Genomic DNA, 99,564 nt, shown 5'->3' with positions numbered 1-99,564 from the left:
GGTGTTTCAACGAACCCGCCGGGTGATGCGTTACTTCACCCGGTAGCCCCGCCCAGCCCACGCCGTACTGATGGACGGTCCACCAGCTGCCCGAATACGTGAGCACAACACTGAGAATAAGTGTGGTTGAGGGCAGGGGGATAAGTTTCAGTGTTCCAATCCCAAAAAATCCCGCGGTTACTGCGAGATCCTGAGAGATATGCATGCTGATTGCTTTCGTGCGTTGATTAGACCTTTGCGCCTTTGCGACCGAAGCCGACGACGCTTTCGGAGATCTTGTCCAGGGGCCAGCGTGGGCGCGGGGCTTCGTTCATGTCGTCGCCTTTACCGTTTTGCTCCAGAATAGATGGGTCTTCGGCAACGAGTTTTCTCAGGCGCTCCGCTCCAGCCCATGCAATCATGGCGGCGTTGTCTGTGCACAGTTTGTGCGGTGGTGCGATTAATTCTGCACTATGTTCCGCGGCAACCTCGTTTAGACGAATCCTAATTGCTTCGTTTGCTGCAACACCGCCCGCAATAACCATTTTGACAGGCGTATCCGGATAGCGATCTTTAAATAATTCGAAGGCTCTTGCACTGCGTTTTCCGAGAACATCCGCGACAGCTTCCTGGAAGGAAGCGCACAGATTGTTGACGGTTTGCTCGCTGACAGGCTCTTCTTTTAAGGCGGCGGTGCGCACTGCTGTCTTCAACCCGGCAAAAGACATGTCGAGGCCGGGGCGGTCCAAAAGTGGGCGTGGCAGTTTGTAGACGGTTGGATCACCAAGTTTTGCAGCTTTTTCTACAGCCGGACCGCCGGGATAAGGCAGGCCGAGCAGTTTGGCTGTTTTGTCAAACGCTTCACCAATCGCATCATCAATGGTTGTGCCCAATCTTTCGTATTCCCCAAGAGCTTTTACGAGGAGATACTGGGTGTGTCCGCCGGAGACGAGGAGCAGCAGGAATGGGAATTCAACCTGATCCGTCATGCGTGCGGTGAGGGCGTGTCCTTCCAAATGATTTACTGCAATCAATGGCTTATCGATTGCCATGGCGATAGATTTTGCTGTCATCAAGCCCACGATGACGCCGCCAATGAGGCCGGGGCCAGCGGTTGCAGCAACTGCGGATAGATTAGAGTACTTCACATTTGCTGTTTTCATCGCCTGATCTACGATACCATCCAGCAACTGAATGTGGGCGCGCGCCGCAATCTCTGGTACAACACCGCCGAACGGTGTGTGCTCGTCGATTTGAGAATGCACCACGTTGGACAAAATTACGCATTTGCCATCTTGATCAATCTCAAGGACAGCAGCGGCAGTTTCGTCACAACTCGTTTCTATGCCGAGGATGGTCAGCACGTTTGGTCTCCTTTGGCCGCTTGGTTTTTGTCGTTCTCTCATGCGCAAAGCATGGTTGATTTCGCGGGCCGATGATTTTAAGTCGCTCATCTAACATGAGCCCCTAGCATTGGGAATGTGATCCTTGCAAACAAAACCTATAAGAATTGGTACACGTGGAAGCGCCCTGGCACTGGCCCAGGCGTATGAAACACGCGCTCGTCTCGCGAAGGCACACGGGTTAACCGATGATGACTTCGAGATTGTTGTTATAAAAACAACGGGAGACCAAATTCAAGATAGGCCTCTTTCCGAAGCAGGCGGCAAGGGCTTGTTCACTAAGGAAATTGAGGAAGCTTTGCTGGATAAGTCCATTGATCTGGCAGTTCATTCTTCCAAGGATATGCCGACAGTGCTGCCGGATGGTCTGGGTATGACCGCTTACCTTCCACGTGAAGATGTGCGCGATGCTTTCATTTCTCCAAAGGTAGAAAAGCTGACAGATCTTCCACAGGGTGCTGTGGTTGGGTCTTCCAGTTTGCGTCGTCAGGCACAGATTAAGCGTCTACGGCCTGATCTTGATGTGGTGATGTATCGCGGTAACCTCCAGACTCGTTTGCGCAAACTTGGTGAAGGTGTGGTTGACGCAACCTTCCTTGCTTACGCTGGTCTGCGTCGTCTGGGACAAGGTGATCTGGTTACGTCTTTGATGGATGTGGAGCACTTCCTTCCTGCTGTCGGGCAGGGCGCGATTGGTATTGAGGCGCGTCTTGGTGATGAAGAGACTGCGCGCATTCTTGCGCCGATCCATCACGCTGAGACTGAAAGCCGCCTTTTGCTGGAGCGTGCTTATCTGGCTGAGATGGATGGTTCTTGCCGTACGCCGATTGCTGGTCTCTCCCATGTGGAAGGGGATCGTATCCGTTTCCGCGGTGAGGTGATCAAACCGGATGGCAGCCAGACGCACACAGTTGAAGGCGAAGGCCCGTTAAGCGATGCTGAAGAGATTGGCCGCGAGCTTGGCAAAGAGCTGAAGGCGAAGTCTGGTCCAAACTTTCTGGAGCTCTAATGAAAATACTCGTGACCCGTCCTCAGCCTCAAGCAGATAAAACTGCACAGAAGCTGATTGCTATGGGACACGAGGTGATTGTTGAGCCGATGCTGAGTTTCCAGCCGCTGACCGTTGACGGTGATGTGGCTGGGGACGCCAAAGCGATTGCTGTGACGAGTGCGAATGCCATTGAAGCCCTTGTCTTCAATGGTCTTGTTTCACAGCTACAGCACCTTCCTCTCTATTCTGTGGGTGAGGCGACAGCCAAAGCTGCAGAGGCTTCCGGTTTCCAAGAGATCATATGTGCGGATGGGGATGTTGATTCCCTTGGCGGACTGATTGCGGATAGCAAACAGGCGGGGCCTGTCTTTTACCCTGCAGCGATTGACCGCAGTGGTGACCTGGTCGGACAACTTGAGCAGCACGGCATTGCCTGCCGTATGGTGGAGGTCTACCAAATGGCTGCTGCGACTGGCTTTTCTGAGAAAACCCGTGAACTGATTGAAGCAGGGATGCTGGATTGTGCGTTGTTTTATTCTCCGCGAACAATTCAAATTTTTCTCAGCCTTTCAAATCTTGAAAAAACCATAGTGTTTCTTAACTCTATGAAAGCATTATGTGTTTCTAGGCGGGTTGCAGAGCAGGCTGGAGCGTTTGGCGAGGTTTTTACTGCGAAAACGCCGCGTGAGGATAGCATGTTTGAACTTCTCAATGGTTCGATAAGTTGAGAGGAAGTGATTTGCACTTCTCTGAGCCCTATGGAGAAGTCGCAGTTTGTTTGGCAAGGTGCTAATTCTCCCTGATAGCAGTTTGCTAAAGGGATGCTTATGTTAAGAAAGAGGCCTCTTAAGAGGCCTTGTCGAGATTGCGTGACTATGAAAATTGGCGCGGCTGGAAACTGCTTGAAACGCGCCATTCTAGGAGGTTTTGATGGCTGCTGATGACAAAAAGGGTGGGGCGTCCACCGGGGCAGGCTCGGGTGGTGGAACATCATCACGGAAATCTCCGCTCTCCAGTGGATCCCGAAAGCCTGTCACGATTGACCTGCCTGCGAAAGACGTTTCCAAGACTGATAAGCCTGCCGCGAGCGCTGGTCCTGCGGCCAAGCCTGCTGCGAGCAAGGCGACTTCTACCAAGGCGGGCTCTGTGCCGCCAACTGGCAAACAACAATCACAATCATCCGCGAAGACTGAAAATACTGAAACGACGAAAGCTGCTGCTGCGAAGCCTGCAGCGGGCGCTAAACCAGCTGCGGGTGCATCTTCTGCCTCAACAACAGCCAAGCCGACTGCTGCTGCAAGCGCAAAGGCCGCTGCTGATGAGAAGAAGGATGCTGCTGCATCCAGCACAGCAAAGCCTTCTGCTACGAAGACGACAGGCACCAGCAAGGCAACGACTGCTAGCAAAACCTCCACCGCTTCTGCTGCGAAAGAGCCTGTGAAGGGCAAAGACGATAAGGCTGGTTCGGGTGGCAAGGATACGCCTCCACCACCGCCTCCTTCTGGCAAAGGACCCGGCGGGCCTGCTGATAAGCCTCCGCATCCGCCTAAGCAAGGTGCTGGATTTGGCGCGATGCTTGCTGCTGGCGTTATTGGTGCGTTGATTGTTGCCGGTGCTGGCGTTGGTCTGCATCAGGTTGGCATGCTCCAGATGATTGGCGCCGGCTCTGGTCAGAATGCGACTGAGGTTCAGGCTCTTCTGGAAAGCTCCAAGAACCGCTATTTGCAGCTGAGTCAGGAAATTACGGCGCTGAAAGATCATGCGGCGGGTAGTTTTGCGGCTAAGGAAACCATTCAGAACCTGACTGATCAGCTGGATGCGATCCAGAAAGAAACCAGCAGTAAATTGAGTGATGCGACTGCAGGTGTGACCGCGAAGGTGCAAGAGCAGGTTTCTACGCTTGGTGCTGAGATTAAAGAGCTGAACGAGCTGATTTCCAACGGTGCTGCCGGTGATGGTGCTGCTGTTGCCAGCATGAAGAAGACACAGGATCAGCTGACTAAGCAGGTTGCTGATCTGACCGCAGCGTCCCGAAAGAATGCTGAGCAGGTTCTGAAAGGCATGCAAGGCAGTCTGACGGATTTGCAGAAACAGTTTCAGGCATTGAAAGAAGCGCCGACACAGCTGAAGGATCTCGGTTCACAGTTGGCTGTGACTGGCTCCAAGGTGGACGAAGCGCTTGCGCAGATTGGCAAGTTGACGGCTGAGCAGAAAGTTCTTGAAGGCAAGATTGAAGCGCTGACGCAGGCGAATGCCGAGACAACACAGCAGATTACTGCACGTGTTGACCGGTTGGAGAAGGCTCTTGGTACTGCAAGTGCGCAGGAGCGTGCGGCGCGTGCAATTGCGATTGCCTCTTTGCGCAATGCTGTGGATTCTGGTGAGACCTATGAGGCGGAACTGGCTGCCGTTGAAGCGGCGCTGCCAGGGGATGCTGCTGAGTTAGCGCCACTGAAGGCAAGTGCTGCGAGTGGTATTCCGTCCTCTGCCGCGTTGATTGCCGGATTTGGTAAGGTCGCGCGTGATATGAGTGCGGTGTCGCTGACGAGTGAGAATGATGATGTGGTTGATCGTCTGTTCTCCAGCGCGAAGTCACTGGTTTCTGTCCGGACGCCGACTGACAGTGATGGCACGAGTTCCGGCGAGTTGCTTGGCACGATGGAATCCCGGGTTTCTACGGGTGACCTTGCCGGAGCGATTAAGACTTACGATGCTTTGCCAGAACCGATGCAACAGGCTGGTGCAGCATGGGCCGAGCAGGTGAAAGCCCGTTTGGCTGCAGATGAATTGGTGAAGAAAATCACCGCTCAAGTTTTGAAGTCGCTTGTTTCTGAAAACAAGTAGTATCGGAAAGGAGCGAAGGACATGGTCCGCGTTCTCATCTTTTTCGCGTTTGTATTTTTACTGGCTCTTGGCGGAGCCTGGATGGCAGACCGTCCGGGCGTCGTTACGCTTGAATGGCAGGGGTATGTTGTTCAGGCAAGCTTGCTGACAGCTGTTGTTGCGTTTGGTGCATCCATCGTGGCGTCGATTGTGGCTTGGGGCTTCTTCCGGTTGATCTGGAAGTCGCCAACTCTGGTTTCCCATTTCATGCAGAGCCGCCGGAAAGACAAAGGCTATGACGCCCTGTCTCAGGGGCTGCTGGCTCTTGGATCTGGCGATACGCTGCATGCGCGCAAGTTTGGTCTGAAGGCGGATAAACTGCTGGATGGCAACGAGCCTGCTGCTCGCCTGCTTCTGGCGCAGGCCTCTCAGCTGGATGGCGATCATGCAGAAAGCCGTCTCCGGTTTGAGGCGATGTTGGAAGATGATCGCTCTATGGCTGTGGGTTTGCACGGCCTTTACATTGAAGCGGAACGGGAAAGTGAACCTGCAGCTGCACGTCATTTTGCTGAGGAAGCCTTTAATCTGGTTCCGGGTTTGCGTTGGGCTGGCAATGCCGTGCTTGGGTATCAGGCCGTTTCTGGTGACTGGGAAGAAGCCATTGCAACGCTTGAGCGCAACTATGCTGCTCGCATGCTGGACAAGAAAACTCTTCGCCGCCAGAAAGCTGTACTGCTAACTGCGCGTGCTCTTGAGCTGGAGAATGAGAATCCGGATCGTGCACGCACGCTTGCTGTTGAAGCGCATGGCCTTGCTCCTTCGCTGGTACCTGCTGCGATTGTTGCAGCCCGTCTGCGGACACGCTCAGGTGAGGTGCGCAAAGCAAGTAAGATCCTTGAAGCGACCTGGAAGTTGAGCCCGCATCCAGACCTTGCTGACGCTTATGCTCATGTTCGTCCGGGGGATTCCGTCACGGATCGTCTGAGCCGCGTCAGAACACTGGCGAGCATGCGTGCTTACTCTTCTGAGGGCGCGATTGCGATTGCTGTTGCTGCGATTGAAGCCAAGAAGTTTGATGAAGCACGTGACCAGCTCAAGCGCGTTCTGCGCTCTGAGCCAACGCAACGTGCGTTCTTGCTGATGGCTGATCTTGAAGAGCGTGAGCATGGTGACCAGGGCCGTATTCGTGAGTGGTTGTCCCGCGCTGTACGTGCGCCAAGCGATAAAGTTTGGACTGCGGATGGCATTGTCTCTGCCAACTGGGCACCTGTTTCTCCAAAGACAGGCCGTGTGGATGCCTATGAATGGGCAGCACCGGAAGGGGCTGTGGATCAGGAGCAGTTGATTGAAGTCATCGATGACAAACTGTTTGAACCACCTGAACTGGCAGCTCCTGTACAGGTTCTGAAAGAACCGGTGGAGGCGGATATCGTTGTGCCGAAACCGCAGGAGGAAAAGAAGCCTGCTGCAGTGAAGGACGAGCCTGCGGAAGCCCCGGCGGCAAAGCCTGACGTTGCAGAGCCTGTTGTTGTGACAGAAACGGCGAAAGAGCCGCCTGCTGAGAAAAAACCGGATGAGCAAGCCAAGGCTGAAGAGCCTCGTGCGACTGTCGTACCTGTGGAATCTTCCAGTTGGGCACCGACCAAAGCCAATGAAAAGGCTACGGACAAGGTAGAGGACCCTTCCAAGACTGAGAAGGAAGCTCCGAGCTCGCCGGATGATAAGCCTGAGAAGAAAGATGAGAAGCTGGTGGAGTTCCCGCTTTCTCAGCTTCCTGATGACCCAGGACCTGAACCAGATGATGAAGATCCGAAAACTCCAAAGGATCAGAGTTTCAGGTTCTTCCGCTAAGGGCGTGTTCCGTTTGATTGGATTCAATCAAACGAGAAGAATTCGCTAGGCCAAAGATGTTAGAGCACGATGCGTGAATGCTAATGAACGCGACGTGCTCTAAGAGACTTGCATAGGCAGGACGCGTGCTCTTTGCTGCGTCTCCTGCCTGTGTAGATTGATGGTGGATGCATTATCTGTCATTGCAAATCATACTTGCATCTTATTGGGAGCTTGGGTATCAAACTTCCACTTTCCGGCACACCCCTTGTGCCAGTTGGAACGCCGCTGTAGCTCAGATGGTAGAGCACGTCATTCGTAATGATGGGGTCGAAGGTTCGAGTCCTTTCAGCGGCACCACTAACTTTCTGATACTTCATAATCCCCCAAAAACTTGCTCATTTGGCTTTGTCTTGTCGCCTACTCGTCGTAGGTTCGGATTTGTGTTTTTTGGTCCTTTAGTCGAACCTTTAAGCGCATTGATTTCATTTGCACATATGGAGGCCATCGGGGTTTCGTGGGAGCGGGCTGATGATGGTGTGGAGTACCGGAAGTGATTGTCGATCACCTGAATAAGTTGCGCGCGTGGTTGTTTGAAGATGCATTGCCGCTTTGGTTGAAAGCTGGCGAGGACGCTGCAAATGGTGGTTTTGCTGAGACCATCACGCTGGATTGTGAAGGCAGTGCGGATAACAGGCGTGGTCGCGTCAACCCTCGTATGGTGTTTGTGTATTGCGAAGCGGGACGTCTGGGCTGGGATGGCCCGTGGATGGACGTTGCGCTGCGCACGCAAGCCTATGTGGAGCGTGTCTACGGCACTGCTGATGGGTATATCGGTGCGCTTGCGACGCCCGATGGTGAGCTGCTCGACACTTCGTTTGACCTTTACAATCAGGCCTTTGCGCTACTGGCTCTTTCCAGCATTGCTGATGTGAACAGTGAACAGCGGGGGGAAGCCTGCGCGAAAGCCGGGGCTTTGCTTGATGTGTTGAAGAGCCGCTTCAAGCATCCTGTTGCGGGCTTTCAGGAAGCTGAGCCTGCGCGTGCGCCACTGGGTGCCAACCCACATATGCATCTGTTTGAAATGTGTCTTGAATGGGAACGCTCTGAGAACCTGAGCTCTGAGCAGAAAGCCGTCTGGTCTGCGTTGGCAGATGAGCTTGGTGAGCTATGCCTGAAGTATTTCATCTGCGAGAAAACAGGTGGTTTGCGCGAGTTCTTTGCGCTGGATTGGTCTCCGATGCCAGGTGATGAGGGCAGGGCGCTTGAGCCGGGACATCATTTTGAATGGGCATGGTTGCTGAGCCGCTGGAACAAGCTGCGTGGTGATGATCGCGCTAGGGCTGCTGCTGTGCGTCTCTTTGAGATTGCGGAGGTTTATGGTGTCGATCGTGAGCGCGGTGTTGCGGTGATGGGCATCAATGATGACTTTTCCATGCGTGACCCACTGGCGCGTCTGTGGTCTCAGGCTGAATGGCTTAAAGGCTCTATTGCCATGCTGGAGTGCACTCCTGAGAGTGAGTGGCCTCGGTATCGCCAATCCATGCAGGATGCGCTGAAGGCGTTGGAACTGTTCTTTGAGGACGTGCCTGCTGGTCTCTGGAAAGACAAGTTTTTGCCGGATGGTAGCTTTGTGGAAGAAGCGGCGCCAGCAAGCTCGCTCTATCACATCATTTCGGCCATTTCTGAACTTGACCGGTTTTCAAAAACTGAGGTCGGGCAGAAAGTGGTTACTTTTGAGAGCGCTAAATAACGGTTCCTGCAGCATAGATTGGGAGAATTACAATGGTTAAATGGGGTGTGCTCTCGACTGCACGGATTGGCCGCGAAAAGGTTATTCCTGCGCTTCAAAAAGCCAAAGGCGTTGAGGTTGTCGCAATTGCTTCTCGTAATGAGGAGAATGCGAAGAAAGCTGCTGCTGAACTGGGTATCGAGAAAGCCTATGGTTCCTATGAGGCGCTGCTGGCTGATCCTGATATTGACGTGATTTACAATCCGCTTCCAAACCACATGCATGTGCCGATGACGATTGAGGCTGTGAAAGCTGGAAAGCATGTGCTCTGTGAAAAGCCGATTGCGCTTGATGCAGATGAAGCGCGTCTTCTGCTGGAAATGCCTGACAATCGCTTTGTTATGGAAGCCTTTATGGTGCGCGCGCATCCGCAGTGGCAGCGAGCGCTTGAGATTGTAGAATCCGGTGAGCTGGGCAAGCTGCAGAGCATTCAGGCATTCTTTGGTTACAGCAATCAGGACCCGCAGAACATTCGCAATAAAGCCGAGCTTGGTGGTGGTGGGCTGATGGATATTGGCTGCTATCCGATTGTGGCTTCGCGTTACTTCTTTGATGCTGAGCCTGAGCGTGTTGTGAGCCTTGTTGATCGTGACAGAAATTTTGGCACGGACCGTCTGACATCTGTGATGATGGACTTCGGAGAAGGACGTCAGGCTCAGTTTACGGTTTCAACCCAGTCTGCTCCGTATCAGCGTATCAATCTGGTGGGGACCGCCAAGCGGTTGGAAATTCTCATCCCGTTCAATGCACCTGCTGGTGAAGAGACTATCTTGCGCCTCGATTCTGGCAGTTTGCCGGGGGATGGTGCGATTGAGGTTGAACGCGTTGCTGCCTGTGATCAGTATACGCTGCAGGGAGAGCTGTTCTCTCGTGTGGTAAAAGGTGAAGAAGAGCTGCCTTACGGTGTTGCTGATGCAATCCAAAATATGGAAATCATCGATGCGATTGTCCGGTCTGAACGCAATGACAGCTGGGAGACCGTTGGGTCTCCCGACTGAGTGTTTTGCTGGTGTTAGAGCATGCTGCGCTCATTTGCATTTACGCCTCATGCCCTAACTTCTTTGTTTTGAGCGAATTCTTGTCGTTTGAGTGAATACAATCAAACGGAATGCGCTCTAAACTTTTTCGCCTCTGATGGAATAGAGGTTGTCGCGATTGAGTGTATTGAGATCGCGACGGCCACACAGTGCCATGGTGGTATCCAGTTCCTTCTGGATGATCTCCAGTGACTGTGTCACGCCTTGCTTACCGCCTGCGCCCAAACCGTACAGGAACGGTCTGCCGATGTAGGTGCCTTTGGCGCCGAGACAGATGGCTTTCAGCACATCCTGACCTGAGCGAATGCCACCATCGATGTGGATCTCCACCTTATCACCGACCTCGTCCACGATTTCCGGCAGGATCTCGATGGAGGATGGTGCACCGTCGAGCTGACGTCCGCCGTGGTTGGAGACGATGATCGCATCACAGCCGGAATCGACTGCGTGGCGTGCGTCTTCCTTATCCAGAATGCCTTTGAGGATCAGCGGGCCGCCCCATTGTTTTTTGATCCACTCAATGTCATCCCAGCTCAGGCGCGGGTCAAACTGCTCTGCTGTCCATGAGGACAGGGAGGAGAGATCGCCAACACCTTTTGCGTGACCTACAATGTTGCCAAAGGTGCGGTTTGGCGTTGTGAGCATTTTCATGCACCACATTGGGCGTGTTGCCATCTGCCAGATGTGTTTTGGCGTAAACTTTGGCGGGGCAGACAAGCCGTTGCGCAAATCTTTGTGGCGTTGGCCCAGGATCTGCAGGTCGAATGTGAGAACCAGTGCAGAGCAGCCTGCGTTCTTTGCGCGATCGATCAGGGCGTTGATGAAGTCCCGATCCTTCATCACGTAAAGCTGGAACCAGAATGGTTTCGTGGTCTTCGCCGCAACAGCTTCAATGGAGCAGATGCTCATGGTTGAAAGCGTGAAAGGTACGCCGAACTCTTCAGCTGCCTGTGCTGCGAGAATTTCACCATTGGCGTGCTGCATTCCGGTCAGGCCGGTTGGTGCCAGCGCGACAGGCATGGAGACATCCTGTCCTACCATCTTGGTAGCAAGCGTGCGATCTGTCATGTCGACCGCGATGCGCTGGCGCAGCTTGATCTTCGCGAAGTCGCTCTCGTTTGCCTGATAGGTGCTCTCAGTCCAGGAACCCGAGTCGGCATAGTCAAAGAACATCTTTGGAACGCGTCTGCGAGCGCGCTCTTTGAGGTCACTGATTTCTAGTATTGGTGCCATGTACGGGCCTCCCCCCGAAACATTAGTTTTTATGTATAGAGGGATTGCACGTATCGGTGATATGTCAACATTACATGTATACGACTTCAGTCTACCAGTATTGAGAAAAGCGTTATTCGCATTCATCTATGAATGCCGTAAGTACTCTGAAATATCTTTGAATTGACGGTACTGACTAAAGCGTAACGGTCAAATAACTATCTGAATTTGCTTGTTTTGTTTGTTTGCCTAAACGTTTAGCGAGTGTCTGGTTGAGACTTCATCTTGCCTGGGTGCTATTTGTGATATGTAACTGAAATATATCTCAAAAAAGCGACATAAGCTTACTTTGCAGATACTCGAAGTTTAAGATTGGTGAGTGAAATTACGTAGCTTGTGAGGGCGTGTTGGTGGGGTCGGGGCCAGAAATTTCATGTAAGAGCGAACGTAGATGAGAGAGGCGATGCTACAAAAGAGGGCGTATACAGTGAGTGCTGGTCTTGCCGTCTCGTTGTGCAATCCGGGCGATGAGCTCTTCTGATTTTGCGCAGCTGGACCGGTGGGAAGCGGAGGTGATGCTTCCCATTGCGAGTATCTGTATGGAAGGATCAGGGAAGCTTCGTGCTCTTATTTCTTCTGTCGGCTGATCCAGGCCATCCAATTGTAAAACCAGTTCCGAAGGTTATCTCCGCACCGTTTAAGCACATTGGATATATAGTTCATGGCTTACCCTCCATGTGCAGTTTTGGCTGCCTCAATGGTGGGCTCAATTAGCTAAATGCAAATGAAAGAACTGCTTCAAGATTTAAGTTTGGATGGCGAGCCGAAGAGAGCTCACCATCCAATTGGCGGTTTACTTATCAGCGATAGCCTTGTCGGCTTCGGCTTTTCTCATTACCAAGTCTTCTGTCTTACTCGTCGTAAGATTTGCGAACTGATCCCAATAAGTGCGGCCTCTCCATCGTATGAATGAGCCAAACTCAAACCAGAAGGCAGCGAGACTGAGAACAACCCCGCCTACGATCCAAAGCCAGAAATTTCCTTGTCCGAGGTTTTGAAGTAGTTCCTGAGCTTGTTTTCCTGCTTCTACCAAATCTAACGTGATGATCTGATAGAGTGAGTAAAGCCCAAACAAGGCTGTGATGATGAGAACTGTCGCTTTAAAGTACTCACGCTTTAATGCTGACTTTAGATCAGGCTTCTGAAGAGAGGCATTATATACATTCAAATTGAGTAGACGCTTTCCTGGGGTCTGACCCATTCTAGCAAGGAACAAGGCAAATACGAATGGGGCGAGCAAATAGAAGAACGGTTCTGATGGGAGGTAAGTTCTTTGATTACCGTATTCATCAGAGTAGTAACTCACTGAAACAGAACGTGTAACATTGCCTTCCTTCCAGATTTTCTGAAGAGCCGTTATGTGGAAGCTACTTGCAAACATGTTTGTTTGCTTGCAGAGAATTTGCTGGCGTTGATGGCCTGGTTCGAGCGGTAAGATCTCATCCATACGATCTTGCGAAATCATGTCAAATTGGGGTGCACAGGCAGTTGTCTTGAGAAGTTCTGGCGCAAGAAATCGTGTAGAAAAAACACTGTTATATGCGACGACAATAGCGGTAATGACAAAGCCGAGGATAAACAGATCTAGTAGATACGCGAATGCTCTTCGCCAGAAGTACTTTGCAGTCATTGGATATGTACCGGCATTTAATGCTAAGTATCTGAGGAACAAGAGTGATCGCAGATACCGCAACAACTGATTAAAATTTTGTTTCTATATACAGTCTTAGGTTCAAGAAAATCAAAGAATTAATCGTATGAGGAAGGGAGAAAGAGGCCTGTTCCCGTAGCAATTATCTTCTCATACCGGGTCATTATAATTTCATATAAATGGTGACCCCGAGTGGATTCGAACCACTGACCTGCCGCTTAGGAGGCGGCCGCTCTATCCAGCTGAGCTACGGGGCCTTTAGGCGTGTCTTGATCCGTGACCGGATCGATCCGCTTAAGATGTTATCATCCGTTGAGGATGCAGCGCGTTTTCAAATATCATGAAATTTGGCTGTAGGCGAGATAGATTGCTTCTCTGTGAACAAGCTAGGTATCAGTTCATGCAAGAGAATTTGCTCAACCGGTGTCTTTCAGGTTTGCTCTCAGAGAGTTCTCGGGGGCGTTCCGACTGCATCGACCTGATATAATTCCTAAATAGGACTTTGTTGGTGGGTTGTTGTGTTCCGGGGATTTGTTGCTTTTTTCTGCTTTTTGCTGAGCTGTATAGGAACCGTGTTGGCGACGCCGTGTGATGAGCGTTCGGTTCTTGATGAGAGCTTGCCGACCATCATGATGGAGGAGGTGCTCGCAAATCCTTTGAGATTTACCGCGAGTGACGGTGAGTTTTATTATCTCGCAGATTTGACAATGGCAGAGCAGGATTTGCTGCTGGCTGATGACTTTTTTGAGGAACGGGAAGTCAGGGTAAAAGCGTTGATTGAGCAAAAGGATCGGTGGGGACGCCGACCTGCGATTCTGGTTGATCCTGAATTGGGTGATTTGTCGGTCAGGCTGGTCAAAGCTGGAATGGCCATTGTTAGGCCACAATTAAGAGCTTTCAATTGCTTGAAATTCCTTATTAATTTGGAGAGTATGGCTCGCGAGAAAAATGTTGGATTATGGGTCATTAAAAATGTAATTAATGATTATAAGTCAATTAGCTACGAGCAAATCGGCCTTTATGGAATTGTGGAAGCCAAGCTGATTTCTGTTGGGCAAACACGATCCAAAACATACTTGAATTTTGGTGAGCGCTGGACAGAGGATTTAACCGGGATTATTCAAAGGGGAACGCTGGCGGATTTTTCGGAGTTCGGGCATGATCTTTCAGTGATGAAAGGTAAGCGAGTTCGCCTCAGGGGCGTTATGCAACTGAACCAAGGACCATTAATAGAGCTAAAGCACCCAGCGCAGTTGGAGCTTCTGGACTAAGGCAAAGAGCCGGAAACGCGAATGACTTTGAGTAGTGCATTGTCTGGACTTCAGACAAGCCTGAGAATGCTAGTGATATCTGCAGTGACCGTAGCTCTTGTTGCGTGTCAGCTGACCGGCTCTGCCAATCAAGGCGCTCAAAAACCAGGTAGCTTGCGAACCGGGCTTGGGAGCGACGTTGGGGCGCGAGAGCATCCGCGTGTCGTCGCGACTTATGGCGGTGTCTATAAGGATGGTAAGGCTGAAGCAGCTATTGCACGTGTTGTTGGTGGTCTTGTTGCTGCTTCGGAAGACCCTGAAGCGCACTACCGCATTACTTTGCTCAACAGCCCTGCAGTCAATGCCTTTGCTCTTCCTGGTGGTTATCTTTATGTGACGCGCGGGTTGCTGGCGCTTGCCAACGACACCTCAGAGCTTGCCGCTGTGCTTGCTCATGAAATGGCACACGTGACAGCGCGCCATGCGATCAAGCGCCAACGTCAGGCTGAAGAGGCTGAGTTCGTCACCAAAGTGATGACCAATATCGGCAAAGATCAGCAGACCATTGATGCAGCAGTCAAAGAAAAGCAGGTACAGTTCGCGCGCTTTTCTCAGGAGCAAGAGCTTGAAGCTGATGATGTGGGTGTGAGAACACTTGCTGGCGCTGGGTATGACCCTTACGCCGCAGCGCGCTTCCTGAACACCATGGGGCAATTTGCACGCTATCAGCAGCTTGGTGGGCAAAGCAGTTCAGCGCCAGACTTTCTTTCTTCTCATCCAAACACGCCTGATCGTATTCAACGCGCTGTGCGTAGTGCACGGCAGATCGGTGCGCCGGGGATTGGTCTGAATGGTCGTGAAGACTATCTGACCAGCTTGGATGGCATGTTGTTTGGTGATGATCCACTGGAAGGGTATGTCCGGGCGCGGCAGTTCCTTCACAAAGGCCTTGGCATCTCCTTTAGTGTGCCAAAAGGGTTTGTGCTTGAGAACTCTGCCGAGGCAGTGTTGGCGAGTAATAACTCCGGCACTGCCATGCGTTTTGATGGTGCTGATCTGACGGGATATGCCAGCTTAACTGATTACATGTTATCTGGCTGGATCAATGGCCTGATTGATAACAGTGTTCGCCCAACCACGATCAATGGTCTGCCAGCCGTTATTGGCTCTGCAATTACAGATGGTTGGTCTTTCCGCATCGGTGTTGTTCGCATTGGCTTAACCGGATATCGGTTTATCTTTGCAAATCGTTCGCCAACCGCTGTTTTTACTCGTGATTTTGAAAAGTCGCTTGGTAGCTTCCGACAGTTAAGCCCCACGGAACAAGCCCGACTTAACCCACTTCGAGTTAAGATTATTCAGGCGAAGGGTGGAGAGACAGCTCGCAAGCTTGCTGTTGGCATGAGCGGCATTGAGCCATCGCGCCGGTTGGAGCTGTTCACGATCCTCAATCAGGTTAAGGCGAACCAACGCTTCAAGCCAGGTGAACTCCTGAAGGTCATTACCGACTAAAGAAGCTCGTTTTTCAGGCAGTGCGCTATAAGCCGCTGGCTTCATAGCCATCCGAATGCGTGAGAGCGTCTTTTAACTTTTGCATTGCTCGCGACTCAATTTGCCGGACACGCTCCTTTGAAACACCCAGTTTCTTGCCAAGGGCTTCCAGTGTAACGCTTTCATCTTTTAGCTTGCGATCTTTAATGACGCGCTGCTCGCGTGGTGGCAGCGTTTTAATCGCATTGAAAAGACGACGTTTTGCGCGTTCCTGATCTAAGTGCACTTCGACGAGTTCGTCTGGCAGAGGTTCTTCAGCCGCGAGAGTGTCCTGAAGCTGCAGGTTTGTTTCGCTGCCTTTCAGGCTCGCATTGAGGGATGTGTCTTTCCGGCCTAATCTGGAAGACATCATTCTTATATCCCTCAGCTTTGCTCCCGTCTTTTCTGAGATTTGCTGATGCAGCTGTTCCTCATTCAAATCAGGATGTTTGTTTGAGAGTTCTGCGCGCAAACGTTTGAAGCCGAAAAACAACATTTTCTGGCGAGAGGAGGTTCCACCGCGAACAATCGACTGGTTGCGGAGCACATAGTCCTGAATGAATGATTTGATCCACCAAGTTGCATAGGTGGCAAAACGGACGTCTTTGGAGAGCTGGAACCTGTTGGCTGCTTCCATAAGGCCGATATGGCCCTCCTGAATTAGATCAGAGAGCGGGACACCATAGGACTTGAACCGAAGTGCTTGAGCGATGACCAAGCGGGAGTGAGACAGAGATAGCTTATCGAGTGATCTGTGATCGCCTCTGACAATCCAGCCTTCCAAGAGCTTGTATTCTTCTTCTTTTGACAGATATGGGGCTTTTCTTGCCAGACGGGCAAGAGGCCCGAGACTTTGGTCTCTTTCATAATGAGCCATTTACGCCTCCCTCGATTAAACTGAGATACGGCGCTGAAGTTCATTTGGATCTTTTGATAAAAAAAGAAAGCCCCGCTTGGAGCAGGGCTTTCTTTTAATCAGTTAGATTAGGAGAGGCTGATTAAGCTGCCTCTTCCTGACCTCCGCCTTCACCATCAGTTGCTGGAGCAACTTTGGCAGCACGACCTGGAGACGTGGAAAGAACGCCTTCGATCTGTCTGATTGCTTCTGTGTCAGTCTGTTTCTGAACAGCTGCGATTTCACGTGCCATACGGTCTAATGCGGCTTCGTAAAGCTGACGTTCGGAGTAAGACTGTTCAGGCTGGGAATCAGAGCGATAAAGGTCACGAACAACTTCAGCGGTAGAAATGAGATCGCCAGAGTTGATCTTTGCTTCGTATTCCTGTGCGCGGCGACTCCACATGGTACGCTTCACGCGAGGTTTACCTGCGATGGTCTCAAGAGATTTCTTAACGGTAGATGCGTCAGACAGCTTACGCATTCCTACAGAAGCAATTTTTGCAACTGGAACACGGAGCGTCATCTTATCCTGTTCGAAGTCAATTACGAGGAGTTCAAGAGAGTATCCAGCTACGGTCTGCTCTTCAATTGCAGTAATCAATCCAACGCCGTGAGATGGATAAATGATGTGCTCACCTGTTTTAAACCCCTGACGCTGCGCGGTCTTTTTTGCGGGTGTGGCCATACGCTATACTTCTCCTGCGCAGTGGTTGTTTGCTGTCTGGGAGACGCAAGCAACCTAGATGCAGCGCGTTCGCCGCATCTTTCTCTTTGGAAAAACGTGAAAAGTCCAATGTATGCGGAAAGCTACTTCTCGCATCAATTGGTTCCGCGTTCAAATGTGATCAGTCGAATTCTATGTTGTGGCTACTTCGGCGAATGCTGGAGTAAATTATTGTGCGCACTTCAATTGAACTGCGACCATAAAAAAACCTCCGAGTGGGGAGGGTGCAACCAGACTGCCAAATGACTGTAAAAAACTGTATAGCACATTATCCACGGATTTCCAACCTCTCTCAAGCAAGAGAGGAATTAAGACATCCGCGGATACTGTCTGGCAAATAATAAATATTTGGTAGCTCTAAGCTTTTGGGACCTTAATCACCAGTGCCCGGCTTATCAGAGAAATACTTTTCGAGTTTTTCTGCAACACCATCAAACTCAGCAGCTTCTGGAAGCTGATCTTTCTTAACAGTCAGATTCGGCCACTTTTCTGCGTACTCAGCATTAAGCTCAACCCACTTTTCCAAGCCAGGCTCAGTATCTGGGAGAATTGCATCTGCTGGACATTCCGGTTCACACACACCGCAATCGATACATTCGTCTGGATGAATGACGAGCATATTCTCGCCTTCGTAAAAGCAATCGACCGGGCAAACTTCAACACAGTCGGTGTATTTGCATTTGATGCAATTGTCTGTGACGACGTATGTCATCGCAATCCTCTTAGTCTCTGGCGCTGCAAATTTGTCTGAAGACAAACGGCACGGGCTCTCGTGGCCCTGACGATTTTCTCGTCCTTTAAACTTGTGCTCTTTGCTACCGGTTTTCAGTGGGTAGTGCAAGCGCTGTCATAGGCGAAGAGATTGCAATATTGGGGCAAAATTTGCGTAAAGTTGCCGCTAAAAAGGATCAATTTCGTTGAAGCCCCGAATCCGGGCGATTTGGCGTCGATCTCGTTTAGTTGGGCGACCTGCACCGGCCTCGCGCTTGGCAACCTGGACCTGTGTTTCCTTGGGTGGTGGAGGGGGAGACATGTCCTCATAAAGCAGCTGTGCTTCAGGGGCCGGACCGCGCCGGGTGCCAAGTTTTAAAACCTTAAGGATCAAAAGGCGTCGCGGCATTGTGATGGTCAGTACATCACCGGGCTTTACAGCTGTTTTGGCGGCCGCAATCTTATCTTTGTTCAATCTAACATGCCCGGACACTGCCAGTTTTTGTGCCAGTGTCCGAGATTTTGTAATGCGGGCATACCAGAGCCATTTGTCGATGCGAAGAGACTCTTGTGCTTCTGGTATTGCCATATTAGTTAGCCCGAAGGGGCGACTATTTGTCGCCCTTTTCCAAGTTCTGTTTCAAGGACATCAGTGCTGCAAACGGAGAATCCGGATCCAACGGCTTGTCTTTACGTGGAGCAGGCTTGCCTTGTTGGCCGCGGTTCTGGTCTTTGCTAAAGCCACGGCCTTTACCGCCAGGCTTACCAGGATTGCGACGCTGCTGAGTATTGTTGCTGCGAGGACCGCCACGACGTTCGTTGCCACTGCGTGTATTGCGTTGACGTTCGTTGTTGTTGCGACGTCCACCGAAACGACCCGGGCGCCAGATTTCAACAGTAACTGTTTCCAACTCTGGCTCGGCAGCTTCTTCTTCAGAAGCTTCAGCAGGTGCTGCTTCTTCTACTGGTTCAGCTGGGGTCTCTTCGGTTGCAGGTTCTTCTGCTACCGGTGCTGCAGTTTCGCCTTCAACCTGTTCCGCTTCCGCACCTTCAGGTGCTTCAACTGGAGCTTCAGGCTTCTTGGCGACAGGGCGCTGTTCTTCGCGTGTTTCCAGACGGTAACCAAGAGACTTCAGGATGTTTGTGAAGTCTTCGCCTGCACAACCGAGCAGGGAGGTCATGGAAACAGTAACGGTGAATGCGCCGCCTTCTGTCAGTGCACCTTCTGGCGGCTCAATGCCTTCTTCCAGAGGTTTCCAGGCTACCAGCGGACGAATGATGTCTGCCAGGCGCTCCAGAATATCGACGCGTACAGCACGTGGACCACAAACGCGGAAGCCTACGACGCGATACAGCGCGCCTTCGATCTCCGGATCTACTGGAACGGACGTACGGCCAGAGGCGGACAGCTGAGGAAGTTCAGTCAGGCCTTTGATCTCGCCTTTGCCTTCTTTCAGCGCCCAGAGCTGCGCGAGCAGCTGGCTTGGTGCTGGTTTCAGAAGAGCAGGGACATAGATGTGATAGGCGCCAAAGCGAACACCGAGCTTGCGGAGTGAACCGCGCATCTGCTGGTCGAGCTGACGGATGTCATCAGAAATTTCCTGACGCTCAAGGATGCCAAGGCTCTCGGTCAGGCGGTATGCCACGCCACGAGCGATGCCTTCGATCTCTTCGCCCTGTTCCAGGTCGAAAAGCGGCTTCAGAAGTGTTTCGATGTGTGTCTTGATCCATAGATCAAGGCGCTCCTGCACCATATCGCGTGCAGGTCCCGTCAACTGCTCATCAGCAAGAATGATCAGGGATGGGCGCAGGGTCTGTTCACCAGCTATCAGGCGGGCGATAGATTCACCCTGCCATCTTAATGTGCCGTCTGCGGAGAGGATGAACTCTTCGTTGGGCGCGCGGGATAACCGTTCTGCACGGTTTTCAATCTCGCTAGCTAGTGCTTTTTGGGCCGCAGCACGGACAGCTTTTTCTTCCTGTCCTTCTGCCGTTGCATCCGGAGCAAAGCGGAAGCCGTGAAGCTGGCCAATGTGCTGTCCTTCTACAAGGACATCTCCGGTTGCGGTGATCTCCGCTTCGAGCATTTTGTTCTCTCTCAGACGTCGCATCAATACGCTGGTTCGCCGATCCACAAACCGCTGTGTAAGCCGTTCGTGAAGGGCATCTGATAATCGATCTTCTATGCCGCGCGTCACTTCCTGCCAATGAGCAGGGTCGTTCAGCCAGTCGGCACGGTTTGCCACAAAGGTCCACGTACGGATATGTGCTATCCGGTTCGCCAGTGTGTCTATATCCCCATCGGTTTTGTCTGCCAGTTTTATCTGACTGTTAAACCAATCATCCGGAATGGCTCCATCCCGGATCAGATGGGAATAAATCCCTGTTACGAGATCTGCATGGTTTGCCGGAGCTATCTTGCGATAGTCTGGAACCTGACAGGTATCCCACAGTAATGAAACTCTTTCTTGCGTCGTCGCGAGGGAAAGAATGTCCCTGTCACGATTAGCAAGTTCGAGAACACCGATATCCTCCGCCGGAGGGGCTTTGGTCAAGCCCTCTTCTCGCGGAGAATGCTCCAAACTGCGCAAAAGTGCGCGAATCGAGGAAAAATCGAGATTTGGGTTGCGCCATTGCAGCACTTTGAGGGGCTCAAACTCGTGAGATTCGAGTTGATAGACAAGTTCGTCGTCAAAACCGGGGACCCGGCCCGTTACACCAAAAGTACCATCTCGCAGGTGTCGACCTGCTCGTCCGGCGATCTGGCCGGTCTCTGACGGGGTCAACTGGCGGTACTGATAGCCATCAAACTTGCGGTGTCCGGCAAACGCGATGTGGTCTACATCCAGGTTCAGACCCATACCTACAGCGTCGGTGGCAATGAGCCAGTCAACGTCGCCGTTCTGGAACAGGTCAACCTGTGCATTGCGCGTTCTTGGAGAAAGGGAGCCGAGGACAACTGCTGCACCGCCGCGCTGACGGCGGATCAGTTCTGCGATGGCGTAGACTTCATCGGAAGAGAAGGCGACAATTGCAGAGCGACGCGGGAGGCGCGTGATCTTTTTAGATCCTGCGTATGTCAGAATGGACATGCGCGGTCGCGTGATCACATTCAGACCCGGCATCAGCTTTTCGAGCAAGGGGCGTATTGTCGAGGAACCAAGCAGCAGAGTTTCCTCTCTGCCACGCAAATGCAGGATGCGGTCTGTAAAGACATGGCCACGTTCCAGATCGCCAGCCAGCTGCACTTCATCAATGGCAACGAAGTCCACGTCGAGATCTTTTGGCATTGCCTCTACAGTAGAGACCCAGAAGCGTGGGTTCTTCGGGATGATCTTTTCTTCGCCTGTAATCAGCGCGACAAGATCCGGTCCCTTCTTCTCAACAAGACGCCCGTAGACTTCTCTGGCCAGCAGACGGAGTGGTAATCCGATAAGGCCAGACGAGTATGCGCTCATCCGCTCGATAGCCAGATGCGTCTTACCAGTGTTCGTTGGCCCCAAAATCGCAGTGACAGACCGTGATCTTGTTGTTCGGTGCAGCGTGTTCTTGTTCATCTAGAAGTGCAATTCCGTAGTCTATGGCCAAACGTATCTCGGTACCCAATTCTTCGGTTGGGATACTGAAAATGCCCGTGCGGTGCCTCACCCAATGAAGTGGCATTTATATGGCAGAGAAAATCGCTGTAAAGCTCTGGAATGAATAAAGACGAAAAATGCTGATGATGAGTGCTGGAATGAAGTTTCAGTTTCATACCGGCATAAAAGGGTTTTTTGCGTATACGTTATTGTCCGCCTGCTGCTTTCGCTGAATAAGATGCATGACTATAACGTGCAGTATATGCCGTTTTGGGTAGGTTACATCGTGTTAAATGGTTACAAGAAGCCTGAAGTTTTGCGGGTTATGTGTAACACATTCGCCGTTGTTACTAGCCGATTTCATTAGTAAATGTCTTGTATTAGCATAAATTTTGCCAATTCTTATTGCCCCCAGACATGCCGCGGATAAGTGTTAGATGAGGCTTGTTGCCACTTCTGTTTTAACCAGTGAGTTTCATCGGGGAGGAGTTATCCCCGCTTTCCCCTCAGCCGTATCGTTAAGTTTTTTGCATCTATGCAGAATGAAAAGAAACACGGAATCTAACTGCGATACCTTGCTAATTGCTGGAATATTTTTCCTATATTACATACGCATCCGTATTGGTGGGTGTGCAATCTAAGGTTAACGTTTTATTAACCTGCTCCTAACAATAGCTTTTTCCAAAGAAATACTAATTCGATCTTTAAGTTTAAAGTTTTTCCTTCTGAGCTTTTCGAAAAAGACATAGTGCAATTTAACAATGTCAATATATATGGACGTAATTCTATTGGTATAGAAGTTAAATTGAATAGATTTCTTTCCCAATATGAAAACAATGAGCCTCGAATAGAAGATGGGTGATAGATACACCTTCTATATTGAGTGGATATTGCGTAGAGTAAGGTTGTTGGAGGCATAATATGTAGGGGTGTATAAAATGAATCCGTTGACTGCTGCACTAGAATTTGTTGAATCTATTAATAATGAAGAAACATCCGAAGGTGTTTCTAAGCGTATTGCTGAACTTGGCCAGTCTTTTGGCTTTACAAGCTTCTGTCTCGCTGCGATCCCCGAAGCTGGCGCATCTTTTGATGGGTCAATTATGTTGAGTGGTTGGCGCCCTGAATGGCAACAACGTTATCTCGACCGTGATTACGTACAAAACGATCCGATTGTTGCGAAGGCGCGCACCGCAAGCCGTCCATTCTTATGGTCAAGCGTTGCTCGTGATCGCAATATTACTGCCGCTGCACAGCAAGTTCTGTCAGAAGCGCGCGATTACGGAATGTACGACGGCGTCTGCGTGCCAGTGCATGGCCTTCAAGGCTATCAAGGCATGTTGATCTTTGGTGGGCCGGAAGTACGTCTGAATGAGCGCGAAATCAGTGTTCTTCATCTCGTTGGCATTTACTCGAGCAATAAGGTGCGCGAATTGATTGGTGCTAATACCAGTCGGCCCCGCCATCGCCTTACCCCTCGTGAACTTGAATGCCTGAAATGGTCTGCTGCAGGGAAGACAAGTTGGGAGATTAGTCAGATCCTGAGTATCTCTCAGCATACAGCAGATTGGTACCTGGCTTCCGCTGCCAGAAAACTGCATGCTGCAAACAGAACGCATGCTGTGGCCGAGGGTTTCCGGCTGGGCTTAATTCGTTAAGCCAAAATGACACCTACCTATGCTCTCGGCAGGGTTCGCATCGCGAATCCTGCTGTTTGCACATGAGCGATCGGATAAAAGTTGCACCTTTAGTCGTAAAAGTAGAAAATTTTTCGTGAGATATATTAGAGAAGTCAAAATTTACGGTGTTTGTGTATATATTTTTACGTGTTTAGTTTTTCTCAATTGTACGATAAATTCCTTAGAATTTCCCCGTTTTCTTAATGTTTTGTGACCCGGTAAATATAGTAATGGCTCATGTGACTATAAATTAATCTTTCCATAGAGGGATTTGCTCGACTATAAAGCCCCAAAATACATAGAGACTGGGGGACCTAACTTTGGCTATTCAACGAATATTGGTTGCTAACCGCTCAGAGATTGCAATTCGAGTTTTTCGAGCTGCAAACGAACTTGGTCTCCAGACAGTTGCTGTCTTTGCTGAAGAAGACAAGCTGGCTTTACACCGTTTTAAGGCTGATGAAGCTTATCAGGTGGGTAAAGGCCTGGGTCCAATTGAGGCCTACTTGTCTATCGACGAGATTATCCGCGTCGCGAAAGAGCAACGCGTTGATGCAATCCATCCGGGTTATGGCTTCCTTTCCGAGAGTCCAGAGTTTGCTGAGGCATGCGCTGAGAACGGCATTATCTTTATCGGCCCATCGCCAGATACAATGCGCCGCCTGGGTAACAAAGTAGCAGCGCGTGAACTGGCGATTAAAGCTGGTGTTCCTGTCATGCCTGCGACGGATCCGCTTCCTGAAGACATGGAAGAAGTGAAGCGTCTTGCTTTGCAGATCGGCTATCCGGTGATGCTGAAAGCATCATGGGGCGGTGGTGGCCGCGGTATGCGTGTGATCCGTGATGAAGAGACGCTTCTTCGCGAAGTTGTTGAAGCGAAACGTGAAGCGAGAGCAGCGTTCGGCAAGGATGAGGTTTACCTCGAGAAGCTTGTTGAGCACGCCCGTCACGTTGAAGTTCAGATCCTTGGTGATCAGCATGGCAATCTTGTACATCTGTTTGAGCGCGATTGTTCTATTCAGCGCCGTCACCAGAAAGTGGTTGAGCGTGCGCCTGCACCATATCTTGATGAAGAAAAACGCCGTGAGCTTTGCGAGTATGGCCTGAAGATTGGCCGCGAAGTGGATTACTGCGGTGCGGGTACTGTTGAGTTCCTGATGGATGCGGATACCGGCAAGGTTTACTTCATTGAAGTGAACCCGCGTATTCAGGTGGAGCATACCGTTACTGAAGAAGTCACCGGCATTGATGTGGTTCGCGCGCAGATCCGCATTGCGGAAGGTGGTCGTATTGGCGATAAAACGGTCACCGGTGTTCCTGAGCAGAACGCGATTGAGTTGAATGGTCATGCGCTTCAGTGCCGTATTACGACTGAAGATCCTGAGCACAACTTCATTCCGGATTATGGCCGCCTGAGCGCTTATCGCGGTGCGACCGGGTTTGGTATCCGTCTTGATGGTGGCACGGCTTATGCCGGCGCGGTGATCACCCGTTTCTACGATCCTCTGCTTGAGAAAGTGACCGCTTGGGCACCAACGCCTGAGGAAGTATGCGCGCGTATGGATCGTGCGCTGCGCGAATTCCGTATTCGCGGCGTTGCGACCAACCTGATTTTCCTTGAGCGGATCATTGGGCATGCGTCCTTCCAGGACAACTCTTATACAACGCGCTTTATTGACGACACGCCTGAGCTGTTTGAGAACATTAAAACAGCTGACCGTGCGACGAAGCTGCTGAACTACATTGCTGATGTGACTGTAAACGGCCACCCTGAAACAAAGGGACGCCCGAAACCACCAGCTGATGCACCGGCACCTGTGGCGCCGAAGTTCAAGCTGCCAGTAATGGACGGGACCCGCCAAAAGCTGGAACAACTTGGTCCAAAAGAATTTGCCAAGTGGGTAAAAGCTCAGCCGCAAGTGCTTGTTACCGACACGACGATGCGTGATGCGCACCAATCTTTGCTTGCGACACGCATGCGCACCTACGATTTGGCGCAGGTTGCCGATAGCTATGCGCAAGGTTTGCCTGAGCTATTCTCCTTGGAATGCTGGGGCGGCGCGACCTTTGATGTGTCCATGCGCTTCCTGACTGAAGATCCTTGGGAGCGTCTGCGTCTCGTACGCGAAAAAGCGCCTAACCTGCTGATGCAGATGTTGCTTCGTGGTTCCAACGGTGTGGGTTACGCGAACTATCCAGATAACGTTGTTCAGCACTTCGTGCGTCAGGCTGCTGAATCTGGTGTTGATGTGTTCCGTGTGTTTGACTGCCTCAACTGGGTTGAGAACATGCGTGTGTCCCTGGATGCTGTTCAGGAGCAAGGCAAGCTGTGTGAAGCAGCGCTTTGCTACACTGGCGACATTTTGAACAGCGCGCGTCCGAAGTATGATCTGAAGTACTACGTCAATCTGGCGAAAGAGCTTGAAACTGCAGGTGCGCATATTCTTGGTATTAAGGATATGGGCGGTGTGTTGAAGCCGCAGGCTGCGAAGGTTCTGATCAAGGCGCTGAAAGATGAGATCGATATTCCGATCCACTTCCACACTCATGACACTTCCGGTATTGCGGCCTCTACTGTTCTGGCAGCCGTTGAGAGCGGTGCTGACATTGTTGATTTGGCGATGGATTCCCTATCAGGTCTGACCTCTCAGCCATGTATGGGTTCCGTTGTTGAAGCTCTGAAAGGAACTTCTCGCGATAGCGGTCTGGACACAGATCGTATCCAGCAGATTTCCTTCTACTGGGAAGCTGTTCGTACACAGTACCGTGCGTTTGAGAGCGATCTGCGCTTTGGGGCTTCTGAGGTTTATCTGCATGAGATGCCTGGTGGCCAGTTCACCAACCTGAAAGAACAGGCGCGTTCGCTTGGTCTTGAGATGCGTTGGCACGAAGTGGCGAAGGCTTATGCGGACGTGAACATGATGTTTGGTGACATCGTGAAGGTGACGCCAAGTTCCAAAGTTGTTGGTGACATGGCGGTGATGATGGTGTCTCAGGGCATTACACCGGAAGATGTTATTGATCCGAACAAGGAAGTCTCCTTCCCGGAATCCGTCGTCAACATGATGCACGGTGACCTTGGTATTCCTCCGGGTGGCTGGCCTGTTGAACTGCAGAAGAAAGTTTTGAAGGGGCAAGAGCCGATTACGGTTCGTCCTGGGTCTTTGCTTGAAGCTGAGGACATGGATGCCAAGCGTAATGAGCTGACAGGTGTTCTGGGTCGTAAAGGTTCTGAGCAAGAACTGTCCTCTATGCTCATGTATCCGAAGGTTTACACTGAGTTTGCCAAGGCTCAGGACAAGTATGGCCCGACCAGCGTTCTTCCAACGCCAACCTACTTCTATGGTTTGAAGGTTGGTGATGAGATTATGGCTGAGCTGGAGCCGGGTAAGACAATGGTTATCTCTTGTCTTGCGATTGGTGAAACTGATGAGCATGGTGAAAAGCGTGTGTTCTTTGAACTGAACGGTCAGCCTCGGAACATCCGTATTATCGACCGCACTCACAGTGCTGCAAACACACCTGCGCGTCGTAAAGTTGATGACGACAATGAGCTTCAGGTTGGTGCGCCAGTACCGGGTGTTATCTCCACACTAGCTGTGAAAGCTGGTCAGGCTGTGAAAGCTGGCGATCTGCTTGTCTCCATTGAGGCAATGAAGATGGAAACATCTGTTCATGCAGAGCGTGATGGTGAGATCAACGAAGTCTGTGTGGCTCCGGGTGATCAGCTTGATGCGAAAGATCTGATTGTTACCTTTAAGGGATAAGTCCTGAAGGTATTTGCTAGTCTGGATTAACCAGCAATGCGTTTGGTGCATGAGCACTATGCATTGCTGGTTTTTTTGTTTTAGTGACGAAAATATATATAGTTATCAGAATGTTATGTGTTTTCGACTGCGATGCATGACGTTAGGTATTGCTACGTTCCGTAGTAGTGCGGTTGTTCCTGTCTGTGTCCTTCTGTACTCAGCGCTCCAACTAATTCAACAATGTGTTTCCCAATTTCTGATCTTTAGGAACTGCCTTCCTACCAGGCCAGAGTTGGGTTTTTTATTGAGGGTGCAACCGTGCAAACTAAAACAGGAAACCCAGCAGTTATCGGCCTTGCTGGATTTGGTATGACGACTTTTGTTCTGCAAATGGTGAACATTGGTCTTTTGGAAAACATGGGCCCAGTGCTCTGGCTTGGCGTTTTTGTTGGTGGTCTTGCGCAGTTGGTCGCTGGTTTCCAGACAGGAAAGACTGGCAATAACTTCGGTTACAGCGCTTTCACCATTTACGGTGCATTCTGGCTGGCGTTTGCAGGCATTCTTGTTGGCAACAAACTGGGCTTTTATACATCTTCCCATTCTGACATCGGCTTCTTCTTGCTGCCATTCACCATCTATACCGGCATTATGTTCTACGGCGCGCTGCACATTCACACTGCAGAAGCTTCCATCTTCGGCAGCCTGCTGCTCGGTTTCATCCTGCTGGTTCTGGGGCACTTCGGTCCAGCGGTCTTTAATGTGATTGCCGGTTACGTGTTGATCCTGTGTTCTTTCTGCGCATGGTATGTGATGGCGCACATCATCTACAAAGATGTTTGTGGTCGTGATGTGCTGCCAGTTGGTTCGCCAATCCTGCAGCCGGGAGAAAAGATGTCTGGCGCAGAGGCTGTTGCAGCTGAATAACTAAAGTGCAAACCTATATGAAAAGGCCCGGCAATGACCGGGCCTTTTTGCTATTTAGCTGAATAAGATGACCAGTGACTGGCGGGTTCGGATGCGTAACCGATCCAGTTGTCCATGAAGTTTTCCAACCAATGTAGAACTGCCGGGTCGTACACAAAGCGCTCGCGGAAGTGCTCACCGCGCTTTTTGGCTCCGGGCAACACCAGTCGGCTTGCAGCGCGAGTGGTCCAGCGGCTCATCATGGCGTATGTGAGTTCCGGGTGAAACTGGATGCCGAATGCATTATCGCCCACGCGGATAGCCTGATTTTTGTAGGTCGGGCTTGAAGCCAGAAGTTCGGCACCTGTGGGAAGAGAGAAACCTTCCCGGTGCCATTGATAGACCTGCTGTGGCCATTCCATGAGGTCTGTACCGGACTGAGTTGATTCCAGCGGATAATAGCCGATCTCAACCAATCCATCATCATGGCCTGTGACTTGGCCACCAAGGTTTTTGGAGAGCATTTGCGCACCAAGACAGATGCCCAGGAAGGGTTTGTTTTCTTTGAGCGGAACACTGATCCAGTCGATCTCTTGCTTCACGAAGTCATCGGTGTCATTGGCGCTCATTGGACCGCCAAAAATGACAGAGCCCGCGTGGTCAGCAAGTGTGTCCGGCAGTTGGTCGCCAAAACGAGGGCGGCGAATATCCAACTCGAACCCACGTTTGACCAATTGCTGCCCGACGCGACCGGGGTTTGATGTTTCCTGATGCAGCACCACCAAAACTTTGGCTGGGTGCTGATTATTCCGCTCTAACATTGTAAATCAAAACCTTCAGGTCGAAGAAGGGCTACTGCCACTTTGTCGCTTGGCCACTTTTTGCTTAAGCTTCATGCGGTCTCTGGAGGACACGCCTAATAGCTCGGCAACGCGCCAAATTGTGTTGTCTTCAAATTCATGGACGGACCCATCTGCGTAGACCATTTCCCAGAGTGCCTCGATGACTGTCAGGCGTTGCTCCGGCTCCAGCTTGCGCTTGAGGACTGATGTGAAGCCATAAAGATCAACTGCATCCTCATCACGTACTTTGGCGAGGTCCATCAGCTCTTTTGTGTCTTCCTCATTCAGCTCATACTGCTGCTGTAAGACGCGTTTTAACTGGTCCAGCTCCTGCTGCTCAATCTCGCCATCTACAGCGATGATATGGAACATGAGCGCTGCGACCGCCAGCCGCTCATCGTCTTCAGAAAAGCGGCCTGCTTCTTCCTGCTCGTTTGACAGGTCTTTGAAGAACTTTTTCAGGGCGTCCAGCATTCATGTGCTCCGTGCAACTATTGGTTTTCTTGCACTTTAAAATAGTGCTTTTCTGTTGTGCTTAAAGATGATTCAGATCCGAATGGAATACTATTGATACGCAAAAACAATTACAAAAACCAAGGAAAAGGACAGAAATACGCCAATTTGAAGCCACGTGATACTGCGACAATTGGGAGCAAATATGATAGAACGCAGTGGTTCAGGATAGGTTGTGCTTTTGTTCTGGGTCTTGAAAGGCTTTAACCAATCATAATTTAGACGTTTTCTACGGGCTTTTTGCCCTGTATTTGTTGAGTACAAGCTGCTTACATGAGAGTCTTTTTTCGGGCCTCACGAAACCGTCCACTAGGATACTAAGACTAAATGAAACGCTCTCTTCTTATTTTTGGAGCTCTTGCCGCTCTTGTGGTTTGTGGTCTGGTGCTTGCGCCACTTCTCGTTCCACAGAAACAGCTGAAAGCCCAAATTGCAGAGTCCTTTGAGACAGCAACCGGATGGAAGCTGCGACTTGACGGGCGCACGAGTGTGGATCTGTTTCCGACACTGGCGATCGAAGTTGATAATGTTGGCGTTGCAGGTGTTGCACGAGCTGACGGGATTGAGTTTGCACGGGTTGAGAAAGCCCGGTTCGAGCTGAACTCTCTGCGTTTGCTGACTGGTGGCAACATCATCCGCAACATTGAGCTTGTCGAGCCAAAGTGGATGCTCGAATTTGATCAGAAAGGCGGGGCGTCCTGGCAGCCGCAGCTTTCTGAGGGTGAAGAAGGGGAAGCCTCTCTGGTTGCTGCAAATATTGCAGGCCGCGTTGCTTCCTTTATGCAGCAGTTGGACTTGGACACAGTCAGCATTCAAAAAGGTGTCGTTTCTTACAGTGAGCCAGAGCAAGAAGCACCAATAGTTCTTTCTGAGATCGATCTCGTGCTTAATTTTGAGCATGACGGTGATGGCCTGACAGCAGAAGGTGCGTTTAATCAGAGTGATGAGCGTTACATTGTTGGTGGACGCGTTGGATCAGTTACCGCGCTGAGCGAGGCTCGCGCGACGTCTGTTGAGGCTCATTTAACTGGACCTGCTCAAGAGAAAGTTCGTTTTAATGGCCAGCTTGCCTTTGGTGCACGGCCTGTTGGCACATTGCAAGTTTCTGTTGAGTTGCCGAGCCTTGCTGCCGTTGCTGAACAACATGATGCGGTCTTACCAGAAGGTGTTGGCAGTGGTGCACTGACAAGTGAGCTGCAGTTCCGCCAACGTGGTGTTCGCACAAAAGACCTTTCCATTACTGCTGGCTCTGTTGGCTTTGGCGGCAACATTGCGATGAACTACCTTGAAGACGGCTATGAGTTAAAGGGGCAGGTCAGCGGGCAGTCCTTGAATTTTGAGCAACTGCTTCGCCTGGTTGGGTTAGACGCCCCTGCATCCGGTTTTGCCAATGTGGATGCATCTTTCTACGGCGTTGGCCAATCCTATGATGAGTTGGTTGCTGCGCTGGAAGTTGATGGTGGTGCGATCCTGCGGAAGGGGCGTGTTGCTGACATTCGCCTGCCAAATATGCTGGCGGTTGAAGGGCGCGACGAAGCTCTTGATGACATGGATCTGACTTTTGTCTTCTCAGGCCTGTCTCAGCCACTACAGCTGCAAGGCACCGCGCGCTGGCATGGTGAGCCGATTGTTTTGCAGGGTGGTCTGCGCTCTGATGCGAATATAGATCTCGCGTTCTCCAGTGAGATGTTTTCCGGGAGTTTGACTGGTCCGTACTCATTGCGCGATGGCTTTGATGGGATCTTTACTTTCCAGACAGATGACTTCAGCAATTTTGCCCGTTGGTATGGTCGACCGCTCCCTCGCTATCTGCGCGGTCAGAAGCTGTTGCTTTCAGGTCAGTTTGAAGCTGATGATAAGGGTGTTGCCTTTGAGAATGCGCGGTTTGTTCTGGATGATACAAGCCTCAAAGGAACTGGCCGTCTGGATACAGGCGAAGTTCCAAAGCTCAGTGGTGAATTGGAAGTTGCGCATGCATCTTTCGATAAGATGTTCTCTCGCAGTGATGAGAAGAATGACAAGGGCGAGGGCGCTTATGACTTCTCCGTCTTGCGCAGTTTTGATCTGGACCTGGCGCTTTCCATTCAGGACCTGAAGCTTGGTGCGCTTCGTGGACGGAATGCAGAGTTGAAAGCAGCGCTGTCTGATGGCCGATTGGCTTTGGATGTTGCCCGTGTTGGCCTTTATCAAGGCGAGGGTGCTGGCAAACTTCTTCTGAACGGCGCAACGGTTAAACCGGGTATCTCTGCTGAGTTCTCGCTAAAAGGTATTGATGCGGCTCCATTCCTTGCATCGCTCAGTGATATGCCGCGTGTTGATGGTAATCTGTATGCTGAAATGGATGTGAACACCTCCGGTAAGACACCGAGTGACCTCTGGGTCAATATGGGTGGAGCGCTCAGCTTCCAGCTTGGCAATGGCATGTTGCATGAGTTGGATGTGGACCGGCTGGTTGCCTCTGTCGGGGGCAAAGGCATTACGGGTTGGCCGTTTACGGACAATGATCAGACTGAATTTTCCAGCTGGGGTGCTGATGTCATTTTTGATCAGGGTACTGCAGAATTTCAGGCACTGACGTTGCAAAGCAAGACTGCGCTGGTTGAAGGACGCGGTGCAATTAGCATCAAAGATGGTGAGGTCCTGTGGTATTTGCAGCCAAGCCTGCTCGATCAGTCTAAGCTGGATGATGAGGGAGCTGCAACGACGCAGACCGCGGATTTGGCGCCGCTGAAGATCCGTGGATCGATCAACCTTCCGAGCTTTGAGCCTGTCGGCATTCAGGAATATGCGAGTGCTTCCTTTGGTGATGTGAAGCAGACACAAAAGCTTTCTGAGAAATTGGCGAAGGACCTTGAAACTGCAAAGACAGTTGAAGAGGCACAGCGTTTGAGAGCTGCTGCTGCAAAAGATGCGTCTGTTGCTTCACCTTCAACTACCGCGAATGCAGCAGCGGAGCCAGCCGTTCTTGCTCAGCCGACTGCGGAAGATAGTGATGTGACTACAGCTTCGGTTGGAGACGGCGATCTGCCTCCTCTTGCTGAAGGTGCTGTAGCGAACACTGATACCTCCAAGATTGTCATGCCTGTGGCTAAGCCGGGTGAAGCGTCGGCGCCTGCGGTTGCGGCTACAACACCGAAGAAGTCACGGGTGATCGCGGCACCCAAGCGTGATCTGAAGCGACGTGATGTGGTGCCGCGTGGGCCGGGGAATGTGAATGTGGAAGCCGTTGCAGATGGAACAGCGGATACGGATGCAACGTTGACCTCTCTGGAGGAGGCATTTGGGATGCCAGCTGGTTTCCTGACTGACTAACCGGCGTACAAGCAAGTTAAAAAGCCCGGAGCGGGGAATGCTCCGGGCTTTTTTGTTTTTAGATGAAGTCTATCTCGTTGCTGAGAGGCATCTGTCTGATGCGCTTGCCCGTTGCTGCGAAGATCGCATTTGCCAATGCTGGCGTTGATGGCGGTGTGCCGGGTTCGCCTGCGCCGCCCATACGTGGAGAATTCTCCAGCAGCTCAATTGTGATCTTGGGGGCTTGATACATGCGCATGGCATCGAAGGTGTCGAAGTTAGCTTGTTCAACCTCACCATCAACCCATGTGATTTCCTGTCCCAATGCCTGACTGAGACCGAAGTTGATGCCGGACATGATCTGATCCTTGAACATACCCGGATCAAGAACGATACCCGGATCGGCTACAGCCCAGACTTCTTCAATGGTGACAGTATTGTCTGTGACGTCTACCTGAACCACTTGTGCGGTCCACGTTCCGAAAGACAGAACGTGGGCGATGCCACGGCCTTTGCCTACGGGTAGCGGTGTACCCCAGCCGGACATTTCTGCGACGCGCTTCAAGGCTTCCCGTGCTGGTCGGAATTCATCGCTGGTTAGATGAGCCAAGCGGAACTCAAGTGGATCTTTGCCAGCTTTGTGTGCGGCCTCATCCATAAAGCTCTCATGGAAGAAACCGTTGACTGAATTGCCGACTGAGCGCCAGAAACCAATAGGCACCTGAAGATCTGCCACGTGAGCCTGACAGCGGATGTTTTCAACATCCAGCGGCTGATTGAAGGCGCCATCGAGTACTGTGTTGTCTGGACCTGCAGGGCTGATACCCGGGAAGATCCGCGGCATTACGCTCTGGATGATGGATGGGGAAGCCACCTGCATATCCATGGTCTTTAACGTGCCATCCGGTGTCACCTGACCTTTGAACTGGCCAATCGCCATTGGACGGTAGGTGTCGTGCTGTGTGTCTTCTTCGCGCGTCCAAGTCACTTTTACTGGATTTGGTGCGGTTGCTTTGGCAACGACTGCAGCATAGAGCGCAAAGTCGACTTCCAGACGACGTCCAAAGCCTCCACCGAGACGGGTAGTGGTAACGTCAATGTCGGCGCTGTCCATGTCGAAATGGCTGGAGACAACAGACTGAATGAGGCCGGGAGCCTGTGTTCCAGTCCAGACACGGATCGTGTTTTCGTCGTGCTGGGCTGTCGCGTTCATTGGCTCCATCGTGGCGTGGGCCAGGAATGGGACACGGTATTGCGCTGATACGGCTTCACTTTCCAGAATTGATGTAAAGACCTCTGCATCAGATCCGGTGCCACCCAACTCGAATGTGGCTTCTTGCGTCAGTGCGTTTTCAAGGGCGGACCACATTTGATCGGAGTTTTGAAGGGAGAGTGGATCGTCCCACTCGATCTCCAAGGCTTCGGCGCCTTTGAACGCCGCCCAGGTGTTGTCAGCAACAACACCCAAACCTTCACCCGTGATTGTTTTGATTTCAACCACGTCTTTCACGCCGGGAATGGCGAGTGTTGCGGTCTTGTCGTAGCTCTTGAGGCTGACACCTTTGCGTGGGGCCATTCTTACGGTGCCGTAAAGCATGTTTGGCAGTTGTACGTCGATGCCGAAAATGCGGCCTCCGGTGACTTTGTCTTTCAGCTCAACACGTTTTTGCGATTTGCCGAGGATCTTCCAGTCACTGGCTTTCTTAAGCTTTATCTCGCTTGGAGGTGAGACCGCAACGGCTTTGCTTGCCAGCTCTCCATAAGTGACAGACTTGCCGGAGGCTGGGTCTGTGATGGTCCCATCTGCAAGTGTGAGATTATCTTCTGAGGTGCCGAAGTGTTCTGCTGCTGCTTTTAGCAGGACGAACTTTGCGGCATATCCGGCTTCGCGCATCTTCACAAAGGCGTCGGTGGTGGAAGAGGAGCCACCGGTCATGTTCAGGCCGAGGAACTTAGCGACGATTTTCATCGAACCGCGAACAAGTTCTGCCAAGACACTTTCATCATAAAACGGGAAGGGGGTAGATTCCTCCAGCATTGCAGCGTTGAAATAAGCCGGGCTGGATGGACCATGTTCCACAACCACCTGCTCAAGCGGAACTTCCAGTTCTTCGGCGACCAGAGCTGCCAGTGTTGTGTGGACGCCCTGACCCATCTCAGCACGTGGAGTGATGATGGTGATGGTGTTGTCTTGATCAATCATCACATAGGGATTGAACGGTGTTTCACCTTCAGCCTTCTTAGCATCCAATGGGTTTGCATAGGGCTTCTGGTAAAAATAGAAGCCCACGGCAAGGCCACCGGCAGCTGCAACGCCAAGGCCGAGAAAGGCCCGGCGGGTGTATTTTCCCAATCGGCTCATCTTCAAGCTCCCAGCGTTTGTGCTGCGTCTTTGATCGCGGCTTTGATTTTTGGGTAGGTGCCACAGCGACACAGGTTTGTCATGGCATCGCTGATGTCTTCATCGGTCGGGTCCGGATTTTCTTCCAGCAGAGCGACTGCAGCCATGATCTGGCCGGACTGGCAGTAACCGCATTGAGGAACGGAGTGTTTCATCCACGCTTGCTGAACGGCATGCAGTTCATCGCCTTGGGAAATACCTTCGATGGTGGTGATCTCACCTTCGACTTCTCCAACCGGCTGAGAGCAGGAACGCACGGCCTCCCCATCAATCAAAACGGTGCATGCGCCGCAGGCTGCAATACCGCATCCGAATTTGGGGCCTTTGATATCCATAATGTCCCGAAGCGCCCACAGAAGTGGCATTTCCGGGTCGGCTTCTATCTCTTGTTTTTGACCATTCACGGTCAGAGGTATTTTCGGGTACATTTGTCTGGCGATCCCGTAAATTTATAGTTAGGAGACTTTTGTTCTCTTAACTTATGGTCTGACGGATGTTTGTCAATGGACCTTGCCAAGTTTAATTGACATGGATTGGAATGAGACCTATCACCAAACTATGACCAACCAGAGTTTTCAGCGCGCCAGATCTGCCGAAGCGAAAGCACAACGCCATAATGATCTTATATGTGCCGCGACCTGCGTGCTTGAGCAGGACGGCGTAGATGGACTGACCTTGCAGGCAATTGCCAGCCGTGCAGGTATCGTGAAATCCAACATTTATCGGTATTTTGAAACGCGGGAAGCCATTCTGGTTGAGTTGCTGCTACGTGATTTTGTGAAGCTGATTGAGGACCTGGAGCAGGAAGTTCCCGGTGAGATGGCTCCTGCTGATATGGCGAAGCTTCTTGCTGAAATGTTCGCGTCGCGTCAGGTGCTATGTGAGCTGATGAGTGAAATTGCTCCAACAATGGAGAAGAATATCTCCATTGATTGTGTGCGTGATTTTAAACGGGCATTGCTGGTGGAGGCTGCCCGAGCAACAAGCGCTTTGCAAAAAGGGTTGCCGTGGCTTGATGCGGAAGAGGCGATGAGTGTCTTCTTCAGCATTCATGTGTTTGTTGCCGGACTGTGGCCTGTGACCAATCCACCACCAGTTCTGGTGACACTCTACGAGGAGCCAGAATTTGCTCCACTCAAGTACGAATTTGCTCCGGCATTGTTTGGCATGATCACTGCGCATCTGCTTGGCCTGGAGGCGATGAAAAAGCTCAGTGCATAAACGTTGCGATTGCTTGTTGCAGCTGCTTGATGCCGACCTGAGGGTCGTTTGTGTTTTGTATCTCCACCAGATGCGGTAGTTGCGGCAGGGACAGGTCTGCGCGCCTTAACCGTTGCTCGATATCCTCAGCAGTTTCGCGACCTCTCATGGAAAGGCGTTGTGCGAGCACGTGGATTGGTGCCGTAATATGTACGACCAGCAGTTTCTCATACTTGCCGACAGCGTCTGCCAAAGCTTTTCGGGAGCCATTTGCGATGGCAATCCCACCCTTAGTGATGTGATGATCCACGCATTCTGGTAGGGCATAGGTCAGCCCATGAGCTGGCCACGACAATGCCACGCGGCCCTGATCGATAAGCTCTGACATTTGCTTGTGGCAGACTGCTTCGTGCGGTTCTGAACCGGCATCTGCCGGACGGGTGATCAGGCGACGGGCAAACATGATGTTCTCGTCGCCTTCGCACAGTTCTTTATAGCCGTAAATCAGCGTGTCTTTGCCTGCGCCGCTTGGCCCTACGACCATGATCAGTGCGCCGGGACCAAGCTTTTTTGCTTGCTCCTGAGCTGTATCCAAAACTGTCACGATAGTTCCCCCTCTCATCCGCCGTGCTAAGCGACGCGATATCCTTCGCGCCAGACACCACGGACGATTGGGACGTCGCCAACCATACGCACCTGTACAAGGTCTGCGCGGCGGCCAACTTCCAGTGCACCACGGTCAGCAAGGCCGACAGCCTCTGCCGGGATCTTTGTTACCTTCTGTACGGCTTCAGGAACGGAGATGCGCTCGATTTGCTGGGCCAGTAAGAAGGCAGCTTGCAGAAGTGAGACCGGGACGTAATCAGAAGACAGAACGTCCAGATAACCTGCTTCTGCTAACTCGCGTGCAGAAATGTTGCCGGAATGAGATTTGCCACGTACTACGTTCGGAGCACCCATCAGCACAGCCATGCCAGCTTCGTGTGAAGCCTTTGCAGCTTCCATGGTGGTTGGGAATTCAGCGACGTTGATACCAAACTTGTTTGCTTCCTCAACGTGGGCGAGGGTCGCGTCGTCATGGCTGGCCAACATCATACCAGCAGCTTTGGCGCGGTCTGCAATGGCAAGACGGTTCTTATCGGAGTTGCGATCTGCACGGGCCTGCATTTGCAACATGAACTCCTGCATCTGTTCGTCAGAAAAACCCTTCTTGGTTTTGTAGTAAAGCTCGAACTGATCCAGAGAGGTGAACTGGCGTTGCCCCGGTGTGTGGTCCATCAAGGATGCAAGACGAACGCGCGGATCGTCATTGAATAGCTCAAAACCTTCAACACAGTTGTCGGCGGAAACCTCACAGCGCAGGTGGATGTAGTGGTCAGCGCGCAGGCGGCCTTCTTGTTGACCGATCTCGATGGCATCGGCCATGGCACGCATGTCTTGGGCCGTCAGGTCAGCATCGTCTTCCATGCCAACGCGCAGGGCATCGAACACGGTAGTGATGCCGGAGCAGGCGATCTGTGCATCGTGGGCCTGAACGGCAGAGACTGCGTTCCATGTGACGCCGGGGCGTGGCTTGTAGTGGTTTTCGAGATGATCGGTATGCAGCTCGACAAGACCGGGGATGAGGTAGTCGCCTTCACAGTCCAGCGCGTTGGATGTGTTGCCGTCGCTTAAGTCGCTGATCATGCCATTTTCGACCGCCAGTGTGCCTTCCAGCGTCTGATCGGGGAGGATCAGTTTTGCGTTGGTGAAGGTCATTGGTGTGTGTGGCTCGACCATTGTTGATGTCTGATGTGGCGCTTCGCCGACTAATACATCGCTCATGCTACTTGTCCTTCCAATGGTCTTATTTCAATGACTTGAAATGGCGCCCCAGCCTCTGGTTCAACGCAGAGGGTGAGGTGCGAAATGGAGATTGGTTGATGAATGACAGGCTTGAAGTGGTTTTCTGCGGCAGCTTTGAGAGCTTTGCGCTCGCTCTCGTCTTCAAGTCGTTTTGACAGGGTCATATGAAAATGGAAATGCTTGAAAATGTAGGGGTAGCCCCATTCCAGCATGTAGGCATCCTGCTGTGGTGTCAGGTTCGCTTTGCGGCGTCGTTCGATGTCTTGTTCGCTCAAAGGTGCGCGAAGATGATCGAACTGTTTGATGCATTGCGCTGCTAGTCCGTTGAGCTGTTCTGACGGCTGCGTCGGTGTCAGGGCGAGAAACTTGCCGAGGAAGTTTGGCGCAAGTCCTTCGATGGTGAAGGCAGATGTTTGCTTGGCGAACGTGCTGAAAGCTGCTTTTGCATCTTCCTGCGATTTACCTTCCGCCAGATGGAATGGTGGTTTCATGGTGGCGTGGAAGCCATAGCGACGTGCGTCTTCGGTGATTGAGTGCAGGTGCCCGGGCTCAAACTCGTTCAGGTGCGGGTGTGCGAGACTGTCATTGGAAAAGGCTGAGCGCCCGAGCCATTGGCTCCCCAACTCAGTGAGTTTGCCTGACTGTGGGTGTGTGAAATAGATTGAGTAACGCATATCCAGAATATCCTTGGGCTTCGAAGTACCGGGCAAACGGTGTCAGTCCTATGACACCTCAGGCTGGTTCGAAGTGTTCCAGAAACCTTTCCACAGTCATCGATTGAAACAGAGGGAGCCGCTCGAATATTTTGTCCTCTGGCCAGTCCCACCATTTGAGTTGGATCAGCCGGTCAGCAGCTTCCTTGGAGAAGCGTCTCTTGATCAGCTTTGCCGGGACGCCGCCTACAATGGTGTAGGGCTCCACGTTTTTTGCCACCACAGCGCCTGCTGCAAGGATTGCACCATCGCCAATCGTTACGCCGGGTAGCACGGTTACGCCGTGTCCGATCCAAACGTCATTGCCGATAATGACACGCGCGGCCCTGCGATCAGCAAAGAACTGGTGATCCCGTTCCTTATCTTCGCGGTAGTATTCGGGGGTGTAGGTAAAGCGATGTTGGGAAACCCGCTCCAGGGGATGATTGGGAGGGCCAAGGCGAACATTGGATGCAATGGCCGTGAACTTGCCGATTGTGGTGTCCGCAACCGTCGAGTTCGGGCCAATGTAGGAGTAGTCGCCGATCTCACAATATTCCAGATAGGTTGGGCCAAGCACTTCGCATTGCTTGCCAACCGCAGCCTCTCGATGGGAGACGGTTGACTCTATGACCGTCTCCGCGATTTTGGGGGGCTTTGTCATGGAGCGTGTTTCCCTTTTCTGCATATCGGTTACGGATATGCTTTAGGCAGTCGATGCGAATGAAGTTACATCGATGATCCGGTCTGCAATGGCATCGCGAACGTCATGATCGTGAAGAATACCGACCATTGCCACACCTTGCGTTTTCTTCTCTTCCACCAGCTCCACAACAACGGCTCGGTTTGTTGCATCGAGTGAGGCTGTTGGTTCGTCGAGAAGAAGGATCGGGTAATGTGCAATGAAGCCTCTTGCGATGTTAACGCGTTGCTGTTCTCCGCCCGAGAAGGTTGCTGGTGGTAGCTGCCAGAGACGCTCTGGCACATTGAGGCGTGAGAGCAGGTTGCCAGCATGCTCAAACGCTTCGTCTTCTGCAATGCCTTGTGCCATGAGAGGTTCGGCGACCAGCGGGAGGGCAGGGACGCGTGGGATGGCGCGCAGGAACTGTGAGACGTAACCGATTGTGGTTTCGCGTAGGCGGATAATGCGGCGGGGTGTTGCATCGGCCACATTGACGATCTCGTCGCCATCCGTGATCAGGATCTGGCCCTTCTGGCAGCGGTAGTTGGCGTAGATCATTTTCAGGATCGAGCTTTTGCCTGATCCCGACGGACCGCCAAGAACTACACATTCTCCTGCTGAAACTGAGAAGTTCACACCGGAGACAACCGGGATTTCCAGTGCATCTCGCAGATGCATCTTGAAGGACTTGGCAAGGTCGGAAACAAGCACCTTGGTTTTCGGAGTGTTTGTCATTGTCTTGTCCTTATGGCTGCAAGATGGAGGAAACAAGGAGCTGGGTGTAACTCTCTTGCGGGTCGTCCAGTACCTGATCTGTCAGTCCGCTTTCGATGACATGACCGTGGCGCATCACCAGAATACGGTGTGAGAGCAGGCGAGCTACTGCCAGATCGTGGGTCACGATGATCACGGAGAGACCGAGATCGGCAACGAGACCGCGCAGGAGGTCCAGCAAGCGTGCTTGAACAGACACATCCAAGCCGCCAGTTGGTTCGTCCATGAAGACCAGTCGTGGGGCTGTGACGAGGTTTCTGGCAATCTGGAGACGCTGGCGCATGCCGCCGGAGAATGCGCGTGGGTCATCGTCAATGCGGTCTTCTGCTATCTCGACGCGGCCTAGCCAATCGGTTGCTGTGTCACGGATGTTGCCGTAATGGCGTGCGCCGACTGCCATAAGGCGTTCACCAACGTTTGCACCTGCAGAAACTGTCATGCGCAGGCCATCTGCCGGGTGCTGGTGGACGAAACCCCAGTCGGTACGCATGAGCATGCGGCGCTCGGCTTCACTCATTTCGTAGAGGTTGCGCATCTGGCCCATGCGGTTGCGGTAGTTGACCGAACCTGAGGTTGGGGTGAGGCGCGTTGCAAGGCTGTTGAGCAGCGTTGTTTTGCCCGAGCCACTCTCGCCCACAATTGCAAGCACCTCACCCGGATAGAGATCGAAGCTGACGTCTTTACAGCCGATGCGGCCGCCATAAAGTTTCGTGGTGTTACTGACCTGAAGCAGCGGAAGGTCTTCAGAGCTTTGAATATCCAGAGACATTAGTCGTTTCCTTCTGCTTCCAGAGGATTGGTTCCAAGGTGCCCGACATGACCTGCATCGCGGCGTTCCTCGCAGAAATCACTGTCCGAGCACACGAACATGCGGTTGCCGTCGTCATCCAGAATGACCTCGTCCAGATAGACCTCTTCTGCACCGCAGATTGCGCAAGGCTGGTCGAACCGGGTCACTTCAAATGGATGGTCTTCAAAATCCAAACTCTCCACTTTGGTATGTGGTGGGATAGCATAGATGCGTTTTTCGCGGCCTGCCCCAAACAGCTGGAGTGCTTCCATCTGGTCCATCTTTGGGTTGTCAAACTTAGGCGTCGGGGATGGGTCCATCACGTAACGATCCTGCACCATGACCGGGTAGGCGTAGGCTGTTGCTATGTGGCCGAACTTGGCGATGTCCTCGTAGAGCTTCACATGCATAAGGCCGTATTCTTCCAGCGCATGCATCTTGCGGGTCTCGGTTTCGCGCGGCTCCAGAAAGCGGAGTGGTTCTGGGATCGGAACCTGATAGACGAGCACCTGATCCTTTGTCAGCGTTTCTTCCGGGATGCGGTGTCGGGTCTGGATGATGCTGGCGTCTTTTGTCTTTGTGGTGGTGTCTACACCTGTGGTTTCGACAAAGAAGTTGCGCAGGGCGACAGCGTTTGTGGTGTCGTCTGACCCCTGATCGATCATCTTCAGGCAATCGTGCTTGCCGATGACTGCAGCTGTTACCTGAACACCACCGGTGCCCCAGCCATATGGCATTGGCATTTCGCGGGCGGCGAAAGGCACCTGATAGCCGGGGACCGCGATGCCTTTGAGGATCGCGCGGCGGATCATGCGTTTGGTTTGCTCATCCAGATAAGCGAAATTGTAGTGTTCGCCGGAGATGCCTTGTGTTTCAACGCGCTCGGTCATTGTGCCGCCTCCGCAACGAGTTCCTGTTCAGCCGCTTCACGTTTCTCTTGCCACTCTTTGCGAACCTTGCGGATCAGCTCCAGTTCTGACTGGAAGTCGACGTAATGTGGCAGTTTGAGGTGTTCTACGAAGCCGGTGGCCTGCACGTTGTCTGAGTGAGACAGGACGAACTCCTGATCTTGCGTCGGGGAGTCGATTTCCTCACCCAGCTCTTCAGCCCGCAAAGAGCGATCCACCAGAGCCATTGCCATGACCTTGCGCTCGCCCTGTCCGGGAACCAAACCGTAGCCGCGAGTGAATTGTGGTGGTGCGGATGCGGAGCCCTGGAACTGGTTGATCATCTGACATTCGGTGACTGTCATGGTGCCAAGGGGAACTTCGAATTCGAGCTCCTCCATGAAGAAGTCAACCTCGACTTCGCCGAGTCTGATTTCGCCTGCAAACGGATGAGTTCTGCCAAAACCGCGCTGGGTGGAGTAACCAAGTGCCAGCAGAAAGCCTTCGTCGCCACGTGCCAGATTCTGCAAGCGCAGATCACGGTCTGCTGGGAAGGTGAGAGGTTCGCGGGTGATGTCACCTACTGGAGCATCCGGTGCGATTGGCTCATCTGGTTCAATCAGGCCTTCATCATTGAGGAGATCTGTCACGCGTGGGACGACCTCTTCCTTCTCGAACTCCTGCACTTCTGGTGCTGGAGCTTCGCCATCTGCCGCCAGTTTGAAATCGAGCAGGCGCTGGGTGTAATCGAAGGTTGGACCGAGTAGCTGTCCGCCTGGAAGATCCTTGTAAGTTGCGGAAATACGTCGACGGATCAGCATCTTAGCGGTGTCGATTGGCTTGGAGTACCCAAAGCGTGGCAGGGTTGTTCTGTAAGCGCGCATCAGGAAGGCAGCTTCTATGAGATCGCCGCGAGATTGCTTGATGCCGAGTGCTGCCAGTTCTGCATCATACAGAGAACCTTCTGCCATCACGCGGGAGACAGAGAGGTAAAGCTGCTCAGAGATTTGCTTGAGGCTCAGGGATGGCACGTTGGTATCGCCGCGGCGATCCCGTGCCATGAGCTTGTGAGCGTTTCGGATGGCTTTCTCGCCACCTTTCACAGCAACATACATGAGTTAAGCCTCCAAACCGGTGATTTTAGTGGAGCGAGGCAGGCCTGCGACCTGATTGGTTCCAGCAAAAATGATGTCGATGCCGAGTGGGTAGAGTGTGCTGTTGTCTTGCATCTGCTGCCAGAACATTGCTGGTGCGGGAGCGAAGCTGAACTGCTTCTCGGTCTTGATGCCTGGACCTTTCAGCGTGATACCGTCGTCTTCGGTGAGCTCATCGACCATCAAAACGAGCGTGGTTGAGCGGTCTGGATATTCCGCATTGCCAGCAGCAAAGCTTGCAATCGCAGGGAGCAGTTTTACATCCGAGACCAGCGCAAAAGCGGCTTCTGCAGGGCTTTCAACGAAGGGTGCTGCCGTGTGGAAGCGGATGTAATTCTTGACGGTTTCATTGGTTGCGAGCGCAGGACCCAGCCAGAGCGGTGTGTCATAATCGCAAAGTGTCAGCACGAGCGCTGTTGCGGCTACAGACAGTGGAGCAGGAGGGCTAAGTGTGAGATTGCCCAGCTGTTGCACAGTGCCCGGTTGTGCCAGTGCGTTCATGGCGGAGCGGAAGACGGACTGGGCGTCGTGGACTGGATCAGCCAGACCCGGAGCAGGCGCTTTGGCGAAGATTGAGGAGGCTGTTTGCGTGCTCATATTATTCTCCCCGGACCATGGTGAAGAAATCAACCTTGGTGGCGGCGACTTCAGCGCGTGTTTCGTTTTCTGCTTGTTCTTGAGCGGCGGCCAATGGCTGAAGAACCTTTGTCTTAACGAGATCCCGGTGTTCTGGTTGTTGCCATAGGGCGTCAATGAGAGCCGCCTGTAAGACTTTTTGTTTTTCGCGGCCAAGGGCTTGACCGAAACCGGTGGTCCCGTCGTCCAAAGCTATGACGCAGCGAGTGACGGTTGCTTCACACATGTTGAAGGGAGCGCCGGTGCCACCAGCGCGGCCACGGACCATCACGAGCCCGATTTCTGCCGGGCGAATAACGGTATAGCTCGGCTCTAAACCGATGTTTTTCCAGGCTTTTGCGAGGTCTTGCGCTGAGGCCTTTGCCAGAATGCCCATAGCATTCTGCCTAGCTGCAATTTCCGGTGATTGCTCTTTGAGCGAACTTGCCGTCATTTCAGCCCCTTTAACTTTCAGGAACACGCTGGTTCTCTGGCATTGTGTGGTGACGCCTTGCGGGTTTGTCGAAAGATTGGGTCCGCGCGTCTGAATTCGGTTGCTAAGCTAGAACTAATGTTGTCTAGTTGTATAGACAAATATTTTGCTCGCCAACTGATTAGTGTTGTTTCATGACGAAGACATGACGAATGCGATGAAATTTGATTTCTCTCCTGTTGAGCGACGTGCGGGCGTTGCCATGTGGAAGCAGATTGCTGAAGTGCTGCGCTCTGAGCTTTCGCGAGCTGAGGTTTCTGAGGGGGAGAAAATCCCGACAGAACAAGAGCTTGCACATAGCTTTGAGGTTAACCGCCATACTGTTCGGCGTTCGATTTCCACTTTGATCGAAGAGGGTTTTTTACGTTCAGATCAGGGGCGGGGGACCTTTGTTGCCAAGGCTCCGCTGGTCTATCCCATCGGTCCGCGCACGCGCTTTTCGGAGAACTTGTCGGGTCAGGCGCAGGAGGTTTATGGGGATATCTTCCGCACGACCGAAGTGATTGCAGATGCTTACACATCCGAACTGTTGGAGATTGAACCAGGCACTGCACTGTTTAAATGTGAGTCTGTGAGTTACGCAGATGGCACACCAATTATCGCAGGAACGCGCTGGTTTGAAGTGTCTCGCTTTCCCAATCTACCTTCAGATTTGAATGAGACCAACTCGATCACCAAGATCATGGAGAAGTATGGTTTCGGCGATTATCGGCGCCAGGAAACCCGGATTACGGCGGCGCTTTGTAGTGCGCATAATGCGGAGTTGCTTAAGATCTCCGAGGGATCGCCTGTGCTGATGATGGAATCTATCAATGTGATCGCGAGTGGAGCACCTATACAAATTGGTCGTGCCTATGTGGCTGCTGACCGGATGCACCTAACCGTCAGAAATGACTAGGCTTTTGTTTAGAGCCAGTACTTGGGTGCTTCTACGGCGGCGTTCCAACGTTCCTGCGCTTCCAGCCATGCATTGTCTGCTCTGGCCTGATGCCAACCGGCGACAAAACCGATGACCGTTGAAACTTCGTTATTTTGTAAGGACTGCGGAAGCTTCATTGCGACCAGACGGTCAGCCATGGCCACATCGTTGAGGTAGCCGAAGGTATTTTGAAGGCGTTTCAGGCACTTAAGGAAGATACGAAGATCTTCTGGTTCATAGAGAGAGCGGAAGAACTCAACCGTATAACGCAGTTTTTTGAGTGATTTGCGGAGGTCATGACGCTGCTCGATGGTGAGGTCCTGCAGGTTCTCGGCCCGTTTTTCGCAGGCCTTCCAACGCTTGGACAATGCGTTTTGGGCGAAGGTTTGAATTGGTAGGTCCAGTTTCCTGAACTCGCTTAGTCCCAGATTCTCTTTCCAAGCTGAGCTGTGTGCCAGTTCTCCCAGTTGGAGTAGGAAGCCGTTGAGCTTTGGATCAATCAGCTCCTGTCTCAGTTCAACCTGAGCTTCCACATGTGCCAGTTGAATGGCTTCAAAGAGCGGTTCGACTGAGTGCGTGTCTGGCAGTAACGGGATAACCGGTGTGATGATATCTTCCACCAGTACATCGATATCTCTTTGATTTCCTGCAGTTGTTGCCAGTTGCTTCGCGGAGATATCCAGCGCTGCGATGGTTTCGTTGCCCGGGAAAGCTGCTTTGTAGATATTGAACGCACTTCTTAATCTACGCAGTCCGACACGTAGTTGGTGCGGGCCTTCAGAGATATTTTGCTGAAGGACGCAAGAACGGTTGGCAACAATCTGGTTGAGGCATTCGCTGAGGATTTTTTGGAAGGCTGAGCCTGCGTTGTCTTCGGGTTCCAACTCTATGTAGTTGGAGTGAAGTGCTTCTGAGGGCAGCTCAGGTGGTTCACCACTTGCCAGTCGATAGCCAATGCCTGCCTTGTTGCTGCTGGAAAACAGAATTGGTCGATCTTTCATGAGTGCGCCTGCCAGTTTGTACAGGCTTTCGACCGGGCCTTCCATCAGCTCCAGCTCTACTTCATGGATCGGATGCTCTTTAGTGTCTGTTTTGGCTATGCCGGAATCCAGAGCCACTTCAATCTTCGCACCAGCTTTATCTGTATAGTAGGTCAAAGTGCGCGTGATGGCGGTCTCGAACAGAATTCTCCACTGCTTGCCCTCAAGCAGAGATAACAGCTTCTGCTTGATTTCATTATCAGAAATCACATGGAAGTCTGGCTCAATTCCGGCTATGGGCAGTTCCAGCTCAATCCGTTTGGAGAGCCCGGACTGCATGCCGCCGCCTTGCTTGATGGTTTGTAGCCAGTTGGTGCCGTTGTGGCGCGTGCGCAGCGAGATACGGGCTTTTTTGAGCGTGTGGTCCGGCGTGTCGTAATACACGGAACGGAGACGTTTCACGGATTGCTCACTGACCGCAAAGCCCTTTGGTGGTTTTGCTTTGGCCAGTTGCTCCAGAGTTGTTTCGTCTACAGAAAGCTTAAGCTCAATCTCGTGCATGATTGCCGGGCCACCCTATGCACAGCGTGCGAAGTGGAAGCTTGTTCCATCCCACTCTTGTTGATTTTACGTAGTAAACATCTCGCGAACACATCCGCCTGTAAAGGGTGCAAAACGTCTATGGGAATTTATCAAAGATATAATCCCCATTTGGCAACGGTACTATGAATTGTGCTCTATTAATGCCCGTTGGCGGGTTATGCGGGCGTTAGTGGATCCTGCTGGAACAGGTATGCATCAAAGGCTGGATCGTCTACGTCTGATAAATCCATCAGGCGTTTCTTGACGTTCTCAAGGTGTTGCCACATCGCCTGTTTTGCTGCTTGCGGGTCTCTTCGCTTCAGGGCGTCGAGGATGTCCTGATGGTCGTTGAGCCACTCTTCGCGGTATGTGTTGTCGAAGATGCGTTCGTGCAGCTTATCCCACATTCTGGAACGGGTGCGTTGCTGCCAGAGGTTTCTGACCATATCGACCAGTACCGAGTTCTGGGTGGCTTCTGCTATGAGCAGGTGGAATTCCTCGTCCGCTTCATATCCACCGGAGCCTTTTGCCAGGTCTTCGCGCTCACGCTCCAAAGCATCGCGCATGCGCAGGATATCGGCTTTGGTGACCATGGAGGCTGCGAAGGCTGCGATGTTGCTTTCCATAAGCTGGCGTGCCTGAAGGAGCTCAAACGGGCCGATGTCTTCCAGATTTGAGGTGGGAGTAACTTGCTCTGCATCCGGCAGGCGTACAACGTAAGTGCCTGATCCTTTGCGCACATCAATCAAGCCTTCGATCTCAAGCATGATCATAGCTTCGCGCAGGAGTGAGCGGCTGACGTTCATTTCTTCAGCAATCTGGCGCTCCGGGCGCAGGCGATCTCCAACCTTGAATGTTCCGTTGCCTAACTCTTTGCGCAAGACTTCAGCTACTTCCTGATAGCGGCGACGCTGACCATCCATTTCGCTCATTCTCCCATGCCTGCGCGGTTTGGCGGATTTTTAGTGATTGCTGCACGCTTAAGATACTAAATAAAGCAGATTTGCAAGCGAGACAAAAGGCCAGAGATTTGCCTTGTTACTCTGGCCTTTCTTATTCCATTAGAAGGCTTATTGGGTCAATGCTTTGATGCGTGTGATCAAGGAGCCAACTCTCTCAGATTTTTCCGCAGCTTCTGCATGCATTGGCAAAACAGCTTCGATGAATGGTGCTTTATCCACCTCAATGAACTTCACATTAAGCTCGGATTTTGCCTGCTCGATGTGCTTCTTTGTCATCTCATTCCACTGGGCACGATGGAAGTGCATGGAGGACTTGGCAGCATCACGAATTGCTGTTTGTTCGTCTGTGTTTAACGAATTCCAGACTGTGGTTGAAATGACTACGATGGACGGGATCATTGTGTGGCCGTCATCGGAATAAACCTTGGAGACTTCGCCATGACGGGCTGTGGTCAGCGCCAGTGGGTTATTCTCTGCGCCGTCAACCACGCCTTGCTGCAGTGCGCTGTACAGTTCGCCCCAGGAGATTGGGGTTGGGCTGCCGCCGAGCAGCTCTACCATGCGGATTGCGGAGGGGGATGGTTGGACGCGGATCTTCATGCCTTTGAGATCAGCTGGAGAGTGAATCTCTTTGTTGGCGTAGAAAGAACGGGCACCTTCCACGTAAAAGGTCAGACCAATAAAGCCTTTGTCTGCTGACGCTGCGAGGATGTCGTCACCGATTGGGCCGCTGAGAACATCGAAATAATGGTTCTCGTCTACGAAGATGTAAGGCAGGTTCAGCGCTGAGTATGACTCTTCAAAGGCTTCCAGCTCGCTGGCGTTGGTTTTGGCCATTGCGAGGGTGCCTTCTTGCACTAACTCCATGGATTCTCTTTGTGTTCCCAATGCGCCATTGCCGTAGATGCGGATTTTGAGAGAGCCGCCGGTGGCTTCTGCAACTTTGTCTGCCATGTGCTGCATGGAGATGTGCAGAGGATGCTCTGGTCCCTGATTGTGGCTGAGTTTCAATGTCTTCGCGTAGCCGAATGAAGTTGTTGCAAGCAGAGCTGCACACAGAACTGTGGCTTTGGCAATCTTTCTCGTAAACATACACTTCCCCCCGAGTGATCGCAGCGAATGTATTCGTGAGATGAAACTATAGAATGCTGAGGCTGCGATATGTAATGGAAAGAATTGGATGGATTTGAGGAGTTGTCAAACCATTTTATATATTGGTTGACCTTATGAAGAGCTAATTCATTTTCCGTCTAACTGAATTATTTATACTGAATCAGCTTGATATCAGAATAGAAGCATTAATCTTCACTTTTGCTATCTTATGATTGGTCGGAGTTCTTCTAAGAAGTAGTTGTATTGGTCAACCATAAGACGAGAGGGTACAAAAAGCCCCTGAACTTGTCATTCAGGGGCCTAATTGATGATATCAGCTCATGTTTTTCGGTTTCCAGCGCCGCAGCAGCATGGCGTTGGTAACCACGGAGACAGAACTCATGGCCATGGCAGCTCCTGCGATGACAGGGGAGAGCAATCCCAGTGCTGCCAGCGGAATGCCGATGATGTTGTAGATGAAGGCCCAGAACAGGTTTTGTCTGATTTTTCTGAGGGTTGCCTTGGAGATGTCCAGCGCCGCCGGGATCATCTTCGGCTCGGAACGCATGAGTGTGACGCCTGCGGTTTCCAATGCAACATCAGCGCCGGAGCCCATTGCGATGCCAAGGTCTGCAGCTGCCAGAGCAGGGGCGTCGTTGATGCCGTCGCCGACCATGGCAACTCTATAGCCTTGTTCTTTCAGGTCATTTACGACTTCGTTCTTACCTTCTGGCTGAACGCGTGCCTGGAATTCGTCAACGCCGACCTGATCTGCGATGTTTTTTGCCGCGAGTTCGGTGTCGCCGGTGATCATCACTGTGCGAATGCCTTGTTTCTTAAGGGATTCTACAGCCTCACGAGCGGTGTCCCGTGCTTGATCAACAAAGGCGAGAACACCGATTGCACGATCACCAAGGGCGACTGTGACTGCGGTTTTACCTGAGGATTCATAAGTCTTTACAAGGCCGTCACCCATCATGGATGGGGCGACATTCAGGTCTTTCATCAGGGCCGCATTACCGATGGAGACCTGCTGGCCAGTAAGCTCCGCAATCAGGCCTTTGCCGGGGATAGCTTTGATGGAGCGTGGGCGGGTGAGCTTAAGGTTGCGCTCTTCCGCAGCGCGGATAAGTGCGCTTGCAAGGGGATGCTCACTGCCCAGCTGGATGCTGGCTGCGATTGTGAGCAGGCGGTCGTCATTGCGGTCAAACGCCTGAGCATCCGTCAGAACTGGCTTGCCGATGGTCAGCGTGCCGGTCTTATCGAAGAGGATGGTATCGACCTTATGAGCGCGTTCCAATGCTTCGATATCGCGGATAAGTATGCCCGCCTTTGCAGCAGCACCGGTGCCCGCGACCAGTGCTGTTGGGGTAGCAAGTCCCAGTGCGCACGGGCAGGCGATGACGAGGACGGCGACCGACGCGCTGACGGCTGTTGTGACATCACCGGAGTAAAGCATCCAGCCAGCGAAGGTTGCGAGGGCGATCAGCACGATAACGGGAACAAAAATAGCTGCGACTTTGTCGACTAATTTTTGTAGCGGTGCCTTGGAGGCCTGTGCGCCTTCAACAAGGCGGATAATCTGGGCTAAGCGTGTTGATTCACCAAGGGCAGTGGTGCGCACAAAAATTGCGCCTGCTCCGTTGATTGTTCCACCGGTTACCTGATCACCCTTGTTTTTGTGTACGGGGAGGTTCTCACCGGTGAGCATAGATTCATCCAGCTCGCTCTCGCCCTCTTCAATCAGGCCATCGGTTGGAACGCACTCGCCGGGTTTGATAACAATGTAATCGCCGAGGCGCAGGTCTGAGATGCTGACGGGGATAATCTTATCGCCAACGATTTTGTTGGCTGTGGTTGGGCGCAGAGCAATCAGAGAACGAACAGCCGCGGAAGTGGAACGTTTCGCCCGTATTTCCAGATACTTACCCATCAAGATGAGGGTGAGGATGACAGCGGATGCTTCAAAATAGAGGTCTGTCGCCTGCGCCTGCGCGGCGAAGAAGACGTTATAAACGCTGTATAGATAAGCGGCAGATGTGCCTAGCGAAACGAGGACATCCATGTTGGCGCCGCCATGGCGCAGGGCTGCAAACGCACCCTTGTAGAATCGTGCTCCGACGAAAAGTTGGATTGGCGTTGCTAATGCAAACTGCAGCACGCCAGAGAGCTCGAATTGCACGCCAAACGCCATCAAAACCATTGGAATGACTAGTGGAATCGCAAGAAGCGTTGATAGCGCGAAAAGTTGAAAGGTTTTGCGTTCTTCTGCGTCGCTGTGTGCTTCGCGCTCTTCAAAAGCCTTCTTTGCTGCTTCTGCCTCGTCCCGGCGCTCCTTTGCCTCAAAACCAGCTGTTGAGACCACATCCACCAGATCATTCGCAGCGACCTGAGGCAGGTGTTCTACCTCTGCCATTTCAAGTGCGAAGTTGACGGTGGCTTTGACCACACCTTCGGTTGCCTGGAGTGTCTTTTCCAAGCGAGATGCGCAACCTGCACATGTCATTCCGGTGATGTCGAGTTTGACGGTTTGGGCTGCAGAGGCTGAGGGTGCGTTCATCAGAGCTATCTTCGGTTGCCGAGTTCAGACCCTCAGGACTTATTACCATTGGTGAGGGCGGGTCAAGAGGTTGTAGAGAGGGTAAATACGCAAGCTCTCCTATGTGATGTAGTCGTGTTGTGATCCTGATCGCAGCCAAGACCTCAGCCTGATCATTTTTGCAGAGAACACATAGGGTTTTGCGCTGTTTGACCTCTCCCCGGTCCTTTGGTGCGGAAAGGCGCTCTGTGGATAGTCACGTAATGGGAACGAGAGGTATCTGATCGAAGGCTATGCCAGCAGGAGTGAGATGATCTGGGTGATCTCTTTTGATGGGGTTGGCAGGCTGGCGCATTCCAGGATGAGGGATTTTCCGGTTGGTTGCCATTGTGTAAAAGGGGCTTGCAGGTCACCTTTCTTGAGAGACGGTTCGACAAGGGCTTTGTGACCCATGAGAATGCCGGCACCGTTTTTCGCTTCTTCCATTGCGATGGCATAGAGGGAATAGTTTGGGCCATTGCTCAAGCCGTCCAGACTTGGTGCGTTTGCGCTGGCCCAGATCTGCCAGTCTTCTGCCCAGATCACATCATGGAGGAAAGTTTTTGTCTCAAGGTCCTGTGGTTCTTTCAAACTCTCTGCTGTTGCAGGTGAGCAGACCGGGGTGATGAGATCTTCTGAGATGATGCGTTCCTGAGATGTGCCTTTGGGCTTGCTGATGAAGATGGAGAGGTCGTAGATCTCGCGGTCCAGATTGGGCGGTGTTTCCAGTGCGATGACGGAGATGTTCGTCTCTGGCAAAGCTTCTCTGATTTTAGGCAGACGCGGGGAAAGCCAGAGTTGGGCGACGCTTGGCAGGGCGGCGATGTGAATGGTTTTGCGGTTGGTTTTGGCACGTAGTTGCCGGACTGCGTTGCCCAGTTCATCGAAGGCTTTAGAGAAATGCGGAGCAACTTCCAATCCCAGTTCTGTCAGGTGGACACCTTGAGAGCGGCGCTCAAACAGGTCTGCGCCAACCCATTCTTCCAGTGCTTTGATATGCTGCGAGACGGCGCCGGGTGTGACGCTCAGTTCTTCTGCTGCATTAGCAAAACCACCGAGGCGGGCGGCTGCTTCGAACGCGCGGAGAGCGTTGAGAGGCGGCCCTTTGGGACGGGAAGGAGAGACTGACATGGCTTAGCCTTAGTTTTTCTAGGCCAATAATTACATATTCTGGTTTGCGCTCTCAAGCGTTCTGTCCGCACACTCCTCTCAGCAATTGGGAGGTTGTGATGGTTTTAGCGAAACGAAATTGGGTTCCGGCTGAATGTGAAGGGCTGGTGCAGGAGGTTGCGCAGCGGACGCAGGCTCAGAGTTCTGCGGTTCTTTTGGGGCGGTTGGATGCGTTGGCATCTCAGAACAGGGAAATTCATGAGGATCAGTGCTTCAACCTAAACCCGGCCACGAATGTGATGAACCCAAGGGCTGAAGCGTTTCTGGCTTCTGGCATCGGTTCTCGCCCGTCTCTTGGCTATCCTGGCGATAAATATGAGATGGGGCTGGAAGCTATTGAAGAGATTGAGGTGATTGCGGCTGAGCTGAGCGCGGAAGTGTTTGATGCGCAGTATGCTGAGATCCGGGTTCCTTCCGGTGCTATCGCCAATCTTTACGGGTTTATGGCGACTTGTCAGCCGGGAGATACGATTATCGCACCTCCGGCCTCTATTGGAGGACATGTGACACACCATATTGCGGGCTGTGCGGGGCTTTATGGACTGCGGACCGTGCCTGCTCCGGTGAATGCGGATGGCTACACCATTGATGTAGAGAGGCTCCGTGAGCTTGCTAAAGCGGAGAAACCAAAGCTGATCACAGTTGGGTCCAGCCTCAACATCTTTGAGCATCCTGTGCGGGCTATTCGTGAGATTGCGGATGAAGTGGGTGCTAAGGTGATGTTTGATGCGGCGCATCAATGTGGGATCATTGCCGGCAAAGCCTGGGCGAACCCGTTGGATGAAGGCGCTCATTTTATGACCATGAGCACCTACAAGAGCCTTGGCGGGCCTGCGGGTGGACTGATTGTCTCCAATGATGCTGCGTTGGTTGAACGTATGGATGCCATCGCGTTTCCGGGGATGACTGCCAACTTTGATGCAGCGAAGTCTGCCGCGCTGGCGGTGACCATGCTGGATTGGCGGGATTACGGGCGAGCGTATGCTGCTGAGATGATTGCTCTTTCAAAAGCTCTGGCACAGGCCCTTGATGCAGAGGGCATTCCCGTGTTTGCCAAAGCGCAGGGCTTTACGCAATCACATCAGTTTGCTGTTGAAGCAGCTTCGTTTGGGGGAGGGCAGGCGGCTTCCAAGAAACTCCGTAAGGCTGGATTCCTTGCCTGTGGCATTGGCTTGCCGATTGCTGAGGTTGAGGGAGACATGAACGGGCTGCGTATCGGGACGCCTGAGCTGGTGCGTTGGGGTATTGGTACCAGCCATGCGAATGAGATGGCACGATTGATTGCAGCTGCTTTGCGCTCTGACCAGCCCGCGCAGTATCTACCTCAGGTTTCTGCATGGCGTCAGCAGTTCAAGAAACTGCATTATGTGATAGCCGAAGAGCCGGTGTCAGCCTAGCAATTGTTTGCTTGAGAGCGTGTCCGCCAGGAGGTCGAAGACCAGGCGGATGCGTTTTGAGGTGTGCAGTTCGCGGTGGGTTGCTAGCCAGAAAGGCACGACGAATGGTTCAAAGCTTGGCAGTACCTGTTCGATTTCCGGGAACATTTCCGCGATCTCCTTGATCATGACGATGATGCCGAAATCGTTTCTGACCAGTTGCCACCCCACCAGCCCACTTGCGGTTGTTAGTTTGAAATTGCTTTCTGTGAGTGGCAGGCCTGACTCGGTGAAGTACTTGAGGAACTTGTCTGGCCTATCGAAGGCAATGAATTCGTGGTTTGCCATGTCATTGGCCGACTGTGGACGGCCCTTGCGGTTCAGATAGGTTTTGCTGGCGTAGAAGTGGGCGGTGGTTTCTCTTACAAGCCTTGCAGTCAGGTCTGGTTGCTCCGGGCGGACATGGCGGATGGCGATGTCTGCTTCGCGTTGCTGTAAATCACTGACGGAGTTGGTGGCGATAATCTCCACGTGAATGCCGGGTGCGATCTCGCGCAATTGCTTTAAGATTGGCGTGAGGAGGAAGGCAGAAGCGGTGTCACTTGCGCTGATGCAGACGGTTCCGTCGATCTCCTGAGATTGGCCGGAAGCTGCCAGTGAGATGCGGTTGGCGGCCTCTCCCATGGATTTCACATGCTCCAGCAGTTCAAAGCCTGCCTGTGTGAGGGTGAGAGAGCGGCCAACACGCTCAAACAGTGTTACGCCGAGGGCTTCTTCCAGTGCGGAGACCTGTCTGCCCAATGTGGGCTGGGTGAGGCCGAGGGCTCTTGCCGCAGCCGAAAGGGAGCCTTCCTCTGCTGTTACGAGGAAAGCGCGGGCCTGATTCCAGTCGAATGAGACGCTCTGCCAATTCATGCATATTTGTATAACTCAACTGCGAATTTTGGCAATTTGTTTTGAGAATATGCATGGATACACTGCAGGAAATGGAGGGTTTCCAATGGCGAATTCCGCAGGATTTTGGGACAAACATGCGCCGGGTTATGTGGCGCGACCAATGAAAGATGTTGCTTCCTATGAGAAGGCAATGGACCGTGTGCGTTCTTATCTCACCCCAGTGCAAGAGGTGTTGGAGCTGGGGTGTGGCAGTGGGGCGACGGCGATGCTTTTGGCCAAGCATGTCAAGCATGTGACCGCTAGCGATATTTCCGGAAAGATGATTGAGTTCGGGCGTGAAAAAGCGTGGGACGACGGCATTGAGAATGTAAGTTTTGCACACTCTTCAGCAGATGGTCCTGCTCTTGATGGCAAGACCTATGATGTGGTGATGGCGTATAATGTGATCCATCTGATCAAAGGTCCGGTGGAGGCAATCAATCAGGTACAGCGACTTGTGAAGCCTGGTGGGCTGCTCATTTCCAAGACGCCGTGTCTGGGTGATTCCGCCTTCTACTGGCGCTGGCTGATCAATGTGATGCGCTTAGTCGGATACGCGCCTTATGTGACCTACTTTAAGCAGGTGGACCTGGGGCGTCAGATTGAGCAGGCGGGTTTCAAGATTGTTGAGACTGGCAACTACCCGGCATCGCCCATGGGACGTTTCATAGTTGCGCGTAAGGTGTAAGGCCGTTTACAGGTCCACGCGGGCAAACAAACCGTGGTGGTCGGAGCCGTAGTAAGGGCGGAGAAAGGTCTTTCCGCCCTTTGGTGCGAGGACGTGGTCAATGCGCATGGCATAGGTGCCTTTGAAGAGGAAGCTTGCTTCAAATGGACCGGCCAATTGAGTGTCCGTGGCGTCGGTATATTCATCCAGATTGTGCGACCACGGGACCATGTTAAAATCGCCAGCAATCATCTTCAGTCCATCCAGCTCTGATAAGATCGAGATGATTTTCCCAGCTTGTGTCTCTTGAGGAAACGGCCATGGCCAGTGCTGATGGATAGACACAACCCAGAGCGGTCCCTCTGAGCTTTGGATGTGCAGTGCTGCTATGCCGAGGCCGATCTCACAGCGATAAGCATCAGAAGCAAGAGGGAGGCGTGAGAGCACAGCGACTGCACCGACGGCTGTGAAGGGGCAGACGATGTGGTAGGGATACTGCTTCTTGAGTGAGTTGATGAGGGGAAGATGCCTTTTGTGCACTTCCTGAAGCGTGATCACCTCTGGCTGTAGCATGAGGATGTCATTGAGGACATCCATGCGATCTCCGGCACGGAAACTCAGGTTCTTTTGATAGACTGCCAGATCGTAATTCTCTGGGACGCGCACTCCCTGATAAGCCCACAATACTGTTGCGCTGCTGATTATTGCGACCAGAAAGCCGATGATCATCAACTTGGGCTGGCGGTAGCTAAAGAGAGTGAGAATAGCGAGTAAGACGGCCAGAGGCAGCCGGAGAACAGACAAGCTGTCGCCGATCGGATGTATAATTCCCAGGAAAGATATGAGGAGTAAACTTGTTACTCCAATTATTGAGTTGCGCAGGAACATGACACTCTTCGTTCACGGAGTTAGAAGGCGCGAACCTGCTATGTATAATCGAAACTATGTTCATTATTTGACAGCGCAATCATTTAGCAGAAAGCCTAGGTTTTTTGCAAAACTCCCTCTGCCAGATCATTAAGTTTCTGAAGGAAGTGACACAGAGTGATTGCGTCAGATATGTTGGAAGGCATGACCCGAATGCAGTTGGTGAGCTGAGGCATTGGTGCGTAGCTGATGCAAGGAATGCCAGCTTCGATTAAATGGGTGGTGAATGCATCTGCTTGTCCTGCCGGTGTTTCGATAAGCAAGAAGTCTGTTTCGCTGGGCAGGCAGGAGAGAGCGGTGTGTTGCTCGACGCTGTTCTTTACATGATCGCGCCATCGGCAGCAGGATTTGACGTGTGCTGCAAGCAGGTCATGGTTTTCAATCAGAGCTTTGCCAGCCGCCACGTTGAGTGGAGAGATGGTCGTGCCACCTTTGAGCTGCCTGAGGCAACTGATGATCTTGGTGTTGCCCATGATATAGCCAAAACCAGTTGCCGCATAACCTGCCTTTGACATGCTGCGCATGAGGACGAAGTTTTCGTGTGTCTCCAGCAAGCGACACAGGGCGTGCGGATCATCTGCAAACAAGTGATAAACTTCATCGATGACAACGAGACCATTTGTATGGGTGGCGAGCGTTTCTATGAACTCCACCGGGGCTGTTCTGGATGTGGGGTTGTTGGGCGTGCTGAGCAGGGTGATTGCCGGGTCGTGTTCTTGCAGCTTTGCTAAAGCGTCGGCAGTGTCCCAGTGTCCACCATTTGTGAGCTTGAACTTGTTGGACTGGATGCTGAGCTTTTCTAGCGTGATGTCAAAGAGGAAGTAATCAAACTCAGGCAGGAGGACGGGTCGACCTTTCGCGAATGCGAGCGAGAGTTCCTCGAGGAAGGTATTGATACCACTGCCGAGCATAGTTGAGCAGCTGTCAGGCAGATTGTTTTTATCCCTGAGTGTTGTCTCCAACTCAGTGATTGCTTTTATGTTGTAGTTGGACAGATTGAGCTTTGAGACATTGCGCTGAATGCACTTGTCGATTTGCAACAGAGCCTTAGGGCGTGTTTCTGGCGCCTCAAGTTGTGGGCTTCGATAATCAATGAATTTTTCCAGATCGAACGAGGTTCTCTGGTGTTGTGCAGCCTGGCAGAAATCAGAGGGAGAGAAGGGCACAGTATGGGTGTCCCGTGTTGAGAACGATTTGAGAAACTGTCGTTCTTATTCGTAGACCGGTGGTGGGATCTGCGGGCGATGGTGAAGGTAATGACCAAATATCGCGTCGCAATCTTCAAAATACTTTTCGGTGAAGAGGATGTGTGTGTGCCAGACAATGTCTACGGCCTTGGAAGGCCATGCTCGGGCGTCCTGCGGATAATCACCTTTGTATTTGACCTCAAGTTCGAGTGAGTCAATCAAGAATTTGCGATAGTCATTGACTGCTGTACGTGTTTCCTTCCTTGGCCACTCGTAACCTCCATCTGCAACGGGAGCCGTGAGCTGGTCAAAGACACATTCCAGATCGAGGGCCTCAATTTTCTTGCGGCCATTTTCATTGAAGATGCGTTCTGAGGAATACCAGTCCATGTTCTAGGCTCCCGATGTTTGCTTGATTAACCAGAGTTTGGGAAACTCTCAGTCTTTGCTTTCTGTGTTTACTTCAGTTTTGTTTTCGATTTTTTCGAAAGGAAAACCGCCAGGGAAAAAACCACATTTTGCTTTTTGTGTTGGTGTGATTGCTTTGTGAGTGAATGGGTTTTGCGCAGCGGCGTGTAGTTTGTTCAGATCAGTCATGGGAGCCTCCTCCTAGGATTTATCTTGAGCGTCATGAATGGTGATGTGACCACGGCAAGTGCCGTCAGAAAACACGCCAACAATCGGGCTTTCTCCGATAAGGCCAGACGCAAACATTGTGACTTCTACTGGAGTTTTGTCCTCGCTCTCCGGAAAGACGACTTCATAGCTGTTGGTCATCGTGTAAATGCCTTCACCAACAGTTCCATCTGACTCCGTGACGAGAATGTCATGGCCCTTATGAGATTCAAGCTGGGTATGGCCTTCGTCAGTTTTGCCTTTGTGAGTGGTCGTGTAACCTTCGGTATAGCGTGTTTTGCAGGTACCATCGTCAGGTTGCCCGCTGACGAGTGACAAGTCGGAGAACTCGACTTTAGAGTTTTCAGCAGTTGTATCGTTATTTTCAGCAAAGACCGGTGAGGTCGCGAGGCCGAGGAGCCCAAGGCCTGCGACGGCGGCAGTTGTCTTTTTCATATTTTTAGCCTGCTCTGATCGAAATGAGTTCGCATTAGTCGCTTTTGTATCCTTGCGGATGAGCAGAGCTTAGGGATGGCTGTCTTAATGAAAATGTTAAGTGGAAGAAGGATGTGCTTGCTAGGGTAATGCAAGCTGAAGTGGTTGCCTGAGAGTTTAAGCGCTATTGAATTAGAGGTTGTGAGAGTGCGTTAACTTATCATATTGCGTGCAGGCAAAAGAAAAGGGGCCGTTTGGGCCCCTTTGTATCTGAATTGCTAGCTTTATTTGGTGTCGGCAACCAGCTCGTGAACGTTCCCGTCGGGGTCTGCAAAGAAGGCGGTGTATTCGCCCCAGGGCTGCTGGGCAGGTGCAGCGATGCTTTTAACGCCGTTGGCTAAGAGGGCATCGTATGCGGTATCAATCTGCGCTGTGGTTTCATATTTGAAGCCGATGCCCAGTCCTGAACCCGTGCGGATTCCATTGAGTGTTTCAGCGTTCAGGAAGGAACTGAGGTATTCATGACTGGCTAGTGACAGCCTGAGGCCGTTGGATTTGAACTCCGCGAACTCTCCATTTTCTGAGATCAGTTTCATCTTCATTTTGTCTTTGAAGAAAGCTTTCATCTCAGGGAAGTTTGCTGTGTGCAGGGTGACCATGTAAATGGCCGGCTGAGTTGGTTCTGCCTGAGCTGCGAACTGCGCGCCAAATAGTGACAGAACGGCGATCATACATTGCTTAATGAACGTCATTTGTTGTTGTTCCTTTCAGAGTCCATAGCCATTGGGATTTTGTTGCGAGAAAATGCTGTTCGAGCTGGTTTAGAGTTTGCTGGGTGTTAGAGGACGGCAGCCCGTATCCTTTGATGAAATTCATGAGGTGAGGTCTGAGAAAGGCGAGGGCGTCTTCCAGATTGTCTGGCTGATCGTGGGGCATGCCATACCAAACCAACGAGATCCCTGAAACGAAGGCCCAGAGACCGGTTGTCAGGTGTTTGGGGTCGGTGGTGGTTCCAGAGATTTCTGAGCAGAGCTCTTCCAGAAAAGAAGAGAGATCTGAGGCTACAATCTGATGATTGTGACGCCTGATATTATGAGTTTCCTGCCAGAAAGAAGGTGAGGCACATTGCATTTCTATTTGGAACACGTCTGGATGGGCGATGTTGAAAAGAAAGTCCAACATGATCACGCCGAGGCATCGCATTTCAGGCTCTTGAAATTGATCGATTACTAATTTTAGTTTTTGATGGCGGATATCAAGGGCTTGGGATGCCAGTGCGGCTATGACGTCCTGTTTGCTTTCGAAGTGGCGGTAGAGAGTGCCGACGGAGACTTGCGATAGCTTGGCAAGTTCTGGCATTTTCAGGGCGCCAATTCCTTCAGAAATAGCGATTTCTCGCGCCTTCTCCAAAATTGCTTCTTCGCGAACTCTGGTTTTTTGCTGCTTGCCAGAAGGTTGCATGAAGTTGGTTCCATCGTTTTTTGATTCTGGAATATAATTCGAATAATATTTCATATTTGATTTTTGGATGGAACTCAAGGTTCGAGCTTGCCTGAGATGTAGGTTGGTGCATCACATTTAAGTGGCTGGATTGTCGGTTCTGCAGGCAAAAGAAAAGGGCCCGCTGGGGGCCCTTTGTGGTTTTCGGAAAGTGAGTGGTGTTAGGCCAGTTCTTCTTCCAGATTTTGGCGGGACAGGCCGTCCATGCTTGGCATCAGGGAGAGGAGCTCCTTGGTGTAAGCGTGTTGAGGTTTGTCGAAGAGGTCTTCGGTATCAGCAACTTCCAGAAGCTGGCCGTGGCGCATAACACCGGTGCGGTTACACATCTGCCGGATGACCGCGAGGTCGTGGCTGATGAACAGCATGGTGAGGCCCAGCTCGTCCTGCAGGTCTTTGAGCAGGTTGAGGATTTGTGCCTGAATGGATACGTCCAGCGCGGAAGTTGGTTCATCACAAACCAAGAAGCGAGGGCGTGTCGCCAGGGCGCGGGCAATGGAGATGCGCTGGCGCTGACCGCCGGAGAACTCGTGCGGGAACTTGGCTGCTGCTGCGATGCCAAGGCCGACGTGCTCCAGAAGGTCATCAACGATCTGGTTCACTTCGCTGTTGGTGCTGGCGAGTTTGTGGAACTTGATTGGCTCAGCCACAATATCACGCACACGCATGCGGGAGTTCAGGGACGAGAAGGGGTCCTGGAAGATCATCTGCATCTGACGACGCATGGACAGAACCTGCTTCTTGTCTTTCAGGCTGGTCAGTTCCTGTCCTGCAAAGTGGGCTGTGCCGCCTGCAGGATGGTAAAGGCCAGTGATGACGCGGGCCATGGTTGATTTACCGGAGCCACTTTCGCCCACGAGGCCGAAGGTTTCACCTGCATGGATGTCAAAGCTGACTTTATCCAGAGCGGTGAAGTACTGCCTGTTGCTGGAAATCCATGCGTCCTTGGTGAGGAACTTCATGGTGATGTCTTTTACATCCAGCAATGGACCATCGACAGACTTGTAGTCACGCGCCTTACCCAGCCAGTGGGTGGAGATGTCGATTTGCTTGAAAGGCTTTGCTGAGCCTTCAATGTAATCGACCTGTGGGAAGCGGTGCACTTTCACGTCCGGGCGTGGAACAGCGGCAATCAAGCTTTGGGTGTATGGGTGCTTTGGAGCGCCCAGTACTTGCTTGGATTCGCCGTATTCAACCAGATCACCACGGTACATCACCGCAACGTGGTCGGTGAGGTCTGCGATCACGCCCATGTCGTGGGTGATGACGACCATCGCCACGTTTTTCTCTTCACACAGACGCTTCATCAGTTTCAGGATCTGAGCCTGAATAGAAACGTCGAGCGCGGTTGTTGGCTCATCTGCGATGACAACTTCCGGGTCTGCGCAAAGAGCGAGAGCGATCACCACACGCTGGCGCATGCCACCGGAGAACTGGTGTGGGTATTGCGCGATGCGTTCTTCCGGATTTGGAATGCCAACCTGATCCAGCAGATCAACCGCATGAGCGCGGGCTTTTGCTTTGGAAAGCGGCAGGTGCAGGCGGATGGTTTCGACCAGCTGGAACTCGATGGTCTGGAGTGGATCCAAAGAGGTTAGCGGATCCTGAAAGATCATGCCAATGCGCTTGCCGCGCAGTTTGCGCATGCTTTCAGCCGCGAGGTTGTCGATACGTTTGCCGTCGAGGTGGATTTCACCTTCGGCAATCCGGCCCGGATTTTCCAGAAGTCCGATGACGGCGTTGCCGACGGTGGACTTGCCTGCGCCACTCTCTCCGACCACGCCGAGGATTTTACCGGCGTCTACAGAGAGATTGACATTACGGGACGCTGTGAAGACGTCTTTGCGGCTCGGAAACTCAACAGTGAGGCCGCGAATATCTAAGATGCTCATGGTCTGGCCTCTCTAGCGCAGTTTCGGGTTCAATGCGTCGCGGAGCCAGTCGCCCAGCAGGTTCACTGCCAGAACGAGGATCGCAAGCGCCAGACCTGGGAAGATCGCGATCCACCACTCACCTGAGAACAGGAAGTCGTTGCCGATGCGGATCAGAGTGCCCAAGGATGGCTGTGTTGATGGAACACCAACGCCAAGGAAGGAGAGGGTTGCTTCTGTGATGATTGCCAAAGCAAGGTTGATGGTTGCAATAACCAGAACCGGGCCAAGCACGTTAGGCAGCACGTGACGGATCATGATGATCCATGCCGGAATGCCAATGACGCGGGCGGCCTGAACATACTCTTTGTTCTTCTCTACCAGAGTTGAACCGCGAACTGTACGTGCGTACTGCACCCAGAACGACAGGCCGATGGAGAAAGTCAGGATCCAGATTGCCCAGGTCTCACGGTCGATGTTGCCAAAGATGCCGTTTGCAATGCCGTCGATGAGCAGTGCCAGCAGGATGGCCGGGAAGGTGAGCTGGACTTCCGCGATACGCATGATGATCGCGTCTGTGCGGCCTCCGACATAACCGGAAATTAGGCCGAGGGAGATGCCGAGGACTGCGGCAAATGCCACAGACAGGAAGCCCACTGCCAGAGAAATACGCATGCCATACAGGATGCCAGAGAGCAGATCGCGGCCCTGATCATCTGTGCCCAGCAGGTAGCGTGGGTCGGACCATTCCATACCAATCGGCGGAATGCGTGCGTCCATGATGCTGATCTGAGCCAGATCGAACGGGTTGAACGGTGCGACAAGCGGAGCAAACAGGGCTGCGAGCATCAGCACTACCGTGGTGAAGGCCGCGAGGACTGTCACCTTGGAGCTGAGGAAGCTGTGCAGCAAGTCGCTGTCGAGGAAGCGGGCCATTGCGGAGCGCGGGGCTTCTGAAGCCTCACTGCCGGAAACGGTTGGTGTGTTATCTGTCATGATTATTATCCTTACCGTTTCTTATGCGCGGCCGCGTTCGGTGCGCAGGCGTGGATCAATCACGACGTAGAGAATGTCTACGATGAGGTTGATGAACACGAAGATGAAAGCGGTGAGCAGCAGGTAAGCTGCCATGATCGGAATATCCACATTCTGCACGGCTTGCAGGAAGAGGATGCCCATGCCCGGCCACTGGAACACGGTCTCGGTGATAATCGCAAAGGCGATGATGGAGCCGAGCTGCAGACCGGTGATGGTGATCACAGGGACCATCGTGTTTTTGAGAGCGTGGATGTAATAGACAGACCGGTTCGGCAAACCGCGAGCGCGGGCGAACTTGATGTGGTCGGTCCGCATCACTTCCAGCATCTCAGCGCGGATCAGGCGCATGATGAGGGTCATCTGGTACAGCCCAAGCGTAATTGCCGGCAGGATGATGGCCTTCAGACCGCTGATGGTTAGGAAGCCTGTGTCCCAGAAAGACCCCAGGGCAACGACCTCGCCGCGGCCAAAGCTTGGCAGCCACTGCAGTGTGACCGAGAAGAAGAAGATAAACAGGATGCCGATAAAGAATGTTGGCAGAGAGATACCTACTAGAGATACCGACAAGAACATCTTTGAGAGCCAGGAATCGCGGTTCAGACCGGTGTAAACGCCCATTGGAATGCCCAGCAGCAATGCAAAAATTGCAGAGGCGAAGGACAGTTCCAGAGTTGCAGGCAGACGGCGACCAATCAGGTCTGCCACAGGCTGCTTGAACTGGTAGGAGTTACCGAAGTCAAACTGGATTGCGCCCAGGACATAACGGAAAAACTGAACGAGAACAGGGTCGTTCAGACCGAGGCGCTGGCGCAAGGCTTCACGCTGTTCCGGGGTGGTCTCAATGCCCACCATCTGGTTTACAGGATCTCCAACAAAGCGGAAGAGCAGGAAGGAGATTAAGGCTACGACAAACATGACCACGAGAGCCATGGCGATACGCCGGGAAATAAAGCCAAACATGGTGTTTTATAGTTGTTCCTGAGAATAGAGGCGCCCGGCGCCTAGGGCGCCGGGCTATTATTTTGTTGGCTAAGCCGTCAACTTAGTTCTTCACTACAAACTTGAAGTGGAACTCGTTATCCGCACGCTGCTTCAGAGTAACCTTGTCGGATACACCCCAAGCCAGACCCTGCTGGTGCAGTGGAATGTGAGATACTTCGTTGTTCAGGATTGTATAGGCTTCGGAGATCATGCTGTTACGCTTCTCTTCGTCGTTTTCGGAGAGAACCATTTTTGTCAGCTCATCAACACGTGGGTTACAGTAACCACCGAGGTTGAATGGTCCGCCAGCACCTTTGTCATCACGACAGTTGTTGAGGTTGAGCAGAACGTTGTAGCTGTCGAATGAACCTGGGGTCCAACCGAGCATGTAGAAGGACGTGTCAAAGCCGCCAGATGCCAGGATCTTAGCGAAGTACTTCGCTTTAGGCTGTGCATTCAGGTTTACTTTGATGCCTACGCGCGCAAGGAATGCTGCAGTCGCCTGACAGATTGCTTCATCGTTGACGTAGCGATCATTCGGGCAGTCCATGCCAACTTCAAAGCCGTCTGCATAACCTGCTTCTGCGAGAAGTGCTTTCGCAGCTGCCGGATCGTATGGGTAGCGAGAGAAGTCACCGGAGTTTGCGAACAGGAATGGTGAGATCATCAGAGCAGCAGGCTCGGACAGACCACGCATGATTTTCGCTTTGATCGCATCAACGTCAATTGCCTGGTAGAACGCCTTACGAACGCGAACGTCCTTGAACGGGTTCTTACCTTTGATGTTGGAGTAGGTCAGCTCATCACGCTTCTGGTCGAAACCGAGGAAGATGGTGCGCAGCTCAGGACCGGTCAGTGCAGATGTGCCTGCATTGCTGTCCACGCGCTTGATGTCCTGTACCGGGATTGGGAACGCCATGTCCAGCTCGCCGGAAAGAAGAGCTGCAACGCGGGTTGCATCAGATCCGATTGGAGTGAACTCAACGCCAGTCAGGTTGTGTACTTTCTGGTCCCACCAGCCGTCGTTTACGGTGAAAGTGGTTTTTACGCCTGGCTCATGCGTTGCAATCTTGAACGGGCCGGTGCCGTTTGTGTTCAAAGATGCATAGTTTGGATTGGTGTCAGAAGCGCTTGTCACTTTTACAGCGTTGTTTGCTTCAGTCCATTCCTTATCCATGATGTACCAAGTGGACCACTCGGAGTGCAGGATAGGGTTTACGCCTGTCAGGACGAAATCAACGGTGTAGTCGTCAACTTTCTCTACCTTCACGTCCGCTGCGATACGGGTTGTCAGGTCAGAGCCTTCAGCGCGAACACGGTTTGCAGAGAAAACCACGTCGTCAGCATTGAAGTCGTTGCCGTTGTGGAACTTTACGCCTTTGCGCAGGTGGAAGCGCCAGCGGGTTGGTTCAATAACTTCCCAGCTTTCTGCAAGTGCAGGCTCGATCTGGAGATCAGCTGTACGGCGAACGAGACCTTCATACACATTGCCGTGCATGGCCATGGTGAATGTTTCGTTCAAGCTGTATGGATCTAGCTGATTGTATGTACCTTGAAATGCGAACTTCAGCGTTTCAGCATTTACCTGAGTTCCAGCAGCAAGCGTCATTGCCAATGCAGCGGATGCAATCTTTAAACGCATTCTAAATTAACTCCCCTTTTCCCCTCATGCAGAAAATTAATTGTTCTGCAGGGCCCCTCTGGTTTCGCCGACCACTTATTAGGCGGATTCTGGCGTCTTAGTGATATTACCCATATGAATGAATGCGTCTAGGGGGCATTGCGTAGTTGAAACGAGGAATTAATGTGGGCGCAGCGCAATTTCATAGCGTATTCAGGTGCTAAGGGATGTATTTCTTGCGGTTTAATGCGCGTCAGTTGAGAGACGCACTAACGTTAAGATGAGTATACTTCATCTAATGATGAGGAAATGAAGGGTTCTGATCTTGTTGATTATGTATGGTATTCGCAATTGCGACAGTGTTCGCAAGGCTCGTAAACTTCTGGATGAATCTAAAATCAACTACAATTTTCACGATTACAAGAAAGATGGTGCAGATGAAAATGCACTGATAGAGGCCTGTGAACGATTCGGTTGGGACGCTGTTTTGAATAAACGCGGTACCACATGGCGCAAATTGGATGATGAAACCAAGGCTGGTGTCACGGACCAAGCCAGCGCTATAGCTTTGATGGCACAGGAAACTTCATTAATTAAAAGGCCACTTATTATTGGTGGAAAACAGCTTTTGCTTGGATTTGATGCGTCTTTATGGGGCGGAATTTTGGAAAAAGGAGAGCTGTAGAGACAGTTAAACTGTTCTAAGCTCTCCTTAATTGGACGGTAAAGTTTAAGGGTTGGGATCCTTTAGGCTTAGCCATCCTTCCTATGGTATGAGGCGCTGGCAATCACGTAATCTGAAGCGTGGTTGCCAACCCGAAATCTTTTATCTGACGAAGTTTTCTCGAAGCTGACCGTGACATTGAGTAAAAATGCTGCAGAGAATTCTTCTGCACCTGCCTCAAGCTCTTCACAGGTCATGTTTTTTGGCTGGTAGACCGCATGGGCACCATCAAATTCTCCCCAATCGTCAGAGAGCAATCTGTCCTCCTCTTCCAGCTGTTTGTAGAAGCGGGAGCCGGGGAAGGGGATGGCGATAGCCGGTGCGGTAATATCTACCCCTATGTCATGATAGAACTTGGCAGTTTCGATGAAAATTTCTGGTGTATGCTCGTCGAAGCCAAAAATAGCCGTGGTGTCGACAATAATTCCATGTGTATGAATGTTAGAAATTTGAGATTTTAAGTTTTCAGGTTTTACAAAACCCTTGCCGGCACGCTTGAGTGCTGCCTTGGACGGGGTTTCTATTCCAATGAGCAAGTACTTCGCACCGGACCTTGCTGCGGCTTCCAGAAGTTCCGGATCATCTGCTATGCGAATAGTGGTTTCACCTGCCCATCTAATCTTGAGCGTTTCTAATGCTTTGAATAATTCCAAAGCGTATTCGCGATCCTCTGTCAGGTGGTCGGCGTGAAGTTCGACCCAATCGGTTTCCATTTCGGAAATCTCATTGATTATGTCGGGGATTGGGCGATAGCGGGTTTTGCCAAGCATGCCGGGGATGAGGCAGAAGCTGCAGTGGTGTTTGCAGCCGCGACTGACCAGCACGGACCATTCCCAGCCATACTGCTCTGCGGTGATGAGATGGCGCGGATATGGGTTAAGCTTGGACATGTCGGCCTAGGTGCCGGTGTATCTTGGCTTGAGGCTTCGGTTTTGCGCATCCTGTAGCAACTCATCCCAGACGTTTTCACATTCGCCTGTCATCACCGCATCTGCATATTCGCTGGCTTCTTCTGGCATGAAGGTGGCGTGGAGGCCGCCGATCACAACCTGACTGCCTTTTTCCGAGAAAGCTGAGGCGAGCTCGTAGCCTCGGTTGGCATCCGGGGTTGCGAAGAAAAGCACCACGAGGTCGGCAGTCACCTTGCGGGGATCGACCATCCTGATGGTTTCGTCATGCATCTCCAGCTGAAAATGGCGGGGGATTGCTGCCGCAGCTGAGAAGATGGACTGAGGCGGGCCTCCACGCGCTTTCTTGTAGTCTTTAAAATAGCTCGGTGCAGATGCTTTGATGAGACAGATCTTCATTGCCAACCTCATGTGTTTGTTTTGCTATAAATTGTCATAAATGACAGTTTATAGCAAAAGGAATTTTTATGAGGTGTTACCGCATTGAAATTACGTGATTAATTCAGGCTCTAGTTAGTTCTTGGTGAAGGATGAGACGTCAAATCTCTGCACATCGCGCAGGAGTTTAATGAACTCCTGAGAGGCGTGTGTGAGGGATGCCTGACCTTTTTCCGCTGTGGCGAGCGCCGCATTACCGAGGGCGCCGGCCTTGTTCAGGTCCTCACTCATCCAGCCATATTGATGGCGGCCATGGGCCCGCAGGTAGGCATCTTTGTTGATGTGGTCGGTTTGGGTCGAGGTGAAGTCTTTTGCCTGATCCATGCGCACCAGATCGGGACGTAGAGTCAGCATGATGGAGGTTTCGATATCTCCGCCGTGAATGCCGTAGGTAAACTCTTCCTCAGTATAGAGGCCTTCTGGTTGGCCAAAGCGGAGCCAGCTGGATTCGACCGCCAGCATGTTGTGCTTAAGGCGCAGCTCGCGGGTGATGATGTCCATCAGCGGTGAGTTGCCGCCGTGGGAGTTGGCCAGCACCAGCTTGCGGATACCTGCTCTGGCAACACATTCCCCGATCTCAATCCAGGCTTTAACAGCAGTTTCCCATGTGAGGCTGAGTGTGCCCGGGAATGAGTGATGCTCATCTGACTTGCCGATAGTCTGAACGGGGAGGAATGTGACTGGCAGATCATCGGGCAACAGCTCAACCGTGCGAGCGACTTGCCCTTCCGCGATGCAGGTGTCCGTGTAGACCGGCAGATGCGGGCCATGCTGCTCAATCGCCGCAATCGGCAACACCGCGATCCAGTCGCTGGTGTCACTCTTCGAGAAGTCAGTTGTTGTCATCTCATGCCAAAAACGGCGGGGCAGGGCGTTCATGTGGTTTTCCGGTGCTTGTTGTCTTGCGTGCAGAGTAACGTGTTGAAGCGCAGACGTCATGGGGGAAGGAACGGGATGCTCTGGTTTTTCAGAGGTAGTGGGTAGGGAGGCGTTTACTCTGATGATTGGCAATTGGGGCTAATGGCTCACGCGTGGAGCAGTGCCCCGTCCTTCTTGGTGGCTAACAATAAGAAGGAGAAGCCGATTATGTTTTCCAGAAAAACACGAAAAGGACTGCTTGGGAGTGTTGCACTGGCACTGGCCGGGGTGATGGCTGGTGAAGCGGGAGCTGCTACGGGTGTTCTGATTACTTCAACCTATTGTGATCGATTTACAAATTCTCGAAACCAAATTTGGACTGAGAATAATCTAGGTGCCGATAATGTTTATTACATGAAAGATAACGGCGCAGTTATCCAGCTCTCTGGGCCTGCAAATATTACTCAGGTTGATGATTTGATTGCAACTGCCCATGGCAACTGTGATGGTATTGGGCCATTTGCTAAAGACGCTTTTGCTCAACATCTTAAGACAGCGAGGGATACTGGCGCCGACTTCAATAAGCTTGTGTTCTTTTCATGCTCTTCGGCTGCAACTGGGGTGTCAGGGCACAGCCTGATTGATGAAGTTGGAACGAAATTCCCTGGGACTAAGAGAATTGTTGGCTGGCCGAGAAGCGGCTATTTTTCTGGTTCAGATGATGCGAGTTTTGCGAATGCTCAGTATACTAGCGGTGCTGACTTCGCGTTTATAGATCCCTCTCGCGAACATGAAGCTCTTGGGCGTATTGCCGATATGGATTATCTTTGGAATACGAAGATTACCACTCCTATAGGTGGTCCTTTACGTTCTGTACAGGCAGCCTGTAATTTAGCTGTTGGATCTGGCAATGATCAAGATTTGAAGGCAAGAATGCTTGAGACCATTGCGGCCTCCCGCGCTGTTCTGACTGGCGAGGTGGTTCCGAACATGCCTGGAAGTACAGTTTTAGGTTGGGGGCATCAGCTCTTGGATTATCAAGACAACGCAAAGGTATGTGGTGCTGATATTGATGGTGCCGGAACTGCGGTTCCATGCAATCATCCAGTCAACAAAAACTTCAATACGGCTGTTGTTCAATAAGGTGGGCGTGAGATCAATCTTATGATAGGTCGACTAAGAGAAACAAACTTTCTTAGGTCCCAATGAAAATGAAAAACTCCCCCCTCCTGTCCCTAAAGGACATCTCCAAGACCTTTGACAATGGCACCACCGCTATCGATGGGTTTGACCTTGATGTGAGGACGGGGGAGTTTTTGAGTATTCTTGGGCCGTCAGGGTGTGGGAAGTCTACTATTCTGCGGCTCATTTCCGGGTTGGAGGAGCCTAGCTCAGGTGAGATTATCCGGTCCGGGCAGGAAGAGGTTGGGTTTGTTTTTCAGGAATCAACGTTGCTGCCGTGGGCGAATACCTTTGAGAATGTCTATTGGCCTTTGAAGGTGAAGGGTGTTTCCAAGCGTGATGCGAAGGATCGCGTTGAAGAAGCGTTGGAGATGGTCGGACTTTCCAATTTTGCAACGCATATGCCCTCTGAACTTTCTGGCGGTATGAAGATGCGGGTTTCCATTGCGCGTGCTCTTGTCAGCAAGCCGAAGCTGTTGCTGATGGATGAGCCGTTTGCGGCTCTGGATGAGATTACCCGCAACAAGCTCAATGATGATTTGCTTGAGCTGAAGTCTGCCCATGACTGGACGATCCTGTTTGTGACGCACTCTGTTTATGAGAGTGTGTTCCTTTCCTCCCGGATTGTGGTTATGGCCGCGGGGCCGGGGCGTATTACCCACGATATGGCGTTGGATACTTCTTACCCACGCTCGCAGAACTATCGTATGGAATCACAGTACGCGGCGTATTGCCGTGAAGCGGTGGATGCGTTGGAGCGAGCGATGGGACATCGGGTAAAAGTATCCGCGTAACCTCAAAAATCCCACTGAGTAGAACTTAAAGAGCTTATTCGCCTAAGAAATCTCATTAGGTCACTAAATAATTATCGAACTGTCATCTGAGTTATATATTCGGCGGCTATCACTGCTGTACGGCGCCATTTTTCGGGCGTTTTACGTTGATCGGGACAGCAGCGAGATTAGCCAGACTATGGGTTTCAATTTTAAAAAGAGCACGACTTTTCGTCTTGCTCAGGCAGCGAAGGCGCAGCGGGCGCGTTCTGGGGCACACCTTTCGCGCATCGGATTGCATCCGGGGCAGGAAGCTGTTCTGAAAGTTTTGAGCGAGACTGATGGCAAGACCATGAGCCAGTTGGCTCTGGCCCTTGGGGTTCAGCCGCCAACCGTGACAAAAATGGTGACACGCCTGACAGCTCAAGGGCTTGTGTTCCGCCGGATCTCGGAAACAGACGGCAGGCTTGCGCGCGTGTTCCTGAGTGAGGAAGGCCGTGACCGGATCTTACTGGTAGATCGTGCATGGAAGCGTCTTGAGAAAGAAGCGCTTGCAGGTATGGATGACAAAGACCGCAAGAAGCTTCGTCGCTTGTTGCGTCAGGTTGAGAAGAACCTGTCTGCCAGCTTTGAAGATGATCCGGATTTGGAAGATGAGCTGGAGAACGAAGATAAAACTGCGCAAGAGCAGGCTGCAAAGAAGGTAGAGCTGGAAGCTGCTGATTAAGCTGAAGGCATGAAGCCTGCGCGTGTAGCACAGGCCAATGATTTTTTATTGATTTAAGCGTCCTGGCAGAGAAACAGCAGGTCTGTATCTGGTGTTTCCAGTCCAAACTGAGTGAGCAGGGTTGTTATCTGCCCTCTGTGGTGGGTTTGGTGGTTGAAGAAATGCAGCACCAAGTCTCCAAAGTTTTTTGTTGCGGGTATGCCTTTCATGTTGGCATAGGTGAGAGCGTTCTCCGCTTGGGTGGCGGTGATGTCCCCTGCAAATTCTTCAATGATCGCGTCCAGCTTTTGCCGTGCAGCCTTCAGGTCTGACCAGCTGTCGTATGGAATAGATGTGAGTGCTGTTGGCACTGGAAACTGATCAAGTTGCTGCAGGCTCTCATATGTTCGGGAATGCTTTGCGAAACGGCGCAGCCAGGCCAGGTCTCCCACCACGATATGATTGAAGGTCGCGAAGACTGATTTGAAGAACGCACCGCGGTTTTCTTTGAGTTGCGCATCGCTCAGCTGCTCCGCGCATTCGTAAAGCCGTGCATTCATCCAGGTATTGTACTGGGCCAATAACTTGAAGTCTGAATACATTTTCTCGAAACCTGTCATTTGCTTATGTATTTCGCTGAAAAATATCAGCATGTTTGATGGGTTGGCAAGTGGCTAAAACTTGAGAATTCATAATGAATTCTCTTTGTTGGCAGTGTGGAGTATTGCTATTTGCTAATGTTGCTGTGCATAAGTGCTTAAGAATACAAACTGGATCCGGCTGGATATGCGAGGACATCGGCATTGAGCGGCACAGGTAAACCATTGAGATTAGGAGATCTTGCTGAGAAACTGGGCGTTTCGACGGCTACGGTTTCTTTGGCTTTGAGAGATTCCCCTTTGATCGCTAAAGCCACGAAAGCACGGGTGAAAGCCTATGCTGAGGAAGTGGGCTATATCTATAATCGGTCAGCTGCGTCTTTGCGGACATCTCAATCCAATATGATTGGGGTGGCGGTTCACGATATTCTCAATCCCTATTTTGCCGAGGTGTTTCGTGGGCTGGAAGAAACTCTGGCGCTGCACAACAAGACCATTCTGATTTGTAATCACCGCGATATTGTCGAGCGGCAGAAACATTTCACCGATACGCTGCTGCAGCATCGGGTTGATGGGCTTATTTTGTGCGCTTCGGTTGGCACGACTGACAAGGATATCAACTCCATTGTGCGGCAAGGAGTGCCAGTCACGCTGGTTTGCCGCGATGTGGCCGGGGCGGATGCGCCTTGCGTTCGCGGAGATGACTTCCTTGGGTCCTACCGCATTACAAAACATCTGATTGAGCAAGGGCATACCCAGATCGCGATGGTTGGTGGCCGGCGTGGCAGTTCTGCCGGGCGTGACCGGAACCGCGGTTGGCGCTCAGCGCTTGAGGATGCGGGGATCAATGCGGATGAGCAATTGGATATTCCTGAGTTGATGACGCAGGATGATGGCCGATCCATTGCCAAGCAGATTGTGCAGACGGATCCTCGGCCAACAGCTGTGGTATGTTTCAACGACCTTGTGGCGCTGGGTGTTATGAGTGCTGTTCGCCGACTTGGTGTTGAGCCGGGGCCGGGCCTGGCAATTGTTGGTTATGATGACACCGAGGGTACGGAAAATAGAACACCAGCCCTGACCACTGTGGACAATGGGGCCGGAACCATTGGTGTGAATGCTGCAGAACTCATGCTTTCGCAGATGAATGGCGAAAAGCTCAGTAATGAACTGACGTTAATCGAGCCAAAGCTGCGAATTCGTGAGAGCGCGCCTCCTCCGGGTGAGCGGTTGGTGTCAGTGGACGGGCTGTGCGCGAACCCTGAGTAACTGCCATTTGAAACCAAAAGGCAGTTTGGTGATCGTGAAACTGCCTCATTGAAACTCTATGTTTACTATGCCGCGCTTATCTAAGCGGCATCTTGTATTGCGTTTGGAGTTTCGTCATGGTCAGTTCTCGCGGAAGTATCGAAGATCATAAAGACTTGAAGATGTTTGGTTTTTTTACACTCGCCATGACGTGTATGGTTCTTCTCGTTGGCTAACTCTCTAAATCGACTCGCTTCGCTAGGTTGAGAGGACTGCTCATTTTTGAGTGCTCCTCGCGGTGGCCTTTGAGTTTTGGTTGGCTTGCCTTGCTTGGTTGTCTTTTGATGCGAAATGCAAACCACCTAAAACGAGTGCGTTTTGGACTTCATGTAAATAATAACTAGTATGTAATTAGATTTATTTTAGATTGTATCTGTACTCAACAAGTAATGCGTGTATTTGTTTTTGAGTTAAATCCATGAATAAGTTATGTTTTTAGATCTGTTATCTCTCACTTAATTTCCTGTTAACCTTGAGTTAACTGATTGCGCCCAGAATCTGTACATAAAACAGATCCTGGAGGCTGTTCGTATGCATGGGATTTTGAGAAAAACAGTAGTAGCTGCCGGCGCAACCCTGGCGTTAGCTAGCTTTGGCGTCCTATCCGGTCAAGCCAGTGTAATTTCTGGTCACTGGTCAATTTCTGATGTGTTGTCGTCTAAAACCTGCTCTGCGCAGCTTGGTTCTGAGCCTGCTGCGAGTGGATATGGCAACTCGTTTGAGACCAAGAATTGTCAGGGGCTTTATGCGCCTATCTCCAAAGCCACAGCGTGGCAGTGGAGCTTTGATGATGGTTTATCATTGTTGGACGCAGACGGGAAAGTCGTGCTCCAGTTTGATATTGATGAGCTTGATGGGTTGACCTCGGTTGGGCCTTCCTCTCTGTTCCTCATCATGCAGCCTGTGAATCAGGACAGTAAAGCCTCAGACCTTTCCGACTTGATCGAAAAGGCCATTGTGGTGACAGCGCAGCGTTAGAGCTTTCCTACTTGGTGTGGGTGCTTAGGAAATCACCCACACGGCTTAATGCACGACTGATGTTCTCCTCTGAATTGGCATAGGAGAAGCGCAGATATCCTTCTCCCAGGACACCAAAATCAGGTCCGCCGATGAGCGCAACACCTGCTTCTTCCAAGAGCGCTGAAGCTAAGGGCTTTGCTTGCCATTCTGTTTCTTTGATATTCGGGAAGGCGTAGAAGGCGCCTTTGGGTGTGTTGCAGGAGATGCCGGGCAGGGCGTTTAGTCCCTCCACCACGAGCTTACGTCGTCGGTCAAAAGCCAGCATCATCTGATCTACTGCATCTTGTGGGCCTTCGATGGCGGCAATGCCTGCGTATTGGCTGGGTGTGTTGACGCATGACCAGCAGTTCACGGCAAGCTTACGGGCTTTATCAATAAGAGAAACCGGCCAGACGGAATAGCCCATGCGCCAGCCTGTCATAGCCCAAGTTTTGGACCAGCCATTGAGTAGGATGAGTTGGTCTTTGAGCTGCTCGAATTCCATTAAGGATGTGTGCTTAAGCCCGTCATAGGTCATGCGGGAGTAAATCTCGTCAGATAGGACTGGCAGGTTTGGATGGTTTTCCAATCCCTTCACCAGCTTCTCTATCTCAGAGCGCGGTGTCACGCCGCCTGGCGGATTGGCCGGGGAGTTGAGGATGAGCAAAGCTGTGCGCTTATTGATGAGGTTCAGGGTTTCTTCGGCTGAGAAAGCAAAATCGTTTTCTTCACGGATTGGCACTGGGATTGGGGTTGCTCCGGTGAACTCAATCATAGAGCGATAGATCGGGAAGCCGGGGTCTGGGTAGAGGATTTCCTTGCCGGGCCCACCAAACATCAGGATTGCCATAAACATGGTGACCTTGCCACCGGGAACGACCATCACGTTGTCTGGTGAGACATTCGCTCCAGTTTCAGCATGCAAGCTTGCTGCGATGGTTTCGCGGAGTGGGAGAATACCCGTTGCACTGGTGTAACCGTGATGGCCATCGCGTAACGCTTTTACGGCTGCTTCCACGATGTGTTCTGGTGTTTTGAAGTCTGGCTGACCGATGCCGAGATTGATGATATCGCGGCCCTGCTGAGCGAGCTCAGTAGCCCGTGCCAAAACGGCGAATGCGTTTTCATCCCCGATGCGATCAAACGCCTCTATGGTTTTCAGCATGATGGTTGGCCTCCCAGTTCCCCAAAACGATCGGCTGGATGGTAGGGGATGGAAGCGATTGAATGCAAACGGAAATTAGTTGAGTGGGTTGAGCGCTGGAGGTTGGGTGTTCCTGTTTAAGCTATCGGTGCCAGCTTCTTGCTTCTGTCAAATAACGAGCCTAGGATCACCTTATATTTTGAATGGAGATTTTTATGAGTGGTCTTCGTGTGCCTGAGAAGATCAGGTCTTTGGGTGTTTTTCAGTTTGTGACGAGAAGCCCGGCGCGCATTGTTGTGACAATGGCGATGATGATTTTGATTTATATGTTTTTCTTCTCTCCCTTGCTGAACAGCAGTATGCCGGTTGCCATTAGCTTTGCGGTGTTCTTCATCATCTTTTGCATTGGTTTTCTGCTTGTTCTGGAGCTTCGGCGCAAGCTTGGATTGTGACGTGGGCTAGATGGTGCTGCCAATTCCTGGGGGACAGAAGGTGCGATAACAGCTAATCCGCAGCTAGGGTCTTTTGCTGGCAGAGCAACTGTCTATATTGAGGGCAAGAGATTATCGCATAGCTGCGCTCATTTGCATGAATTTGCTCTAAGTGCCAGCTGAGTGCGAGCGCACACCCATCCAAGGAGACGTAAATGTCCGAGGCTGCTGATAGCCGTATTCCTGTTACCGTGCTGACCGGATATCTGGGCGCAGGTAAAACCACTTTGCTGAACCGTATTTTGAGCGAAAACCATGGCACGCGTTATGCTGTGATCGTCAATGAGTTCGGCGAAATTGGTATCGACAATGACCTTCTCGTTGAGTCTGACGAGGAAGTTTATGAAATGAACAACGGCTGTATCTGCTGTACAGTTCGTGGTGATTTGATCCGCACCGTTGAGAATCTGATGAAACGCAAGGGTGCGTTTGATGCGATCATCGTGGAGACCACGGGTGTTGCTGATCCGGCTCCTGTTGCACAGACGTTCTTCATGGATGATGACGTGCGCGAAGCGGCTAAGCTTGATGCTGTTGTTGCGGTTGTTGATGCCCGTCATGTTCAGCAGCGTTTGAAAGACACTAAGGAAGCAGAAGATCAGATTGCGTTTTCTGACGTGATTTTGCTGAACAAGACCGATCTTGTTTCAGCAGAGGAACTGGCTGGTGTTGAAGCGGCGATCCGTAAGATCAACCCGTATGCGAAGATCCACCACACAGAGCGTTGTCAGATCGCGATTGCTGATGTTCTGGATCGTGGGGCCTTTGAGTTGGATCGTATTCTTGATCTTGATCCGGAGTTTTTGAAAAAAGCTGAGCACGCGCACGATCATGAGTGCGGCCCGGATTGTGATCACGACCATGATCACCACCACCATGGGCACGATCACAAACATGATCATGACCACCCTGACCATGAGTGTGGCCCAGATTGTGATCACGATCATGAAGGCACGCATTCTGTGAAGTCCTATTCCTTCACGGTTGGTGATCTGGACCCGAAGGTCTTCTTTGACTGGATCAATCAGATTACGCAGATTCAGGGGCCGAACATTTTGCGCATGAAGGGTATCCTGTCGTTCAAGGATGATCCGCAGCGCTATGTGGTGCAAGGCATTCATATGATCGTAGAGGGCAACCATCAGCGCGACTGGCGGGATGATGAGAAGCGGGAAAGTCGCATTGTCTTCATCGGCCGTGAGCTGGATGGTGCTGCGCTGAAAACTGCGTTTGAAGCCTGTGTTGCGGAGTAAGTTCTGGTGCCTGTAACTGCTCCTCTTGATACCGATGGATTTGTTGTTTCTGCGACATTTCTGGGTGATGTAGCTGCCTTTGCCAGTGGTGAAGGTTCTGTCTTTTTTGCTGGTGGGCCGGAAACCCAGACACCGGTTCACAAAAACGGCCTGCTTTGTGCGACGCCTTCTTTAGATGGCAAGTCTCTGATCACCGGTGGCGGTGATGGCAGGATTTGTAAAGTTAGCGCTGATGGAAGTGTTGAAGAGCTTGCTGAGCAGCCGCGAAAATGGATCGACATTATTGCAGCTGGCCCACAGGACAGTGTGGCCTATGCATCTGGTCGTACGGCTTGGGTTCGTCTGAAGAGCGGCGAGATCAAAGAATTTCAGCTGCCGCGTGCCTTTGCTGGTTTGGCTTTTGCGCCTAAGGGGATGCGTCTTGCTGCGTCTCGTTATGATGGCGTGACTTTGTTTTGGGTGAACGCCGCTGGTGATCCTCAGGAACTGAGCTGGAAAGGTGCGCATAGTCTGGTCACGTATTCTCCTGAAGGAAAGTACCTTGTGACCACTATGCAGGAGAACGCTCTGCACGGATGGCGTTTGGCTGACAGTCAGGACATGCGCATGACCGGTTATCCGGGCAAGGTGAAGTCCGTGAGTTGGTCTGCCAAGGGTAAGTATCTGGCGACCTCTGGCGCTCAGGCTGCGATCCTCTGGCCGTTTATGGGCAAAAGTGGTCCTATGGGGCAGGCTCCCCTGGAGCTTGGCGTGCGCGGGGACAGCATGGTGACGACTGTTTGCTGTCATCCGAGCGAAGAAATGGTGGCGATTGGCTATCAGGATGGCATGGTAATGGCCGTTCGGTTCCACGATAATGCTGAAGTGCTGTTGCGCCGTCCGGGTGCTGGTCCTGTTTCTGCCCTTGTCTGGGATAAGAAGGGGAACCGGCTGGCATTTGGTACAGAAGAAGGTGCTGCTGGAGTGATCACTCTGGTCGATTAACTTAGAGGGGAGGTTTGCAATGATGTTTGCAAGGGTATTGACGCTTGGCGTTGCGCTTGTAAGCGGCACTGTGACCTCTCAGCTTCCTGAATTTGCCCAGCAATACCGTCAGCGTATGGGTGGCGCTATTGATGCGCTGGAGGAAGTGAAAGCCGATTTTGTTGCGGATGCGACTGCTACCAACAAGAGCGTTTCTGCAGCCCTACAGCATATGGCTCAAAGTGCTGACCAATTTGTACAGTTGCGCGGAGAGAGTGTTGAACGGTCACTGGATCGTCTAGATGCTCTGAAAGAGCAGCAGTTGGCTATGACAAGTGCGGCAGCTTTTGAGCGGGTCTGGATTTTTTTGAAAGGGCCGGACACCAAGATCTCTAGGGCAACCTGGGAAGATTTTGAGCCTGCTGTGCCGGTGACTGTTGAAGGTGGTGTGCTGGCAGGACTCGGGTTTGCCGTGGGTTTGTTCATGTTGCGTCTGGCAGGAGTTGGTGGCCGCGTGAGACGCCGCCGGAAACTGCAGAGAAGTATCTAGCTTAATTCATTAGCACCGTATGGGGGGATGATGACACTATTGTATCTTAGTATTGTTTTCGCATTGCTTCCCCTGATTGCGCCGAGTCGTAAGTGGCTGTTGTTTCTTGAGCTGCTTGTTGGCATACCAATCTTGCTTTTGAGTTGGCATGCATATGGAGCGATCAGGAATATACCCTATCTCTCATACAAGCTGCCGAATGGTGCTTTTATACTCTTTGCTGCCCTGTTTCATGTTGGGCTGCTAGTTCGGTTTGTAGGTATCTATTGTGAGACCAAAACTTCGAGGCTAAAAGCACTTATGTTGGAGTTGTTTGGAATCCTAATGATTGCTGTCGTGTATGCGTCCTTCGCATTCGGGAGGTATTATCAAGAATTGGGTTATCTTGGAGAGCGGTGATTTTCGCTGCTTTGGGGAAAATATGATGGATTCCATCACACGAATTAGATGTTTTTTGCAGGTGGTAGAAAGCGGTGGCTTTTCGGCTGCAGCACGGGATATGGGGCGCTCCAAGGCGCTTATTTCCAAGTATGTGAGCGAGCTGGAAGACGAACTGGGCGTGCGCCTGCTGAACAGGACGACCCGCCAGATTTCTCTGACCCAGGTTGGTGAAGCCTACTTCCGTGAAGCTGGTGAGCTGTTGCAGCGGTTTGATGACCTGAAAGATGCTGTACAGCAAGACCATCGGGAGGTGCGTGGCCGGTTGCGGCTGAGTGCGCCGCGTTCCTTTTCTGAGGCGACGCTGGGCAGAGTGCTTGCTTCGTTTTTGCAGGAACACCCGCGCGTTGAGCTGGACATCGAGATGGAAGATCGCTTCGTCGATATTGTCGAAGAAGGATATGATGTTGCCATTCGTGTGGCCGAGCTTGAGGATTCCAGCCTGATTGCGCGGAAGATCCGTGACGTTCGTGTCGTGGTTTGTGCCTCTCCTGCGTATTGGGAAGCACATGGTATGCCTGAGAAGGCAAGTGATCTGGCGAGTATGCCCTGCATCATTGATACCAACTACAAGCACAAGACCAACTGGATGTTTCTGGCAAATGGAGAGCGGTTTTCTGTTCCCGTTAAAGGGCCGATGCATGTGAACAGTGCGAAGACTGCGGTTGCAGCAGCGCTGGCAGGCCTTGGCGTTGTGCGTTTGCCGATCTTTTATGTGCTGGAGGAGTTGATGGCAGGCACACTGATACCAGCATTAGAAGACTACGAAGTGCCGGGGCCTGCGATGTACGCGGTCTATCCGCATCGCAGGCATCTGTCAGCGAAGGTGCGTGCCTTTGTTGATTATATGGTCAACTGGCACAAGCAATTGGAGCAGCATGGTGACTGCCCCAAAATGCTTGATGGGCCTTTGCCAAAAGAGGGCTAGATCAGCCCTCTGTTTTAAGCTGGATTATGGTGATGCTGGAAACGCTCTTCAGCTAACTCATCTGCGATGATGTTGGTTGGGCGCTTTTCCGCATCAGCTCGATCGAAGATCTGAGCAAGCGTGCCACCAATCGCGAGAGTCTTCTGACGCACGATTGAGTCTGATGCACCAGGCTCACCCAAAGCGACAGAGATTACACCGCCTGCGTTGATGGCGTAGTCTGGAGCGTACAGGATGCCGCGCTTCATGAGTGCTGCGCCGTCTTCTTGTGTTTCCAACTGATTGTTTGCAGCTCCTGCGACCACAGCTGCTTTCAGCTCCGGGATAGTTGCAGCATTCAGGCCACCGCCAAGCGCACATGGGGCAAAGATATCTGCTTTGACGAGATGTGCGTCGTCTGGCGATACGCTGGATGCACCGAGCTCTTCGATTGCGCGTGTCACTGCCGGATCATAGATGTCGGAGACAATCAGGTTAGCGCCTGCTTCATGCAGTTGACGAGCTACGTCATATCCCACATGACCCAGACCTTTGAGTGATACAGTCAGGCCTGAGAGGTCTTCAGAGCCAAATTTGTGTTTGGCAGCTGCTTTGATGCCAACGAAGGTTCCCAGTGCAGTGTACGGCGAAGGATCGCCAAAACCAGTGGCATCTGTCCCGCGAGCAAACTGGGTTTCGCTGCCAATAATTTCCATATCATCAGAGCTGATGCCCACATCCTCTGCGGTGATGTAGCTGCCAGAAAGACGATTGATGTGTCTGCCGAATGCTCTGAGAAGCTCCGGGGTCTTATCAGTGCGCGGGTTTGCGATGATGACTGACTTTCCTCCTCCCAAAGCAAGGTCAGCCAATGCATTCTTATAGGTCATGCCTTTTGAGAGACGAAGAACATCAGTCAGAGCTTCATTTGCGCTTGCATAGTTCCACATGCGACATCCACCGAGACCGGGACCGCGATTGGTATTGTGAACCGCGATGATCGCTTTCAGGCCCGTTTCGTTGTCTGTTGCAAATACGATTTGCTCGTGGCCAGCGAATTCTGGATGATCCAATGGGGTCATGTAGGTATCGATCGTTATTTTATTATGCAATGGCACGTTCATTCAGCCCTCCCAAACGAAATTGAACAAGAAGCGTTGCGGGGATATTGGTTTATTCTTAAAGCAATATCCGGTTTATTTCGTAGGTGATGGGCATCAAATTCGGAAGAATTATCCGAATGGTTCTAAATTACGGGAAAAACGTATCTCAGGACCTTCAATAAATGGGTCTTGAATTTGCCGTTATTTTATTACACTTGTCGTGTCGGGTTCTCACATTTTGTTAAGGCGCCATGTCTCATAAGCTCCTACGGTTTTTGACCGCATTCTGCATGCTGCTGGTATTTCTGTTGCCTTCTCAACAGGTTGCAGCGCATCCGCATATGTTTGTGCAAGCGCGCGCCGAGTTGGTGTTTGATGATGACGGGTATCTGACTCACATTCGGCACAAATGGCTGTTTGATGACCTGTACACGGCCTATGCCGTGCAGGGGTTGGATGCCAATCAGAATGGATTTTTCGAGAGAAATGAGCTGGATGAGCTGGCTAAGATCAACATTGAGGGTCTTGGAGAGTACGGCTACTTCACGTTTGGGGATGACAGCAAAGCGGAGATAGATTTCTCTGAGCCATTTGATCCATCCATGAAAATGATCAAGGTAGCCTTTGATGATTACTGGTTGATCAGCGATGAAGACCGAGCAGCAATTGCTGAAGAGATTGCAGCTGGTCGCAGCCAGCCAGACACGAGCCCCGTGTCATTGGTGGAGTTGAGCTTTACACTGCCGCTCAAAGAGAAGATCAAGGCTGACAAGCCGATCACACTCGATGTTTATGACCCAACCTACTACATCGATTTTAAATGGCCTAAGGCAGATATGGCCGTGACGCTGAAGAATGCTCCCGGAAAATGTTCTGTTGAGCTGGTCCATCCTCCTGAGCTGGACGGGCAAATTGCTGCTCAGTTGGCAACGATCGGTGCTGACCAGCGGAATGTTCCTGAAGAGTTGCAGGGATACACAGCAGCGCTTGTCAATCAGGTGATTGTGTCTTGCGATGGTGTGGCGACTACAACAGCTTCTACGGGCAATACTAAATTCATTTCCGAGATTACACCTGGGCCAGTTGAGAGTGCACCTGCGTCTGCAGAAGATGCAGTGGCAGCGCTTGCGCAAGGTGGTGAGCCGATGACGCTGTCTTCCGTTTCTGAGCGTGAGACTGCGGATACTGCTGAGCTTCGTGGTCCGGATATGAATATTTTCCAGCAAGGCATGGCGACCATTACCCGGTTGCAGAATGAGTTTTATCTTAAGCTGACAAGCGCGCTGAGAAACTTCCGCAACAATCCTTCTGCCGGGTGGCTTCTAATGCTGATCAGCTTTGCGTATGGCGTGTTTCATGCTGCAGGGCCGGGGCATGGTAAGGCAGTGATTTCTTCTTACGTGATTGCGGATGAGCAGACATTGAAGAAAGGGATCGCGCTCTCCTTTGCTTCTGCCTTTGCGCAGGCGGTGACAGCGATTGTGCTGGTTGGCGGGGCTGGAGTCCTTTTGCATCTGACCAGTACGGCGATTAATGCAACAGCCCGCTGGTTTGAGCTTGGCTCTTATGTGTTGGTCTTCCTGCTTGGCCTCTACCTTGTTTGGCAACGTGTTTTGAAGCCATGGTTTGGCAAAAAGCCTGCTTCGAGCTGCGGTCATTCACATGACCATGATCACGACCATCATCAACATGAGCATTCAGAGCATGGAGAGGTTTGTTCCAGCTGTGGGCATGCGCATACGCCGGATCCGAAGATGGTTCAGAACTCAGCCATGACACTCACAAGCATCTGGTCGATCATTCTGGCAGTGGGGCTTCGCCCATGCACCGGTGCTTTGATCGTGCTTGCGTTTGCGTTTTCTCAGGGCATGATTTGGGCTGGTGTGGCCTCCACGCTCGTGATGGCATTGGGGACAGGTATTACCGTTTCTATTCTGGCGAGTCTCGCAGTGCTCTCGCGTGAGGTTGCCTTGCGGATCTGGGGTGCCGACAGTCAGGCTGGTACGGTTATTCTGCGCGGTTTTGAGGTGGTTGGCGCTCTGACTATTTTGCTGATGGGAACGTTGATGCTGATTGCTGGGCTGAATGGTGGCGCAACGGCAGGTCTGTTCTAGATTACGGCAATTTTTGGAAGAATCGCTCTCGAAATGCCTGAGAAATTTGCTTTCAAGCAATTTCGTATGGGTGTTTTCGAAGAAATTCGCGCTATCGTTAATGCGCGAACCTGTAGAAAACCACACCTTCGTGTGGATAGTTGTTTGTGCATCGGAACGCATCTTTAAATGTTAGCTGTCTTCGCTTTGCAATGCCGACCTGATTGAGGTCTAAGGCCTCGGATTTATCGGGTGGCATCGTGTCTGCGCACCTCTGCTCAGTTTCAACTGAAACTGTAGATTAGTTTCCTCTAAATTATTGTATTTTAAAGCATCTACCACCTGTGTGGCTTAATTCACCCAGAAAATTAATGGAGCAATGCTCAAGCCAGTTAGGTCATGTAGGCTGACTTATTAACATTGAAATAAAAGGCTATGAATCCCGATTTTGGAGGTTGATTGTTAGCCCTCAAGGGCGGAGATTCCTAAAAATGTTTCGATAGTTACGTTGCGGCTGGTTTCGGTTGAAAACGCATAGATGAGGTACGCTCAGTTGATCCAAGAATAATTAATTTGTCCAATAGGGTGCAGATTTCCTTGTATTTTCACGTAGTTTTAGGGTTATAAGAAGTTGGTCATGTTGTCGCAGAGATCTCAATGGAAGAGGTTCAATTCTGCGGAGGCATAAAGAGATTTGATTTAAGAAGCTCTTGGGAGGAGTTTTTATGGACCGCCGTAGTTTTCTGAAAAATGCTGGTTTGGCAGGTGCAACCGCTGGCGCAGCTACTCTTGCAGCTCCAGCACTCGCAGCTGGTAAGCGCGAACTGAAAATGGTCACCACCTGGCCTAAGAACTTCCCGGGTCTCGGTACTGGCGCACAGCGCATCGCTGACCGTATCACTGCTGCCAGTGAAGGTCAGCTGACTGTAAAGCTGTTTGCTGCCGGTGAACTCGTTCCTGCATTTGAGAGCTTCGACGCTGTTTCCAATGGTACAGCTGACATGTACCACGCTGCTGACTACTACTGGCTCGGCAAGCACAAAGCATTTGGCTTCTTCACTGCCGTTCCAATGGGCATGACAGCTGCTGAGCTGGAAGCATGGATGCATTTCGGTGGCGGTCAACAGCTTTGGGATGAGCTTGCTGGTCAGTTCAACGTTAAATCCTTCCTGGCTGGTAACACCGGTCTGCAGGCAGGTGGCTGGTTCAACAAAGAGATCAAATCTCTTGAAGACCTCAAAGGCCTGAAAATGCGTATGCCTGGTCTGGGTGGTGAAGTTCTTCGCCGTCTGGGTGCATCAGCTGTTGCGCTTCCTGGCTCTGAAATCTTCCCAGCAATGCAGTCCGGCGCGATCGACGCAACCGAGTGGGTAGGCGCATGGAACGACATGGCGTTTGGTTTCTATAAAGTTGCTAAGTACTACTACACCAAAGGCTTCCATGAGCCAGGTGCTGGTCTGTCCTTCGGCATGAACAAAGGTGTTTGGGAAAGCTTCACACCTGGTCAGCAGGAGCTGATCCGTTCTGCGTGTATGGCAGAGAACAACTACATGTTCGCTGAGTACAACCACAACAACGGTGCTGCTCTGGAAACTCTCCTGACCAAGCACAACGTTCAGGTTCGTGACTTCTCTGATGACGTGTTCGATGCTATCGGCCGTAAAGCTGAAGAAGTTGTTGCTGAAGTGGCTGAAACAGATGACCTCTCCAAGCGCATCTACGAAAGCTACCTCAAGTCTCGTAAGGAAACCTCTGCATGGTCCAGCCTTGCTGAGCGTAACTACCTGACAGCTCGCGATCGTATCCTGGGTTAATTTTACTTATTGCTGCACACGCTCTCCGCAATCCTTGCGGGGAGCTTTTCTTTCAAGAGCTCTATCTTGGCCTTTGGGGCCCAATAATAATCCTAGAGGCTTGGTGTAGACCAAGACGAAGAGGCGGGCATGCGCGCCCTAATGAACCTGATTACCTCAGTCAATCGTGGCATCGGCAAGAGCTGCGCCTGGCTGACTTTGGGCATTGTGCTTGTCCAATTTACAGTGGTGGTGATGAGATACGTTTTCGGTATCGGTTCCATCTGGATGCAAGAATCCATCACCTACATGCACGGTTTCCTGTTTATGTCGGCTGCTGCTTATACGCTAAGCGTAGATGGGCACGTGCGGGTCGATATCTTTTACCGGGATGCTCGCCCACGTATCAAAGCAATGGTTGACCTGCTTGGTTCGGTGTTCTTCCTTCTTCCGATGTGTGCGGTGATTATTTACTGGTCCTGGGGCTATGTGCTCAGTTCCTGGGCAATCTGGGAAGGGTCTCAGGAGGCATCCGGTATTCAAGGACGGTATCTTCTGAAGAGTGCGATTATTGCCTTTGCCGTTCTGGTTTCCTTACAGGGTGTCGCCATTATTCTTCGAAGTGTTCTTGCCCTTCGCGGTGACAAGAAGGCACTCGACTCATTCCGTCAGATCCAGGAGTAATCGGAGATGGATGGACTTCTTCATACTCTTGATATTTTGATGTTTGCGGTTGCCTGTATTTGTTTGTTGGCGGGCTTCCCTGTTGCATTTACTCTTGCTGGTGTCGCACTGATTTTCGCTCTGATCGCGTCGTTCTTTGGCGGCAGCGTGACCCTTGGTGCGATCCCGAGCCGAATTTTCGGCACCATGTCCAACGAAACCCTGATCGCGGTTCCACTCTTCATCTTCATGGGGGTGATGCTGGAACGTTCCAAGGTTGCGGAAGAGCTGCTGGAAACCATGGGCCGGTTGTTTGGGCGTATGCCGGGCGGTCTCGGGCTTTCTGTCACGATTGTGGGTGCTTTGCTTGCTGCTTCAACCGGTATTGTGGGCGCCACCGTGGTAACCATGGGGCTTTTGTCTCTGCCGACTATGCTGCGTAACGGTTACAGCCCGCGTCTTGCCTGCGGTTCTATTGCAGCCTCCGGTACGTTGGGGCAGATTATTCCGCCTTCCATCGTGCTTGTGTTCCTTGCTGACCAGCTTTCCAACGGCTACCAGATCGCTCAGCGTGAGATGGGTAACTTTGCTCCAGATCCATTCTCTGTAGGGGATTTGTTTGCAGGGGCGCTTATTCCAGGTCTTGCACTTGTTGGCCTTTACATTGTGTACCAGCTGTTTGTTGCGTTCACACAGCCGCACAAAGCGCCTCCAATGCGTGATGATGGATCTGCGGGACCAACCCTCAGTCAGGTTCTTCATGCTCTTGTGCCGCCAATTGCGCTTATTATCGCGGTGCTTGGTTCAATTCTCGTAGGTATTGCGACACCAACTGAAGCTGCTGCTGTAGGTGCTGTTGGTGCGTTGTTGCTTGCTGGATACCGCATGGAAGAAGACAAGCCTTGGCCGGTGTATCTGGCTGTGCTGTCTCTTGTTGTGATGTTGGTTCTGACATCCTTCATGGACCTGCGTGTTGCACGTAACGAGATCCCAACCGGTGATATGATTGGTATTTGGGTTGCTGGTTTTGCCTGCGCAGTGCTTGCTTATGGGTTGCTCGTTTCGCTTTACCGCGTGATGGCGAAGAAAGTGCTTATGCCAGTGATGCAGTCGACCACACAGATCACCTGTATGGTGTTTGTGATCCTGATCGGCGCAACATTCTTCTCCCTGATCTTCCGTGATCTGGGTGGTGAGGAACTGGTGAAGGAAGCGCTGACTGGTCTGCCGGGTGGTGCGCTGGGTGCGATCATTGCGGTTATGGCTGTAATGTTCGTGCTGGGCTTCTTCCTGGACTTTCTGGAAATCGTGTTCGTGGTTGTTCCGCTTGTTGCACCAATTCTGCTGCAGCTTGAGATGCCTAATGGTGAACCGATGAGCCCTGCATGGCTGGGTGTGATGATGGCTGTAAACTTGCAGACATCGTTCCTGACGCCTCCGTTCGGCTTTGCGTTGTTCTACCTGCGGGGTGTGGCGCCGCCGTCAGTGAAAACCTCAGACATTTACTTCGGTATCATCCCGTTTGTTCTCATTCAGGTTCTGATGCTGATCATCCTGTGGTACCTGCCGGAAATGGCAACATGGTTGCCAAAAGTGATCTACGGCTAAAAGTATTAATTGCTTAGTATATGTAAGGGGCGCGAGTATTCGCGCCCCTTTTTTGTTGCAGTGCCCATAGCCCAAAGTAGTGATTCTTTTTTGACTTAGTCCAATGATCTACAAAAAGGAATTGAAACCTATTCAAAAGTATTGGGCATTGATTTACCTATAGTATTTCGCTTATGCGTGACAAATATAATGCATGTATACCTTAGTATAGAGTTTTTTGAGTGTAACTCGTTGAAATATCACAGTTTTGCATTGCACAAGTGCTCAAGGTTGCAACGCGCAATGAATAAAACCCATTAAAAAAGCTTTCGTATCTTGCTAAGAATAAGTCCAGGGAGGAACTCGCAGGTGGAGGACTTGCGAGGCGGGGCTATTAGTCTTTCGTATTTCCTCAGAGTAAACAGGCAGACCAAAGGCACAAGATGACCTTTGGTGAGAGGTGATTCAAAGATGCAGGTGCCTCCGTCAGCGGGTATGGACACATTTCCGCAGTTGCTTATTCGGAATGCGCGGGAATGGGGGGATCGTCCCGCGTATCGCGAAAAGGACCTCGGGATCTGGCAGAGCTGGACCTGGCGTGAGGTCCTTGGAGAAGTGCGCAAGCTTTCTCTTGGGCTCAAGAGCCTTGGGTGCAAAGAAGGCGACAAGGTTGCGGTGATTGGTGCAAACCGTCCGCATCTTTATTGGGTTTTTGCCGCCGTGCAGGCGTTGGGTGGTATTCCGATCCCAGTCTATTCTGACTCAGTGGCAGAAGAGATCGGCTACGTGCTTGGCCACGCAGAAGTGCGCTTTGCGGTTGTTGAAGATCAGGAGCAGGTTGATAAGCTGCTTGAGATGTCCGAGAAGCTACCGTTGCTCGAGCACATCATTTACGAAGACCCTAAAGGCCTTCGTGATTACGACCACACAAGCCTTCATCGTTACCTGAGCGTTCAGGAAGCCGGGCAGACTCTGCTCGACAATGATGAGAAGCTTGCTGATGACTGGTTTGATGCCGTCAGTGCTGGCAAGAGTGAAGACGTTGCTGTGATCCTTTACACCTCCGGTACGACTGGTCGTCCGAAAGGGGTGATGCTGACCTTCAATAACCTGGTTGTTGCTGTTCAGAATGCGAACAAGTTTGATAACCTGGATGAGAATGCAGACACAGTCGCATACCTGCCGATGGCATGGGTTGGTGACCATGTGTTCTCCTACGCACAGTGTCTTACAGCCGGGTACTGCGTGAACTGTCCTGAAGGTCCGGAAACAGTTTCGATTGACCGCAAGGAAATTGCCCCAACTTACATGTTTGCACCGCCGCGGGTGTTTGAGGGTATGCTGACGCACATCACAGTTCGCATGGAAGATGCGGGCAAGATGAAGAAGAAGCTGTTTGACTACTTCCTCAATTATGCGAACCAAGTTGGTGAGCGCATTTTGAATGGAGAGAAAGTCTCTCTTTTTGAGCGCATGAAGTATGCTGTTGGTGAGTTCTGTGTGTATGGGCCGCTGAAGAACGAGATGGGTTTTTCCCGTGTTCGTGTGGCTTACACCGCGGGTGAAGCGATTGGTCCTGAGATCTTCAAGTTCTACCGTTCAATCGGCCTGAACCTGAAGCAGCTTTACGGGCAGACGGAATCTTCCGTGTTCATTACCTCTCAGCCTGATGGCCAGATTTATGCTGATACGGTTGGCGTTCCTATGCCAGATGTTGAAGTGAAGATCGCGGAGAGTGGTGAGGTTATGTATCGCTCGCCGGGTGCGTTCCTTGGATACTACAAGAACGATGAGGCAACGAAGACCACCAAGACTGAGGATGGCTGGGTTCACACTGGTGATGCTGGCATGTTCCTTGAGAATGGGCACCTGAAGATCATCGACCGTGCGAAGGACGTAGGCAAGCTGACTGATGGCTCCATGTTTGCGCCGAAGTACATTGAGAACAAGCTGAAGTTCTTCCCGAACATCAAAGAAGCTGTGACCTTCGGAAACGAGCGCGACTACGTTTGTGCCTTTGTGAATATTGACCTTGTTGCGGTTGGTAACTGGGCTGAGCGGAACAACATTGCATATGCTTCCTATCAGGAACTGGCCGCACATCCTGACGTTTACAAAACAATCCAAAGCCATGTGGATCAGGTGAACAAGGATCTTTTTGAAGAACCAATGATGGCTGGTGCCCAGATCAAACGTTTCCTTGTTCTGCATAAAGAGCTGGATCCGGATGATGGCGAGCTGACACGTACTCAGAAAGTCCGTCGTAACTTCGTTGCTGACCGTTATGCGCCTCTGATTGAAGCATTTTATGCGGGTGAGATCTCCAAGCATGTGGTGACCGAGGTGACCTTTGAAGATGGCCGTCAAGGCACGATTGAAGCCACCGTCGAGATCCGGGACATGGACACCCATAGCACTAAAGCAATGTCCGCGATTGGGGAGGCGGCAGAATGACTGTAATGGATCCAACGCTCGAAGAGGTCAAAAAAAGGGCCGAGGAGCGCGAGGTTCTGCTGGATCTTGAGAACGTTTCTCTCTCCTTTGGCGGCGTTAAGGCAATCACGAATATCTCCTTCAACATCAAGAAGGGTGAAATTCGCGCGATCATTGGTCCCAATGGTGCTGGCAAGACGTCCATGCTCAACGTAATCAATGGTTTCTATCAGCCTCAGGAAGGTGTGATCACCTTCAACGGTGAGAAGCGCAGGTCCATGAAACCGCACCTTGCGGTTAGTCAGGGTATCGCTCGAACTTTCCAGAATGTTGCTTTGTTTAAGGGTATGTCCACGCTGGATAACATCATGGCTGGACGTGCAACGCGGATGAAGCAGAACTTATTCTGGCAGATGCTCTATTGGGGACCTGCTCAGAGGGAAGAGATTGAGCACCGTAAGAAGGTCGAGGAAATCATCGACTTTCTCGAAATCCAGCATATTCGTCGCACGCCAGTGGGAACGCTTCCTTACGGCTTGCAGAAGCGTGTTGAGCTTGCTCGTGCGTTGGCGATGGAGCCAGAACTGCTGCTGCTCGATGAGCCGATGGCAGGGATGAACCTGGAAGAGAAAGAGGACATGAGCCGATTCATTCTGGATGTGAATGATCAGCTCGGCACTACGATTGCTCTGATTGAGCATGACATGGGTGTTGTGATGGACCTTTCCGACCGTGTCGTTGTTTTGGACTATGGCCGCAAGATCGCTGATGGCGTGCCAGAAGAAGTGCAGAGCAACCCAGAAGTTATTGATGCCTATCTGGGCGTGTCACACTAGGGAGCACCCCCATGGAAACACTTTATAACGTACTAATTGATCCATTTGTTCAGATGTACGGAATGCCGGACTTCTTTCTACAGGTGTTGTGGGAAGGTCTCGTCTCCGGTGTTCTTTATGCGCTGATTGCACTTGGTTTCGTTCTCATCTTTAAATCCTCGCGCATCTTTAACTTTGCGCAAGGCATTATGGTTGTGTTTGCTGCGCTGTCTTTGGTTGGCCTGCATACCTTCCTGGTTCCTTTTGTTGGCAACGAGTTTGTTGCTGCTGCAATCGCGATGCCGCTTACTCTTGGCATCATGTATGCGTTGGCAATGAGCGTTGAGCGTGTTGTGCTTCGTCCGCTTGTCGGGCAGCCAGACATCATTCTGTTCATGGCAACCATCGGTATCACCATGTTCCTCATCGGTTTTGGTGAGTTCGTGTTCGGTGGTGAGAACAAGGTGATGATCACCGAAGCGCTTGGTATTCCAACCGGTGCTATTGAATTTGAACCGTTCGGCGGCTTCCTGCTTTTGGAAGAGAAAGACGTGTTCGCGGTTGTTATGGCGATCGTGCTGGTTATCAGCCTGCTGGTGTTCCTGAACAAATCTGCGATGGGTCGCGCGATCCGTGCGCTGGGTGATGATCATACTGCAGCGTTGTCTGTTGGTATCTCCCTCAGCACTATCTGGGTTCTGGTCTGGTTTATTGCTGGTGTGATTGCTCTTGCTACCGGCGTCGTCTGGGGTGCTCGGGCTGGTGTATCGTTTGCTCTGGAAGTGATTGCGTACAAGGCCTTGCCAGTGCTGATGCTTGGTGGTCTGGAATCTGTATCCGGCGCGATTATCGGCGGTATTGCTATCGGTCTTCTGGAAAAAGTCTTCGAAATTTACTGGGGTCAGCCTCTGTTTGGTGGCAACACCGAAACCTGGTTCGCCTTTATCTTTGCTTTGATTGTTTTACTGTTCCGTCCGCAAGGGCTGTTCGGTGAGAAAATCATCGAGCGCGTGTAAGGGAGGCCTGACGTGTTTTACAGAACTTCTGGTCAGTTCAAAACGACCTATGAAAGTGATCAGGCGCTCTTCCCAATCAAGCAGGATATGGTCCTGCTGGTTGTGATCCTTGCCGCTATGTATGTGGTCTTTCCGATGTTCGCATCGGAGTTCACCTACAAGGCTCTGCTTGTGCCAGTGCTGATTTATTCTCTGGCATCGCTTGGTCTGAATATTCTGACCGGTTATGCCGGGCAGCTTTCGCTGGGTACTGCGGGCTTCATGGGCGTTGGTGCTTATGCTTGCTATAAGATCACTACGATCTTCCCAGAAATGAACATCATTGTTGCGTTGTTCCTTTCTGGCTTCTTCTCTGCTGCGGTTGGGGTCGCGTTTGGTTTGCCGTCGCTGCGCATTAAAGGTTTCTACCTTGCGATTGCGACGCTTGCTTCGCAGTTTTTCCTGGTGTGGCTCTTTGAGAAGTGGGCGTGGCTTTACAACTACAATGCATCCGGCGCGATTGAAGTACGCACCATGGATATTTTCGGTCTTGTTGTAACAGGCCCGAATGCGTCGCCTATGGTTCAGTACTACTTTGTTCTTGGCATTGTTTCCGTTGTGACCTTTGCGATGATCAACCTGACACGTGGCCGGTATGGTCGTACATGGAAGGCTGTTCGCGACATGGATATTGCTGCGGAGCTGGTGGGCATCAACTTGATGCGTGCAAAGCTTTCTGCCTTTGCTGTCAGCTCCTATATCGTGGGTATTGCTGGTGCGCTGATGGTGTTTTTCTGGAAAGGTGCTGCTGAGCCAAATCTCTTTGATATTCCAATGAGTTTCCAGATCGTCTTTATCGCGATCATTGGTGGCCTTGGCAGTGTGATGGGGAACTTCCTTGGAGCGATCCTGATTGTGGCTCTGCCAGTTGTGCTGAACCTTCTGCCAGAAATGCTTGGCCTGAGTATCGGTTCTGCCACCATGGAACATGTCAACGTTATGGTGGTTGGTTCTCTCATTATCATGTTCTTGATTGTCGAGCCTCACGGTCTTGCGCGGTTCTGGGCGCTTATTCGTGAAAAGCTCATCATTTGGCCATTCCCTCACTAATAAAGAACTGCGGGAGCAGCTGGGGAATAGAGGAAATGGTCCGCGGCGGGAGCCGCAAACGCGGAGGAAAATATGAAACACTTTACGAATTTAGGTAAGGCTGTTGCAGCAGGTGCCATTGCAGTTGCTATGAGCACAGCTGCAATGGCAGCAGACGGTCTTAACTTTCCAAACCTGACATACCGTACTGGCCCATTTGCGGGTACTGGTACGCCAATCATGAACGGCCAGCGTGACTACATGCTCATGCTGAACGAGCGTGATGGTGGTATTGGCGGCGTGCCAATCGATTACATCGAGTGTGAAACCGGCTACAACACCAACAAAGGCGTTGAGTGCTACGAGAAGACTAAGGGAGCAGCTCTCGTAACGCAGCCATGGTCAACTGGTATCACTTTGCAGGTTATGCCTCGCACCAACGTGGACCGTATTCCTATTCTGGCACCTGGCTACGGTTTCTCGCCAATGTCAGACGGTGATACGTTTGCGTGGGCGTTTAACCCACCAGTGTCCTACTGGGATGGTGCATACATGATCCTCGACTACATTGCTGGTGGTGACATGTCTTCGCTGAAGGGTAAGAAGATCGTTCTTCTGCATCTTGACCACCCATTCGGTAAAGAGCCAATTCCGCTTCTGGAAAAGCTTGCAGAAATGCATGACTTTAAGCTGGTTCCGATCCCTGTTGGTCTGAAAGAAATGCAGAACCAGTCTGCGCAGTGGTTGCAGATCCGTCGTGAGCGTCCAGACAACGTCGTTATGTGGGGTTGGGGTGCTATGAACGCCGGTGCGATCACCGAAGCGGTTAAGACACGCTACCCAATGGAAAACTTCATCGGCATCTGGTGGTCTGGCTCTGATGCTGACTTGCAGAACGTTGGCGCTAAAGCGAAGGGCTACAAGTCTGTCAGCTTCAACGCTCCAGGCAACTTCCCTGTGCTTGAAGACATCCGTAAGCATGTTGTTTCCAAAGGCAACTCAGAAATCAAATCTGAAGCTGACATGGACACCATCTTCTATCAGCGCGGTATCATCATCTCTATGATCCTTGCTGAAGCAGCAAAAACCGCTCAGGACAACTTTGGTGAAAAGAACATCAATGCCGAACAGCTGCGTTGGGGTCTTGAGAACCTTGATATCACTGCAGCTCGCCTTGAAGAGCTGGGTATGAAGGGCATGACACCTCCACTGAAGATGGCTTGTGACAACCATACTGGTCACTCTGGTGCATGGATGCTTGAGTGGAACGGCGAAGAGTTTGTACAGGCAAGTGACCTGCTGACTCCAAACCGTGAACTGATCAAGCCGCTTGAGTTGGAAAAAGCCGCTGACTACGCGAAAAACAATGCTCCTTGGCCTGGTCGTGGCGACCTCGCTTGTAACTAAGCCTTGTTGTTTTGGTCGGGCGCAGTGGTGCCCGGCCAATTTATCGAATTCAAACAATCGGAATGTTCGCAGGTTAAGGCTGATCTCATGAACGCAATTGCAGAACAGACATCAAAATCCAAGGCACCAGCCGCTAACCTGCAGGTTGCCGAAGACATTTTGTCTATCAACAACATCGAAGTCATTTACGATCACGTGGTTCTGGTTCTCAAAGGGGTTTCTTTGACCGTGCCTAAGGGGGGTATTGTTGCTCTGCTGGGTGCGAACGGTGCCGGTAAGACAACGACCCTGAAAGCAATCTCCAACCTGCTGCAAGCAGAGCGTGGAGAAGTGACGAAGGGCAATATCATTTTTCAAGGAAAGCAAGTTCAGGCACTTTCTCCGAATGAGCTGGTTCAGCGCGGATGCATTCAGGTCATGGAAGGCCGTCGTTGTTTTGGCCACCTTTCTATTGAAGATAATCTGATGACTGGTGCCTATACCCGCAAAGATGGCAATGCTGAGATCAAGCGCGATCTGGAAATGGTGTATGACTACTTCCCGCGTTTGCGTGAGCGTCGGGGTTCTCAAGCGGGTTATACTTCTGGTGGTGAGCAGCAGATGTGTGCAGTGGGTCGTGCCTTGATGAGCCGCCCGGACATGATTTTGCTGGATGAGCCAAGCATGGGCCTTGCTCCACAGTTGCAGGAAGAAATCTTTGAGATCGTGAAGAAGCTGAACAAGAATGAAGGTGTGTCCTTCCTTCTTGCTGAGCAGAATACCAACGTTGCGCTTAAATACGCGACCTATGGGTACATCATGGAAGCTGGCCGTATTGTGCTGGATGGTGATGCTGATTCTTTGCGCGAAAACGAAGACGTGAAAGAGTTCTATCTTGGTGTCGGCGGAGAAGGGCGAAAATCCTTCCGTGATGGCAAACACTACAAACGCCGCAAGCGGTGGTTGGCGTAATCTGCATTAATTGAGAACTTGCCCCTAAAATCATGGGGGTGAACTGTCACAGGAAGTCAATGTATCTGGTTTTGAATAATCTGCATGCTGCTTATTGCTGCAAAAGGTATTTTGGAGGACCACATGCATTTTCTTTCTAAAGTGATTGTCGGGGCTGCGCTTTTGAGCGTGGCCTCTGTTTTGCCTGCTGCTTCTCAAGTGAAGTTGGACGGTTTCTTTCTTGCTGAGGAAGCCTGTCCAGCATTTCAATCTATTCGTAAGCAGACAAATCCTGGAAACGTTCATGTGGAACGGATGCGTGCCTATGAACTACTTGGGAAGAACAAATCGCAGGCATCTCATTACTTCATTCGTATGAATGGCGTAAATCCAGCTGAGCGTTGGGTGGATGTTTCCTGTGGTCTGCATCTGGTTGAAGCTGATGGTAGCGGGCTGAATACTGGCAATGGTTCCGGAGGTTCTGCTGGATCAAATGTGGTTCGCCCTGCTGTCAAAGGGCCTTCGGCAGACGCTGAGTTCCTGCTTGCTGCGAGCTGGCAACCTGCTTTTTGTCAAACACATCAAGAGATACCGGAGTGTTCTTCTCAGGTGGAAGGACGGTTTGATGCGAACCACTTTGCATTGCATGGTTTGTGGCCTCAACCGCGTGGCAACTTCTGGTGTGGTGTAACGCGTGAAGAGAAGCGTCTGGCAGAAGAGCGTTCTACACGGGGCCAGTTGCCTCCAGTTAAGTTGGATGATGCAACTCGTGAAGAGCTGGATAAGGTGATGCCGGGCGCCCAGTCGCATCTGGACCGTTATGAATGGGTAAAACACGGTACTTGTTACAGCGATAGTGCAGAAGAGTATTACGCGGAATCTCTTGATCTTATGGAGCAATTGAACGGTTCAGCTGTCCGTGATCTGTTTGCTGCCAACATCGGTGAGGTGCTCACGACAGCGCAGGTTCGTGCGGCGTTTGATGAAACCTTTGGCGCTGGTGCAGGGAACCGCGTTCAGGTGCGTTGCAAAGGTGGTTTAATTACCGAGCTCTTTATCAATCTGAAGGGCAGGGTTGAGCCAGATACCCCGATGAGTGAGTTACTGTTGGCCGCGAAGCCAGTGCAATCTGATTGTCAGGGCCGCGTTGATCCTGTCGGATTTAACTAGAGTACCTGTCCAATAAATTTGCGGGAGGCTTTGGTCTCCTGCTGGGAAGATGTTTGAGGCCATGGGAGGGCTTCTATGGGAAACCAATATTTTGATGAGTTGGAGATCCGGTCCCCAGAGGAACGAGAAGCTTATCTGATGGCTCGGTTGCCGGGGCAGATTGCCATGGCAAAGAACGAGGCGTCTGGTTGGGCAAAGCATCTGGCAGATGTTGACCCAGTTGAAGTCACGAGCCGTGAAGCTTTGGCTAAGCTCCCTGTTCTCCGTAAGGCGGACCTTCTTGCGGCTCAGGCTGAAGAGCCCCCACTTGGTGGGTTCGCTGCTGGTGACTTTTCTACATACAAACGCATCTTTATGTCTCCGGGACCAATCTGGGAACCGCAGGGATCCGAAGCTGATCCATGGAAATCAGCGCGTGCGTTCCATGCGACTGGAATTCGTCCGGGCGATATCGTTCACAATGCGCTGTCCTATCACATGACACCGGGTGGGTTCATTCTGGATCAGGGCGCACGTGCATATGGCTGTGTGGTCTTCCCGGCTGGTATTGGTAATACGGACATGCAGGTTTCTGCGATCTCGAGCCTGCGCCCGACGGCTTATGCCGGTACTCCGGACTATCTGAAGGTTATTCTGGACCGTGCTGTCGAATTGGGGGCGGATGTAAGCTCCATTAAGCATGGTCTTGTTTCTGGTGGGGCGCTTTATCCGAGCTTGCGTGAGGAATACGCAAGTCGCGGCGTGAAGGTTCTGCAAGCCTATGCGACGGCTGATCTAGGCATCGTGGCTTATGAAAGTGAAGCCATGGAAGGTCTGATTGCCAACGAAGATTTCATTATTGAAATTGTTCGTCCTGGAACGGGAGAGCCTGTTGCTCCGGGTGAAGTTGGTGAGTTGGTCGTGACGACATTCTCGCCAACCTATCCGCTTATTCGTTTTGCAACGGGAGATTTGTCTGCAGTGCTACCGGGCATTTCGCCGTGCGGTCGTACGAATATGCGCCTGAAAGGGTGGATGGGACGTGCAGACCAACGTACCAAAGTGAAGGGCATGTTTGTTGACCCGGCACAGATTGAGCGTCTGCGCAAAAACGCTGGTGATGAGGCCGGGCGTGCGCGTCTCTCAGTCGTGCGCCAGGGTGAGCAGGACCATATGATCCTGAAGGTCGAGACTGAAGCTGCAAGTGATGATTTCATTGCGGCTTTGAAGAAATCTCTGAAAGAGCACACTGGCCTCAATGGTGATGTGGAGCTGGTTGCCCCCAATACCTTGCCAAACGATGGTAAAGTGATTTCTGATGAACGTGAAGTGACTACATAGCAGCTCTTGGTTTGATCGATTTTGAGAATGCCAGTTTGCGTTTGTGGGCTGGCATTTTTCTATTTTGGGTAGTTTCACGGTAATAATCAGAAAATCACAGGGTTTGACCTTGGCGCGGGCATTGGGAAACTCTATTTAGCAATTGGATTGGATCTGATGCGCATAGGGGTCTCATGAACCAGAGCACAAGCGGTAACGCAACAAAGCAAGAAAACCACCCTCCGGTCTCCTTTGGGAAAGTGGGTGTGCTTCTTGTAAATCTTGGGACACCAGACGGGACAGATTACTGGTCCATGCGTCGTTATCTGGCAGAGTTTCTCTCAGATCGCCGCGTCATTGAGTGGTCGCGTTTTCTCTGGTTGCCCATTTTGCATGGAATTGTCTTGAGCAAGCGCCCGCAAAAGTCCGGTGAGGCCTACAAAGAGATCTGGAACAACGAGCTGGATGAAAGTCCGCTGCGCACCATTACACGGAGCCAATCTGACAAGCTTTCTGAGATGCTTTCGGGGCTGGGTGACAATGTTGTTGTCGATTGGGCGATGCGTTATGGCAATCCATCCATTGCGAGCCGTCTTGATGCGCTGAAGGAAAAGGGTTGCGACCGTATTCTCGTCTTTCCGCTTTACCCGCAATACTCAGCTTCGACGACGGCGACAGTAAACGATGAGGTCTTTCGTACACTTTTGAAGATGCGCTGGCAGCCGACCATTCGTATTGTGCCGCCTTATCATGATGACGATACTTACATTGACTCGCTTGCTGCTTCGATCAAGAACAAGCTCAGTGAGCTGGATGAAGAACCAGAGATGGTTCTCGCGTCTTTCCACGGCATTCCGCAGAGCTACTTTGATAAGGGCGATCCGTACCACTGCCACTGTCAGAAAACGACTCGCTTGTTGCGTGAGAAGCTGGGGTGGGATGAGACGAAGCTTCAGATCACCTTCCAATCTCGCTTTGGTCCAGAAGAATGGTTACAGCCTTACACGGACAAGACAGTTGAGAAGCTGGCGAAAGATGGTGTGAAACGGATTGCCGTTTTGAATCCGGGCTTTGTAGCTGACTGCCTTGAAACTCTGGAAGAAATCGCTGGTGAAGCAGCAGAGATCTTTGAAGAACATGGAGGGGAGCAGTTTACCCATATTCCATGCCTCAATGATGCTCCTGAAGGTATGGCTGTGCTGGAGAATGTGGTTCGCCGTGAGCTTCAGGGTTGGATCTAGAAGTTAAGTTTTAATTTACTATGTAAAGAAGAGCACTCGTTTCTTTTAGGAAGCGGTGCTCTTTGGCATTTATTCGTGCAGTTTTCTCTGGTTTTAATGGGACAAAGCTACGATAGTTAAGGCAAATTCCTCCAAAGGATTAATAGATATGGATATTTTGACAGGTAGTTCGATTACTGTCCTCATTTTAGTGGCTGTGATCATTTTTGTTGTATTTGCTGGCGCGAAGATGGTTCCTCAAGGCTACAACTACACAGTTGAACGCTTTGGAAAATACCGGAAGACGCTGCATCCGGGTCTGAACATCATCATCCCGTTCATTGACCAGATTGGTCATAAGTTGAATATGATGGAGCAGGTGCTTGATGTTCCAGCGCAGGAAGTGATCACGAAAGACAATGCAACGATTACTGCTGATGGTGTGACTTTCTATCAGGTGTTGAGCGCCTCGCAGGCGGCCTATGAAGTTCTGGGCCTGCAGAATGCAATTCTGAATCTGACCATGACCAACATTCGTAGTGTCATGGGTTCCATGGATCTGGACGAACTGCTCTCTAATCGTGATGAAATCAATGCTCGTTTGCTGCGTGTTGTTGACGCGGCTTGTGAGCCATGGGGCGTGAAGATCACCCGTATTGAGATCAAGGACATCAACCCTCCGAGCGATCTGGTGAATGCGATGGGTCGTCAGATGAAAGCTGAGCGTGAGAAGCGTGCTTCGATCCTGGAAGCTGAGGGTGCCCGGCAGGCCGAGATTGCTAAGGCAGAGGGTGTGAAACAGTCACTCATTCTGGAAGCGGAAGGCCGCCAGCAAGCTGCTATGCGCGATGCTGAAGCACGTGAGCGTCTGGCACAAGCTGAAGCTAAGGCTACCATGATGGTTTCTGAGGCGATTGCCAAAGGTGACATGGGTGCGATCAATTACTTTGTGGCTAACAAATATGTTGAAGCGTTCGGTGAACTTGCAAAGTCTCCAAACCAGAAAACTCTCATTCTGCCTATGGAAGCAACTGGGATGATCGGAAGCCTTGCCGGTATTGCTGAAATAAGCAAAGAAGTACTGAGGGACAACGAACACCGTCGTTCCAGCCGTATTCCAAATACCGGTAGTTCAGAGGGCTGATCGATATGCTGATTGAGCTGTTCCAAAACAGTATTGAACCTTGGGTTTGGTTTGCCTCCGGGCTTGTTCTTATTGGGCTTGAGCTGGCTGTTCCTGGCTCATTTCTGATCTGGTTTGGGGCAGCTGCTCTCGTTGTTGGCGCTCTGGTTGCATATTTTGATATGGACTG

The 99,564-nt window shown here is 51.6% G+C and carries 88 protein-coding genes and 2 tRNA genes (1 of these 90 only partly in view); 43 read left to right on the top strand and 47 right to left on the bottom strand.

The annotated features are described in order from the left end of the window. The coding region (locus tag PsW64_RS27770) for a hypothetical protein (protein ID WP_206599548.1) at positions 1-205 on the bottom strand (205 nt) is incomplete at its 3' end. A gap of 22 nt (positions 206-227) precedes the next feature. Next, a complete protein-coding gene (gene tsaD, locus PsW64_RS10650) occupies positions 228-1,340 on the bottom strand; it encodes a tRNA (adenosine(37)-N6)-threonylcarbamoyltransferase complex transferase subunit TsaD (protein WP_063303590.1) in 1,113 nt (370 codons plus the stop codon). A 127-nt stretch (positions 1,341-1,467) separates the two neighbouring features. Here tsaD and hemC point away from each other — a divergent pair, with 127 nt between their 5' ends. The 7 genes from hemC to PsW64_RS10615 all read left to right on the top strand — a co-directional run bounded on the left by hemC (position 1,468) and on the right by PsW64_RS10615 (position 9,816). Next, positions 1,468-2,391, top strand: a complete 924-nt coding sequence (hemC, locus tag PsW64_RS10645) for a hydroxymethylbilane synthase (protein ID WP_063291779.1) — start codon at positions 1,468-1,470, stop codon at positions 2,389-2,391. Then, entirely contained in the window at positions 2,391-3,101 is a 711-nt protein-coding gene (locus PsW64_RS10640; protein WP_063303559.1) for a uroporphyrinogen-III synthase, read from the top strand. Before hemC ends, PsW64_RS10640 begins: the two co-directional genes overlap by 1 nt. A gap of 202 nt (positions 3,102-3,303) precedes the next feature. Beyond that, complete coding sequence (locus tag PsW64_RS10635) at positions 3,304-5,217, top strand: COG4223 family protein (protein WP_063303558.1); 1,914 nt, start codon at positions 3,304-3,306, stop codon at positions 5,215-5,217. A 21-nt stretch (positions 5,218-5,238) separates the two neighbouring features. Continuing rightward, positions 5,239-7,047 carry a heme biosynthesis HemY N-terminal domain-containing protein gene (locus PsW64_RS10630; RefSeq protein WP_063303557.1) on the top strand — a complete coding sequence of 603 codons (1,809 nt, stop codon included), beginning with the start codon at positions 5,239-5,241 and terminating at the stop codon, positions 7,045-7,047. A gap of 263 nt (positions 7,048-7,310) precedes the next feature. Next, positions 7,311-7,386 (top strand) — tRNA-Thr (locus PsW64_RS10625). 193 nt (positions 7,387-7,579) lie between these two features. Then, on the top strand, positions 7,580-8,779 hold the full coding sequence (locus tag PsW64_RS10620; RefSeq protein ID WP_063303556.1) for an AGE family epimerase/isomerase: 1,200 nt from the start codon (positions 7,580-7,582) through the stop codon (positions 8,777-8,779). A 32-nt stretch (positions 8,780-8,811) separates the two neighbouring features. Beyond that, on the top strand, positions 8,812-9,816 hold the full coding sequence (locus PsW64_RS10615; RefSeq protein ID WP_063290339.1) for a Gfo/Idh/MocA family protein: 1,005 nt from the start codon (positions 8,812-8,814) through the stop codon (positions 9,814-9,816). Positions 9,817-9,933: 117 nt separating this feature from the next. Here the strand turns inward: PsW64_RS10615 and PsW64_RS10610 are convergent, their stop codons facing one another. The 3 genes from PsW64_RS10610 to PsW64_RS10600 all read right to left on the bottom strand — a co-directional run bounded on the left by PsW64_RS10610 (position 9,934) and on the right by PsW64_RS10600 (position 13,035). After that, complete coding sequence (locus PsW64_RS10610) at positions 9,934-11,088, bottom strand: alpha-hydroxy acid oxidase (RefSeq protein ID WP_057461904.1); 1,155 nt, start codon at positions 11,086-11,088, stop codon at positions 9,934-9,936. Positions 11,089-11,920: 832 nt separating this feature from the next. After that, a complete protein-coding gene (locus tag PsW64_RS10605; RefSeq protein ID WP_063303555.1) occupies positions 11,921-12,757 on the bottom strand; it encodes an RDD family protein in 837 nt (278 codons plus the stop codon). A 201-nt stretch (positions 12,758-12,958) separates the two neighbouring features. After that, positions 12,959-13,035, bottom strand: a tRNA-Arg gene (locus tag PsW64_RS10600). A 261-nt stretch (positions 13,036-13,296) separates the two neighbouring features. On the opposite strand from PsW64_RS10600, the gene PsW64_RS10595 reads away from it, so the two are divergent. Then, positions 13,297-14,049 carry a thermonuclease family protein gene (locus tag PsW64_RS10595; protein ID WP_063303554.1) on the top strand — a complete coding sequence of 251 codons (753 nt, stop codon included), beginning with the start codon at positions 13,297-13,299 and terminating at the stop codon, positions 14,047-14,049. A gap of 84 nt (positions 14,050-14,133) precedes the next feature. Next, positions 14,134-15,540 (top strand): M48 family metalloprotease, encoded by a 1,407-nt coding sequence (locus tag PsW64_RS10590; RefSeq protein ID WP_082827061.1) that lies wholly within the window; start codon positions 14,134-14,136, stop codon positions 15,538-15,540. Positions 15,541-15,565: 25 nt separating this feature from the next. Here the strand turns inward: PsW64_RS10590 and PsW64_RS10585 are convergent, their stop codons facing one another. From PsW64_RS10585 to PsW64_RS10565, 5 genes are all read right to left on the bottom strand, one after another. Then, positions 15,566-16,435 carry an RNA polymerase factor sigma-32 gene (locus PsW64_RS10585; RefSeq protein WP_057461900.1) on the bottom strand — a complete coding sequence of 290 codons (870 nt, stop codon included), beginning with the start codon at positions 16,433-16,435 and terminating at the stop codon, positions 15,566-15,568. Positions 16,436-16,556: 121 nt separating this feature from the next. After that, positions 16,557-17,141, bottom strand: a complete 585-nt coding sequence (locus tag PsW64_RS10580) for a CarD family transcriptional regulator (protein WP_057461899.1) — start codon at positions 17,139-17,141, stop codon at positions 16,557-16,559. A 412-nt stretch (positions 17,142-17,553) separates the two neighbouring features. Beyond that, positions 17,554-17,892, bottom strand: coding sequence for a ferredoxin FdxA (gene fdxA, locus PsW64_RS10575; protein WP_057461898.1), 339 nt, complete (start codon positions 17,890-17,892; stop codon positions 17,554-17,556). 186 nt (positions 17,893-18,078) lie between these two features. After that, on the bottom strand, positions 18,079-18,480 hold the full coding sequence (locus tag PsW64_RS10570) for an RNA-binding S4 domain-containing protein (protein WP_063290334.1): 402 nt from the start codon (positions 18,478-18,480) through the stop codon (positions 18,079-18,081). Positions 18,481-18,502: 22 nt separating this feature from the next. Beyond that, positions 18,503-21,448, bottom strand: a complete 2,946-nt coding sequence (locus PsW64_RS10565; RefSeq protein ID WP_063303553.1) for a helicase-related protein — start codon at positions 21,446-21,448, stop codon at positions 18,503-18,505. A gap of 959 nt (positions 21,449-22,407) precedes the next feature. On the opposite strand from PsW64_RS10565, the gene PsW64_RS10560 reads away from it, so the two are divergent. The 3 genes from PsW64_RS10560 to PsW64_RS10550 all read left to right on the top strand — a co-directional run bounded on the left by PsW64_RS10560 (position 22,408) and on the right by PsW64_RS10550 (position 27,821). Then, entirely contained in the window at positions 22,408-23,127 is a 720-nt protein-coding gene (locus tag PsW64_RS10560) for a LuxR family transcriptional regulator (RefSeq protein WP_057461895.1), read from the top strand. 341 nt (positions 23,128-23,468) lie between these two features. Next, positions 23,469-26,915, top strand: a complete 3,447-nt coding sequence (gene pyc / locus PsW64_RS10555; protein ID WP_063303552.1) for a pyruvate carboxylase — start codon at positions 23,469-23,471, stop codon at positions 26,913-26,915. A 300-nt stretch (positions 26,916-27,215) separates the two neighbouring features. After that, complete coding sequence (locus PsW64_RS10550) at positions 27,216-27,821, top strand: acetate uptake transporter (protein ID WP_063290331.1); 606 nt, start codon at positions 27,216-27,218, stop codon at positions 27,819-27,821. Positions 27,822-27,871: 50 nt separating this feature from the next. Here PsW64_RS10550 and PsW64_RS10545 read toward each other — a convergent pair whose 3' ends face one another. After that, positions 27,872-28,621 carry a glutamine amidotransferase gene (locus PsW64_RS10545; protein WP_063303551.1) on the bottom strand — a complete coding sequence of 250 codons (750 nt, stop codon included), beginning with the start codon at positions 28,619-28,621 and terminating at the stop codon, positions 27,872-27,874. Between the two features lie 15 nt (positions 28,622-28,636). Continuing rightward, positions 28,637-29,116 (bottom strand): tellurite resistance TerB family protein, encoded by a 480-nt coding sequence (locus PsW64_RS10540; protein ID WP_057461891.1) that lies wholly within the window; start codon positions 29,114-29,116, stop codon positions 28,637-28,639. 366 nt (positions 29,117-29,482) lie between these two features. Here PsW64_RS10540 and PsW64_RS10535 point away from each other — a divergent pair, with 366 nt between their 5' ends. Further along, entirely contained in the window at positions 29,483-32,467 is a 2,985-nt protein-coding gene (locus tag PsW64_RS10535) for an AsmA family protein (protein ID WP_063303550.1), read from the top strand. A gap of 58 nt (positions 32,468-32,525) precedes the next feature. Here the strand turns inward: PsW64_RS10535 and PsW64_RS10530 are convergent, their stop codons facing one another. Together PsW64_RS10530 and PsW64_RS10525 are read right to left on the bottom strand one after the other, a co-directional pair. Then, a complete protein-coding gene (locus PsW64_RS10530) occupies positions 32,526-34,808 on the bottom strand; it encodes a xanthine dehydrogenase family protein molybdopterin-binding subunit (protein WP_063303549.1) in 2,283 nt (760 codons plus the stop codon). A gap of 2 nt (positions 34,809-34,810) precedes the next feature. Next, entirely contained in the window at positions 34,811-35,275 is a 465-nt protein-coding gene (locus PsW64_RS10525; RefSeq protein WP_082827038.1) for a (2Fe-2S)-binding protein, read from the bottom strand. A 100-nt stretch (positions 35,276-35,375) separates the two neighbouring features. On the opposite strand from PsW64_RS10525, the gene PsW64_RS10520 reads away from it, so the two are divergent. Further along, entirely contained in the window at positions 35,376-36,068 is a 693-nt protein-coding gene (locus PsW64_RS10520) for a TetR/AcrR family transcriptional regulator (protein ID WP_208980711.1), read from the top strand. Here PsW64_RS10520 and phnN read toward each other — a convergent pair. The 10 genes from phnN to phnG are packed head-to-tail and all read right to left on the bottom strand — an operon-like array spanning position 36,058 to position 43,940. Further along, on the bottom strand, positions 36,058-36,651 hold the full coding sequence (gene phnN, locus PsW64_RS10515; RefSeq protein ID WP_063303547.1) for a phosphonate metabolism protein/1,5-bisphosphokinase (PRPP-forming) PhnN: 594 nt from the start codon (positions 36,649-36,651) through the stop codon (positions 36,058-36,060). The two genes, PsW64_RS10520 and phnN, sit on opposite strands and share 11 nt — an antisense overlap. Before the next feature lie 26 nt (positions 36,652-36,677). Then, positions 36,678-37,826 carry an alpha-D-ribose 1-methylphosphonate 5-triphosphate diphosphatase gene (locus tag PsW64_RS10510; protein ID WP_063303589.1) on the bottom strand — a complete coding sequence of 383 codons (1,149 nt, stop codon included), beginning with the start codon at positions 37,824-37,826 and terminating at the stop codon, positions 36,678-36,680. Positions 37,827-37,867: 41 nt separating this feature from the next. Then, positions 37,868-38,566, bottom strand: a complete 699-nt coding sequence (locus PsW64_RS10505; protein ID WP_063303546.1) for a DUF1045 domain-containing protein — start codon at positions 38,564-38,566, stop codon at positions 37,868-37,870. 58 nt (positions 38,567-38,624) lie between these two features. Further along, entirely contained in the window at positions 38,625-39,248 is a 624-nt protein-coding gene (locus PsW64_RS10500; protein WP_063303545.1) for a DapH/DapD/GlmU-related protein, read from the bottom strand. Positions 39,249-39,290: 42 nt separating this feature from the next. Continuing rightward, on the bottom strand, positions 39,291-40,001 hold the full coding sequence (gene phnL / locus PsW64_RS10495) for a phosphonate C-P lyase system protein PhnL (RefSeq protein ID WP_063303544.1): 711 nt from the start codon (positions 39,999-40,001) through the stop codon (positions 39,291-39,293). Between the two features lie 10 nt (positions 40,002-40,011). Continuing rightward, complete coding sequence (gene phnK, locus PsW64_RS10490; RefSeq protein WP_063303543.1) at positions 40,012-40,809, bottom strand: phosphonate C-P lyase system protein PhnK; 798 nt, start codon at positions 40,807-40,809, stop codon at positions 40,012-40,014. After that, entirely contained in the window at positions 40,809-41,720 is a 912-nt protein-coding gene (locus tag PsW64_RS10485; protein ID WP_063303542.1) for an alpha-D-ribose 1-methylphosphonate 5-phosphate C-P-lyase PhnJ, read from the bottom strand. Before PsW64_RS10485 ends, phnK begins: the two co-directional genes overlap by 1 nt. Beyond that, positions 41,717-42,832 carry a carbon-phosphorus lyase complex subunit PhnI gene (locus tag PsW64_RS10480; protein ID WP_063303541.1) on the bottom strand — a complete coding sequence of 372 codons (1,116 nt, stop codon included), beginning with the start codon at positions 42,830-42,832 and terminating at the stop codon, positions 41,717-41,719. The genes PsW64_RS10485 and PsW64_RS10480 overlap by 4 nt, the downstream gene beginning before the upstream one ends. Positions 42,833-42,835: 3 nt before the next feature. Beyond that, positions 42,836-43,468, bottom strand: a complete 633-nt coding sequence (phnH, locus tag PsW64_RS10475; RefSeq protein WP_063303540.1) for a phosphonate C-P lyase system protein PhnH — start codon at positions 43,466-43,468, stop codon at positions 42,836-42,838. Between the two features lies 1 nt (position 43,469). Next, entirely contained in the window at positions 43,470-43,940 is a 471-nt protein-coding gene (phnG, locus tag PsW64_RS10470; protein ID WP_063303588.1) for a phosphonate C-P lyase system protein PhnG, read from the bottom strand. A gap of 184 nt (positions 43,941-44,124) precedes the next feature. On the opposite strand from phnG, the gene phnF reads away from it, so the two are divergent. Continuing rightward, positions 44,125-44,877, top strand: coding sequence for a phosphonate metabolism transcriptional regulator PhnF (phnF, locus tag PsW64_RS10465; protein WP_208980710.1), 753 nt, complete (start codon positions 44,125-44,127; stop codon positions 44,875-44,877). 8 nt (positions 44,878-44,885) lie between these two features. Here phnF and PsW64_RS10460 read toward each other — a convergent pair whose 3' ends face one another. The 5 genes from PsW64_RS10460 to PsW64_RS10440 form a co-directional block, all read right to left on the bottom strand. After that, positions 44,886-46,439, bottom strand: a complete 1,554-nt coding sequence (locus tag PsW64_RS10460; protein WP_063303538.1) for a CYTH and CHAD domain-containing protein — start codon at positions 46,437-46,439, stop codon at positions 44,886-44,888. Between the two features lie 197 nt (positions 46,440-46,636). After that, entirely contained in the window at positions 46,637-47,383 is a 747-nt protein-coding gene (locus PsW64_RS10455; protein ID WP_057461877.1) for an FCD domain-containing protein, read from the bottom strand. 147 nt (positions 47,384-47,530) lie between these two features. Then, on the bottom strand, positions 47,531-48,514 hold the full coding sequence (locus PsW64_RS10450; RefSeq protein ID WP_063303537.1) for a TRAP transporter substrate-binding protein: 984 nt from the start codon (positions 48,512-48,514) through the stop codon (positions 47,531-47,533). A 334-nt stretch (positions 48,515-48,848) separates the two neighbouring features. Continuing rightward, complete coding sequence (locus tag PsW64_RS10445) at positions 48,849-51,074, bottom strand: heavy metal translocating P-type ATPase (protein WP_063303536.1); 2,226 nt, start codon at positions 51,072-51,074, stop codon at positions 48,849-48,851. Between the two features lie 270 nt (positions 51,075-51,344). Beyond that, complete coding sequence (locus tag PsW64_RS10440) at positions 51,345-52,223, bottom strand: LysR family transcriptional regulator (protein WP_063303535.1); 879 nt, start codon at positions 52,221-52,223, stop codon at positions 51,345-51,347. Positions 52,224-52,321: 98 nt separating this feature from the next. On the opposite strand from PsW64_RS10440, the gene PsW64_RS10435 reads away from it, so the two are divergent. Next, positions 52,322-53,659 (top strand): serine hydroxymethyltransferase, encoded by a 1,338-nt coding sequence (locus PsW64_RS10435; RefSeq protein WP_063303534.1) that lies wholly within the window; start codon positions 52,322-52,324, stop codon positions 53,657-53,659. Here PsW64_RS10435 and PsW64_RS10430 read toward each other — a convergent pair. Next, positions 53,651-54,553 carry a LysR family transcriptional regulator gene (locus PsW64_RS10430; protein ID WP_063303533.1) on the bottom strand — a complete coding sequence of 301 codons (903 nt, stop codon included), beginning with the start codon at positions 54,551-54,553 and terminating at the stop codon, positions 53,651-53,653. The genes PsW64_RS10435 and PsW64_RS10430 overlap by 9 nt on opposite strands. Before the next feature lie 85 nt (positions 54,554-54,638). Between PsW64_RS10430 and PsW64_RS10425 the strand changes: the two genes are divergently transcribed. Beyond that, positions 54,639-55,262: a class I SAM-dependent methyltransferase gene (locus PsW64_RS10425; protein ID WP_063303532.1), complete on the top strand. Its 624-nt coding sequence runs from the start codon at positions 54,639-54,641 to the stop codon at positions 55,260-55,262. A gap of 6 nt (positions 55,263-55,268) precedes the next feature. On the opposite strand, the gene PsW64_RS10420 is transcribed toward PsW64_RS10425, so the two are convergent. The 11 genes from PsW64_RS10420 to PsW64_RS10375 all read right to left on the bottom strand — a co-directional run bounded on the left by PsW64_RS10420 (position 55,269) and on the right by PsW64_RS10375 (position 65,434). Beyond that, a complete protein-coding gene (locus PsW64_RS10420; protein ID WP_208980708.1) occupies positions 55,269-56,045 on the bottom strand; it encodes an endonuclease/exonuclease/phosphatase family protein in 777 nt (258 codons plus the stop codon). A 179-nt stretch (positions 56,046-56,224) separates the two neighbouring features. Continuing rightward, positions 56,225-57,334, bottom strand: a complete 1,110-nt coding sequence (locus PsW64_RS10415; RefSeq protein ID WP_063303530.1) for an aminotransferase class I/II-fold pyridoxal phosphate-dependent enzyme — start codon at positions 57,332-57,334, stop codon at positions 56,225-56,227. A 45-nt stretch (positions 57,335-57,379) separates the two neighbouring features. After that, positions 57,380-57,745, bottom strand: coding sequence for a hypothetical protein (locus tag PsW64_RS10410; protein WP_063291103.1), 366 nt, complete (start codon positions 57,743-57,745; stop codon positions 57,380-57,382). 48 nt (positions 57,746-57,793) lie between these two features. Then, complete coding sequence (locus PsW64_RS27580) at positions 57,794-57,952, bottom strand: hypothetical protein (protein WP_161831226.1); 159 nt, start codon at positions 57,950-57,952, stop codon at positions 57,794-57,796. Positions 57,953-57,964: 12 nt separating this feature from the next. Beyond that, the gene (locus tag PsW64_RS10405; protein WP_063303529.1) at positions 57,965-58,426 is read right to left on the bottom strand and encodes a hypothetical protein; all 462 of its coding nucleotides are present in this window, start codon (positions 58,424-58,426) and stop codon (positions 57,965-57,967) included. Between the two features lie 263 nt (positions 58,427-58,689). After that, the gene (locus tag PsW64_RS10400) at positions 58,690-59,157 is read right to left on the bottom strand and encodes a VOC family protein (protein ID WP_082831067.1); all 468 of its coding nucleotides are present in this window, start codon (positions 59,155-59,157) and stop codon (positions 58,690-58,692) included. Beyond that, positions 59,144-59,920: a TetR/AcrR family transcriptional regulator gene (locus PsW64_RS10395; RefSeq protein WP_057461864.1), complete on the bottom strand. Its 777-nt coding sequence runs from the start codon at positions 59,918-59,920 to the stop codon at positions 59,144-59,146. The genes PsW64_RS10400 and PsW64_RS10395 overlap by 14 nt, the downstream gene beginning before the upstream one ends. 146 nt (positions 59,921-60,066) lie before the next feature. Continuing rightward, complete coding sequence (locus PsW64_RS10390; RefSeq protein ID WP_057461863.1) at positions 60,067-61,794, bottom strand: dipeptide ABC transporter ATP-binding protein; 1,728 nt, start codon at positions 61,792-61,794, stop codon at positions 60,067-60,069. Positions 61,795-61,806: 12 nt separating this feature from the next. Then, positions 61,807-62,769 carry an ABC transporter permease gene (locus PsW64_RS10385; protein WP_063290307.1) on the bottom strand — a complete coding sequence of 321 codons (963 nt, stop codon included), beginning with the start codon at positions 62,767-62,769 and terminating at the stop codon, positions 61,807-61,809. Between the two features lie 21 nt (positions 62,770-62,790). Then, entirely contained in the window at positions 62,791-63,771 is a 981-nt protein-coding gene (locus PsW64_RS10380) for an ABC transporter permease (RefSeq protein WP_057461862.1), read from the bottom strand. An 82-nt stretch (positions 63,772-63,853) separates the two neighbouring features. Next, positions 63,854-65,434, bottom strand: a complete 1,581-nt coding sequence (locus tag PsW64_RS10375) for an ABC transporter substrate-binding protein (RefSeq protein ID WP_057461861.1) — start codon at positions 65,432-65,434, stop codon at positions 63,854-63,856. A gap of 313 nt (positions 65,435-65,747) precedes the next feature. On the opposite strand from PsW64_RS10375, the gene PsW64_RS10370 reads away from it, so the two are divergent. After that, positions 65,748-66,098, top strand: a complete 351-nt coding sequence (locus PsW64_RS10370; protein WP_063303527.1) for an ArsC family reductase — start codon at positions 65,748-65,750, stop codon at positions 66,096-66,098. Between the two features lie 68 nt (positions 66,099-66,166). Here PsW64_RS10370 and PsW64_RS10365 read toward each other — a convergent pair whose 3' ends face one another. The 3 genes from PsW64_RS10365 to PsW64_RS10355 form a co-directional block, all read right to left on the bottom strand. Next, positions 66,167-67,027, bottom strand: coding sequence for a B12-binding domain-containing radical SAM protein (locus tag PsW64_RS10365; protein WP_063303526.1), 861 nt, complete (start codon positions 67,025-67,027; stop codon positions 66,167-66,169). Between the two features lie 6 nt (positions 67,028-67,033). Further along, on the bottom strand, positions 67,034-67,444 hold the full coding sequence (locus PsW64_RS10360) for a hypothetical protein (protein WP_063303525.1): 411 nt from the start codon (positions 67,442-67,444) through the stop codon (positions 67,034-67,036). A gap of 114 nt (positions 67,445-67,558) precedes the next feature. Continuing rightward, on the bottom strand, positions 67,559-68,362 hold the full coding sequence (locus tag PsW64_RS10355; RefSeq protein ID WP_063303524.1) for a creatininase family protein: 804 nt from the start codon (positions 68,360-68,362) through the stop codon (positions 67,559-67,561). 207 nt (positions 68,363-68,569) lie between these two features. Between PsW64_RS10355 and PsW64_RS10350 the strand changes: the two genes are divergently transcribed. The 3 genes from PsW64_RS10350 (at position 68,570) to PsW64_RS10340 (ending at position 71,023) form a co-directional block, all read left to right on the top strand. Further along, positions 68,570-69,484, top strand: a complete 915-nt coding sequence (locus PsW64_RS10350; RefSeq protein WP_063303523.1) for a hypothetical protein — start codon at positions 68,570-68,572, stop codon at positions 69,482-69,484. Positions 69,485-69,552: 68 nt separating this feature from the next. After that, positions 69,553-70,317 carry an ABC transporter ATP-binding protein gene (locus PsW64_RS10345; protein WP_082831076.1) on the top strand — a complete coding sequence of 255 codons (765 nt, stop codon included), beginning with the start codon at positions 69,553-69,555 and terminating at the stop codon, positions 70,315-70,317. A 178-nt stretch (positions 70,318-70,495) separates the two neighbouring features. Continuing rightward, a complete protein-coding gene (locus PsW64_RS10340; RefSeq protein WP_057461855.1) occupies positions 70,496-71,023 on the top strand; it encodes a MarR family winged helix-turn-helix transcriptional regulator in 528 nt (175 codons plus the stop codon). 53 nt (positions 71,024-71,076) lie between these two features. On the opposite strand, the gene PsW64_RS10335 is transcribed toward PsW64_RS10340, so the two are convergent. Further along, a complete protein-coding gene (locus PsW64_RS10335; protein WP_208980707.1) occupies positions 71,077-71,622 on the bottom strand; it encodes a DinB family protein in 546 nt (181 codons plus the stop codon). 183 nt (positions 71,623-71,805) lie between these two features. On the opposite strand from PsW64_RS10335, the gene PsW64_RS10330 reads away from it, so the two are divergent. Together PsW64_RS10330 and PsW64_RS10325 are read left to right on the top strand one after the other, a co-directional pair. Beyond that, on the top strand, positions 71,806-72,870 hold the full coding sequence (locus PsW64_RS10330; RefSeq protein WP_063290301.1) for a LacI family DNA-binding transcriptional regulator: 1,065 nt from the start codon (positions 71,806-71,808) through the stop codon (positions 72,868-72,870). Between the two features lie 570 nt (positions 72,871-73,440). Continuing rightward, positions 73,441-73,887: an AprI/Inh family metalloprotease inhibitor gene (locus tag PsW64_RS10325; RefSeq protein WP_063303521.1), complete on the top strand. Its 447-nt coding sequence runs from the start codon at positions 73,441-73,443 to the stop codon at positions 73,885-73,887. Between the two features lie 7 nt (positions 73,888-73,894). On the opposite strand, the gene PsW64_RS10320 is transcribed toward PsW64_RS10325, so the two are convergent. After that, positions 73,895-75,073: a pyridoxal phosphate-dependent aminotransferase gene (locus tag PsW64_RS10320; protein WP_063303520.1), complete on the bottom strand. Its 1,179-nt coding sequence runs from the start codon at positions 75,071-75,073 to the stop codon at positions 73,895-73,897. Between the two features lie 194 nt (positions 75,074-75,267). Here PsW64_RS10320 and PsW64_RS10315 point away from each other — a divergent pair, with 194 nt between their 5' ends. From PsW64_RS10315 to PsW64_RS10290, 5 genes are all read left to right on the top strand, one after another. After that, positions 75,268-75,504 (top strand): hypothetical protein, encoded by a 237-nt coding sequence (locus PsW64_RS10315; RefSeq protein WP_057461851.1) that lies wholly within the window; start codon positions 75,268-75,270, stop codon positions 75,502-75,504. Positions 75,505-75,698: 194 nt separating this feature from the next. Then, complete coding sequence (locus PsW64_RS10310) at positions 75,699-76,796, top strand: CobW family GTP-binding protein (RefSeq protein ID WP_063303519.1); 1,098 nt, start codon at positions 75,699-75,701, stop codon at positions 76,794-76,796. A gap of 6 nt (positions 76,797-76,802) precedes the next feature. After that, entirely contained in the window at positions 76,803-77,780 is a 978-nt protein-coding gene (locus tag PsW64_RS10305; protein WP_063303518.1) for a WD40 repeat domain-containing protein, read from the top strand. Positions 77,781-77,799: 19 nt separating this feature from the next. Next, complete coding sequence (locus PsW64_RS10300) at positions 77,800-78,309, top strand: DUF2937 family protein (protein WP_063303517.1); 510 nt, start codon at positions 77,800-77,802, stop codon at positions 78,307-78,309. 424 nt (positions 78,310-78,733) lie between these two features. Then, complete coding sequence (locus tag PsW64_RS10290; protein ID WP_063291085.1) at positions 78,734-79,675, top strand: LysR family transcriptional regulator; 942 nt, start codon at positions 78,734-78,736, stop codon at positions 79,673-79,675. 14 nt (positions 79,676-79,689) lie between these two features. Here the strand turns inward: PsW64_RS10290 and PsW64_RS10285 are convergent, their stop codons facing one another. Further along, entirely contained in the window at positions 79,690-80,778 is a 1,089-nt protein-coding gene (locus PsW64_RS10285; RefSeq protein ID WP_063303515.1) for a Glu/Leu/Phe/Val family dehydrogenase, read from the bottom strand. A gap of 230 nt (positions 80,779-81,008) precedes the next feature. On the opposite strand from PsW64_RS10285, the gene PsW64_RS10280 reads away from it, so the two are divergent. The 15 genes from PsW64_RS10280 to PsW64_RS10210 form a co-directional block, all read left to right on the top strand. Further along, complete coding sequence (locus PsW64_RS10280; RefSeq protein ID WP_063303514.1) at positions 81,009-82,871, top strand: HoxN/HupN/NixA family nickel/cobalt transporter; 1,863 nt, start codon at positions 81,009-81,011, stop codon at positions 82,869-82,871. Positions 82,872-83,575: 704 nt separating this feature from the next. Beyond that, positions 83,576-84,664 (top strand): TRAP transporter substrate-binding protein, encoded by a 1,089-nt coding sequence (locus PsW64_RS10275; RefSeq protein ID WP_063291083.1) that lies wholly within the window; start codon positions 83,576-83,578, stop codon positions 84,662-84,664. 129 nt (positions 84,665-84,793) lie between these two features. Further along, complete coding sequence (locus tag PsW64_RS10270; protein ID WP_057461842.1) at positions 84,794-85,327, top strand: TRAP transporter small permease subunit; 534 nt, start codon at positions 84,794-84,796, stop codon at positions 85,325-85,327. Positions 85,328-85,333: 6 nt separating this feature from the next. Then, positions 85,334-86,914, top strand: coding sequence for a TRAP transporter large permease (locus PsW64_RS10265; protein ID WP_063290291.1), 1,581 nt, complete (start codon positions 85,334-85,336; stop codon positions 86,912-86,914). Positions 86,915-87,364: 450 nt separating this feature from the next. Beyond that, the gene (locus PsW64_RS10260) at positions 87,365-89,347 is read left to right on the top strand and encodes an AMP-binding protein (protein ID WP_063291082.1); all 1,983 of its coding nucleotides are present in this window, start codon (positions 87,365-87,367) and stop codon (positions 89,345-89,347) included. Positions 89,348-89,352: 5 nt separating this feature from the next. Next, positions 89,353-90,162 (top strand): ABC transporter ATP-binding protein, encoded by an 810-nt coding sequence (locus PsW64_RS10255; RefSeq protein ID WP_057461916.1) that lies wholly within the window; start codon positions 89,353-89,355, stop codon positions 90,160-90,162. A gap of 11 nt (positions 90,163-90,173) precedes the next feature. Next, positions 90,174-91,157: a branched-chain amino acid ABC transporter permease gene (locus PsW64_RS10250; protein WP_057461839.1), complete on the top strand. Its 984-nt coding sequence runs from the start codon at positions 90,174-90,176 to the stop codon at positions 91,155-91,157. A gap of 12 nt (positions 91,158-91,169) precedes the next feature. Continuing rightward, positions 91,170-92,246, top strand: a complete 1,077-nt coding sequence (locus PsW64_RS10245) for a branched-chain amino acid ABC transporter permease (protein ID WP_063291081.1) — start codon at positions 91,170-91,172, stop codon at positions 92,244-92,246. 72 nt (positions 92,247-92,318) lie between these two features. Next, the gene (locus PsW64_RS10240; RefSeq protein ID WP_063303513.1) at positions 92,319-93,632 is read left to right on the top strand and encodes an ABC transporter substrate-binding protein; all 1,314 of its coding nucleotides are present in this window, start codon (positions 92,319-92,321) and stop codon (positions 93,630-93,632) included. 87 nt (positions 93,633-93,719) lie between these two features. Then, the gene (locus PsW64_RS10235) at positions 93,720-94,583 is read left to right on the top strand and encodes an ABC transporter ATP-binding protein (protein ID WP_057461836.1); all 864 of its coding nucleotides are present in this window, start codon (positions 93,720-93,722) and stop codon (positions 94,581-94,583) included. A 123-nt stretch (positions 94,584-94,706) separates the two neighbouring features. Next, a complete protein-coding gene (locus PsW64_RS10230) occupies positions 94,707-95,732 on the top strand; it encodes a ribonuclease T2 family protein (RefSeq protein WP_208980706.1) in 1,026 nt (341 codons plus the stop codon). A 75-nt stretch (positions 95,733-95,807) separates the two neighbouring features. After that, entirely contained in the window at positions 95,808-97,052 is a 1,245-nt protein-coding gene (locus tag PsW64_RS10225; RefSeq protein WP_063303511.1) for a phenylacetate--CoA ligase family protein, read from the top strand. 173 nt (positions 97,053-97,225) lie between these two features. Further along, positions 97,226-98,272 (top strand): ferrochelatase, encoded by a 1,047-nt coding sequence (gene hemH / locus PsW64_RS10220; protein ID WP_057461833.1) that lies wholly within the window; start codon positions 97,226-97,228, stop codon positions 98,270-98,272. 148 nt (positions 98,273-98,420) lie between these two features. Then, positions 98,421-99,395 carry an SPFH domain-containing protein gene (locus PsW64_RS10215; protein ID WP_063303510.1) on the top strand — a complete coding sequence of 325 codons (975 nt, stop codon included), beginning with the start codon at positions 98,421-98,423 and terminating at the stop codon, positions 99,393-99,395. Positions 99,396-99,400: 5 nt separating this feature from the next. Further along, positions 99,401-99,564, top strand: partial view of an NfeD family protein gene (locus PsW64_RS10210; RefSeq protein WP_063290285.1) — the 5' end (the start) only. The gene runs 304 nt beyond the window's last position; the window shows 164 of its 468 coding nt (coding positions 1-164); the start codon lies at positions 99,401-99,403; its stop codon lies off the right edge, out of view.

Origin of the sequence: Pseudovibrio sp. W64 (assembly GCF_001623145.1) — a bacterium.
Taxonomy (GTDB): domain Bacteria; phylum Pseudomonadota; class Alphaproteobacteria; order Rhizobiales; family Stappiaceae; genus Pseudovibrio.
This window is presented reverse-complemented; position numbering and strand designations above follow the sequence as displayed.

What these genes read in the sequence shown, in the direction of transcription:
- PsW64_RS10610 (WP_057461904.1), bottom strand. Translation starts at nt 11,088, where the DNA reads ATGGCACCAATACTAGAAATCAGTGACCTCAAAGAGCGCGCTCGCAGA.
- PsW64_RS10440 (WP_063303535.1), bottom strand. Translation starts at nt 52,223, where the DNA reads ATGTCAGTCTCTCCTTCCCGTCCCAAAGGGCCGCCTCTCAACGCTCTC.
- fdxA (WP_057461898.1), bottom strand. Translation starts at nt 17,892, where the DNA reads ATGACATACGTCGTCACAGACAATTGCATCAAATGCAAATACACCGAC.
- PsW64_RS10530 (WP_063303549.1), bottom strand. Translation starts at nt 34,808, where the DNA reads ATGAGCCGATTGGGAAAATACACCCGCCGGGCCTTTCTCGGCCTTGGC.
- PsW64_RS10585 (WP_057461900.1), bottom strand. Translation starts at nt 16,435, where the DNA reads ATGGCTCATTATGAAAGAGACCAAAGTCTCGGGCCTCTTGCCCGTCTG.
- PsW64_RS10535 (WP_063303550.1), top strand. Translation starts at nt 29,483, where the DNA reads ATGAAACGCTCTCTTCTTATTTTTGGAGCTCTTGCCGCTCTTGTGGTT.
- PsW64_RS10340 (WP_057461855.1), top strand. Translation starts at nt 70,496, where the DNA reads ATGGGTTTCAATTTTAAAAAGAGCACGACTTTTCGTCTTGCTCAGGCA.
- PsW64_RS10260 (WP_063291082.1), top strand. Translation starts at nt 87,365, where the DNA reads ATGCAGGTGCCTCCGTCAGCGGGTATGGACACATTTCCGCAGTTGCTT.
- PsW64_RS10370 (WP_063303527.1), top strand. Translation starts at nt 65,748, where the DNA reads ATGTATGGTATTCGCAATTGCGACAGTGTTCGCAAGGCTCGTAAACTT.
- PsW64_RS10240 (WP_063303513.1), top strand. Translation starts at nt 92,319, where the DNA reads ATGAAACACTTTACGAATTTAGGTAAGGCTGTTGCAGCAGGTGCCATT.
- PsW64_RS10275 (WP_063291083.1), top strand. Translation starts at nt 83,576, where the DNA reads ATGGACCGCCGTAGTTTTCTGAAAAATGCTGGTTTGGCAGGTGCAACC.
- PsW64_RS10545 (WP_063303551.1), bottom strand. Translation starts at nt 28,621, where the DNA reads ATGTTAGAGCGGAATAATCAGCACCCAGCCAAAGTTTTGGTGGTGCTG.
- PsW64_RS10460 (WP_063303538.1), bottom strand. Translation starts at nt 46,439, where the DNA reads ATGCACGAGATTGAGCTTAAGCTTTCTGTAGACGAAACAACTCTGGAG.
- PsW64_RS10605 (WP_063303555.1), bottom strand. Translation starts at nt 12,757, where the DNA reads ATGACTGCAAAGTACTTCTGGCGAAGAGCATTCGCGTATCTACTAGAT.
- PsW64_RS10395 (WP_057461864.1), bottom strand. Translation starts at nt 59,920, where the DNA reads ATGAAATATTATTCGAATTATATTCCAGAATCAAAAAACGATGGAACC.
- PsW64_RS10385 (WP_063290307.1), bottom strand. Translation starts at nt 62,769, where the DNA reads ATGACAGATAACACACCAACCGTTTCCGGCAGTGAGGCTTCAGAAGCC.
- phnH (WP_063303540.1), bottom strand. Translation starts at nt 43,468, where the DNA reads ATGAGCACGCAAACAGCCTCCTCAATCTTCGCCAAAGCGCCTGCTCCG.
- PsW64_RS10285 (WP_063303515.1), bottom strand. Translation starts at nt 80,778, where the DNA reads ATGAACGTGCCATTGCATAATAAAATAACGATCGATACCTACATGACC.
- PsW64_RS10570 (WP_063290334.1), bottom strand. Translation starts at nt 18,480, where the DNA reads ATGGCAATACCAGAAGCACAAGAGTCTCTTCGCATCGACAAATGGCTC.
- phnL (WP_063303544.1), bottom strand. Translation starts at nt 40,001, where the DNA reads ATGACAAACACTCCGAAAACCAAGGTGCTTGTTTCCGACCTTGCCAAG.
- PsW64_RS10310 (WP_063303519.1), top strand. Translation starts at nt 75,699, where the DNA reads ATGTCCGAGGCTGCTGATAGCCGTATTCCTGTTACCGTGCTGACCGGA.
- PsW64_RS10430 (WP_063303533.1), bottom strand. Translation starts at nt 54,553, where the DNA reads ATGAATTGGCAGAGCGTCTCATTCGACTGGAATCAGGCCCGCGCTTTC.
- PsW64_RS10335 (WP_208980707.1), bottom strand. Translation starts at nt 71,622, where the DNA reads ATGACAGGTTTCGAGAAAATGTATTCAGACTTCAAGTTATTGGCCCAG.
- PsW64_RS10445 (WP_063303536.1), bottom strand. Translation starts at nt 51,074, where the DNA reads ATGAACGCACCCTCAGCCTCTGCAGCCCAAACCGTCAAACTCGACATC.
- PsW64_RS10255 (WP_057461916.1), top strand. Translation starts at nt 89,353, where the DNA reads ATGGATCCAACGCTCGAAGAGGTCAAAAAAAGGGCCGAGGAGCGCGAG.
- PsW64_RS10425 (WP_063303532.1), top strand. Translation starts at nt 54,639, where the DNA reads ATGGCGAATTCCGCAGGATTTTGGGACAAACATGCGCCGGGTTATGTG.
- PsW64_RS27580 (WP_161831226.1), bottom strand. Translation starts at nt 57,952, where the DNA reads ATGACTGATCTGAACAAACTACACGCCGCTGCGCAAAACCCATTCACT.
- phnK (WP_063303543.1), bottom strand. Translation starts at nt 40,809, where the DNA reads ATGTCTCTGGATATTCAAAGCTCTGAAGACCTTCCGCTGCTTCAGGTC.
- PsW64_RS10505 (WP_063303546.1), bottom strand. Translation starts at nt 38,566, where the DNA reads ATGCGTTACTCAATCTATTTCACACACCCACAGTCAGGCAAACTCACT.
- phnF (WP_208980710.1), top strand. Translation starts at nt 44,125, where the DNA reads ATGACGAATGCGATGAAATTTGATTTCTCTCCTGTTGAGCGACGTGCG.
- PsW64_RS10540 (WP_057461891.1), bottom strand. Translation starts at nt 29,116, where the DNA reads ATGCTGGACGCCCTGAAAAAGTTCTTCAAAGACCTGTCAAACGAGCAG.
- PsW64_RS10325 (WP_063303521.1), top strand. Translation starts at nt 73,441, where the DNA reads ATGCATGGGATTTTGAGAAAAACAGTAGTAGCTGCCGGCGCAACCCTG.
- PsW64_RS10265 (WP_063290291.1), top strand. Translation starts at nt 85,334, where the DNA reads ATGGATGGACTTCTTCATACTCTTGATATTTTGATGTTTGCGGTTGCC.
- PsW64_RS10450 (WP_063303537.1), bottom strand. Translation starts at nt 48,514, where the DNA reads ATGTTTACGAGAAAGATTGCCAAAGCCACAGTTCTGTGTGCAGCTCTG.
- PsW64_RS10500 (WP_063303545.1), bottom strand. Translation starts at nt 39,248, where the DNA reads ATGACAAAGCCCCCCAAAATCGCGGAGACGGTCATAGAGTCAACCGTC.
- PsW64_RS10290 (WP_063291085.1), top strand. Translation starts at nt 78,734, where the DNA reads ATGGATTCCATCACACGAATTAGATGTTTTTTGCAGGTGGTAGAAAGC.
- PsW64_RS10250 (WP_057461839.1), top strand. Translation starts at nt 90,174, where the DNA reads ATGGAAACACTTTATAACGTACTAATTGATCCATTTGTTCAGATGTAC.
- PsW64_RS10525 (WP_082827038.1), bottom strand. Translation starts at nt 35,275, where the DNA reads ATGTACCCGAAAATACCTCTGACCGTGAATGGTCAAAAACAAGAGATA.
- PsW64_RS10380 (WP_057461862.1), bottom strand. Translation starts at nt 63,771, where the DNA reads ATGTTTGGCTTTATTTCCCGGCGTATCGCCATGGCTCTCGTGGTCATG.
- PsW64_RS10640 (WP_063303559.1), top strand. Translation starts at nt 2,391, where the DNA reads ATGAAAATACTCGTGACCCGTCCTCAGCCTCAAGCAGATAAAACTGCA.
- PsW64_RS10230 (WP_208980706.1), top strand. Translation starts at nt 94,707, where the DNA reads ATGCATTTTCTTTCTAAAGTGATTGTCGGGGCTGCGCTTTTGAGCGTG.
- PsW64_RS10580 (WP_057461899.1), bottom strand. Translation starts at nt 17,141, where the DNA reads ATGGCCACACCCGCAAAAAAGACCGCGCAGCGTCAGGGGTTTAAAACA.
- PsW64_RS10455 (WP_057461877.1), bottom strand. Translation starts at nt 47,383, where the DNA reads ATGGATGGTCAGCGTCGCCGCTATCAGGAAGTAGCTGAAGTCTTGCGC.
- PsW64_RS10400 (WP_082831067.1), bottom strand. Translation starts at nt 59,157, where the DNA reads ATGACGTTCATTAAGCAATGTATGATCGCCGTTCTGTCACTATTTGGC.
- PsW64_RS10365 (WP_063303526.1), bottom strand. Translation starts at nt 67,027, where the DNA reads ATGTCCAAGCTTAACCCATATCCGCGCCATCTCATCACCGCAGAGCAG.
- PsW64_RS10280 (WP_063303514.1), top strand. Translation starts at nt 81,009, where the DNA reads ATGTCTCATAAGCTCCTACGGTTTTTGACCGCATTCTGCATGCTGCTG.
- PsW64_RS10375 (WP_057461861.1), bottom strand. Translation starts at nt 65,434, where the DNA reads ATGCGTTTAAAGATTGCATCCGCTGCATTGGCAATGACGCTTGCTGCT.
- PsW64_RS10350 (WP_063303523.1), top strand. Translation starts at nt 68,570, where the DNA reads ATGTTTTCCAGAAAAACACGAAAAGGACTGCTTGGGAGTGTTGCACTG.
- PsW64_RS10615 (WP_063290339.1), top strand. Translation starts at nt 8,812, where the DNA reads ATGGTTAAATGGGGTGTGCTCTCGACTGCACGGATTGGCCGCGAAAAG.
- PsW64_RS10520 (WP_208980711.1), top strand. Translation starts at nt 35,376, where the DNA reads ATGGATTGGAATGAGACCTATCACCAAACTATGACCAACCAGAGTTTT.
- PsW64_RS10360 (WP_063303525.1), bottom strand. Translation starts at nt 67,444, where the DNA reads ATGAAGATCTGTCTCATCAAAGCATCTGCACCGAGCTATTTTAAAGAC.
- PsW64_RS10270 (WP_057461842.1), top strand. Translation starts at nt 84,794, where the DNA reads ATGCGCGCCCTAATGAACCTGATTACCTCAGTCAATCGTGGCATCGGC.
- PsW64_RS10560 (WP_057461895.1), top strand. Translation starts at nt 22,408, where the DNA reads ATGAATCCGTTGACTGCTGCACTAGAATTTGTTGAATCTATTAATAAT.
- PsW64_RS10215 (WP_063303510.1), top strand. Translation starts at nt 98,421, where the DNA reads ATGGATATTTTGACAGGTAGTTCGATTACTGTCCTCATTTTAGTGGCT.
- hemH (WP_057461833.1), top strand. Translation starts at nt 97,226, where the DNA reads ATGAACCAGAGCACAAGCGGTAACGCAACAAAGCAAGAAAACCACCCT.
- PsW64_RS10315 (WP_057461851.1), top strand. Translation starts at nt 75,268, where the DNA reads ATGAGTGGTCTTCGTGTGCCTGAGAAGATCAGGTCTTTGGGTGTTTTT.
- PsW64_RS10565 (WP_063303553.1), bottom strand. Translation starts at nt 21,448, where the DNA reads ATGAACAAGAACACGCTGCACCGAACAACAAGATCACGGTCTGTCACT.
- PsW64_RS10225 (WP_063303511.1), top strand. Translation starts at nt 95,808, where the DNA reads ATGGGAAACCAATATTTTGATGAGTTGGAGATCCGGTCCCCAGAGGAA.
- phnG (WP_063303588.1), bottom strand. Translation starts at nt 43,940, where the DNA reads ATGACGGCAAGTTCGCTCAAAGAGCAATCACCGGAAATTGCAGCTAGG.
- PsW64_RS10300 (WP_063303517.1), top strand. Translation starts at nt 77,800, where the DNA reads ATGATGTTTGCAAGGGTATTGACGCTTGGCGTTGCGCTTGTAAGCGGC.
- PsW64_RS10435 (WP_063303534.1), top strand. Translation starts at nt 52,322, where the DNA reads ATGGTTTTAGCGAAACGAAATTGGGTTCCGGCTGAATGTGAAGGGCTG.
- PsW64_RS10630 (WP_063303557.1), top strand. Translation starts at nt 5,239, where the DNA reads ATGGTCCGCGTTCTCATCTTTTTCGCGTTTGTATTTTTACTGGCTCTT.
- PsW64_RS10355 (WP_063303524.1), bottom strand. Translation starts at nt 68,362, where the DNA reads ATGAACGCCCTGCCCCGCCGTTTTTGGCATGAGATGACAACAACTGAC.
- PsW64_RS10235 (WP_057461836.1), top strand. Translation starts at nt 93,720, where the DNA reads ATGAACGCAATTGCAGAACAGACATCAAAATCCAAGGCACCAGCCGCT.
- PsW64_RS10345 (WP_082831076.1), top strand. Translation starts at nt 69,553, where the DNA reads ATGAAAAACTCCCCCCTCCTGTCCCTAAAGGACATCTCCAAGACCTTT.
- PsW64_RS10410 (WP_063291103.1), bottom strand. Translation starts at nt 57,745, where the DNA reads ATGGACTGGTATTCCTCAGAACGCATCTTCAATGAAAATGGCCGCAAG.
- PsW64_RS10635 (WP_063303558.1), top strand. Translation starts at nt 3,304, where the DNA reads ATGGCTGCTGATGACAAAAAGGGTGGGGCGTCCACCGGGGCAGGCTCG.
- PsW64_RS10480 (WP_063303541.1), bottom strand. Translation starts at nt 42,832, where the DNA reads ATGTATGTTGCTGTGAAAGGTGGCGAGAAAGCCATCCGAAACGCTCAC.
- PsW64_RS10510 (WP_063303589.1), bottom strand. Translation starts at nt 37,826, where the DNA reads ATGGTCGAGCCACACACACCAATGACCTTCACCAACGCAAAACTGATC.
- PsW64_RS10485 (WP_063303542.1), bottom strand. Translation starts at nt 41,720, where the DNA reads ATGACCGAGCGCGTTGAAACACAAGGCATCTCCGGCGAACACTACAAT.
- PsW64_RS10390 (WP_057461863.1), bottom strand. Translation starts at nt 61,794, where the DNA reads ATGAGCATCTTAGATATTCGCGGCCTCACTGTTGAGTTTCCGAGCCGC.
- PsW64_RS10405 (WP_063303529.1), bottom strand. Translation starts at nt 58,426, where the DNA reads ATGAAAAAGACAACTGCCGCCGTCGCAGGCCTTGGGCTCCTCGGCCTC.
- PsW64_RS10320 (WP_063303520.1), bottom strand. Translation starts at nt 75,073, where the DNA reads ATGCTGAAAACCATAGAGGCGTTTGATCGCATCGGGGATGAAAACGCA.